Below are 115,089 nucleotides of genomic sequence, written 5' to 3' on the forward strand. Positions count from 1 at the left end.
GCGCACCTACGCCTGGTCCGTGACCAGCCTGCAGGAGCACGCCGCTGCGCTCATCGCATCGCAGGAGGCCGCCCTGCAGAAGGCCGCCGCGCAGACTCCGGCCGAGCAGAATGCCTGAGGCACCTGCAGGCGCAAACACTGCCGCCGGTGCCAGCCGGGAGTCCTTTGGCTCCCGGCTGGGCCGGGCCATGGCGGACCGCGGTCCGCTCTGCGTCGGGATTGATCCGCACCCCGCCCTCCTCGGCAGCTGGGGGCTGAACGACGACGCCTCCGGCCTGAGGCGCTTTTCACTCACCGCCCTGGAGGCAGTGGCTTCGCTCGCTGCCGCGGTCAAGCCGCAGGTGGCGCTGTACGAACGGCACGGCTCTGCCGGCATGGCGGTCCTCGAAGAGGTCCTCGCCACTGCCCGGGACGAGGGCGTGCTCACCATCGCCGACGCCAAGCGCGGTGATATCGGGTCCACCATGGCCGCGTACGCCGACGCCTGGCTCGGCGACGGCTCTGCCCTGGCCGCGGATTCGGTGACGCTGAGCCCCTACCTGGGCTTTGAGTCACTCCGGCCTGCCCTGGACCTTGCGGCCGAGCACGGCCGTGGCGTGTTCGTCCTGGCGCTGACCTCCAACCCGGAGGGCGCCTCCGTGCAGCACGTGGGCGGAAGCGATTCAGTGGCACGCCGGATCGTCCAGGCCGCCGCGGGGGAGAACGAACGCTACTCCGGGCCCCTGGGCTCGGTGGGCCTCGTGGTGGGAGCCACCGTGGGCACGGCACTGTCGGACCTGCAGCTTGACCTGGGGGCCGTCCGAGGTCCGATCCTCGCGCCTGGCCTGGGTGCGCAGGGGGCCACTCCGGGAGACCTGCGGAAGACCTTCGGCGCCGCCTACTCCCAGGTCCTGGGAACCTCCAGCCGCGACATCCTCAAGGCCGGTCCCGGCGTCCGGGAGCTCAGGGAAGCGGCCGAGCGGACGCTCGCCGGGCTCCGCGACGAATAGTCCATTGATTTCTCCGGCCGGCAGGGAGTAGGTTCAGGACAAATCCGCGGCTGCTCCAACGCCGCCGGCCGCGGATCCGTTGGCTGACCCCAGGGGAAATAACCGTGAGCTTGCGACCCTTGTCTCCGCAGGAACGATCCGACGCACTCAGGAAGGCCGCGGCGGCAAGGGCTGCCAGGGCCACGGCCAAGGAGCGGCTTAAATCCGGAGAGCTGACCGTGGCCCAGATCCTGGATTCCGGCGGCACAGAGGAAGCCATAGCGCGCATGCGCGTTTCGGAACTGCTTGAGGCACTGCCGGGGATCGGGAAGGTCCGTGCCGCGGCCATCATGGACAGCCTGGGGATCGCCGCGTCCCGCAGGGTCCGGGGGCTGGGCATCCACCAGCGCCGGGCGCTGGTAGATTTTATGAACGAGAAATAGCTACATCCGAACAGAGTCATCTGTAGACCGCCCAAAGGAATACGTGAGCAAGAAACCCGGACTGACAATCCTCGCTGGTCCTACGGCTGTTGGCAAAGGCACCGTGTCCACCTATATCCGCGACAACTACCCCGAGGTCTGGCTGTCGGTGTCGGCCACCACCCGGGCGCCGCGGCCGGGCGAGATCGACGGTGTGCACTACTACTTCAAGTCCAAGGAGGAGTTCGAGTCCCTTGTGGCCGCGGGCGAATTCCTGGAGTGGGCCGTGGTGCACGGGCAAAACACCTACGGAACCCTGAAGAGCACCGTCAACCAGGCCATCGCCGAGGGCCGCTCCGTGCTGCTGGAGATTGACCTGCAGGGTGCGCGCCAGGTGAAGCAGGCCCTTCCCGATGCCCAGTTCGTGTTCCTGGCACCGCCCAGCTGGGAAGAACTGGTCCGCCGGCTGGTGGGCCGCGGCACGGAATCGGCCGAGGAACAGCAGCGCCGGCTGGAAACCGGTAAAGTAGAACTTGCTGCTGAACCGGAGTTCGACTACACCGTCATCAATGACGACGTCCGCCGGGCAGCGGACGAGCTTGTTTCACTCATGGGGCTGACCCCGCACCCGCGCCAGCCGCAGACGCCATCAGCCCGCTAGAAATTTGGAGAATTCGTGTCCACGAACCTTGAAGGCATCATCAACCCGCCGATCGACTCGCTGCTCGAGGCAGCCGATTCCAAGTACGGCCTGGTGATCTTCGGTGCCAAGCGTGCACGTCAGATCAACGCGTACTACGCCCAGCTGCACGAGGGCCTGTTTGAGTACGTCGGCCCGCTGGTCGACACCAAGCTGAACGAAAAGTCGCTGTCCATCGCCCTGCGCGAGATCAACGAAGGCAAGCTGGTCTCCTCGCCGATCGAAGCTGCAGAGTAATCTCCGCAGAGTAAACAGACTGCCTGCTGACGGAGTTCACGTGCGCATAGTCCTCGGAGTCGGGGGAGGGATCGCCGCCTACAAGGTGGCATCGCTCCTCCGGCTTTTTACTGAAGCCGGCCATGACGTCACCGTCATCCCCACGGAGGCAGCCACCCGCTTTGTCGGCGTGGCCACGTGGGAGGCGCTGTCCGGCAACCCGGTGACCAACAGCGTCTTCGACGACGTCGAACTGGTCAACCATGTCCGGCTGGGCCACGAGGCAGACCTGATCGTGGTGGCCCCCGCCACGGCCGACCTCCTTGCCCGCGCCGCCGGCGGCCAGGCCAACGATCTGCTCACCAACACGCTCCTGATGGCCAGCGGCCCCGTCCTGTTCGCCCCGGCCATGCACACCGAGATGTGGCAGCATGCGGCCACCCAGGACAACGTCGAGACACTCCGCAGCCGGGGCGTGACCGTCCTGGAACCCGCGAGCGGCCGGCTGACCGGCAGCGACTCCGGCCCCGGCCGCCTGCCCGAGCCCGAAGCCATTTTCCAAGCTGCCATGGCACTGGTTCACGGACTCCAGGAAGATTCCCCGCTGCCCCCCTCCGCAGGCCGAACGGCTGAGGGAACCGGCGGCGCGCCGGAATTCCCGCTGGCCGGCCGCACCGTGACCATCAGCGCCGGCGGCACCCGTGAGCCACTGGACCCTGTCCGGTTCCTGGGCAACCGCTCCTCCGGGAAGCAGGGCGTGGCGCTGGCTGCCGCGGCCCGCGATGCCGGAGCAACCGTCCGGCTCGTTGCCGCACACATGGAGGTTCCTGCCCCCGACGGCGTCGAGCTCGTCGCCGTCGAGACGGCCTTGCAGCTCAGGGAAGCCATGCTGGCAGCGGCGGCCGATTCCGACGTCGTCGTCATGGCTGCCGCGGTGGCCGACTTCCGTCCTGCGGAGGTGTCCGGCACCAAAATCAAGAAGCGGGACGACACCGCCGACCCCGTCATCACGCTGGTCCGCAACCCGGACATCCTGCACGAGCTCGTCGCCGTCCGCGACGCCGGCAGCAGCAGCCAGCTCGTGGTGGGCTTCGCCGCCGAGACCGGGGATGAGCAGGGTGACGTGCTTTCGTACGCCGAGGCAAAGCTGAGGCGCAAGGGCTGTGACCTGCTGGTGGTTAACCACGTGGGCTCCGACAAGGTGTTCGGCCAGGACCACAACTCCGTGGTCATCCTCTCGCGGGCCGGTTCCGCGCCCCAGTCGGCATCCGGTTCCAAGCAGGACGTCGCCGCCATTGTCATTGACCGCATCGGTTCCGAACTGAGCCGGGTCTTTCCGCGAACCTGACGGGCGTAAGCAACGTCTCCTTAGCATGGGGACACACGCTGCCGCGCCGCCGTTTGCCAACCAGTAAGGTAGTTGAGTGACTTTACCGCTGCATCTTCCAGAATCCCACGGGTCCGCACCCTCCGCGCTTCGGCTCTTCACCTCGGAGTCGGTGACAGAAGGGCACCCGGACAAGATCTGTGACCAGATCAGTGATGCGATCCTGGACGCCCTGCTGGACAAGGACCCCGAGTCCCGCGTCGCCGTCGAGACCATGGCCACCACCGGCCTGGTCCACGTCGCCGGCGAGGTGACCACCGACGCCTACGTCGAGATTCCGCAGATCGTGCGCGAGACCATCCTGGGCATCGGCTATGACTCCTCCGCCAACGGCTTCGACGGTGCACGCTGCGGTGTTTCCGTCTCCATCGGCCAGCAGTCCAACGACATCGCCGGCGGCGTCTTCAATTCCCTGGAAGCCCGCGAAGACCGGCAGGAGGACGACTACGACCTGCAGGGCGCAGGCGACCAGGGCCTGATGTTCGGCTACGCCAGCGATGAGACCCCGTCCTACATGCCCACGCCGATCTGGATTGCGCACCGCCTCTCCGAGCGCCTCACCGAGGTCCGCAAGAACGGTGAACTGGCCTACCTCCGCCCCGACGGCAAGACCCAGGCCACCATCGGGTACGACGGCGACCGGCCGGTTTCCGTGGAAACCGTGGTCATTTCCAGCCAGCACGCCGAAGGGTTCAGCCTCGACCAGCTGCGCGCGGACCTCGCCACGCACGTCATCGACCCCGTCCTTGCCCTCGCGGACCTGGACATCTCGCGCACCAACAACATCCTGAACCCCGCCGGCGCGTTTGTCATCGGCGGTCCGGTGGGCGACGCCGGCCTCACCGGCCGCAAGATCATTGTGGACACCTACGGCGGCATGGCCCGCCACGGCGGCGGCGCCTTCTCCGGCAAGGACCCGTCCAAGGTGGACCGCTCCGCCGCATATGCCATGCGCTGGGTCGCCAAGAACGTGGTGGCTGCGGGACTCGCCAAGCGCGCCGAGATCCAGATCGCCTACGCCATCGGCCAGGCCCGCCCCGTGGGAACCTACGTCGAAACGTTCGGGACCGAGACCGTCGACCCGGCCAAGATCAGCGCCGCGATTGCCGAGATCTTCGACCTGCGCCCCCGCGCCATCATCGACGCCCTGGACCTGAAGCGACCCATCTACGCCAAAACGGCCGCGCACGGCCACTTCGGCCGCGATGATCCGGACTTCACCTGGGAGCGGCTGGACCGCGTGGACGACCTGAAGGCGTACTTCAACGCCTGAGCCGTCGCCTCCGCCGCCCGCCGGCACTCCGGGAATGTCAGACCCGTGTGATTGGCTAATGCGGAACCCAGGACGGAGGTAGGGCGCCATGTCTTTCAATTCCACGCCGTCGCACCCCACGCCATCTTCGCACCGGAGGCCAGAGCCGCTGCAGCTCTCACTGCTGCAGGGCTTTCCGCCGGCGGCCAAGCCGGCCGGCGGCCCGCCACTTGCCCCAGTCCGGCCGGTGGCGCGCGTGCTCATCGAGTCGCCGCTGCCGCACCTGGACCGGCCGTTCGACTACAGAGTGCCTGCCGAACTGGATGAGGATGCCCAGCCGGGCGTGCGCGTCCGGGTGAAGTTCAGCGGCCAGGAACTCGGCGGCTACATCCTGGACCGGCTTGATGAGTCCGACGCCGGGCAGCCCCTCGTCCCGCTGCACAAAGTCGTCTCGCCGGTTGCCGTCCTGACCCCTGCGCTGCAGGAACTCGCCGGGCGGGTGGCGGCACGCTATTCCGGCACCGTCAGTGACGTTCTCCGCGTCGCCATTCCGCCCAGGGTGGTCAAGGTGGAGAAGGAGCTTGCCGGCGCCGAACCGCCTCCGGAGCCTTCGTCTGCGGGACCTTCGCCTGCCGGCGCCGACTCCAGCTTCTCCGGCGAAAGCTGGACCAGGTACCGCAACGGCGCCGCGTTCCTCCGCCATCTCACGTCCGGCGGATCGCCCCGGGCAGCCCTTAGTGCCATGCAGGGGTTTGGCCCGGACGGCTGGCCGCATGTCATTGCGCAGGCGGTGGCGGCGGTACGGCAGTCCGGACGGGGCGCCGCCGTCGTTGTTCCCGATTACCGCGACCTGGACCGCGTGCAGGCCGCCCTGGAAGACATCCTGCCCGCGGAAGACGTCGCGCGGCTGACCGCCGACGACGGCCAGACACCCAGGTACCGCAACTACCTCCGGGTACTCAAGGGCTCCGCGGGTGTGGCGGTGGGCACCCGCTCGGCCGCCTATGCCCCCGTGCATAACCTCGGGCTCGTCGTGTGCTGGGACGACGGCGACGACCTCCATGTGGAGCAACGGGCGCCGTACGCCCACACCCGGGAAGTGCTCCTCCTCCGTGCGGAACAGGAAGGGGCCGCCTGCCTGCTGGCCGGGCATGCCCGCAGCACGGAAGTGCAGCGGCTGGTGGACGCCGGCTGGGCCATGCCCGTGGACGCCGAACGGACGGTGCTCCGCCGCACGGTTTCCCGGGTCCTCAACACCGCCGACAGTTTCGAGCAGGAGCGCGACCCCCTCGCGCGGCTGGCCCGGCTGCCCGGAGCAGCATGGCGCACAGCCAAGGACGCACTCGAACGCGGCCCCGTGCTGGTGCAGGTGGCCCGCGCGGGGTACGCGCCATCGCTGGCGTGCGAAACCTGCCGGGAACCGGCGCGCTGCCCGTCCTGCCAGGGGCCGCTCGCCATCGCCGGCAGCGCTGCAGTCCCGCAGTGCCGCTGGTGTTCGACGCCGGCGCCCGCCTGGCGCTGCGTGCACTGCCAGGGCACCCGCCTGCGCCGCGGGGCGGCCGGCGTTCTCCGCACGGCCGAGGAACTGGGCAGGGCGTTTCCGGGCAAGGCCGTGGTGACGTCCTCGGGCCAGAACGTCAAGGCAACGGTGCCGGATTCCTGCGCGCTGGTGGTGGCCACCGTCGGTGCCGAACCGGTGGCTCCGGGCGGATACGCGGCGGCGCTGCTGCTCGACGGCGATTCGCTGCTTCGGCGGGAGAACCTGCGGGCCGGTGAGGACGCGGTGCGGCGCTGGTTCAACGCCGCCGCTCTCGTCCGGCCGGCCACCGAGGGCGGCATCGTGGTCATCACCGCCGACGATACTGCCGCCGTCGGTGCATTGCTGCGATGGGACCCGGCGGGCTATGCGCAGCGGGAACTGGCGCTGCGCGCCGAGCTGCAGCTGCCGCCGGCGGTGAGGGTGGCCGCTGTCACTGGCGGCAGCACCGCCGTCGGGCATTTCACCGCCTCAGCCACAGCGCTTCTTGCCGCCGAGGGCGTAACGCTCCGCGTCGCGGGGCCGGCGCCGCTGCTCCAGACCGCGCACCTCCAGTCCGCAGTCCCGGAAAGCGTTGATGTCCGGACGCTGCTGTTCATTCCCTATGCGCAGGCCGCCACAGTGACCAGGGTGCTGCGGGCTGCGAAGGCTGCCGCCGCGGCGAAACGCACCGAGGACCCGGTACAGCTTCGGCTGGACGGCCTCGACGTGCTGTGAGCCGGCCTGCTCCAACAGGCTGGGCGACAGGCTATTTGTTGCGGAGCGCGAGCACTTCCGCTGCCACGGCCACCAGCTGGCGGGCGGACTCGTCCCAGCTGAACTGCCCGGCGCGGGCCACCGAGTTTCGTGAGACATCCCGCCACTGCGGCGCGTCGCCCAGTTCCTGGACAGCGGCCGCAAAAGCCGCGGGGGATTCCGGGTCCACGTACTTAGCGGCGTCTGCGCCCACCTCACGGAAGATCGGGGTGTCGCTGGCAATAACCGGGGTGCCCAGCGCCATGGCCTCCACCAGCGGGAGGCCATAGCCTTCGGCCTTCGACAGGCTGACCAGCGCGGTGGTACGCCTGAGCAGTTCGGCGTACTCGTCGTCGGTCACGCCGTTATGGAACACCACGCTGGCCCCGGCAGGGATCAGCGCCTCGAGCTCGGCACGGCGCTGCGGGGTGATCCGGCTGAGCAGGTGCAGCGTGTAATCCGGCAGTTCCGCCATCCCGGCGAGCATGGTTTCGACGTTCTTGTAAGGCATGAACGAACCCATGTAGAGCAGCGTCTTCTCCGGCAGGGTGTCGGGGTCGCGGGGCTGCTGGGCCGGCTGCGGCGCGTTGCTGACGATGCGCACCGGGCGGCTGGTCAGGCGGTACTTGGCCATCAGTGCTTCGGTGGTCCTGCTGATGGTGGCGACGACGTCTGCGCGGTTCAGCAGCAGCCGCTGCGGCCAGTACGCCTTGTGGTACAGGCGCCACAGGATCCGGACCGGGGCCGGGAGGAAGCCGGGGGGTGCCGGGTGTTCGTAGTAGATGAGATCGTGCAGGGTGAGCACCAGGCCGTACTTGCGGCCCCAGGTGCCCATGGTCTGCATGGGGCAGACGACGACGTCGGCATTCAGCCGGTTGACTTTCCGTGCCACGAAAAGTTCAGCGGGGGAGAGCGGGCTGCTGATCAGGGTGTGGGGGACGTCGGGAAGCAGGGCCAGTTGGCGGGGATCGCTGATGAGCATCGACACATCGGCGATCTTGGCGACGGCGGCGATGAGGCTGGCGCCATAGCGGCTGATCCCGTCGTGGTGGTCGGTCCGGGTAAAGCGGGCGTCGATCACAATTTTCACGCGGGATGGTCCTTCAGGAAGCGGCGGATGAATTCTGCGGCAGGCTCAGGGGTTTCGTAGTGGATCAGGTGGCCGACGCCCGGAATGATTTCCAGCGTGGCGTCCGGGAGCAGCCCGGCCAGCCGGTGCTGGTCGCGCAGCAGGGCGATTTCATCTTTTTCGCCGGCGATAAGGAGCACAGGCAGGGAGAGCCGCGGCGCGACTTCGGCCACATGGCTGCTGACGGACGCAGTGAAGGATTCCAGCAGACTCTCCCGGTTTGCGAAGGCGCTGAAGTAGGCATGGTGCTGCCCGTGGATGAACCGCAGCAGGTCCTTGTCCCTGGTTTTCGCCATGGCCATGCTCATCACCCGAACGATGAGCGGGCTGCGGAGCAGGGCCAGGCCAAGCGCGCGGGGGAGCCGCGCGGAAAGACGGTAGTACAGCACCGCCAGACGCGTCATAAGTCCCTTGGGCCCCTCCAGCGCCGGCGCAGCGATGGGATTGACCAGGATCAGCGGGCGGACGGCCTCCGGGTGGGTGGCGACAAAGTGGGCGGCCACGATGGAACCGAACGAGTGCCCCAGCAGCACTGTGTCAGGTCCGAGCCCGAGGGCCGCCATGAAGTCGCTGATGAACTGGCCGTAGCGCTCCACGCTGTGGCTGGCATCGGTGAATGCCGCTGAATCGCCGAAACCGGGAAGGTCCGGCATGACCAGGCGCATTTCCGGCAGCTGGTCCGCCACCCGCAGAAGCCCGTGGTGGTCGCCGCGGAAACCGTGGATGACCAGGATGGTGCGCGTTTCCGGCGTTGTCTTTTCGGGTTCGTAGACCCAGTAGGCGACGTCGCCGCCCGTCAGTTGCACGGTGGACGCGCGGGTGCGGACCGCCAGTCCGCCGCTGATAAAGGACGGCACGGTTGCGGGCACGGAGTCGGCTGTTCTCATCTGTTGACCGGGTCCTAGTTGACGATGTCGGGGTGGGAACCCGTGCGGTGGCCGCGCTCCAGGGCGGCGATGTCCGCCATGTCCAGGGCTGAGAGCTCGAAGCCGAAGACGTCAAGGTTTTCCCGGATTCGGGCGGCGGAGCTGGCCTTGGGGATGGCCACGTGGCCCAGCTGCACCTGCCAGCGCAGCACAATCTGGGCGGGGGTCACCTTGTGCTCGGCCGCGAGGGCGCCGATGACGGGATCCTCCAGCACCTGTCCGCGGCCCAGCGGGCTCCACGCCTCGGTGAGGATGCCCAGGCCCTTGTGCTTTTCGCGGAGCTCGGCCTGCTGCAGCCACGGATGGAGCTCGACCTGGTTGACGGCGGGAACCACCTCGGCGGTTTCCAGCAGCCGGTCCAGATGCTGCGGCTGGAAGTTGGAGACGCCGATGGCCCGGACCTTGCCCTCGCGGTACAGGGTCTCGAGTGCGCGGTAGGTCTCCTGGAACAGCCCTCGCCTGGCGCATGGCCAGTGGATGAGGTACATGTCCACGTATTCCAGCCCGAGGTTGATCATGGACGTGTCAAAGGCCCGCAGCGTTGCGTCATAGCCATGGTCGTCATTCCAGACCTTGGTGGTGATGAACAGATCCTCGCGGGATACGCTCGGCGCGGTCACCCCCGAGCCGCCCGTCACAGGCTCCATTGCGAAGGCCTCCACGAGGCCACGCGCTACGCCGGATTCGTTCCCGTACATGGCGGCCGTGTCGAAGTGGCGGTAGCCGGCTTCCAGCGCAGTCGCCACCAGATTGGCCGTTTCAGCAGGCGGCACCTTGTACAGCCCGAAACCCAACTGGTCGATCAGCACGCCGTTGTTCAGGCTGAGCCGGGGTGAGGTAGTCATGCCTATGACTCTACCGATTCCCCGCCCCGAGACGTGTGACTGACCACGTACCGGTACCGCGGGGCAGCATGGGGGGCTTTTCGGGCGGGCTGGCAACACTTCCGTGTTCCTTCCGGCGGCGGATTAAAGGTCTATAGCAAAGGTTTTAGAAGGGCGAAGGTACGAGGGATATGCACTTGCTGCCGATTCAGTCCGTAAAAAAGGCTGGACTAGAGGTTTAAAACCACGTAGCTTTGGAGGACAAGAAAATATGACGCACATCACAGGATGCCGCCGACGCAGGGGGAAGCCAACAGCCGCAACAGCACCAGGGAGCACGCAATGACCGCCACCATAAATGACCTCATCGACGATTCGTTTGCTGATCTTCCAAGACCGCAGACGTGTCCCGCCGAAGACTTCGCCGCCCCGGTCCTGACCGTCAGGGTCAATGATCAGGCCGTGCTTGCAATTGCCCGCTGGCTGCACGACGGTGCCTGCCTGCATGGGGATGGCTGCGGGCTGCGGGACTTCCATGCGATGGACGTCTACGAGACGGACGTCCGGGTCATGCTGGCCGCCATGGTGCAGGCGGGCGGCGACAGCGACGGCCCGGAAATCAGCCCTTGCCGCACGGCAACTGGGCGCAGGTGGTTCCAGGGCAAGTGGCAGTGCACCGCATGCAGCGGCGCCATCCGTTTCGGCGGTGGCATCGGATGGGTCCACAGCCGCTGATCCGGTGCGGAACGGCTATGCGTGCTGGTCTTCGTGGTCACCGGCGATTCCCATGCAGAGCCACCACGGGACTCCCGGAAGCGCCCGCCGCTCATTTTGGTCGGCTTTCGGGATGGTCCCGCCGACGTAGCGGCCGGTATTGGTTGCGATGACCGCACCATGCTGGTCCACAATGCAGGTGTTCGACGGTAATGCCCGCAACAGGGGTTCGAATGCGGTTTGGAGCTGGCCGATGCGGACATCGGCCCCCAATGCCCCAACATAACTTCCGGCAACGACCACCCGCTTGCTGAAAGTGATGATGTTCTCGTTCGTTCCGCTCGCATCCACATACGCATGGCTGGTGTGGATGGGGCTGTCATCGCCAGTGTCATCCGGCCGCCATGGTGCAGTGGCGAAGTCATAGAGGTCCATGTCGATGTATAGCCGCTGCGGCGACTCTGGTCCCGCTGGCGTGTAGCACCAGGAAATCCAGCTCTCACCGAAGTACGACTGGTCGGCGACGAAGCCCGTGCCGTAGAGAAATGGAACGCCGATGGCCACTGCCCTTCGCGCCGCGGCGTAGATGTCCGAATCGGCCCGTTCCCTGCTGGCTCCGGACCCGATGCTGGCGCGTACGGCCTGCTCGACCTCGCGCATTGACGCGGCAGCGGTTCCGGCGAACACGGCAGCAACCGATTCGATGGCGGCTACGGCCTCATCGACGGAGGCCGGATAATGCGGCGAATCGGCGGGTGTGCCCTCTAGCTCCATCCGCTCGTCAATGACCAGGTTCATGTCCCGCCGTACGTGTTCCTCAGCCAGCGCCCGCGCCCTGTCGGCGTCGCCGGCGCTGATTGCCTCAACGATCCTGGTGTGTTCTTCCGCAGCGGCGTCCCTGTGGCCTGACGGATCCACCCAGATCAGCGGGCCCACCTCGGCCTGCAGCGCAACCTCCTGGCGGGTGAGTCTGACCGATCCTGAACTGGCTGCGAGCTCGATGTGAAACTTGCTGTCCGCCCTGATTGCGTCCGCCGTGTGTTCGCAAGCGAGGATTTCGGTCGCTGTGTAGTCAAGGCGTCCCATCGAGAGCCGGTGGGATTGGATGGCCGCCGCGGCGGCGGCAGCGGCGCTGCCGGCGAGGAAGGCGCGGTACTCCCTCAAATCACGCAGGTCTTCGAGGGAGTATGCCTCAAGGGACTGGCGCTGCACCCGGGCGATGTCCCCGGTGTTGGCCTTCACGAAGCTCCCGCCACCTTTGCCGCGCCGCGTCTCGACCAAGCCCAGGCCGCGCAGTTCGGCCAGCGCTGCGCGCAGCGTGAGGGTGGATACGCCCATTCTGGATGCCAGGTAGCTTTCGCTGGGCAGCTGGGAGCCGTCTTCGAGCACTCCCAGTTCGATGGCATGCCTCAGCCGGCGTCCGACTTCTTCCCCTCGATCCGCGTTCTCCAAGGGTGCGAAGGCGAGTTGCTCTTTCCAAGCAGTCACGGGAAACCTCCCTGAGAAGTGACATTTAACCTTGAATGTCTATTGACCCTTAACCATGAAGGTCTATAGTTAAGAGTACCACTCGGGGAGATCAGGAAGATGTTCCCGGACCGTCCAGAACGATGGAGCGAAGGGAAAGACGATGACACGCGAAGAAGCTTTCGCCAGATGCACCCCGGACTCGTACGTCGAGTTCTACGGCGGCCGGTGGCTCGTCGTCCCGTTCGCGCAAGTCGAGCAGCCGCTCTTCTTCGTTTGCTCACCTGGAGCGCTCCGCAGCGGCCACTAGCTTTGGCCTTCTGAATCTGACCCTGCGGCAAACGACACTCCCGGTGCCGCAGCAGACCGGACAGTCAGGTTCCGTTCTGAAAGCTGACCAGCCGCCGGGCTGAGGCTTCGTCGAGGATCAGGTCGGTTGCCAGTCCGGCCTCAAGCGCACCGCGCAGCCCTTTGATCTTGGACGCGCCGGACACAACGCAGATCCGCCGGCGCACTTGGCGCAGTTGGTCCAGTGAAGGCCCGGTGGAACGTTCGTTCAGGGTAATGCCGTCCGAGGAGCCGTCGCTGCGGAAGAAGACGGTGGCGACGTCCCCAACAACGTCGGACTTCGCCAGCGTGGCCAGGTCCTCTTCGTCGAGGTAGCCGCCGGCGTAGACGTGGCTGGGGTAGTCGGCGTCGACTGATCCCACGCCGAAGATCGCAATGCCCATGCGGGACTGCAGGTCGAGGATGCGCTGCACGCTCCGCTCATTCCACATCGCGGTCTTGGTGGCCGCATGGTCGAAGAAGGCCGGCACGGGAAACTGTTCAACCCGTGCCCCGTAGGCGCTGCCGAAGCGCCGCATAATGTCGCTGGCGTAAGTGATGCCGGTTGTCTGCATGTTGCCCGCCCCGTTGAGTTGCACCACCACGCTGTCATGGGTGATCTTGCGCGTCAGGTGGCGGCTCACGGCGCTGAGGGTTGATCCCCATGCCACGCCGATGATCGCGTTCGAGTCCACGAGGGGCCCGATCGTGCGCGCTGCCTGCATGGCCACGCGGTCCAGCGTTTCAGCTTCGTTGAGGGTGTCCAGGACGGGCACCACGTGCACGTCCACCCTGTACTGCGCCCGGATTAGCCGCTCGAGCTCCGGCCCGGTGTCCAGCGGGCTGCGGATTTGGATCTGTACCAGGCCGGTCTCCCGGGCAGTGGAAAGCAGCCGGGAAACGGTGGAGCGGGAGGTCCGCAATTCCCGGGCGATGGCGTCCATCGTGAGGTCCTGCATGTAGTAGAGCTGGGCGGCGCGCAGCGCTTCGGAATGTCTGGGACGGGGCATGCCTGATTCCGTTCTGCACGTTCGTGCATAGTGCTTGACGACATTTTCCATTAATCCAAAGAATAGTGGTGAACGGCCCCGCACCATTCGGTGCGCTGCCTGCAACAAGCTCTTAGCAACCGAACCCGAAGGAGCAGATTTGGGACTCAAGGACTCACCCGGCCATACCAACAGCGCTGCGGCCCCCGGGCCGGAGCGCGAATCTGTCTCCCGGCTGCGCCGGCGGCCCAATGCCAAGGTTCTGATCATCGGTGGCGGGATCAACGGCGTCGGTACATTCCGGGACCTCGCCCTGCAGGGCATAGACGTGGCGCTGGTGGAGCGCGGGGACTACTGCCAGGGTGCCAGCGGAGCCTCGTCCCACATGATTCACGGCGGTATCCGTTATCTGGAAAACGGCGAATTCCGGCTGGTCCGGGAATCCGTGGTTGAGCGCAACAGGCTCCTGCGGATCGCGCCGCACTACGTGAAGCCGCTGCAGACCACGATTCCAATCTTCAGCACGTTCTCCGGTGTCCTTGCCGCGCCGCTGCGGTTCCTGACCCACAAACAGCAGGGCAAGCCGAAGGAGCGTGGCGCGTTCCTGATCAAGCTGGGGCTTAGCCTTTACGATTCCTTTTCCCGCGACGGCGGCAGCGTTCCGCGCCACCAGTTCCGCAGCCGCGAGAAGGCTTTGGCCGAGCTCCCCATGCTCCACCCCGGGGTCAAATACACGGCCACGTATTTCGATGCCTCCGTCCACAACCCGGAGCGCCTCACCCTTGACGTGCTGCAGGACGGTGAGAAGGCCGGTACGCAAAATGCCGCGGCCCGGGCCAGCAACTACCTTTCCCTGGTCTCTGTGAAGTCCAACGCCGACGGTTCCAGTACCGCGGTTCTCCGGGATGAACTCACCGGCGGCGAGTTCGGCTTCACGGCGGACGTCATCGTCAACACCACCGGCGCATGGGTTGACCTCACCAACGAGGCAATGGGCACGCCCACTTCCTTCATGGGCGGGACAAAGGGCTCCCACATCGTCCTGGACCACCCCGGACTGCTTGCCGCCTGCGATGGCCGCGAGATCTTCTTCGAACACACCGACGGCCGGATCGTACTGATCTATCCGATGGGCGACCGCGTCCTCGTCGGCACCACCGACGTCGACGCCGACATGTCGGAAGACGCCGTCTGCACCGACGAGGAAGTTGAATACTTTTTCGACCTCATCGGTCACGTCTTCCCGGACATCGCCGTAAAGCGCAGCCAGATCGTCTATTCATTCTCAGGGGTGCGCCCGCTGCCACGGCACGACGCCACCCAGCCGGGTTTCGTGTCGCGGGACTACCGCATCGAACGCCGCGCTCCGGAAACGGGCGCCGGCGAGGGCGGCGCCGTCGTCCTCAGCCTGGTGGGCGGCAAATGGACCACTTTCCGGGCCCTGGCCGAACACCTGGCCAACGACGTGCTCGCTGAACTGGGAACGGAACGGAAGATTTCGACGGCGAACCTCCCTATCGGCGGCGGCTCCGGGTTCCCGGACAGCGAAGCCGGCGTCCAGAAATGGATCAAAGCGCACATGGGCCCAAACCGGGACGCCGACCGGACCGGGGGCCTCCTCACCAGGTATGGCACCCGCGCCGAGGAAGTCATCAGCCATCTCGACGCCGGCCCCGACCGCCTGCTGCGCTCCACCCGGGAGCTAAGCGTCAGGGAGCTCGAGTTCATGGCCGCCAACGAGCAGGTCGGCCACCTCGTGGACGTCCTGATCCGGCGCACCTCGCTCGCCTTCCGCGGCCTGGTCACAGGGGAGCTGCTGAACGAAGTTGCCGAGACCCTCGCCGGGCCGCTCGGCTGGGATGCCGCAGGAGTTGCCGCAGAAATCAACCACGCGCAGGAGGTGCTGAAGCGATACCACGGTGTCGAGGTCCACAGCCTCGTCGCCTAGCGGGAAGCAGTCCTTCACACCCGCGAAGGACTGACAACAGAAAATAGAGGAGTCAAAGATGTCTCTTGGATTGGTGTTTCTTTCCGAAGTCTTCGGAACCGGCATGCTTACGCTGCTGGGTTGCGGTGTTGTGGCCAACGTTGCCCTGAAGGGAACGAAGGGCAACAGCGGAGGATTCCTGATGGTCACCTGGGGGTGGGGCATCGCCGTCTTCGCCGGTGTCTATGTCGCCGCCCGGTCGGGTGCCCATCTGAACCCTGCGGTGACCTTGGGCCTGCTGGTCAACGGCAAGGCGGAGTACGCCCCCGGTGTTCCGGTGGACTTCGCTTCGACCCTTACCTACTTCGGTGGTGAAATGACCGGTGCGTTCCTGGGCGCCGTGGTCATGTGGCTGGCGCACAAGCAGCACTTCGACGCCGAGCCCGAGCCCGCGAACAAGCTCGGCGTCTTCTCCACCGGGCCAGCCATCCGCTCCACCCCCTGGAACCTGATCACGGAAGTCATTGGCACCTTCGTCCTGGTCTTTGTCATCCTCACATTCGGCGGAACGCCGTCCGGGCTTGGCCCACTGGCCGTGGCGCTTCTCGTCGTCGGCATCGGTGTCTCCCTGGGCGGACCCACCGGCTACGCCATCAACCCCGCCCGTGACCTCGGACCACGCATCGCACATGCCGTCCTGCCCATCAAGGGCAAGGGATCCAGTGACTGGAGCTACTCCTGGATCCCGGTGGTCGGCCCGCTCGTCGGCGGCGCGCTGGCCGGCCTCGTCGGGCTGCTGCCCATCGTCTTCACGGCGGCCACCTGAGTTCCAACACCCTTTTCGAAACCACATCCATAGCCACATCCGTTCACTCCCAAGCACAACGACAAGGACGTCATCATGAGCCAATACGTAATCGCCGTCGACCAGGGCACCACGAGCACCCGCGCCATCATCTTTGACCACAGCGGCAGCATCGTCTCTTCAGGGCAGATGGAACACGAGCAGATTTTCCCGCACGCGGGCTGGGTGGAGCACGATCCCATGGAAATCTGGGACAACACCCGGGAGGTCATCGGTTCCGCCCTGTCCAAGGCAAACCTGACGCGGCACGACATTGCCGCCGTCGGCATCACCAATCAGCGCGAAACGGCGGTTGTCTGGGACAAGACCACCGGCAAACCGATCTACAACGCGATCGTGTGGCAGGACACCCGCACCCAGCCCATCGTGGATGAACTGGCGAAGGACGGGGGAGCGGACCGGTTCAAGCAGCAGGTCGGGCTTCCCCTGGCCACATACTTCTCCGGAACCAAGATCAAGTGGATCCTGGACAACGTGGACGGCGCCCGGGAGAAGGCCGAAGCCGGGGACCTCGTCTTTGGCAACACCGACTGCTGGGTGCTGTGGAACCTCACCGGCGGTGTTGACGGGGGCGTCCACGTCACGGACGTCACCAATGCCTCGAGGACCCTGTTCATGGATCTCGACACGCTGCAGTGGGACGAGGAGATCCTGGGGATCTTCGGTGTTCCCGCTTCCATGATGCCGGCGATCAAGTCCTCCTCCGAGGTCTACGGCACCGTCCACACCTCGCAGTTGCTGCGGGAGGTGCCGGTGGCCGGCATCCTCGGTGACCAGCAGGCAGCCACGTTCGGCCAGGCCGCGTTCGAGACAGGCGAAGCGAAGAACACCTACGGCACCGGCTGCTTCCTGATCTTCAACACCGGCGAGGAGATCGTCCACTCCAAGAACGGGCTGCTGACCACCGTCGGCTACAAGCTGGGGGACGCCGCCCCGCACTATGCCCTGGAAGGGTCCATTGCCGTCACCGGCTCGCTCATCCAGTGGCTGCGCGACAACCTCAACATGATCAGCAGCGCGCCCGAGGTGGAAAGCCTCGCCGCTTCGGTGAAGGACAACGGCGGCGTGTACATCGTGCCGGCGTTCTCCGGCCTCTTCGCGCCCTATTGGCGCTCTGACGCCCGGGGCGCGATCGTGGGCCTGACCAGGTTCGTCAACAAGAGCCACATCGCCAGGGCGGCGCTGGAGGCCACAGCCTTCCAGACCCGCGAAGTGCTGGACGCCGTCAACGCTGACTCCGGCGTTCCGCTGTCTGAATTGAAGGTCGACGGCGGCATGGTCGCCAATGACGCCCTCATGCAGTTCCAGGCGGACATTCTCGGCGTTCCGGTCATCCGCCCGAAGGTGGTGGAAACCACCGCGCTGGGGGCTGCCTACGCGGCGGGACTCGCCGTGGGCTTCTGGAAGGACCTCGGCGAGCTGTCCGCCAACTGGTCCGAGGACAAGCGCTGGGAGCCCAACCTCGACACCGACGAGCGGGAACGGCAGCTGCGTCTCTGGAAGAAGGCCGTCACCAAGTCCATGGACTGGGTCGACGAGGACGTGAGGTAACTTTCCGCGTCCCGCTCCAGGGAGGAGGCCGCACCCGCCCGCCCGTCCCTGGCCGCTCCCTGACACTCGCAAGCTCGTGTCGGGGCCCTCGCGGCCAGGGGCCCATCGCGGTGCCCACCACACCCTGGCGGGGTGCGGCCTCCTCTCTTCCGCTACGTGTGCTTCCCGGCCGCCGTCGTTGTTTCCATGTAATGGTGGACAAGCGGTAAGGTGACTGTATGCGTGCGATCCTTCTGCTTAGCTAGCCGCTTGGTATCCCGAACGAATACGGATTATCGAGCGGCCGCCCCTCCATGTCGAGGGGCTTTTGTGTGTCCGGGGAGACCTTCCCGGCAGGCGGCGGGGATCAGACCGTTGTGACAGGACAGAGGTCATGACAGAACAGAAGAGGGCAGCAGTGAGCGTTCAGCCGGAGACCGAAACCGGAACAGCAGCAGGTGGAGCGGAGACGCCCGAGGAGGGCGCGTACAGCTTCGCGGCGATGGAGGCCCGGTGGCCGCAGGTGTGGGAAGACCTGAAGGTCTTTACCCCCGCCGACGACGGATCCCGGGAGCGCCGCTACGTGCTCGACATGTTCCCCTACCCCTCCGGCGACCTCCACATGGGTCACGCCGAGGCGTTCGCCATGGGCGACGTGGTGGCGCGCTACCTGCGCCAGCAGGGGTACGACGTGCTGCACCCGATCGGCTGGGACTCGTTCGGGCTCCCCGCTGAAAATGCTGCGATCAAGCGCAACGCCCACCCGAGCGAGTGGACGTACGCCAACATCGACACGCAGGCGGCCTCCTTCAAGCGCTACGCCATTTCCGCGGACTGGTCACGCCGGCTGCACACGTCGGACCCGGAGTACTACCGCTGGACGCAGTGGCTGTTCAAGCGCTTCTACGAGCGGGGCCTGGCCTACCGCAAGGACTCGCCGGTCAACTGGTGCCCCAAGGACCTCACTGTGCTGGCCAACGAGCAGGTCGTCAACGGCGCCTGTGAGCGCTGCGGCACGGCAGTGACCAAGAAGTCGCTGAACCAGTGGTACTTCAAGATCACCGACTATGCGGACCGGCTGCTGGACGACATGTCCGAGCTGCAGGGGCACTGGCCCGAGCGTGTTCTGGCCATGCAGCGGAACTGGATCGGCCGCTCCGAAGGCGCGCACGTCCGGTTCGTGATCGAGGCGGCCGACGGACGTGCAGAGCGTGAAGTCACGGTCTTCACCACTCGCCCGGATACCCTGTACGGCGCCACGTTCTTCGTCGTGGCTGCTGATGCGCATCTGGCGCTGGACCTGGTCACCCCCGAGCACCATGACGCACTCATGGCCTACCGGGAAAAAGTGAAGGCCCTCTCGGACATCGAACGCCAGTCCACCGAGCGCGAAAAGACCGGTGTGTTCACCGGCCGCTACGCCATCAACCCGCTGAACGGTGAAAAGCTGCCGGTCTGGGCCGCGGACTACGTCCTGGCCGACTACGGCACGGGCGCCATCATGGCCGTTCCCGCGCACGACCAGCGCGACCTCGACTTCGCCAAGGAGTTCGGCCTGCCTGTGCGCGCGGTGCTGGACACCGGCGAGGAGGATCCCGCAGTCTCCTGGAAGGCGACCGCGGGGGAGGGCACGCTGATCAACTCCGGCGGCCTGGACGGGCTGCCCAAGAGCGAGGCCATCCCGGAAGCCATCAGGATCCTCGAGGAGCAGGGGACCGGCGAGAAGTTCGTCAACTTCCGGCTGCGTGACTGGCTGCTGAGCCGCCAGCGCTTCTGGGGCACCCCGATCCCCATCATCCACTGCGCCGAGTGCGGGGAAGTTCCGGTACCCGACGAGCAACTGCCGGTGACGCTGCCCGAGGACCTGCGCGGCGAGGCGCTGTCACCGCGGGGCACTTCGCCGCTGGCCGCGGCCGCCGAATGGGTCAACGTTGAATGCCCGAACTGCGGACGCGCAGCCCAGCGGGACACGGACACCATGGATACGTTCGTGGACTCGTCCTGGTACTTCCTGCGCTTCGTCTCCCCGCACTTCACCGACGGTCCGTTCGATCCTGAAAAGATCAACGACTGGATGCCGGTCGGGCAGTACGTCGGCGGCGTCGAGCACGCCATCCTGCACCTGCTCTATGCCCGCTTCTTCACCAAGGTCATCCACGACATGGGCCTGCTGGCGGCGGACGAGCCCTTCAGCGCGCTGCTGAACCAGGGACAGGTGCTCAACGGCGGCAAGGCCATGAGCAAGTCGCTGGGCAACGGTGTGGACCTCGGTGAGCAGCTGGACAAGTTCGGCGTCGACGCCGTCCGCCTCACCATGGTCTTCGCGTCCCCGCCCGAGGACGACGTCGACTGGGCGGACGTTTCGCCGTCGGGCTCCGCGAAGTTCCTGGCCCGCGCCTGGCGCCTGGGCCAGGACGTCACGAGCGAGCCCGGAGTGGACTTCAGCACTGGTGACCGTGCGCTGCGCTCGGTCACGCACCGGACCATCGCGGACGCCGTGGAACTGCTGGACAACAACAAGTTCAACGTCGTGGTGGCCAAGCTGATGGAGCTGGTCAACGCCACCCGGAAGACCATTGACTCCGGTGCCGGCGGAGCCGACCCGGCCGTGCGTGAAGCCGCCGAGGCCGTCGCCGTCATCCTCAGCCTCTTCGCGCCGTACACGGCGGAGGACCTGTGGAACGTCCTGGGGCACCCGGCGTCGGTGGCCAACGCCGGATGGCCTTCGCACGACGAGGCACTCCTGGTCCAGGAAACCATCACCGCGGTGGTCCAGGTCCAGGGCAAGGTCCGGGACCGGCTCGAGGTGTCGCCGGCCATTTCCGAGGACGAACTGCGTGAGCTGGCACTGGCCTCGGAGAATGTCCAGCGCGCCCTCGACGGCCGTGGCATCCGGACCGTGATTGTGCGGGCACCTAAACTGGTGAACATCGTCCCGGCCTAGCAGTACCCACAGGGTAATGGGGCGATTACCGGACGAAATTCCGGCCGCCGGCACTGCCGGCGGCCGGAAAACAACTGCAGGAGGTGCGCCGTGATTGACCGCGAGCCGGCAGCCTGGCTGTGGTTAAAGGAGCATCTGGTCCGCCTCCGCCAGGCTACCAGACCGGGACAGGGCCCGCCCACGGGGGAGCCCGCCGTCGTCGTCCGCACCGCTGTGGTGACCGACTCTGCCGCCGCCCTGCCCGCCGACTGGGTCCGTGCCTTCTCCATCAACGGCCGGCTGGCCGTCATCCCCATGCCTGTCATGGTCGGGGAGGAGATTTTCGGCGAAGGCGAAGACGACATCAGCGGGACCATCGCCCTTGCTCTGGCTGCCGCCACTCCCGTCAAGACGTCCCGGCCCTCGCCCGGCCAGTTCGAGCAGGCCTACCTGGCGGCTGAGCGGCAGGGTTTTGAATCCGTTGTGTCGATCCATATCTCCGGCGGCCTTTCCGGCACCGCTGATGCCGCCCGGCTCGCGGCAGGCCGGGTCACTATCCCCGTGGAGGTGCTGGACACCCGCACCGTGGGAATGGCGCAGGGACTTGCCGTCCAGAGCGCCGTGGTGGCGGCGGCGGACGGGCGCGATGCCGCCGAAGTGCGGCGGCTGGCCGAGGAGCGCGCCGCCCGCAGCAAGGTCTACTTCTACGTGCCCAGTCTCGAGCAGCTGCGGCGCGGCGGCCGCATCGGTGCCGCTGCCTCCCTAGTGGGAGCCATGCTGTCCATAAAACCGATTTTGGCGGTCGACGGCGGCAAGATCGTTCCGCTGGAAAAGGTGCGGTCCGCAGCAAAGGCCGTTGCCCGGCTCGAGGAGATCGTGGTGGCGGAGGCCGCCGGCCGGCCGTTGGGGGAGGCCCGGCTGGCCATCCACCACTTCGGCAACCGGCCAGAGGCCGAGTTGCTCGCGGCCCGTTTGGCCGCAAAGCTTCCGGCCTGCCCGCCTGCCCAGATCAGTTCACTGCCTGCCGTTCTGGCGGCCCATGCCGGACTCGGTGTCCTCGCGGTGATCGTGGGGGAAAGCAGCTCATCGGTCGCAGGCTGCCTCGCTCCGGGCGCCGGGGATGGTGGGGGCTCCAGCTGAGACGGGTGCGGGTTCCAGGTCGAGGCGGTGGGCTTTATTGTCGGTGCCTCCTCTCATACTGGGGTACGGTGCCTCAACTGCTCACCGCCCTAGCAGGGTCGGGCCGCTGGTAGTACAGTCTCCCCACCGAGCAAGGAGGCCACATGTCCACGCAAGTTCACCACGTCGCTCAGCTGGACCGGGACGTGGCTGAGGAAGTCACAAAATGGCTGAAGTATCTGAAGGGCCAGGTGACCAGCGTCCAGTTCCTCACAACCACAATTCCCGATCCCAAGGAGCCGGAGAAGTGGCGCGTACAGTACGAGGCGTATATCACCTATCAGCGGTAGCCACGCTATCCACATAGGGCAGGATGTCCCTTTCGGCGGGGCTGCGCGCTTCCTAGCGTGGTGGATATGTCACGCCGGACCACCGGAGCCTTAGCCAGCACTCAGCCGCGCACCGGCGACGTCCGCGCGTCCGGTGGGGCCAGTGCGGGGGAGACACGGGCGGCCAGAAGGCTGGCTGCCTCGCTCGGACCGCCTGTCACCCCCGGTTTCCCGGGCGGCGAAGAGCCCGGCCGGCAGCCAGGCGGGGGCAGCACGGGGCTCCTGAACTCGGACGCTGCAGGCGGTTTCGCCTACGGCAGGCAGGCCGGTTCCGCCGGGCCTGCGACGTCTGTCGAAGTGGTGGAACCACGTGTGCGCTGGCGCCTCGGTGTCCGGGCGGCAGCACTGGTGGGTGTCCTGTCACTGCTGGCAGGAGTCTTGCTCTGGTGGCAGGTTGCTGCCAACGGTCCTGTTGTCATTCCGCTTAGTTCAGTAACCCACGATGCAGCCGGAAAGGCCGCCAATGGCCCTTCCGGCCGGGAGAGTGGTGGCGCGGACAATGGCGGAACGGACAGCGGGCCCGGTGAGGAAGGGACGAACGTTGATGGGAAAGACACGGACGGGAGAGAAGCTGACGGACGGAACAGTGATGGGACGCCGGCCGGGAACGTTGTGGTGCACGTTGCCGGGGCGGTGAAGAAAGCGGGGGTGGTCCGCCTCCCGCGGGGGAGCCGGGTGCACGAGGCTATCGCTGCCGCCGGGGGCGGCGGCCCGGAAGCCGACCTTGACCGGCTCAATCTCGCCTCCCTGCTTGAGGACGGCCAGAAGATCTACGTGCCGCGACGAGGTGAGGCCGCGCAGGCTGACGCATCGGGAGGCCCGTCGGCGGTTGGATCGGCGCCGGCGGACAGCACAGGCGGGGGTGATTCAGCAGCCGGCGGAAGCCCCGGGGCTGCGGGCGAGGGCGCAAGAGCCAAAGTGAACCTCAACACGGCGAGCGTGGAACAACTTGCTGAACTTCCCAAGGTTGGCCCGGTGCTGGCCCAGCGGATCGTCGACTGGCGAACTCAGCAGGGCCCCTTCAAGTCGCCCGAGGAACTGGACGCCGTCGATGGTGTCGGCCCTAAAATGCTGGAGACGTTGCTTCCGCTGGTGACCATCTGACATGGACACCAGGAACGGACGTGTGCCCAGCCCGTGGAGCCGCTATGTCCAGGCTGCCGTGGACTCCAGCCGGGTCGACTCCACGCCTGCAGACTCCAGAGCGGCCGATTCTGCATTAGGGGATTCCGCACCTGCTGCCCCTGTGGCAGCACCGCCGTCGTCCCGTATTAGCCCGACGAGTGCCCTCGGCCGGAAGATCAGCGCTGACATCCGCCGTCGTTTGTTGCCCGGCGGGCAGGACGCAACCACTGCCCAACAGAACCGGCGGCGGACGGATCTCCGCCTTGCCCCGCCCGCCCTGCTGGTGTGGGCAGCCACCTTGGCCGGGCCCTGGCTGACACCGGCCACGCTCCTGCTGGTCTGGTGCGGGCTTGCGGGGTCGGCTGCCGTGCTGCTGGCTCTGGCTTGGCGGAGGAAGAAAGGCGGGAGACAACGGCGGCGCAGTTTCCTGACCACGCTGACTGCCGCGCTCATGCTGGCCGCGGCAGCGACCGCCCATTCGGCAATGGCGTCAGCGCAGCGCTCCGACGGGCACATGGCTGGACTCATCACTGGGCGGGCATCCATTGTGGCGGAAGCCGAGCTCACCGGGGCGCCGCGTGCCCTCAAGACGCCCGGACCCTCCGGGCGTGCCGAACGCTGGATGGTGGCGGCGGTGGCGCGGTCACTGACGTCGGGAGGCAAAGTAACGCAAGCACGCCTGCCGGTGGTCATCGTTGGCGGGCAGGAGTGGCAGCACGCGGGAACCGGCCAGTTGATCAGGGTGACCGGAAAGCTTCGGCCCCCCGACGCGGGCAGAGTTGAGGCAGCCATCCTGACCGCGTCATCGCCGCCCGTCCGGCTGGCCGCGGCACAGGATTGGCAGCAGGCACCCGCAGCCCTGGGCAGGCAGTTTGCCTCCGCCGCCGCCTGGCTTCCGCCCGACGCCCGCGGCCTGCTTCCTGGCATGGTCACAGGTGATACCGGCGGACTCAGCGAGGAACTGGAAACCGCCATGAAAACCGTGGGCCTGACGCACCTGACTGCCGTATCTGGCGCCAACTGCAGCCTCATCCTTGGTGCGCTGCTGCTGGCCGCCCGCAGCGTGCGGCTCGGACGGCTTCCCGCTGCCGCATTCGCCCTGGCAGGCCTGGGGCTCTTCGTGCTGATGGTTGGGCCGGATGCCAGCGTCTTGCGGGCCTCGCTGATGGGCGCAATCGCTCTGGCTTCCCTTGCCGGCGGACGAGGTGGCCGTGGACTGAGTTTCCTGTGCCTGGCGGTCATCGGGCTTCTGCTCATCGACCCCGGGCTCGGCACAAGCTTCGGATTCCTGTTATCGGTCGTGGCCACTCTTGGCATCATCGTGCTGGGCAGGCAGATCGTGTCATGGATCCCACGTGCCATACCGCGCTGGATGGCAGCCGGGGCAGCCGTGCCATTGTCAGCCCAGCTGTTGTGCGGTCCCGTGATCGTGATGCTGCAGCCACAGTTCGCCACGTATTCCCTGCTTGCCAACGTACTGGCAGCACCGCTCGTTGCGCCGGTCACGATCCTGGGGACTGCTGCCGTGCCACTGGTGCCGCTGCTTCCGTGGCTTGCAGCACCGTTGATCGGGGCGGCCGGGCTTTTCGCCACTGGAGTGGCCGGCGTTGCCAGGTTCGTGGCTGGGCTTCCGGGTGCGGCCCCGCCGTGGCCCGAGGGCCCTTTCGGACTGGTCACCATGGTTCTGCTTTCCACCATCAATGTGCTGGCAGTCTGGCTGGCAACCCATCCCGCCCAAACAATCGGGTTCATCCTCGCCGCCCATCGCGCCACGGCCGGTTGCCTGGAACGGCTGGCACAGCGACGGAACCCGTGGCCGTGCCCGCCCGGCGCGTTCACTCGGCCGGGCCCCGCCCGCTCAGCCCGGCGCGGCTTGGCGCAGCCGTTGGGCCATGGCACGCTTCGAGTCAGCAATCCGTACCCCGGGAGGAACCAACAGTGGCCGCTACCTAGCCCCAACGATCCAGGACGTCGGCGACCAATTCGACCACCTGGCGGGAGGTGACGCCAGCAGGGATAGTCCTGTGAGGCGGTCCGGAGGTATATCTCGTGATCCCCTCGGCTAACTCGAGATCAGACCTACTCTGACAGCATTCAGCACGACAAGCTGACGTCGGTATGCCCAAAAATGGACGGAACGCCGACACGGTCGTCAGTCAGGACTTCGGCAGTAAGACCATTCACCACCCCCAACCCGGCGAATGCCGCCGGGTCCGGGGTGTGTCCCCGCCCTTGGCGGTTCTAGCGGAAGATGTTGTAGGGACTCCAGCCTGAGCCGACGATGGTGCGTGCTGCCCAGCTGCCGTTGCTGAAGGGGTAGTGCGCGAGGCGGCCGTCGGTGAGCCGGGTGATGAGTCCGGTGCCTCCGGCGGTGAATCCGGCCACGTTGGTGATGCTGTTGATGCTGCTCCAGCCGGTGCCCACCGTGGGCCGGACTTCCGAGATGAGGCTGCCGGTTCCTGTGGAGCGGTACAGCACGAGCCTGCCGTCGCTGCGTTTAGCCAGGACATCCTGGGCCCCGTCCTGGTTGAAGTCGGTCATGGTGAGGTAGAGGCCTCCCCAGCCGGTCCCGGTCTTGATTCGGGGTGAGAGCGATGATCCGGTGCTGTTGCCGTAGTACCAGAGGGTCCCGGCGGCGTCGTAGGCCAGGATTCCCGGATGCCGGTCGGTCTTCCGCCAGTGACCGATGGTGATGTGGTAGCTGCCCCACCCGGCGCCGATGGCCCGGGCCGCTTGGAATCCACCCGTGGGTCGTCCGGCGTAGAAGCTGAGCCGGCCGTCCTTCCATTGTGCGACGACATCCAACGTGCCGTCGCTGTTCCAGTCGGTCACGAACCCTTTGGCCAGCCCGGACCAGCCGACGCCGATTTTCTGCCGGGCCTGGAACCCGCCGTGGCCGTTCGCCGGGTAGTTCCACAGCTCGCCGTCGGTTGTGGCAGCGACGACGTCGGCCCCGCTGCGGAGGGACGGACTGGTAGTGGTACCCGGTCCGGGGTCTCCACCTCCGCCCTCTGCTCCTATTTGACGCGGGTCAAAAGTGGTGTCCACAAGCAGCCGAGGACTGAAAGCGTCGGCGATTCGCTGCCAGGAGACGAGCTTGTGATTTTGGTTACCACTGTTACCGTTGCCCGCATTGGTGTTGTTGTGGTCCTGGCTGGTGAAAAGTCCAGCTGGATAGGAAGGTCCGAGCGGGAAATTGGTGACATCAATCCCGTCTTGACCATTCACACCGTCTACACCGCCTCCATCGACGATCTTGAAGGAGCCGACGAAGGCGTTGTCACCGCGGTTGTAGATGAGGAAGTTGGATCCGCCCTGGCTCGACACAATCAGATAACCGGTCCCCTGCCGACCATAATAAATGGCGGAGTTCTTGACGTTCTCCACTATTCGTCCACCGGTTGCCACGGTGCGATCCACGAGTGTCCGGGTTGAACCGTGCCCGGGCTCAGCCCCGTACCGCCACAAGCCGACTTTCTCCTCGGACACATAGACACGTTGCAGCTCATCATCTGCCGAAATGCCTTCGGAGCTGTCGCCATTGTCGAAAGAACGCACGGCAGTTCCTCGAACCGATCCATTCGAGCCGTCCAGCTCGAACTGGGTCACCACATTCGTATTGAAGTCATGCACAAAGGCGTAATACTTCCCAGAAACCGGGGAGTGATACATTGCGAAGCCGCGGGGCCTGCCTGGAGTGCTGATGCGCCCCACCTCTGTCAGCGATCGATCCGCGACGTTCACCTTGTAGAATCGAACGCCGGTCGACTCCACATTCCTCTCCGTCACGCCGACGAGGGCGATGCGCGCACTGCCCAATGGAAAGTTGTACCGGAGGTCGACGTTGTTCATACTGCCGTGCGGGTAGAAATGTAACTGGCGCCCAGACAGGTCGTAGACCCCCACGCCTCCGGTACTTAGTTTGTCCGTACCGATCACCATGCTCTGCGACGGATCCGTGGGGTGTATCCAGATCGCGGTGTCGTCTGCCGCGTCACTGGAACTCGGAACGGGTGTCGTCTCTGCCGATGGAGTCACGAGGACGTCCGCCGCATGCGCTTGCGGGGCGATGAGTACGTTGAGGCCTGCGAGGGCGGCAGCTAAAACCGCGACAAGCATGAGCCGGAGCAGCGTGGGAGCATGGCGCAAGGATCCTCTAGCCGCCTGCGTGCGTCGAAAACTAACAGCGTGAGCCATGGATTTCCTATCACTTGGCCGGTGCGCTGCACGAAGGCACCGTAGGAGGCTGACGAGCAGATGCGTGCACACCTGTTTCGACCCCAGTGCACCCCAGCCACATTCAGCGCCGTAGATGGATCCTACCCACGGCCGGACCAGCCCAAAATATCGCCAGGTACCCGAATGTCGGCTGGCACTACCTGAATTTCCGTGCCCCCGGTACTTGTGGAGCCGGAACTGGGTCTGAGTTTTGGGTTCCTGCTCTCTGTCCTGGCCACGTACGCCCGCACGGTTCGCCTCCTTGACCGGGCGCCGGTGGTCGGGCTGCACCGCGCCGGCCCCGGGCAGCGTGGGAGACTTAGAGTCTGCAATCTGAACTCCGGGAGGAATCACCAGTGGCCGCTGCTCAGCAACGATCCAAGACGCCCGCCGCCAACTCGGCGTCCTGGCGGGACGTCACGCCTGCGTCGGTCGTCCTGATCACGGGTCCCGAGGAGTACCTCGGCATCCGGGCGATGGACCGGATCCGGACCCAGGTGCGGGCAGCAGCACCCGATGTGGAGGTCACCAGGCTCAGTGCCGGCGCCTACGAGGCCGGGGCCCTGGCCATGAACGTCAGCCCCTCACTGTTCGGTGAGAGCAAGCTGATCGAGGTGGATGGCCTCGAAGCGATGAACGACGCCTTCCTGGCAGACGGACTGACCTATCTCAAACAGGTCGAGCAGGACGCCGTCCTCGTGCTCCGGCACGGCGGCGGGACCCGCGGCAAAAAGCTGCTCGACGCTGTGAAAGCCGGTGGCTGGCCGATTGTCGACTGCCAGCCCCTGAAGAAGGACGCGGAAAAGACCGCCTTTGTCACGGCGGAGTTCAAGGCCGCCGGCAGGCGGATCACGCCCGAAGCAGTTCAGTCCCTGGTCAACGCCGTCGGCGCCAACCTGTCCGAGTTGGCGGCCGCATGCAGCCAGCTCATTGCCGATGCCTCGACCGCCGTGGACGGGGACATGGTTGACCGGTACTACGGCGGTCGGATCGAGGCGACGGCCTTCAAGGTTGCCGATGCCGCCATGGCCGGGAACGGTCCCCTCGCCCTGTCAACGCTCCGCCACGCCCTGGCCACAGGTGCCGATCCGGTACCCCTCGTCGCGGCGTTGGCGGCTAAGTTGCGGACGGTCGCCAAAGTGGCCGGCGCCAAGGGGTCAGCTGCGCAGATCGCCAAGCAACTGGGCATGCAGCCCTGGTTGGTGGAGCAGGCGCAGCGCGACGTCCGCAGGTGGACGCCGGAAGGCCTGGCCCGGTCCATCCAGGTCACGGCCGAGGCCGACGCGCAGGTCAAGGGACTTTCCCGTGATCCCGTCTACGCCGTCGAGCACGCCGTCACAGTGATTGCGTCGGCCGCCCGCGGCCGATAAGTCCCGCCGTCGAAAGATGGAGAGACCCGCCGTCGAAAGTTAAAGAGAAGTGGCCGGCACCAATGGTGCCGGCCACAAGCATCAGTTCAGATGAACTGGAAAACCTTAGAGTGCGTTGACCTTCTTGGAGATCGCCGACTTGCGGTTTGCAGCGTTGTTCTTGTGCAGAACACCCTTGCTGACAGCCTTGTCCAGCTTACGGCTGGCAGAAACGAGCGCAGTAGTAGCAGCTTCCTTGTCAGCGGACTCAACGGCGGTGTTGACGGCGCGGATGGCCGTCTTCAGCTCGGACTTGACTGCGTTGTTGCGCAGGCGAGCCTTCTCGTTGGTCAGGATGCGCTTCTTCTGGGACTTGATATTTGCCACGTGTGAACTCTCTTTGTAATGCGGAAATGGTCTAGAGGGCTTTCAAGCTGGCCTTGACTGAGCGGCGTGGGGATACCTATGGCGGCCAGCCATCAGTGACCGTCGACCTGCACGGACACACAGCTAAAAATATTAGCAGGTCGGGGCCGTTTCTGCCCATTTACGCCCGGGGCGGCGCGCCGCCCTCATTTCCAGCCGCGCAGACGCCGCAACTCGTCCGCCACCAGCCTAAACTTCTTCCGGTCCAGCACGGCACCCTCCCGCCGGACGTCGGCCGGGTGGATCTGCAGGACGCGGTCCAGCTTCGCCTCGCTGGGCCGGCCCAGCCTGTCCCAGGTTCCGGTGCCGATATCCACGTGGTTGAGCCGGCCGCGAGAACGGCCGTCATGGTCCTTGCTGGTCAGCATCAGGCCCAGCAGATACCGCCCATGACTGCCGACCAGGAGGACCGGCCGGTCCTTGCCGCGGGAATGGTCCTCTTCGAAGGGAACCCACGTCCACACGATCTCACCCGGGTCCGGGCGGCCGTCGGGGGAGGGGGAGTACCGCAGGGTTGCCGTGCCGGTGAAGTCGCCCGGGTATGTCCCGGTGACGCCGGCGGGCAACCGGGATGGGCTTCCGGACCTGCCCCGGACCTCCGACGGGCGGGCTGCGGGCTTCCTCAGCACGCCCAGGAAGCGAAGGGAAGCACGGACGGCGCCGCCGATGGAGGAGAGGTTCAAAGCCATGCCAGCCACCATACCTGCGCACCGGACCTGCGGGCCGCGCAAAATGTACTGTCAGCGCCCCGGACGTGGGAGACTAGAAGTTCAGATATGCGGCAGGCAGCAGGATGGCCCGAGTTCAGCCTGAGCAGCGCCGCCAAAATGCCAACAGTAAGGACCCTGCGTGTCTCCCATGGCCCGCACCGCCCCGGTGCCCGCCGCGACAGATCCGGCCATTATTCGGAACTTCTGCATCATCGCGCACATTGACCACGGTAAGTCCACCCTGGCCGACCGCATGCTGCAGTTCACCGGCGTCGTGCAGCAGCGCGACATGAAGGCCCAGTACCTGGACCGCATGGACATCGAGCGCGAACGCGGCATCACCATCAAGTCCCAGGCTGTGCGCATGCCCTGGGAACTCGACGGCGTCAGCTACGCCCTCAACATGATCGACACCCCGGGCCACGTGGACTTCACCTATGAGGTGTCCCGTTCGCTTGCCGCCTGCGAGGGCGCCATCCTGCTGGTGGACGCAGCGCAGGGCATCGAGGCCCAGACGCTCGCCAACCTGTACCTGGCGATGGAAAACGACCTCACCATCATCCCGGTCCTCAACAAGATCGACCTGCCCGCAGCCCAGCCGGAGAAGTACGCAGCCGAACTCGCAGGCCTCATCGGCGGCGACCCCGAGGACGTTCTGCTGGTATCGGGCAAGACCGGCGTGGGCGTTGAGGCGCTGCTGGACAAGATCGTGCGCGACCTGCCCGCACCCGTTGGCGACCCGGAAGCCCCCGCCCGGGCCATGATCTTCGACTCCGTCTACGACACCTACCGTGGCGTGGTCACGTACGTCCGTGTGGTGGACGGCATGCTCCACCCGCGTGAGCGCATCCAGATGATGTCCACCAAGGCCAGCCACGAGCTCCTGGAGATCGGCGTCAGCGCCCCGGAACCCACGCCCTCCAAGGGCCTCGGCGTCGGCGAGGTGGGCTATCTCATCACCGGCGTAAAGGACGTCCGGCAGTCCAAGGTTGGCGACACCGTCACCAACCTGGCCAAGCCCGCCGCCGAATCGCTGGGCGGCTACGAGGACCCGAAGCCCATGGTGTTCTCCGGCCTCTACCCCCTCGACGGCACCGACTACCCGGTGCTCCGCGACGCCCTGGACAAGCTCAAGCTCAACGACGCGGCCCTGGTCTACGAGCCGGAAACCTCCGCCGCCCTCGGCTTCGGCTTCCGCGTGGGCTTCCTGGGCCTGCTGCACCTTGAAATCGTCCGTGAGCGGCTGGAGCGCGAGTTCAACCTGGACCTGATCTCCACTGCGCCAAACGTTGTTTACGAAGTCACGCTGGAGGACAAGAGCCACGTCACCGTGACCAACCCCAGCGAGTTCCCGGCCGGCAAGATCAAAGAGGTCCAGGAACCCATGGTGGCAGCCACCATCCTGGCGCCCAATGAATTCGTGGGCGCCATCATGGAGCTCTGCCAGGGCCGCCGCGGCCAGATGCGCGGCATGGACTACCTGTCCGAGGACCGCGTGGAGCTCCGCTACTGGATCCCGCTGGCCGAGATCGTCTTCGACTTCTTCGACCTGCTCAAGTCCAAGACGCGCGGCTACGCCTCGCTGGACTGGAAGGCCGACGGCGAACAGGTCGCCGACCTGGTCAAGGTGGACATCCTGCTTCAGGGCGAACAGGTGGACGCCTTCAGCGCCATCACGCACAAGGACAAGGCCTACGCCTACGGTGTGATGATGACCGGCAAGCTGCGCGAGCTCATCCCGCGGCAGCAGTTCGAGGTGCCCATCCAGGCCGCCATCGGGTCCCGGATCATCGCCCGCGAGTCCATCCGCGCCATCCGCAAGGACGTGCTGGCCAAGTGCTACGGCGGTGACATCTCCCGTAAGCGCAAACTGCTGGAGAAGCAGAAGGAAGGCAAGAAGCGCATGAAGATGGTGGGGCGCGTGGAAGTGCCGCAGGAAGCCTTCATCGCAGCCCTGACTACCGACGACTCCTCCAAGGACAAGGCCAAGAAGTAGTGATGACCGTGGCCGGAAGCTCCGGAGGCCGCACCCATGCCTAGCGTTCTTCCCCTGGGCGACCCCGCGCCGTCGGACGGCCTGCTGCCGCCGCAGGCGCTGGAGGGTGCAGCCAGCCGGGCCTTCGGGCTTTATGTGCACATCCCGTTTTGCGCGGTGCGCTGCGGGTACTGCGACTTCAACACCTACACCGCCACCGAGCTCGGAGGCGGGGCGTCCCAGGATGCCTACGCCTCCACCGCCATCTCGGAAGTGGACTTTGCCGCGCGGGTCCTTGAGCAGTCGGGCCTGCCGGCCCGGAAGCTGAGCACCGTGTTCTTCGGCGGCGGCACGCCTACGCTGCTCCCTGCCGGGGACCTGGCGCGAATCCTCCGCGCGGCCATCGACCGCTGGGGCATCGAACCCGGTGCCGAAGTGACCACGGAGGCCAACCCGGACTCGGTCACGCCCGAATCCCTGCAGCTGCTTGCCGATGCGGGATTCACTCGCGTGTCTTTCGGCATGCAGTCCGCTGTGCCCCACGTCCTGAAGGTCCTTGACCGGACCCACACCCCCAGCCGCGTCCCGCTCGTGGTGCAGTGGGCGCGCGACGCCGGCCTCTCGGTCAGCCTGGACCTGATCTACGGCACGCCGGGGGAGTCGATGGAGGACTGGCGCCTCTCGCTTGAGACGGCGCTGTCCTACCAGCCGGACCACATCAGCGCCTACGCGCTGATCATCGAGGACGGCACCAAGCTCGCCGCCCAGATCCGCCGTGGTGAAGTTCCGGGGATCGACGACGACGACCACGCCGACAAGTATGAGCTCGCCGACCGGATGATCACCGGCGCCGGCCTGCACTGGTACGAGGTCAGCAACTGGTCCGCGACGCCGGAGCAGGCGTGCCGCCACAACCTTGCCTACTGGCGCGGGGATGACTGGTGGGGGATCGGCCCTGGTGCGCACTCACACGTTGGCGGGGTGCGCTGGTGGAATGTCAAGCACCCCACCGCCTATGCCGGCCGGCTGGGTTCAGGCGTCTCCCCGGCGGCCGGCCGCGAGACGCTCGACGCGGAAACGCGCAGAATCGAAAAGGTGATGCTGGAGGCCCGGCTGTCCTCAGGGCTCGATACCGCTGCCCTCTCGCCGTCCGGAAGGAAGGCCGTGGCCGGGCTGATCGCCGACGGCCTGGTGGTACCGCAGCAGGTTTTCAGGGGCCGCCTGGTCCTGACGCTGAAGGGCCGCCTGTTGGCCGATGCCGTGGTCCGCAGGATCCTGCCCGACTGAACTTGCAAAACCAACGCGAGGTCAGATACCGCCCCGATCCTTCGAGGATATTGGGCAGTATCTGACCTCGCGTTGTTTTGGTGAGCTCGTTACTTAATCCAGCGGAGGTTGTACTGGTACCGGTGCGGCTGGCCCTTGTTGACGTGGACGCCGGCGGACACCGCGAAACACGTCAGCGCAATCCAAATGAGCGTGGCGAGGACCGCGAACAGGTTTCCGACGACGGGAAGCAGCACCAGCAGGTTCGCCACGAACGCCGCGATTGTCGGCGGCAGGGTGAAGTTGAGCGCTTCCTTGGACTCCTGCGCAGTGAAGGGACCGCGGTCGCGGAAGATGAGGTAGATCAGCAGGGCCGGAACACACCCGAGGATGCCGCCGAAGTGCGCCAGGGTGGCCCACTGCCGGTCCTCGCTGGCCGTCAGCGGAAGCGCGTTGGCCGGAACGCCATGGTACTGGGGCAGGTCCTGGCCGGACTGGGTGTCCCTGCGGTCGCGAGCGTCTTCTGCCACGGTGTCTTCCTTTAGCTTGCGTTGGTGCGATCGTGCTTTTTGTGCGGTGCGTGTGGCGCCGGGCCGCAGTGCGGTGACGCCGTACCAAGGATACCGGGCCGTAGGGGCAACCGTGGGCTCAACGCTGAAACACGGGGAATGGCCGTGGAACTAGGGCACCGTCAGGAAGTCGATGACCTCTTCCACCCGGCCCAGCAGGGCGGGCTCGAGGTCGGCGTATGTCCGCACCGCGCCGAGGAGCTTCTGCCAGCCGAGGCCAATGTCCTCCTTGGTCTCGTGCGGCCAGCCGAAGGCGGTGAGGATCCCCGTTTTCCAGTCTGTGCCGCGGGGCACTACGGGCCACTGCGGAATTCCCAGCACCGACGGCCGGATCGCCTGCCACACATCCACATACGGGTGGCCCACGATCAGCACATTCCCGTCGGCGCCGGGGGACGCCATCACGGCGTCGGCAATTCGGGACTCCTTGGAGTCGGGGACCAGGTGGTCCACCAGAACCCCCAGCCGGCGGCCGGGACCGGGCCGGAAATCGGCAACCGCTGCCGCCAGGTCATCGATGCCGTGCAGGGGCTCGACGACGATGCCCTCCACCCGGAGGTCGTCGCCCCAGACTTTTTCCACGAGCTCGGCATCATGCTTGCCTTCAACCCAGATGCGGCTGGCCTTGGCCACCTGGGCGCGCTGCCCCTCCACGCGCACCGAGCCCGACGCCGTCCGTGTGGCCGTGGCGGACCCGGCGGCTTTCGCCTTGGGAGCCGGCGGCATCAGTCGGATCGGCTGTCCCTCGAGGAGGAATCCGAAGCCAAGCTTGAAGGACCGGGACTTGCCGCGGCGGTCTTCGAGCGCCACCACGTGCATGCCGCCGGACTTCTCCACCCGGGTCACGGCGCCCACCCAGCCGGACTGGGCGTCCTCGAGCACCATCCCGCGCTCCACCGGTACCTCGGGCAGGCTGTTCTTGGCGGGAGCTGCAATCTCCTGCGGGCCCCAGTTCTGGTACTGCATTCATTCACCGCTTTGCAATAGGAGTCTGCATGGAAAAGAGCCGCTCCGGCAGCGTGCATGCCGCCGGGGGCAGGCGCCCGGATTTTCGCCCGGAGCGGTACCAATGCTAACAACGGGGCGACTCATATTAGACTTGTTAGCACTTAGGCATGTCGAGTGCTAACCATGGCGTTTACGGGCGGGATCAGGCCCGGCGCGGATAAGGCCAAAAGGAGGTGGACTGTGAGCGAACCACGGAAGCTTGAGGTGCTGCGCGCCATCGTGGAGGACTATGTCCATTCCCGCGAACCCGTCGGCTCCAAGGCGCTGGTGGAACGGCATCATCTGGGCGTTTCCAGCGCCACCATCCGCAATGACATGGCGGCACTGGAGGACGAGGGCCTCATCACGGCCCCGCACACCAGCGCAGGCAGGATTCCCACGGACAAGGGTTACCGCCTGTTCGTGGACCAGATCTCGGCGGTCAAACCTCTCTCTCCGGCGGAGAAGCGAGCCATCCAGACGCTGCTCGAGGGATCCGAGGACCTCGACGACGTCCTGGACCGGACGGCGAGGCTTCTGTCCCAGCTGACCAACCAGGTCGCCGTCGTGCAGTACCCGCACCTCAGCCGTGCCGTGGTCCGGCACATTGAATTCGTGCTCCTGGCGCCGCGCAAGGTGCTGATCGTACTGATTGCCGATTCCGGCAAGGTGGACCAGCGCGTTGTCGACGCCGGGCAGGACCTGTCAGACGACACAATCGCCGCCCTCCGAACCCGCTTCCTGACTGGCGTGGCCGGAACACCGGTGGCCATCCTGCCCCAGCACCTGGCCGCCGTCGTGGCCGGCTGCGCGCCGGCGGAACGCCCCGCGGCCATGGCCCTCGCGAAGGGACTGGAAGGCCTCGCCCACAACAGCCGCGAAGACCGCATGGTCATGGCAGGGACCGCCAACCTCGCGCGGTCCAACGTGGATTTCCCGCTCAGCATCGGACCAGTCCTGGAGGCCCTCGAGGAGCAGGTGGTGATGCTGCGGCTCCTGAGCGACATGGCGCAGGACCCGCGGGGAGTGGCCGTCAGCATCGGCCGCGAAAACCCCTACGACGGGCTGGCCGAGGCGTCGGTCGTGGCCACCGGCTACGGCCCTGACGCTACCGCCAAGGTGGGCATCCTCGGCCCCACCCGGATGGACTATCCCACCACCATGGCCGCCGTGCGCGCGGTGGCCCGCTACCTTTCGAGGATTCTGGGACCGTGACCGGACGCCCCGGACATCCTCTGACCACAGGCAGTACAACCAGGAAGAGATACGAACTTTGAGCAGCCACTACGACGTTCTTGGAGTCTCCCCGGAAGCCACCGGCGAAGAGATCAAAAAGGCCTACCGCAAGCTGGCCCGCTCCCTTCACCCGGACGTCAACCCGGGCGAAGAGGCCGCGGAACGGTTCAAGGCCGTAACCCACGCCTATGAGGTGCTGTCCGATCCGCAGAAGCGCAGGGTCTACGACACCACCGGCAACGAGAATGGCACCGACAACGGCTTCGGCGGCGGCGGCTACGCCGGGCAGGGCTTCGCGTTTCAGGACATCTTCGACACCTTCTTCGGCGCCGGCGGCACTACCGGACCTGCGTCCCGCGTCCGCCGCGGCCAGGACGCGCTCATCAGTGTCCGGATCGAGCTGCGCGACGCCGTCTTCGGCGTCAACAAGAAGCTGGAAGTGGACACGGCCGTCACCTGCCCCACGTGTGAAGGGTCCTGCTGCCAGCCGGGCACGCATCCGGAACGCTGCGACATCTGCGGCGGCAGCGGCCAGGTCCAGCGGGCAGTCCGCTCCATCCTGGGCCAGGTCATGACCGCCGCACCCTGCGGTTCCTGCGAGGGCTTCGGCACAGTCATCAAGGACCCCTGCAACGAGTGCAGCGGCCAGGGCCGCATCCGCAGCCGACGCTCCCTGACCATCAAGGTCCCCGCCGGCGTGGCCACCGGAACACGGATCCAGCTCTCGGGACAGGGCGAGGCCGGCCCCGCGGGCGGACCGTCCGGTGACCTCTACGTGGAAATCCGCGTCAACAATGACTCCACCTACGTCCGCGAGGGCGACGACCTGCACGCAACCCTGAACATCCCCATGACTGCTGCCGCCCTCGGCACGGAACTGAGCCTGGAGACCTTCGACGGGAAGCAGGAGATCGATGTCAAGGCGGGCACCCAGTCCGGCGAGATCATCACGCTCCGAGGCCTTGGCGTCACCCACCTGCGCGGCTACGGCCGCGGCGACCTCAAGGTCCACCTGCAGGTGGAAACGCCGTCCAAGCTCGACCCCGCGCAGGAAGACCTGCTCCGGCAGCTGGCCAAGCTCCGCGGTGAACAGTTCTCCGAGGGCAAGCTCGCGGCGAGCGGCGGCGTCTTCGCCAAGCTGCGGGACCGCCTCGGTAACCTGTAGCGGTGAGCAACCCCGTATTCTTCACCCCGGCCGGCACGCTGGACAGCACCGCTCCCGGTTCCCTGTTCATCCTCGACGGCGCCGAGGCCCGGCACGCCGTTACGGTCAAACGGCTGGCGGTGGGGGAGCAGGTGGACATTGCCGACGGTGCCGGCAGGCGCATCACCGGGACGGTCACCGAAGCCGCCCCCGCCGAACTGACTGTCGAATGCACGTCCGTCAGCATGGAGCAGCGGCCGGACGTCCGGCTGGTCCTCGTGCAGGCACTCGCCAAGGGCGACCGCGATGAGTTGGCGATCGAAACCGCCACCGAACTCGGCATCGACGCGGTGATCCCCTGGCAGTCGGAACGCTCCATCGTCAGGTGGAAGGGTGACCGGGCAGCCAAGGCCCATGGCAAATGGCAGTCCGCCGTAACGGCCGCCGCCAAGCAGGCGCGCCGCGCCTGGATCCCCGAGGTGCGTCCCGCCGTCGACACCCCGGCCCTGGCCAAAGAGGTGGCAGGCGCGGGTCTTGCCGTCATTCTGCACGAGGACGCGGTCACGCCGCTGCGGCAGGTCCTCGCCAATTGGTACGGCAAGTGGTCGGAGGAACACCAGGGGGCGGGAGCGGACGCCACCGAGATCCTCCTCGTCGTCGGCCCCGAAGGGGGCATCGGCCCCCGCGAGGTCACCCGGCTGTGCAGCGCGGGTGCGGTCACGGCGCTGCTGGGACCGCATGTGCTGCGGTCATCGACCGCCGGACCGGCCGGCGTCGTGGTTGCCAGCGACGTCCTCGGACGCTGGTAGCCCGCAGCTCCACCTGCGCCCTGGGGCAGCCGAGGCGGTGTCAGGTGAAGAGGCGCCCTCAGATGAAGGGGTAGACCGGGAACACGTCCCGTTCACCTGTCCCTGCAGTCGCAGGAACCTTCGGCTGCCCGGTCGCCGGATGGCCGCTGTCAAGATCGGGCAGGTCGAAGCCGGGAAGCGGTGCCTGCCTGTCGTCCACGAGTTTGATGTTCGTCACTGCGCCTTGCACCTCCTGTAGGTTTTCGCCCATTCTCACCGCGGCCGATCAAGGACAGATCGGGCTTGCCGCAAGGTTGGATCAAAAAATCACACGGGTCAGGCGGAGAGCTGCTAGCGGACAGTAAACCCGCGGGAGTCCACGTTCGGTTCATCCTCGGCCCGGCCGGGGTTGATCTGGGAGACGCGCACCTCGTAATTGCCGGGCGCGAGGTTAACCGTGATGCCGAAGACTCCGGCAGCGGCCGGATCGGCTGCCGCCGAGACTTCGCCGGTGAGGTAGTTTTCCTTGTCGCCGTTGTCCTGGACCTTCAGGATGCGCCAGTGCAGTTTGCCGTTGGGCACGGTGCTTCGCCCGGAGATCTTGACGCGCCCGTCGCCGACCCCGGTGCCCTCTTGCGGATCAATGATCCACACCGGCGCCACCATTCCGGCGCTGCGGGGTGTGGGCGCACCGAGCTTGACGTGTTTGAAGGCCAGGTAATCGGTGTGCCCGTCCACCAGGATCACCACTTCGATCTGCTGGCCGGCGTCGATCAGCCCCGAACTGGCGCCGGCGGCCGTGGCCGTGTAGACGAGTTGCTGGATGGCCCGCTGGGCCATGTCCGCGTCAAGGTTGCTGTTGAAGGCGTCCGCGGAAACGTCCACGGTAATGACGTTGGTGCCCGAGATCGATGTGGCGAGGTTCTTGGGGTTCTGCCATGGCGTGAAGAAGTCCGGATCCAGCGGCGTCTCCGACATCATGGCGCGAAGGGCCCGCGTGATGGGGTTTTCATCGTCCGGCACGTCGCGGAACTCGCGGTACAGGAACACGTTGCTGTTGCTCCGCCCGATCCAATAGACGGGCGCCTTATTGGACGACTGCGTTGTTTCCAGCGGCGCGCTGGTGGTGGGAACGCCGTCGGTGCCGGCGGCCCGCCGGGACGAGGACGTCGGAGAATTTGCGGCGGTCCCCGCGGGACCGGGGTCGGCGATGCACCCGGACAGCAGCAGGGCAGCAGGAAGCACGGCGGACAGCATGACGGAGCGCATCCGCGTTACTTTCCGGGCCGGAGTTCCTGGCTGACTGATGCTGGCGATCCCTTCGAAACAGCAGTTGCTTGCGGGCACGCCGGACCGTTCCCGGCGGGCTCCTTGTCCAGCATTACACGAGAGTCTGGAGCAGAGTGCGCCTTTCGCGGCAGGCGGCGGAACTGCAACGGGAACGATATGAGGCCGATACAAAGTTGATATCTAATCGCGGGAATGCGTTACGGAATTGCGGTCCGCCGTGACCTTCCGGGGCAGCAGGCCAGGGGCGTCCGCTGGCGTAAGATGTAAGGACGCAAACGAGTTATATTCCGAACTGGAGGAACCGAAGGCCCGAGGGCCGTCACCATGACTGAATCAGCAAACGGAAAGCGCCGCCTCAACACGGGGGACCGCACCACGGGTGAATTCCCCCATACTCTCCCCGGTGTCCGGACGGAGGTGGTCATCTTCGATAACTCTGATCAGATGGTGCAGTCGCTGGGTAGCCACGACGAAGCCCTCCGCTTTATCGAGGACCAGTTCCCGGCCGTCAGTTTCCACGTCCGCGGCAACGAACTCTCCATCAACGGACCCGCGGCCGACGTTCCGCGGATCATGCGGCTGCTCAACGAGGTCCGGGGACTCGTGGCCCGCGGGACCGTGATCACGCCTGCAGTCCTCCAGCAGCTGGTTTCGATGCTCCGGAGCCAGTCGCTGCAGAATCCGGTGGAGGTGCTGACCCACGACATCCTGTCCAGCCGCGGCAAAACCATCCGGCCCAAGACCCTGAACCAGAAGAACTATGTGGATGCGATCGACTCCAACACAGTGATCTTCGGGATCGGCCCCGCAGGCACCGGCAAGACCTACCTCGCGGTGGCCAAGGCGGTGCAGGCGCTGCAGCAGAAGGAAGTCAGCCGGATCATCCTCACCCGCCCCGCCGTGGAAGCGGGCGAACGGCTCGGGTTCCTGCCCGGCACGCTCAGCGACAAGATCGATCCGTACCTGCGGCCGCTGTACGACGCGCTGCACGACATGATGGATCCGGAGTCGATTCCGCGCCTGATGGCGGCCGGGACCATCGAAGTCGCGCCGCTCGCCTACATGCGTGGCCGGACGCTCAACGACGCCTTCATCATCCTTGACGAGGCGCAGAACACCACGCCGGAACAGATGAAGATGTTCCTGACCCGCCTCGGCTTCGGCTCCAAGATGGTGGTCACCGGCGACGTCACGCAGGTGGACCTTCCGTTCGGGACCCGCTCCGGCCTGCGCATCGTCGAGGAGATATTGACCGGAATCGACGACGTCAGCTTTTCCGTTCTGGACGCCGCCGACGTCGTCCGCCACCGCCTGGTGGGGGACATCGTCAACGCCTACAGCATCTGGGATGAAGCACAACGCAACCGGGTCAAGCATTCCGTGCCCCGGGAACGACGGGAGAGCACGCATGAGCATCGAAGTTAACAACGAATCCGGTGTCCAGGTGGACGAGGCCCGGCTGGTGGCGCTGGCACGGTTCATCTTCGAGCAGCTGTACATCCATCCGCAGGCGGAACTGTCCATCCTGCTGGTGGACGAGCCTGCGATGGAAAAGCTGCACATTGAGCTCATGGATGAGCCCGGAGCCACCGACGTGCTCTCCGTGCCCATGGACGAGCTGACCCCGGGAACCCCGGACAAGCCCACCCCGCAGGGCATGCTCGGCGACATCGCGATCTGTCCCCAGGTGGCCGAGGTCCAGGCGCGCAACGCCGGCCACTCCACCCAGGACGAGATGCTGCTGCTCACCACGCACGGAATCCTCCACCTGCTCGGCTATGACCACGCCGAACCCGAGGAGAAGGCAGAAATGTTCGGCCTGCAGCGCGAACTGCTGACGGCATTCACCGGCAAAGAAGCACCGGCCGAGACCACCCAGTGACCTCACTGCTCCTTGTCTGCATGGCGCTGGCCTTTCTCGGTGCCGCAGCGCTGCTGACTGCTGCCGAGGCTGCCTTCAGCTTTCTGCCGCGCCACGACGCCGAGCAGGCGGTCCAGGGTAGCCAGGGCCCGGCGCTGCGGAGGATCCTCGAACAGCCAATGACGCACATGCGGGCCCTTCGCTTTTGGCGGATCTGGTTCGAGACGGCCTCCGCCGTGGCTGTTGCCGTGCTGCTCTACAGCCTGCTGGACAACGTCTGGCTGGCCGGGCTGGCAGCCACCGGCATCATGGCGGTCCTCGGCTTCGTGCTGGTGGGTGTTTCCCCGCGCCAGTTGGGCCGCTCGCATCCGGCCGCTGTGGCCCAGTACTCAGCGTCCCTGGTCCGGTTCCTCGCCTGGGTCCTCGGGCCGATCCCCGCGTGGCTGGTCCGGCTGGGCAGCGCCGCGGCCCCGGGTTCGCCCAACGGGGACGACTCCTACTTCAGCGAGGAGGAGTTCCGCGAGCTGGTTGACCGGGCCACGGAGTCGGACATGATCGAGGACAACGAGGCCGAACTCATCCAGTCTGTCTTCGAGTTCGGTGACACCCTCGTCCGCGCCGTCATGGTGCCGCGCACGGACATCCTGACCATCGACGCCGGCTCGAGCCTGCACAGCGCCATGTCGCTGTTCCTGCGGTCGGGCTATTCCAGGATCCCGGTCATCGGCGAGAACACCGACCAGATCCTGGGCATCATCTACCTCAAGGACGTGGCCGCCGCGATTCACGGCCTGGACCCTGAAGCCGAACCTCCGGTCGTGGACGCGCTGGCCCGCGAGGTCCGCTACGTCCCCGATTCGAAGCCGGTCAGCGACCTCCTACGGGAACTGCAGAAGGAATCCACCCACGTGGCCATCGTCATCGACGAATACGGCGGAACGGCCGGGCTGGTGACGCTGGAGGACCTGATCGAGGAGCTCGTGGGGGAGATCGTGGATGAATACGACTCCGAGAGCGCCGCCGTAGTCGATCTGGGCGACGGCACGTACCGCGTGAGCGCCCGGATGGGCATCGACGACCTCGGCGAGCTGTTCGGCATCGAACTGGACGACGACGAGGTGGACACCGTGGGCGGGCTGCTGGCCAAGGCCCTGGGGAGGGTCCCGATCGTGGGCAGCGCGGTGGATCTCGACGGCGTTTCGCTGCGCGCGGAGCGGCTGGAGGGCCGCCGGAACCGCGTCAGCCACATCATCGCAGCCGTTGCCCCCAAAGACGCCGTTCCAAACAACACTGACCTTGAAGAACTTCTCGACGAGGCCGAACCAATGCAACAGGGAGTTCCACGTGAGCAAGCAGAATAAGGCCGACGGCGGCGAACCGTTCGGCGGGTACCATGCCGGATTCTCGGTGCTGGTGGGCCGGCCCAACGCCGGCAAGTCCACCCTCACCAACGCGCTGGTGGGCAAGAAGGTGGCCATCACCTCCGCCAAGCCGCAGACCACGCGGCACACCATCCGCGGCATCGTCCACCGCGAGGACGCCCAGCTGATCCTCGTGGACACCCCCGGCCTGCACCGGCCACGCACGCTGCTAGGCAAGCGCCTGAACGAACTCGTCGCCGACACGCTGGCGGAAGTTGACGCGATCGGGTTCTGCATCCCCGCCAACGAGAAGATCGGCCCCGGCGACAAGTTCATTGCCGCCCAGCTCGCCGCCGTCGGCCGCAAACCGGTGATCGCCCTGGTCACCAAGGCCGACCTGGTGGACAAGCAGGCCCTCACGGAGCAGCTGCTGGCCGTCGCCGAGCTCGGCCGGGAAGTGCTGGGCGAGGACGGCTGGAAGGACATCGTTCCGGTCTCGGCCGCCGACGGGTTCCAGGTGGGAACCGTGGCGGACGTCCTGATCAGCCACATGCCGCCGTCGCCCCCGCTCTACCCGGACGGCGAGCTGACCGATGAGCCGGAGGCTGTCATGGTCGCCGAACTCATCCGGGAGGCGGCGCTGGAGGGCGTGCGCGACGAGCTGCCGCACTCACTGGCTGTGGTGGTCGAAGAGATCGTGCCGCGCGAAGGCCGGACGGAGGACAACCCGCTGCTCGATGTCCGCGTCAACCTCTACGTGGAGCGCCCCTCGCAGAAGGCCATCATCATCGGCAAGGGCGGAAGCCGCCTGCGGGAGGTCGGCACCAACGCGCGGAAGGGCATCGAGGCACTCCTGGGCACCCGGATCTACCTCGACCTCCACGTCAAGGTGGCCAAGGACTGGCAGCGCGATCCCAAGCAGCTGGTGAAGCTCGGGTTCTGACCCGCCCCGCCTGCCTTTCGGGGCGCAGGCCTGCGCGCCGGGCCGGGAACGCCGGATTTCCGGCGTTTTCCCAGAAACGGCCACTAAAATGAGCCGGATCCCATTTTTTCGAGGAAGGTACACCCTGTGGTGCGACGCCGCGACAACCGCGCCCAAGGACCGGGCACACCCGCCCGTTCCGAGCCAGCTGCCCGGCATGCCGAGGACGCCCGCCTGGGCGCAGCCCGGCACCTGAATCTCCACCACAAGCCCACATGGCTCAAGGTGACCACCGCCGTCGTGGCCGTGGTCCTGGCCGGCGGCCTCGCCTTCGCGGGCTACTGGTACTTCAGGCTGCAGTCCAACATCTCCACGTCCGCGCTCGGCGCCGGAAGCAGCCGCACCGACAGCACTGACGACGCCACCGGCAGGCTGCAGATCCTGATCCTGGGTTCTGACACCCGTGACGGCAAGAACTCGAATTACGGCAGCTCCGAGGACTCCACGGGGTACGGCAACTCTGACGTCATGATGCTCATGGACATCTCGGAGGACAACAAGCGGGTCAACGTCATCAGCTTCCCCCGGGACCTGCTCGTGGACATTCCCAAGTGCACCGACCAGAAGACCGGGAAGCAGTACCCGGCCCGCAGCGGCATCATGATCAATGAGGCGATGAAAGAGGCCGGCATCGGCTGCGCCGTGGACACCGTCAACAAGCTGACCGGCATGGAGGTGGACCACTTCATGATGGCCGACTTCAACGCCGTCAAGGAGCTCTCGAACGCCGTGGGCGGCGTTGAGGTCTGCATCAGCGATGCCGTCTACGACCCCGACTCGCGGCTGCGGCTGCCGAAGGGCACCTCCCAGGTGCAGGGTGAACAGGCGCTTGCGTTCCTCCGCACCCGCCACGCGTTCGGCGACGGCGGCGACCTCGGCCGCATCAAGGCCCAGCAGGGATTCCTGTCCTCGCTGACCCGCAAAATCAAGGATGACGGCACCCTCAGCAACCCGGCGAAGCTGCTGAACATCGCCGACGTCATCACGAAGAACCTCACCGTCGATGACGGGCTCTCTTCGGTGCCGGCCATGATCACCATCGCCAACCGGCTCAAGACGATCGACGTCGGCAAGGTCGCGTTTGTTGCATTGCCCACCGTCCCCGCCACGAGCGACCCCAACCGGCTCCAAGCCGCACAGCCTGCGTCCTCGCAGCTGTTCGCTGCCCTGCGGAAGGACGTCGACCTGACGGACCCGGACGGGGGGGCAGCCCCGTCACCGTCAGCGACACCCAAACCCTCGGCCACCTCCTCGCCGTCGGCCTCACCGAAGCCGACCAAGCCCGCGGCCCCGTATGACAAGGCGCTGCAGCCGATCACGGTGGCAAACGGGACGGCAGACGCGGCCAGGATGCAGGAAATCGTCGAGGCCGTTGTTGCCGGCGGCTTCACCCAAGTGGGGCAGCTGGAGGCCGACACCACCGAAAAGACCATGGTGTACTACGGGCCGGAGTTCGCGGACGTCGCCGCCGACATAGCAGCCCTGTTCGGTATCCCGGCCGCCCAGGTGGCGCCGTCTGCGGGCGTCTCGGGAGTGCAGCTGTACCTGGGGACCGACTTCGCGTCCGGAACCAAGTACGGCAAGACCACGGTGCCCAAGGACATCGTGAACCAGACCGCCAGCGACACCGTCTGCCAGCAGGCAAACCCCGAGCTGATTACCCAGTAAGCAGCAGTCCGGACACAAAAAAGCCGGGCCGCCCCGAACGAGGGGCGGCCCGGCATTTTTGCGTTTACCAAATGCTGACGCGCTCCGCCGGTGGCATCCACATGCCGTCCTCCTCCGTCACACCGAACGCGGCGTGGAAGGAGTCAAGGTTCTTGGCGATGGCGTTGGTACGGAACTCGTTGGGGGAGTGCGGGTCCGTGGCCAACCGCCGGATCGCCTCCTCGGTGCGGATCACCTGGCGCCAGCCGGCCGCCCAGGAGGCGAAGAAACGCTGCTCGCCGGTCAGCCCGTCGATCACCGGCGGTTCCTGGCCGTCAAGGCTGAGGCGGTAGGCCTTGTGCGCAATGGTGAGGCCGCCCAGGTCGCCGATGTTTTCGCCGAGCGTGAGCCTGCCGTTGACGTTGTGGCCCGGCGCAGCGTAGGGGGAGAGCGCGTTGAACTGGTCCACGAGGCGGCTGGTCAGGGCCTCGAAGGCCTTCCGGTCGTCCTCTGTCCACCAGTTGCGCAGCTCGCCCTTGCCGTCGAACTGGGAGCCCTGGTCATCGAAGCCGTGGCCGATTTCGTGCCCGATGACGGCCCCGATGCCGCCATAGTTCACGGCGTCATCGGCTTCGGCGGTGAAGAACGGCGGCTGGAGGATGGCCGCCGGAAACACGACCTCATTCAGCATCGGGTGGTAGTAGGCGTTGACGGTCTGCGGCGTCATGAGCCACTTGTTGTGGTCTACGGGCTTGCCCACTTCGTCCAGGTGCCGGTCGACGTCGGCGTTGTGGGCCCGTTCGACGTTCCCCAGGAGGTCGGCGGGGTCGATCACCACAGCCGAATAGTCGATCCATTCGTCCGGGAAACCGATCTTCGCGCGGAAGGCCCCCAGCTTGCGAAGGGCTTCCGCTTTGGTGTCCTCGCCCATCCAGTCCAGGGCGCTGATGCTCTGCCGGTACGCCTCGATCAGGTTCCCCACGAGCGTCTGCATGCGGGCCTTGTGGCCCTCCGGAAAGTGCCGGGCGACGTAGATCTGGCCAACTGCCTCGCCCAGAGCGGCCTCGACGACGGCGACGCCCCGCTTCCAGCGGTCCTTGTTCCGCGGGGTGCCGCTGATGGTGGTGCCGTAGAAGGCGAAGTTCGTCTCGACGAAAGCGGACGAGAGGTAGGGGGCTGCCGAGTTGATGACCCGCAGGGCAAGCCATTCCTGCCACACGGGCAGCGACTCGGAGTCCAGCAGCGCGGCGGCACCGGAGAAGAAGTCAGGGGTGCTGACCACGATCTCCTGCCGCTTGTCTTCTGCGATGTCCGCGGCCTCAAACCAGGTGTCCAGCAGGGGGAACAGCTCCCGGGCCTCATCCGCCGATTTCAGGTTGTAGGTCTTCTGCGGGTTCCGCAGCGTGACGTTGTCCCAGTGGTGCGAAGCAAGGGCGGTTTCCAAAGCCACCACCCGGGCTGCGGCGGCTTCGGGATCGGCCACGCCGGCCAGGCCGAACATGGTGCCCACGTACTCCCGGTAGGACTGCACTACAGAGGCAAATTTCTCCTCGCGGTAGTAGGACTCGTCCGGCAGGCCCAGGCCGCCCTGGCCCGTGTACAGGAGAACCCGCTCGGGATTGCCGGCATCGGGTGCCGGGTAGATGTAGAAAAGTCCTGACACATCAGCGCGGAAGAGCCGGCCCGCCAGTGCCAGCAGTTCGGCAACACTGCTCGTGCCGAAGATCTCGGCCAGGCGTCCGCGGATGGGGTCCAGGCCCTTGGCCTCGACGGCTGCCTCATCCATGAAGCTGCTGTAGAGGTCGCCGATTTTCCGCTCAATGCCGCTGGCCTCGGAGCCCTTTGCCGCGGCCTCCTCGATGATCTCCCGGACTGCCAACTCGGAGCCGTCGCGCAGGGCGGTGAACGTCCCTTCCAGCGCACGGTCGTCAGGGATGGTGGTCTCCTTCAGCCAGGCGCCGTTCACGTGCTGGTAGAGGTCGTCCTGTGGCCTCACGCTGCGGTCGATGTTTGACAGGGCGATCCCCGAAATTGGCACAGGAGCTCCTTCGATGACGGGCTGCTGCCGGCACTGTCACCGGCGCAGCGTCTGCATGGTGGACGTTGCTGGAGGTGTTGCCCCTTCATCTTACGCACGCGTGTTACTGTGAAATGGTGCGTGCAGAGCTCCTTCTTCTTAGCTGCCGCGGCGAGGCCTCAGACGCGATCTAGCGCAAGGCCCACCCTCGTCGCGGAGTTTGTGTTGCCCGGCCACCCTTTCACTCAGGAATCACAGAAAAGGCCAGATTAATGCGAAACGCACAGAAGCCCTCGGGCATGCCGATCCACCGCTACATCCCCTTCCAGGACCAGATCAAGGTTGATCTGCCGGACCGTACCTGGCCGGACAAAATCATCACCACCGCGCCGCGCTGGTGCGCCGTGGACCTGCGGGACGGCAACCAGGCACTGATCGACCCCATGAGCCCGGCCCGCAAGATGAAGATGTTCGATCTGCTGGTCCGGATGGGCTACAAGGAGATTGAGGTCGGCTTCCCGTCCGCGTCCCAGACCGACTTCGACTTCGTCCGCCAGCTGATCGAGGGCAACCACATCCCGGACGACGTCACCATTCAGGTCCTGACCCAGGCCCGCGAACACCTCATCGAGCGGACCTACGAGTCCTTGGTGGGCGCCAAGCAGGCCATCGTGCACCTGTACAACTCCACGTCGGTCCTGCAGCGCCGCGTGGTGTTCAACCAGGACGAGGACGGAATCCTCGACATCGCCCTGCAGGGTGCCCGCCTCTGCAAAAAGTACGAAGAGACGCTGGGTGACACCCACATCACCTACGAGTACTCTCCCGAATCCTTCACGGGCACGGAGCTGGAGTACGCGGTGCGGGTGTGCAACGCCGTCGCCGACGTCTTTGAGGCCTCCGCCGACCGCCAGGTGATCATCAACCTGCCGGCCACCGTGGAGATGGCCACCCCGAACGTCTACGCGGACTCCATTGAGTGGATGAGCCGCCACCTGCACCCGCGCGAAGGCATCATCCTCTCCCTGCACCCGCACAACGACCGCGGCACCGGCGTGGCCGCGGCCGAGCTGGGCTACCAGGCCGGCGCCGACCGCATTGAGGGTTGCCTGTTCGGCAACGGTGAGCGGACCGGCAACGTGGACCTGGTGACCCTGGGCCTGAACATGTTCGTGCAGGGCATCGACCCGATGATCGACTTCTCCGACATCGACGAGGTCCGGCGCACCGTGGAGTACTGCAACCAGCTGCCGGTGGCCGAGCGGGCACCCTACGGCGGCGACCTCGTCTTCACCGCATTCTCCGGCTCCCACCAGGACGCCATCAAGAAGGGCCTCGAAGCCCTGGAGAAGGATGCGGCGGCTGCCGGCAAGGACGTCAGCGACTTCACCTGGCAGGTGCCCTACCTGCCCGTGGACCCCAAGGACCTCGGCCGCAGCTACGAAGCGGTGATCCGCGTCAACTCCCAGTCCGGCAAGGGCGGCGTGGCCTACCTGCTCAAGAGCGAGCACAGCCTGGACCTGCCGCGGCGCGCACAGATCGAGTTTTCCGGAGTCATCCAGCGCCGGACCGACACCGTGGGTGGCGAGGTCAGCGGTGCCCAGCTGTGGCAGCTGTTCCAGGACGAATACCTGCCGTCCTCGCAGGCGGAAAGCCAGTGGGGACGGTACTCGCTCGGTTCTGTGAAGACCGAAACCGACGAGGACGGTTCCATGACCCTGCACGCCTCCCTGGGCGTGGACGGCACGCACGTCAGCCGCACCGGCACCGGCAACGGACCCATCGCCGCGCTGCTGGACATCCTCGGCCAGGACGGCGTGGACGTGCGTGTTCTGGACTACAGCGAGCACGCCCTGTCCGAAGGCGGCAGCGCCCTCGCCGCCGCCTACGTCGAATGTGCCGTTGGAGAGCGCGTCCTGTGGGGTGTCGGCATCGACTCGAACACCAGCACCTCTGCGCTGAAGGCAGTCATCTCCGCCGTGAACCGGGCCATCCGGGACGCCCAGGCCTGAGCTTCCTGACAGCTGCGCCGCCGGTCCGCACCGGCGGCGCAGCCGTTTTGATGAGTCAATGGGAAGATAAAGCGTGGTCCAATCTTTCGCAGCGCGCAGCTACCGCGACGACGCCGTGGTGTTGCGCACCCACAAGCTGGGCGAGGCGGACCGGATCATCACCCTGCTCACCAAGCACCACGGCCAGGTCAGGGCGGTGGCCAAGGGAGTCCGGCGGACCACCAGCCGCTTCGGTGCCCGCCTGGAGCCTTTCATGGTGGCAGACCTGCAGCTCGTGTCCGGCAAAACCCTCGACATCGTGACCCAGGCCGTCGCCAAGGGCGCCTACGGGGGCAACATCGCCGCCGACTACGCCCGCTATACAGTGGCTGCGGCCATGACCGAAACCGCCGAAAAGCTCACCGACGTCGACGGTGAAGCCGGGACCGCGCAGTACAACCTGCTGGTCGGCGCCCTGGCCTCGCTGAGCCGTGGGGACCACGCACCGGAGCTGATCCTGGATTCGTATCTGCTGCGGGCCCTGTCCACCGGCGGCTGGGCGCCCAGCTTCACCGACTGCGCGCGCTGCGGCGCGCGGGGGCCGCACACCGCCTTCTCCGCCCCGCTCGGCGGCATGGTCTGCGGCGGCTGCCGCCCGCCCGGGTCGCCGGCGCCGGCGCCGGAGACGGTCACCCTGCTGGGCGCGCTGCTCACCGGGGACTGGCCGACGGCGGACGCTTCCCTTCCGGTCCACCGCCGGGAATCCGCCGGCCTCGTGGCAAGCTATCTGCAGTGGCACCTGGAGCGTGTCCTGAAATCCCTCAAGCATGTGGAGCGTACCTAACAGTGTCCTTGGGAAAGAAGACGAGTCCTGCCCGGCGCCGTACCGCACCTGTGGTTGCCCCGTACCCGCATACCTCGGGGGCCGTTCCGCCGTCGATTCCGGCCGAGTTCGTGCCCAGACACGTGGCGATCGTGATGGACGGCAACGGCAGGTGGGCCAACCAGCGCGGCCTGCCGCGCATCGAGGGCCACAAGGCGGGGGAGCCTGCACTGCTGGACGTCGTGGCCGGGGCCATTGAACTCGGCATCGAATACGTCACCGTGTACGCGTTCTCCACCGAGAACTGGCGCCGGTCACCTGAGGAGGTGCGCTTCCTGATGGGTTTCAACAAGGAGGTGCTGCGCCGCCAGCGGAACCAGCTTGATGAGTGGGGCGTGCGGATCCGCTGGTCCGGGCGGCGTCCCCGGCTCTGGGGTTCGGTCATCCGCGAGCTTGAGGAGGCGGAGGCATACACCGCCGGAAACAGCACCTGCACCCTGACCATGTGCGTGAACTACGGCGGCCGGGCGGAAATTGCGGACGCCGTGTCCGCCATTGCCCAGGATGTGGCCGACGGCAGGCTCAAGCCCGGCGCCACCACCGAGAAGACGATCCAGAAGTACCTCGACGAGCCGGACCTTCCCGACGTCGACCTCTTCCTCCGCAGCTCCGGCGAACAGCGCCTGTCCAACTTCATGCTGTGGCAGTCGGCCTACGCCGAGTTCGTCTTCCTGGACACCCTGTGGCCCGACGTCGACCGGCGCACCCTCTGGGATGCCGTGGAGATTTATGCCAAGCGGGACCGCCGGTACGGCGGCGCCGTGGACGCCGCCCAGGCACTTTAAGCTTCAGCCCGCCTGCCCCTTGAGCCACCGGGCCAGCCGCGCGTAGGCATCGGCGCGTACAGCGGCGCCGGAGAGGAACACATCGTGAAGGGCGCCGTCGATGCGCTCCACGGTGACGCTCCTGCCCAGCGACATGGCACGGGCGGCAATGGTCTTGACGTCCAGCACAGCGTCAGTCCGGCGCATTTCCTCTTTCCACACCATGCCGTTCTCGCTGGCGGCCGACAACAGCACCAGAATGGGGACCTCGATGTCCAGGCCGCGCGCCACCTTGGCCTGCCCGGCCAGGATGGCGCTGAGCCAGGCGGCGCGCACGGGAAAGGCCAGGGGCGGACGGTAGGCATTGTCCAGGGTCCACTCGCCTCCAGCGGAACTGCTGATGCTCCGCCAATAGAAACCGCGCTCGGGCAACCTGAGCACAGCGTCCGGCCGAAGTCGGGCGATCGGCTCCACCATGGTCCACGCCGCACGCCGCAGCATTGCGCTGCGGTGCATTTCCAGCCACGGGCTGTTCAGCACGAGTTGGGTGACTGCGCCCTGATTGCGGCTGGCCCAAAGGGCTGCCACAAGGCCACCCGTGGAATGGCCCATGAGCGTGAGCTGCACGGGTGCTGCACCGCCGGACCCGCCGATCATGCCGACGGCGGTGCCGATTTCGGCGTCATAGTTGCCCAGATCGGCGACGTAGCCGCCGTGCGTGCCCGGCTGCAGGCTGCGGCCATGGTTGTGCATGTCCAGGGCAAAAAAATCGAATCCCTGCGCCTCCCAGAACTGTGCCAGCTCAATATTGAAGAAGTAATCGCTCCAGCCATGCAGGAAGAGGACCGCCCGGCGCGGGCCGGCAGGACTGACGTCCGGTGCTTTCAGGGTGTCCGTGGCGGCCGGTGAAGTGTACCTGACCAGGGTTGCCCGGCGCCGGACGCCGTCCCCGCCCACAGCGTCAAAAGGACAGGACTCAAAGCCCGGCCCCAGAATGTCGCTCTGCCACTCCATGGCACCAGCGTAGGACTTTTCAGTCCCGGCCATGTGGTGTTGTGTCAGCCCGGTTTGGTCTGCACCGCCGGAGACGGAAAACTAGAGGCATGCGCGTATACCCCACTTTTTTCAGGCTGGCCTTTTCATGGATGGACGCCGAACGCGCCCACAAAATCGGTTTCAAGGGGATCCGGCTGGTCCATGCCGTGGGTGCGGGACGGGGGCTGGAACGGTTTACGGCACCGCCGGCGTCGCTGCAGACGAACGCGCTCGGCCTGACCTTCCCGTCACCGTTCGGGCTGGCCGCCGGCTTCGACAAGGAGGGCCACGGCATCGAGGCCCTGACGGAACTGGGATTCGGCCATATCGAAGTGGGCACCATCACCGGCCAGGCCCAGCCCGGCAACGAAGAGCCCCGGCTGTTCCGGCTTATTGAGGACCGGGCCGTCATCAACCGGATGGGGTTCAACAACGACGGCGCCGCCGCCGTGGCTCCGCGGCTCAAGGCCGCCCGGGCTGCGCTGCAGCGCCGGCACACCCGGGTGCGGCCCGTAATCGGCGTGAACATCGGCAAGACCAAGATCGTCGAGCTTGAGGACGCCGTCGAGGACTACCTCATCAGTGCCCGCAGCCTGGCCCCCGCGGCTGACTACCTCGTGGTTAACGTCAGCTCGCCGAACACACCCGGGCTCCGGCTCCTGCAGAACGTGGAGACGCTCCGGCCGCTGCTGAAGGCAGTGGGGGAGGAAGCGGACAAGTCCGCCGGCCGACACGTTCCGCTGCTGGTCAAGATTGCTCCCGACCTCACCGACGAGGACATCGACGACGTCGCCCGGCTGGCTATGGACCTGGGGCTCGACGGCATCATCGCCACCAACACCACCATCGGCCGCGAAGGGCTCACCGCCGCAGCGGACAAGGTGGAGGACTGCGGTGCCGGCGGCCTGTCGGGTGCCCCGCTGAAGAACCGCTCGCTGGAGGTGCTGCGGCGGCTGAAGGCGGTCACCCAGGACCGGCTGACACTGATCTCGGTGGGCGGCGTGGCAACGGCCGGCGACGTTCAGGATCGGCTGGACGCCGGCGCCACCCTGGTCCAGGGCTACACGGCCTTCCTGTACGAGGGGCCGTTCTGGGCCGCCCGGATCAACAGGGAACTTGCCAAGAGCCGCCGCGGGGCCCGCTAGCACAGGCGTCGAGCACGCGCGTTAAACACAACAGCCCGGCGGTTATACCGCCGGGCTGTTGTGTTAGGTCCGGGACCGTCCCCTGCCACACCGCGCGGCAGGAGGAAGTTGCGGAATCAGGACGGGTACTGCCCGCGGCGGACCTGGGGCTTGGGCAGGCGAAGCTTGCGGAACTGCAGTGAGCGCATGGAACCGTACCAGACGGTGCCGCGCTCAACTTCGCCGAACTTTGCGGCAAGGCGCTTGCGGAGCTTGCGGGACAGGATGAACACGTCGACGAAAACGGCCAGGAACATAACCCAGAAACCGCCCAGCACGTAAATCATCATGTCGCTGCTGGCTGGCACGACGAACGAGACGATGACGAACACCAAAGCGCCGAACATAAGGTACTCACCCAGGCTGAAGCGCGCATCCACGTAGTCCCGGGCAAACCGCTTCTGGGGGCCCTTGTCGCGGATCGGCAGGAAGCGTTCGTCACCGGTGTCCAGTGCCTGGCGCACTTTCACGCGCTGCTCCTGGGCGGCGGCACGCTCTGCTTCCTTGGAGGCCTTGCGGTCCACCGGCACGAGGGGGCGCTTGCGGGCCGCTTCCTGTGCTTTGCGCTTTGGTGTGGGTGCGCCTTTGCCCGCTAGTGCGGCTGCTTCGGCAGCCTGCTGGTCAACTACATCCTGCGCCGCTGGCGCTTCCTTTTTACGTCCGAACACCACAACAGAATACCTTGGCGGAGTGTGCCCCCGGTCATGCCCGGGCGCGCCCGGCCGGGCATGGCGGTGCCGCCCGGCGGCCGGGGCTGCGATATTTGTTGTGGCGTGTGACACAGGTAGTGTTTGGCCATGACTACATTCCCCGCGGCGACCCCGCAGCAGTACGGCGCCCAGCAATATGGAGGGACAGTGCAATATGACGGGACAGTGGCCGGCATCGACACAGAAGCCCTGCGCGCTGCCGTTGACGCGGATTTTGGCACCACAGTTGCGCACCTGAAGGACCTGGTGGCCATACCCGGCATTGCATGGCCCAGCTTTGACCCCGCCCCGCTGGCCGCCAGCGCTGAGGCGGTCGCCGGGTTGGTGCGCGCTGCCGGCATCGCCGACGTGCGGATCCTGCGGTGCGACAAGGAGGACGGCACCCCCGGCGGGCCCGCCGTTGTGGCCCGCCGGGAAGCTGCGCCCGGCAAGCCAACCATCCTTCTCTACGCCCACCACGACGTCCAGCCACCCGGCGATCCGGCGCTGTGGGAATCCGAGCCGTTCACCGCCGTCGAACGCAACGGGCGCCTCTACGGGCGCGGCGCCGCGGACGACAAGGCGGGGATCATGGCGCATGTGGCCGCCTACGGCGCCGTCACCCGCGTGCTCGGTGACGAATTCGGGCTTGGCGTCACCCTCTTTATCGAAGGTGAGGAAGAGGCAGGCTCGCCCACCTTCAGGACGTTTCTGGAAACGCACCGCGAACTGCTCCGGGCCGACGTCATTGTGGTGGCCGATTCCAGCAACTGGAAGGTGGGCGTGCCTGCCCTCACCACGAGCCTGCGAGGACTCGTTGACGGAACCTTCGAGGTGCAGGTCCTGGACCACGCCGTGCACTCGGGCATGTTCGGCGGGCCGGTGCTCGATGCCCCCACGCTGCTTTCCCGACTGATCGCCACACTCCACGACGACGACGGCAGCGTTGCAATCGCGGGTCTGGTGAGCCGGGATGAAACCGCCGTGGACCTGACGGAGGAGGAGTACCGGGCGGATTCGTCAGTACTCGACGGCGTGAGGCTGGCTGGCACGGGAAGCATCGCGTCCCGGCTGTGGACCAAGCCGGCCCTGTCGATCATCGGCTTCGATGCGCCGGCGGTCAATGTCGCCTCCAACACTCTGCTGCCCAGTGCCCGCGCCAAATTCAGCCTCCGGCTCGCCCCCGGCCAGGATCCGGCGGAGGCCATGGAGGCTGTGCGCCGGCACGTGGAAAGCCACGCGCCGTTCGGCGCCAAAGTCACGTTCACGCCGGGGGAGAGCGGCAACGCCTTCCAGACCGACACCGGGTCCGCAGCTGCCGGCTTCGCCATGTGGGCCCTCGGCGAGGCATGGGGAGTCCCGGCGGTGGAAATGGGGATCGGCGGTTCCATTCCGTTCATCAGCGACCTGACAGAGTTGTACCCCGGGGCCCAGATCCTGGTGACGGGCGTGGAGGACCCGGATTCCCGCGCCCACTCCGCCAACGAGTCCCTGCACCTGGCGGATTTCCGCAACGCTGTGGTGGCCGAGGCGCTGCTGCTGGCCCGGCTGAATATCGAAGGCCTGGGCTGACCGGCTGGCGGGAACAACGATGGCCGGCTGAGGGTTACGCCTAAGTTAGAGCTCCGCGCAGGATCGACGTAGCATTAGCTATAGCCCGTACCGTTTCCGTAAGGGCAAGCACCGTGCAAGCGGGGCAGCCACAACCGTCGTTAGTAAGGTAGGCCAATGAGCACTACGACCAATGAAAACAGCATCGAGCCCGCCGGCACGGCCAGTGAGGAACTGGCGAGCCACGAGGTTCAGCTGACGGACGTTGCCGCAGGCAAGGTCCGCAGCCTCCTGGAGCAGGAAGGCCGCACCGATCTTCGCCTCCGCGTGGCTGTGCAGCCGGGCGGCTGCTCCGGCCTCATTTACCAGCTGTACTTCGACGAGCGCCTCCTTGACGGTGACGCGGTACGCGACTTCGACGGTGTCGAGGTTGTCGTCGACAAGATGAGTGTGCCGTACCTCAGCGGTGCCAGCATCGACTTTGAAGACACCATCTCCAAGCAGGGCTTCACCATCGACAACCCGAATGCGGGCGGCTCGTGCGCCTGCGGTGACTCGTTCCACTAACGGGCCAAACAGCCCTCTCTGTACCTCTTGGCGGCGCCGGTGAAAACCGGCGCCGCCACACGGTGGGGACATGTGGGCGAAAACCTGCGGGGAGCGGTAAGCTCTACACCGAGTAGTAAAACTTTTAGTGTGCCCGGGAAGCTTTTTGCCCTGGCAACAGCAACAAGTAGGAAGGGCCGTCTGTGAGTTCGCAGAACCGAACCGGCAGCCGACGCAAAACGATCACGATGATCACTGGCTTGGCAACTGCCGGCGCGTTGGTTTTGACTGGATGTTCGCCAGAGGTAGAGAAGGGGTGGCTGCCCACCGAGCGTGGCACCACCAATCACACTGACCGCATCATGGACCTCTGGGTCAACTCATGGATTGCCGCCCTCGTGGTGGGCATCATCACTTGGGGCCTGATCGTCTGGTGCCTCGTTGCCTACCGCCGCCGCAAGGGCACCGTGGGCTTCCCGCGGCAGACCAGCTTCAACCTGCCCCTTGAGGTCTTCTACCTGACGATCCCGCTCTTCATGGTCCTGGTGTTCTTCTACTTCACCGACCGTGACCAGCAGGCGATCGATGACCGCTCGCAGCCGGCCGACGTCGTAGTGGACGTCCGCGGCAAGCAGTGGGCATGGGACTTCAACTACAAAAAGGGCGAGGTCATCACTGAGGACGTCTACGAAGCCGGCGTCCAGGCACACCTGACTGGCAAGGAAGTGGACAAGGAGAAGCTCCCCACCCTCTACCTGCCCGTCAACAAGTCGGTTGACCTGGAACTGAACGCGCGCGACGTCATCCACTCCTTCTGGGTTCCTGCATTCCTGCAGAAGAGGGACATGATCCCGGGCAAGACCAACTACATCCGGTTCACCCCCACCAAAGAGGGCACCTACGACGGCAAGTGCGCCGAGCTCTGCGGTGAGTACCACTCCGAAATGCTGTTCCGCGTCAAGGTTGTTTCCGAGTCCGAATTCCAGGCTCACATGAACGAGCTCCGCCAGGCCGGCAACACGGGCCTGCTCGGCGTTGAGTATGACCGCAACCCGAACCTGAACCCAACGAAGTAAGGGAAGCGAAGTGGCTACTTACACCCAGACCCCCGGGATCCTCGAGGCTCCCGTAGTCCCCAAATCCAAGGGACGCATCGTCGTCAACTGGATCACCTCCACCGACCACAAGACCATCGGGTACATGTACCTGATCGCGTCCTTTGTGTTCTTCTGCTTCGGCGGCGTGATGGCCCTGCTCATTCGTGCCGAACTCTTCGAACCCGGTATGCAGATCCTGCAGACCAAGGAACAGTACAACCAGCTGTTCACCATGCACGGCACTGTCATGCTGCTCATGTTCGCCACCCCGCTCTTTGCCGGCTTCGCGAACGTGATCATGCCCCTGCAGATCGGCGCGCCCGACGTGGCGTTCCCCCGACTGAACGCGCTGGCCTTCTGGTTCTTCCTGTTTGGCTCCACCATCGCTGTATCCGGTTTCATCACCCCGCAGGGTGCTGCATCGTTCGGCTGGTTCGCCTACGCACCGCTCTCCAACACCACCTTCAGCCCCGGCGTCGGCGGTGACCTCTGGGTCTTCGGCCTGGCACTGTCCGGCTTCGGCACCATCCTGGGCGCGGTCAACTTCATCACCACGATCATCTGCATGCGTGCCCCGGGCATGACCATGTGGCGCATGCCGATCTTCACCTGGAACACGCTTGTCACGGCCATCCTGGTCCTGATGGCGTTCCCGCCGCTGGCAGCAGCCCTCTTCGCCCTCGGCGCGGACCGCCGCTTCGGCGCCCACATCTTCGACCCGGAGAACGGCGGCGCCGTCCTGTGGCAGCACCTGTTCTGGTTCTTCGGCCACCCCGAGGTGTACATCATCGCGCTTCCGTTCTTCGGCATCGTGTCCGAGATCTTCCCGGTCTTCAGCCGGAAGCCGATCTTCGGCTACAAGGGCCTGGTCTACGCGACCATCGCGATTGCCGCACTGTCCGTGACCGTGTGGGCGCACCACATGTACGTCACCGGTTCCGTGCTGCTGCCGTTCTTCGCTTTCATGACCATGCTGATCGCTGTCCCGACGGGCGTGAAGTTCTTCAACTGGATCGGCACCATGTGGCGCGGTTCGCTGACGTTCGAGACCCCGATGCTGTGGAGCATCGGCTTCCTTATCACGTTCCTCTTCGGCGGCCTGACGGGCATCATCCTGGCCTCCCCGCCGCTGGACTTCCACGTCTCCGACTCCTACTTCGTGGTGGCCCACTTCCACTACGTGGTGTTCGGCACCGTGGTGTTCGCGATGTTCGCAGGCTTCTACTTCTGGTGGCCGAAGTGGACGGGCAAGATGCTCAACGAGCGCCTCGGCAAGATCCACTTCTGGCTCCTGTTCCTGGGCTTCCACGGCACCTTCCTGATCCAGCACTGGCTCGGCGTCGAGGGCATGCCCCGCCGCTACGCGGACTACCTGGTGGAGGACAACTTCACCTGGATGAACCAGTTCTCCACCGTCGCCTCGTTCGTCCTCGGCGCGTCCCTGATCCCGTTCTTCTGGAACGTCTACATCACGGCACGCAACGCGGAGAAGGTTCAGGTGGACGACCCCTGGGGCTTCGGCGCCTCCCTGGAGTGGGCAACGTCCTGCCCGCCGCCGCGGCACAACTTCACGTCCCTGCCGCGCATCCGCTCCGAGCGTCCGGCGCTGGACCTGCACCACCCCGAGCTCTCCCAGTCACACACCGTTGAGTCGCCGGCACCTGCAGCAAGCGTGCTCGGCAACGCTGATCAGAAGGACACCGCGCAATGAGAATCGAGTCATGGATTTTTGGGGCAGGAGTTTTCTTCTTCGTTCCGGTTTCGATCATCTACGGCTTCCTCACCAACTGGTCTGAGTGGGTCGGCATCCTGGGCATCCTCCTTGTAGGCGGCCTGGCAGGCATGATCGGTGCCTACCTCGGGTTCACCGGCAAGCGCGTGGGCATGCGCCCCGAGGACCGTGCGGACGCTGAAATCCACGAAGGTGCCGGCGAGCAGGGCCACTTCAGCCCCTGGAGCTGGTGGCCGCTGGTTCTCGGCCTCGCCTGCGCGGCAGGATTCCTCGGCCTGGCCGTGGGTTTCTGGATCGTCTTCATCGCCGGCGGCATGGCGCTGGTGGCCCTCGTAGGCTGGGTCTACGAGTACAGCCGCGGAGACCACGCACACTAGTGGCCTAGTTCCACACAGCCTGGTTTTACAGAACGACGGCGGGCCCCACCGAAAAGGTGGGGCCCGCCGTCGTACTTTTGTTCTGCCGTCTTTTACATCACGGGTAACAGATGCAGCCTGCCCGGGTTCAGCTGGCCTTCTGCGATGCCAGCAGATCCACGAGGCCTGCAAGGGCGGCCTCGGCTTCACCGAGGCTCCTGCCGGCAGGGAGGGCCGCTTCTTTGACCGCGAGCTCGACCTCACAGCCGTAGTTGAAGTCGGCAGTCATGACCTCGAGCAGGGACCGGGCATCGACGGCGTCAATGCCGTCCTTGCGGATGGTCACCGGCAACCCTGTCTCCGTGACCGCGCGGACGAACACCGCTGCGGGCCGGGCATGCAGGCCGATGGCCGCAGAAACTATTGCCTTACGAACGGGCAACTGGACTCCTTCATCTGGGACGGGATGGCACATTGGGGGGAAGCCACCGTCGTCTTCCTTCTTTTTGTTCGTCCTTAAGAATATCGGCCCCGTTGCCGGCAATTGGCCAGGGGAGCAGCCTGGTCTAGACCTGTGGCCGCGTTGGCTTACCCTTGAAGTGTGAGCATGCATTACAGGAGCGGCCGCCGTGGCTGCTAACGTAGCCGCCATTGCCGGTGAAATCGACCGGACCAGCGGGACCCCCATTTACGTTCAGCTCCGCGAGATCCTCAGGAGCTACATTGCAACGTCGTGCCCGCCGGGCTCGGCGCTGCCTTCCGAGCGGGACCTGGCCGAGCGCTTCGGCCTGGCCCGGATGACCGTTCGCCAGGCCATCGACGCCCTGGTGGGGGAGGAGGTCATCGATCGTGTGGTCGGCCTGGGCACTTTCGTCCGGAAACCCAAGCTGGACCTGCAGGTCAAGCTGACCTCCTACAGCGAAGAGATGCAGCGCCGCGGCATGGTGCCGGCGGCGAAGGTCCTGAGCTTCGAGCAGATCGCCGCCAGCGCCTTCCTGGCCCGCGAACTGCAGCTGGAGGAGGGAACGCCCCTGGTGCGGTTCCGGCGCCTTCTGCTGGCCGATAACGAGCCGATGAGCGTGGATGAAAACTTCATCCCTGCCCACCGGGTGCCGGGGCTGCTCGACGGCGAACCGCCGACGTCGCTGTACAACGTCCTGAGTGAGCAGTTCGGGCTGGTCATGGAATGGGGCGAGGACATGATCGAGGCCACGGCTGCATCACCTTCCACCGCCCGTCTGCTCAATGTGGAGATCGGGGCGCCGCTGCTGAAGATCCAGCGGCATGCCTTCGTTGCCCGGGCCATGGTGGACTACTCCGTGTCCTACTACCGGGCGGACCGGTACAAGCTGTGGGTGCCGCTGCAGCGCCCCGGCGTACGGCCTACCCGCAACTACGCGTCGGGTTACCGGCAGCAGTAGCCTGTCCGCCGCCTGCGGCTGAAGGCGACGAACCCGTACCTTCCGTAACACACTCCGCACACAGAAAAGGCCCGGTCCTGGTGGACCGGGCCTTTTTCTTGGTGGAGCTGGGTGCAGCTGCGGCCGTGTGGCGTGGCTTGCTAGTGGCTCAGGGTCTTCTGTCCCCCGCCGGCTTCAACTGCTTCATGGTGGCCGTGGCCGGCTTCCAGCTCGGCAGGTGTTGCGGGAGCAACGCGGTCCTCGAAGAACCAGCGGGACAGCTTCGCGCGGCGGTTTTCCTTGCGGGTGACCACGCCGTGCTCGTTCGGCTGGGCCGGAATCGGTGCGGGCGACTCGAAGCCAACAAGCTTGTAGCGCTTGTACTCGTCGAGCGGTGCGTGCACCTCGATGAATTCACCGTGCGGGAGGCGGACGATACGTCCGGTCTCGCGGCCGTGCAGCGCGATTTCACGGTCCTTGCGCTGCAGCGCCAGGGCCACCCGCTTGGTCACGACGAAAGCGATAATCGGGCCGAGGAAGAACAGCGCGCGCAGCCAGTAGGTGACGTCGTTCAGCGACACGTGGAAGTGCGTGGCGATGAGGTCGGAGCTTGCAGCTGCCCACATGACGCAGTAGAACGTGAAACCGGCCATGCCGATCGCCGTACGGGTGGGAGCGTTGCGCGGGCGGTCCAGGACGTGGTGCTCGCGGTTGTCCTTGGTGATCCAGCGTTCGATCCACGGGTAGGTGAACAGCACGGTGAACACGATGCCTGCGGGCACGAGGGCCGGAAGCAGCACGTTCAGAGTGAGCACCTGGCCGAAGATCACGTATTCGAAGTGGAAGTCGTTGATCACACCCGGCATCAGGCGCAGGGCGCCGTCAACCCAGCCGATGTACCAGTCAGGCTGGGTGCCTGCGGACACGGGGGAGGGGTCGTACGGACCGTAGTTCCAGATCGGGTTGATGGTGAAGAACGCCGCCATGAGGGCGATGACACCGAACACGATGAAGAAGAACCCGCCGGCCTTCGCAGCGTAAACCGGGCCCAGGGGGTAGCCGACGACGTTGTGGTCGTTGCGGCCCGGGCCGGGGTACTGGGTGTGCTTGTGCACGACAACCATGAAGAGGTGGATGACGATCATCAGCAGGATCAGGGCCGGCACCAGCAGGATGTGCAGCGTGTACAGACGGCCGATGATGACCGTGCCCGGGAACTCGCCGCCAAAGAGGAAGAACGAGATGTAGGTGCCGATCACGGGGATCGACTTGATCACGCCGTCGATGATGCGCAGGCCGTTGCCGGACAGCAGGTCATCGGGGAGGGAGTAGCCGGTGAAGCCGGCCGCCATGGCCAGGATCAGCAGGACGCCGCCCACCACCCAGTTCATCTCACGGGGCTTGCGGAATGCGCCGGTGAAGAACACGCGGAGCATGTGGACCGCGACAGAGGCCACGAACAGCAGGGCTGCCCAGTGGTGGACCTGGCGCATGAACAGGCCGCCACGGACGTCGAAGGAGATGTCCAGCGACGAGCTGTAGGCCACGGACATTTCAACGTTCTTCAGCGGCGTGTACGAGCCGTTGTAGTGCGTCTCCGCCATGGACGGGTCGAAGAAGAATGTCAGGAACGTACCGGACATCAGCAGGACGACGAAGGAGTACAGCGCCACCTCGCCGAACATGAAGGACCAGTGGTCCGGAAAGACCTTGCGGCCGAATTCGCGGAGGATTCCCGATCCGCCGACGCGCTCGTCGACGAAATCAGTGAAGCGTCCGACTTTGGTGTTGGCTACGTACGCGGGGGCTTCAGCTGTTGATGCTGCGCTCATGCTCATCACGCTCCCAGTAACTTGGTCCTACAGGTTCTTTGAAGTCGCTGGTCGCGACCAGGTAGCCCTCGTCGTCAACTGCGATGGGCAGCTGCGGGAGCGGGCGGCTGGCCGGGCCGAAGATAACCTTGCATTCCTGGGTGAGGTCGAAGGTTGACTGGTGGCACGGGCACAGCAGGTGGTGCGTCTGCTGCTCGTAGAGAGCAACAGGGCAACCGACGTGGGTGCAGATCTTGGAGTAAGCAACGATGCCGTTGTAGCCCCAGCTCTCGCGGCCCTCGGAGGGGTTGAGCGAAGCCGGATCGAGGCGCATCAGCAGAACGACGGCCTTGGCCTTCTCGTTCAGCTTGCCTTCGTGCAGTTCGTTGAGGCCTTCCGGGATGACGTGGAAGGCGGAACCGATGGTGACATCCGAGGCCTTGATGGGGGTTCCATCGGGGTCGCGGGTGAGGCGCTTGAGCTTGCCGTCCTGCGGGGCCCACATGGTGTGCGCCAGCTTGTCGTCCGGGCGCGGTCCCAGGTCACCGAAAACGGCGAGGGCCGGCAGCGGTGCAAGGGCAACTGCGCCAAGGAGGGTGTTGCGGATGAGGGGACGGCGCTTGATGCCCGTTTCCTCCACGATGTCATCCACGATCCGGACGGCCGCCTGGCGGTCGTCCTCGGTGCGGATTGCGTGGCGCTCCTCGGAGACCTCGTGGTCCGGCATGAGGGCCTTGGCCCAGTGCACGATGCCGGTGCCAATGCCGAGCATGGCAAATGCCGTTCCGATTCCCAGCAGTGCGTTCTGCAGCCGGATGGTGGCAATGCTGGAGTCATCTCCCAGGTCGATGGCGAAGTACGCCACCAGGAAGATCGCAGTGCCAATGACTGAGGTTGCGAACAGAGCGGCAACCTGCCGTTCTGCGCGCTTGGCGGCTTTCGGGTCCGTGTCAGCCAGGCGCAACCGGTGCGGGGGAATTCCAGGATCCTGGAATTTCTCCACCTCATGCTGACCAGCCGTAGCTACGGTGCCCGAGTGGTTCGGACTGCCGTCACTATGGTTGCCCATGATTCGCCTCATCCTTCTCTCGTCTCGGCCTTTGCCGAGTTAATGTTCAGTTCCAAACCTGCTGAGCAATCAGCAGGACATATATTTCGTGCCGGGTTTGGCTAGGACGTGCGGGACGTCAGCCAGATGGTGAAGGCGATGATGACGCCGAGGCCGGCAATCCACACGAACAGACCTTCGGAAACCGGGCCCAGTGCACCCAGGTCTGCGCCGCCCGGGGAGCCGTTGGTCTCGATCTGCTTCAGGAAGGTGATGATGTCGCGCTTGCCTTCAGGCGTGATGTTCGAGTCGCTGAACACCGGCATGTTTTGCGGACCGGTGGCCATGGCCTCGTAGATGTGCTTGCCACTGACATCGGCCAGTGCCGGAGCGAACTTGCCGCGGGTCAGCGCACCGCCGGCTGCGGCTGCGTTGTGGCACATGGCGCAGTTCACGCGGAACAGCTCGCCGCCTTCGGCGGCATTGCCCTTCTCGTCCAGGTACTCCTCGGCGGGAATGGCCGGTCCGGCGCCCAGCGACGCCACGTAGGCGGACAGCTGGTGGGTCTGGGTCTCGTTGAACTGGGCAGGCTTCTTGTAGGCCTGGGGACCGTTCATCTGCATGGGCATGCGGCCGGTGCCGACCTGGAAGTCAACAGCGGCGGCGCCGACACCAACCAGGGAGGGACCGTCCTGCGTGCCGCCGGCACCCATGCCGTGGCAGGTGGCGCAGTTGGCTTCGAAGAGCTTCTCGCCTTCCTGGGTATCGCTGGCGGTGAACTCTGCAGTGCTGGCTTTGGCCTCGTTGACGTTGGTGGCAACGGCGTACAGCCCACCAGTGAGGAGGAGGCCCATCAACAGCAGGGCTATTGCTGCCAGTGGGTGACGTCGCTTCTGCGAGAGTGCCTTCACGTGGTGGTTCCTTTATTCGATCGTGCGTCGGCTCCGGGAGCCGCTTCTAAAATTCGGTCTCTTGGGTAAGAGGGGGAGGTGCTGGGCTACTGGAGGACGTAGATGACCAGGAAGAGGCCAATCCACACGACGTCCACGAAGTGCCAGTAGTAAGAGGTGACGATTGCCGACGTCGCCTCAAAGTGGCCGAACTTCTTTGCAGCGAAGGAGCGGCCCATGATGAGCAGGAAGGCAACCAGGCCGCCGATGACGTGCAGGCCGTGGAAGCCGGTGGTCATGTAGAAGGCGGAGCCGTAGGCGTTGGAGGAGAGCGACACGTGCTCGGACACCAGCATGGCGTATTCCATGGTCTGGCCGGCAACAAAGAATGCACCCATGAGGAACGTGAGGGTGAACCACTCGTTCATGCCCCACCGGGTGAACTGCAGTGCACCGCCGCTGCGGCGCGGCTGGAGCCTCTCGGCGGCGAAGACGCCCATCTGGCAGGTGAAGGAACTTGCCACGAGGACGATCGTGTTAACAAGCGCAAAGGGGAAGTTGAGCTTGGCCGTCTCTTCCGCCCACATCTGGCCGGAAGTGGACCGGAGTGTGAAGTACATGGCGAAGAGGCCGGCGAAGAACATCAACTCGCTGGAGAGCCAGACGACGGTCCCGACGGAGACCATATTCGGGCGGTTCAGCGTGGGGTGCGCAGGGGTACTGGGGGCATGGGTCGCAGATGTCACATAGACATTATGTCTGCAAAACTCCGCCATGCCCAACGCAAACCGCCTTTTGCGGAGACTTTTTCTACAAAGACGCGAAATCGTGCTGAAAAGTTCCTGCCGGGGTTCACATTGGTCTTTGCAAGCGGCACCTCGATAGCATCAGGAGGTGACTTCACAGGTATCGGCACCGGCGGCAGGCAACACCTGGCCGCGCCTCATCTCGGCACTGTTGAACGGCGAACACCTGAGCGCGGACAGTACGGCGTGGGCCATGGACAACATCATGTCGGGGGCCGCAACGCCTGTGCAGATTGCCGGTTTCCTGGTGGCGCTGCGGGCCAAGGGCGAGACCGTGGAGGAGATCGCCGGCCTGGTCGATGCCATGGTGTCCCATGCCAATCCCATCTCCATCTCCGGTGAAAAACTCGACATCGTGGGCACCGGTGGTGACCAACTTAACACCGTCAACATCTCCACCATGGCTGCCCTTGTCTGTGCCGGAGCGGGCGCCAAGGTGGTTAAGCACGGCAACCGCGCGGCGTCGTCGTCGTCCGGTTCCGCAGACGTTTTGGAGGCGTTGGGGGTGCGCCTTGACCTGCCCATAGCCGCCGTCGCCCGCAACGCCGAGGAGGCGGGCATCACGTTCTGCTTCGCGCAGGTCTTCCACCCGTCGTTCCGCCACACCGCCGTGCCCCGGCGGGAGCTCGCCATCCCCACTGCCTTCAATTTCTTGGGCCCCCTCACGAACCCCGCCCGCGTGCAGGCCTCTGCCGTCGGCGTGGCGAACGCCCGCATGGCGCCGCTGGTGGCCGGCGTCCTGGCCCGGCGCGGCAGCCGCGGCCTGGTGTTCCGGGGGAGCGACGGCCTGGATGAACTCACCACAACCGGCCCGTCCACAGTGTGGGAGATCCGGGGCGGAGAGGTGACCGAACAGACGTTCTCGCCCCAGGACCTGGGAATCCCCCAGGCGACCGTTGAGCAGCTGCGGGGCGGTGACGCGCAGGCGAATGCGGCCGTCGTCCGCAGTGTCCTGGCCGGTGAAGCAGGTCCGGTCAGGGACGCGGTCCTGCTGAACGCGGCGGCGGGCCTGGTGGCATATGACCTTCAGGCCGACGGTCCGCTCACCGACCGCATGAAGCTTGCCCTGGGCCGGGCTGCGGAATCCATTGGGTCAGGCGCGGCCACCGCCGTCCTCGAGAAGTGGGTCAGCCTTTCGCAGGCCTGAGACGGAACTGCTTTCAGGGCAGTACGGCGGAGGGGCCATGCACCTGCAGGTGCATGGCCCCTCCGCTGTAAGTCCGGCAGCTTTGCTATTCTTCGAACCCCAGCGCGAAGGCGGCATCGAGGTCGTGCTGTGAGTATGCCCGGAACGCGATGTGCGTGGTGGTGTGCACCACCGCGGGCACCTTGGAGAGCTTGTCCGCGATGACGTCGGCAAGATCCTCGTGCTGGGCCACCCGCGCCACGGCGATCAGGTCCCATTCGCCTGTCACGGAGTAAACCTCGCTGATGCCCTCAATGGCGGAAATCTCCTCGGCCGTTTCGGGGATGCGTGAGGCGTCTGTCTTGATCAGGACGAATGCGGTGATCACTGTGAACCCTTCCGGATCTGTTGAGCTGTGCTGCCAGCCTAGTACAGGGCGGGTGGCCGCCGGGAACTCCTGTGCCCTGTGACGCGCCGCACCGGGAGCCGGTCCTCAGGCGCGGCGGCGTGCCCGGAGCCGGAGGGCCATGGCGACAACGAGGCGGTAGCCGAGGAGGAGTACGGCCAGGCTCAGCAGGGCAACGATCACAAAGGGCAGGACCACTGTCTGCCCCGTGAGCGCCCGCAGCGCCATTCCGATGGCCACGGCGCCGAGCCATACCGCCACCCCGGCCGGCCACAGCGCCAGGGGCCGCCGCCAGAGCCGCAGGAGCAGCCAGGCGACGGCCGCTCCGGCCAGGAACGGCCAGGCGGTACTGAGGATTCCGGCCACGGACTCACCCCGTGCGTGGGCATCGCGGCCGATGGCGGCAAAGATCAGAATGAGGATGACGTCGGCAGCTGCGGCCGCTGCCGTGAGGGCCGGAACTGCCCGTGTTCCGGGACGGTCTGATGGAGAAGGCATGGTTCCGAGCCTAGCCGTTATGGGCAGGTATTGCCCTGCCGCGCATATGCCGTGACCATGGCAGGCAGGAACCGAACAAGACCGCTTTAAGGAGCCCGCATGAAGGTCATCCAGATTGCGCAGCATGCCGAGGACCTTGACCGCGCGGCCAGGTTCTACACTGCCCTTCTGGGCACCGCGCCGGCGGCGGTCTTCGATCCTCCGGGACTGCTGTTCTTTGATCTCGACGGCGTCCGGCTCCTCTTGGAGCGCGGCGCACCGTCATCGGTGATTTACCTGAACGTCCCGGATGTGCGATCGCAGGTGGCGGAGCTGGAGGTCAGGGGAGTGGAGGTGGTGGGCGCCCCGCATGTGATCTTCCACCACGATGATGCACGGCTGGGCCCGGCGGGCACGGACGAATGGATGGCGTTCATCAGGGACAGCGAAGGCAACACGGTGGGGCTCGTGAGCCATGCAGCGCCTGCGGCGTCCGATGCTTAGGCCCGGCTGGTAGCCATTGTCCTCGGCAACCCGCGCGGCTAGTCTCAGGGCGGAAGATGCAGGAGACGTCCCTCGCCGGGGGCGTCCGGGCTCATGGAGGAGGAAAGCGGCATGCAGAAGATCACACCGTGCCTGTGGTTCGACAAGGAGGCGGAGGAAGCGGCCGAGTACTACGTGTCCGTCTTCGACAATGCCTCGATCGTGAGCGTGTCCCGCTTCGGCGAGGGCGGTCCCGGGCCGGCCGGCCAGGCCGTCGCCGTCGAATTTGAGATCGAGGGCCAGGCTTTCCAGGCTCTGAACGGAGGCCCGGCCTTCTCCTTCAACGAGGCCGTGTCCTTCGTGGTCGATTGCGCCTCGCAGGAAGAGGTCGACCGGTACTGGAACTCCCTGACGGACGGGGGGAGTGAGAGCCAGTGCGGCTGGCTCAAGGACCGGTACGGAGTTTCGTGGCAGATAGTGCCCAAGGTCCTTGGCCAGCTCATCAACGGGCCGGACGCCGCCGGCGCCCAGCGCGCCGTCCAGGCGATGCTCGGGATGCAGAAGCTGGACATTGCTGGACTCCAGCGGGCTTACGACGGCGGTTAGTACCCCGGGCGGCCGGCCCACCCGTTGACCGCAACGGCCTGTCGTACTGTCTGCCCGCGCCCGGCGTGGGGCAGACTGGTGCCATGAGTGATGCTTCCGAGGCGGTTACGACCCAGAGTTCAACGGTTGAGGACTGGACGCAGGCTTTGGCGCAGTCCGTTGGTTCCCCGGGAGGCGGCGCCGGGGCGGGTGTGATGCTTGCCATCGCTGCATCACTGGCCTCCATGGTGGCCGGTTACACGGAGGCTGACGGGCGCCAGCAGCAAGAACTGGCCGATGTCCACGCCCGGGTGCGTTCACTGCGGGAGACTGCCCTGCGGCTGGCCGATGAGGACGCTTCAGCTTCCCGGGAATTCGGCGCGGCGTTCCGGCTGGATCGGGGCCCCGCGCGTGAGGAAGCCATACGCCGGGCATCCGTGAACGCCGCCAAGGCATCTGCCGTCCTCGGCGAGCGAGCCATCGACGCCATTGCGGACCTGGAGTGGCTGGCTGCCAACGGCAACCGGGCGCTTGTCGCCGACGTCGTGGTTGCGCTTGGCGCCCTCAGGGCAGCGGTGACCGGGGCACGGACCAACGTCAGTTTCGATCTCGCCGCCCTCACGTCCGCAGGACGCACCCTTGAACAGATCCGGGAAGAGCAGCCGGCCCTCTGGTCGACGGTTGAGAGTCTTGACGACGCCGTCGACCGGATCGACCGCCTGACTGACGAAGTGCATCAGCGTTCGGCCCCAACCGGTGCCGGCTGACTACTGGGCAAGCTCGTCGGATTCCGGCAAAAGGAATACGCTCTGGCCCAGTGCGGAGCCGTACAGCCTCCGCGGTTCGCAGCCCGACGCCGCGATCCAGACCAGCGTCCCGGAGGGCGTGGCTGTTTCCACGTAACCAACGCGGATCACAGTTCCGGCTTCCTCCACACGGACCTTCTTTCCCAGCAGGTCGGGCGAATCGTGAGTAGTGCTTGCAGTAAAAGTCCCCGGCGTCACTGTCGGTGGCTCCCTTGGTCTGAACGGCATTGCCCCGGCATCTTGCGCGGCCGGGGTGAAATAAATGAATGCCATTCATTTTAGCCCTCCGCTATCAACTCCGCAATGCTGCCAGGGCATCGGCCAGCGGCATCCGCAGGGCGGGGCCATGGCCCGGCAGCACCGCCGAGGCATCTATTCCGTCCAGTCGGTGGGTTTCCTCGAGCGCCTGCCCGGGATTGGAGTGGAACATTGGATCCAGCATCTGGGGTCCGTTTTTCCGGCTGAGCGGGTGTCCGCTGACGAATGAGTCACCGACTGCAATCACCCCTGCTTCCCGAAGGAGGACTGCGGCATTGCCCGGCGTATGCCCCGGCAATGGGACGGCTTCGGGCTTGCCCGGCAGGTTCTGCAGCGTGTCCGGGTCCCAGGCCTGCGCGTCCGTCGCCGGCCTCGCTTTGAGGGCCCCTGCCTGGATGACGTGCGTCATCCAGCGGAAGACGCGGGGCCGCCAGGCGCGGACGATGACCTGGCCAAATGTGACCTGGTGCTTTTCCTTCCCTTGCACGTGGGCCAATTCATCCGGGGCGCACAGGATGGGCGTGCCGTAGGTCTCGGAGAAATAGGCAGCTGAGCCGGTGTGGTCGACGTGGCCGTGCGTGATGAGCATGGCTTTGGCATCGGCGGGCCGCAGGCCAAGACGGCGGATGGATCCCAGGACAAGGGGGCGGTCAGCCGGATAACCGCTGTCGATGAGCATGAATCCGGCCGCGTCGCGGACCACGATCCAGTTCGACGCCGGCCCTTCGACGAAAAAGATACCGGGCGCCGGTTCCGAAGTGCGTGCGGCAGGGTCCCAAACGGGGGAAAGGTGTTTCACGATGCACATCCTAGCCATGGGGCCGGTGCCTGTGCTTGTCTGTAGCGATGTAGCCCGGATCGCTTCCGGAGTCCGTGGCCGTCCTTCGATGAGGTGACACGACATGCAGTTGACGACAACGACCAACGTCTCGGTGGTCGGCGTGATGCAGGGGTTGGGCGGGCCCGACGAGGACCGCAGCGGAGGCTTTGACCGCGGCGGGTGGGCCATCCCGTTACTCGACGCCGAAACAGGGGACTACCTCAACCAGGTTTACGGCAGCGCGGAGGCATTCCTCTTCGGCCGCCGGACGTACGAAATATTCGCCGGGTACTGGGGAGTGCTGCCGGATCCGGGCGCCAATCCGATTGCTGCCGCCCTGAACAGCCGGCCCAAGTATGTGGTGTCCACCACCCTGACGGGCCCGCGGTGGGAGGGCACGTCTGTTCTGCACGGCGACGTCGCCACCGCCGTCGGAGAGTTGAAGGATAAGCACGACGGCGTGCTGCTGGTTCCCGGCAGCGGCGCCCTGGTCCGGTGGCTGTTGGCCAACGAGCTGGTGGACCAGCTCGAACTGGTGACCTATCCCGTCGTCGTCGGCCAGGGTACGCGGCTGTTCCCGGATTCCGGACCCGACCTCGCGCTCGAGCTGGTCAGCTCGCGGACTACCTCGCGGGGCATCACCATCCAGGCCTATCGGCCCCATGGGCGTCCGGAGTACGCAACCTCCACTGCCGATCCAGAGAACGTCTTCTAGCCGCGTCTTCTCACTGCAGACTGCAGGGCTTCAGGATTGGGTGAGCAGGCTGGGCGGGGTGCTGGTCCGGATTAGCTTGGTGAAGTAGCCACGGGAGAAGTCGGCGAAAGCGGCAGCGTGCGGGTGGGGGTCGGCCATGGGCCACAACATGGAAACGTCGACGGGCGGTGAGTCTTCCACCGGTAAGTAGGCGACGCCCGGATGCTGGTAGCTGTAGGCCGTCGCCACCGAGGTCACGCCCACAGCGTCGCCGAGTGCAATGCGCGAAAGCCATTCGTCGGAGTTGCTGACAGTAATGGTCCGTGGAGTGTGGCTCAGGTGCTCCCACAGCCTGGCCGTTGCTGTCGGTGCTGTTGAGCAGACCGCGAGCGGGCCGGCGGCGAGATCTGAGAGTGACAGGGCAGTCTCGGTGGCGGGCGGATCGTTGGTCGCCACGCCGGCGACGAGGCTTTCGGTGAACAGCGTTGTTGAGCGCAGTCCTGCGGCGGTTTCGGCCAGGGGCATGGCGCGGCGGATAATCGCGACGTCGATCTCCCGGTTCAGCAGTGCTGATTCGGGGTCGTTGGGCCGGCTGGGTTCAACGGGTACTTCGCTGATGCTGCGCCACTGCTGCAGGAGCGGAACAGTGTGGGACCCGAGGCCTGCCCAGGCCCATCCGAGCCGCAGCGGGCGGTTCCCGTCGTCGTGCAGGCTGGCTAAAGCGTTATCCAGCTGTACCAGCAGGACCCGGGCCTCGGCCGCGAGCCGCTGACCGGCCGGCGTGAACCTGACCCAGCGAGTGGAGCGGTCAACCAGCGGGACGCCGGCAATCTGCTCCAGCTGTGCAATGGTCCGGGACAGTGTGGGCTGGGTTGTGCCCAAAACAGCAGCCGCGGTGGTGAAGGTGTCCGACTCGTGGAGAGTGACCAGCGCCCGGAGGTGACGCAGCTCCACATTCATGCGTCCAGCGTATAGCAGGTGCCGGTGAATGTATTTCCCTCCGCCGAGGGGGAGTCCTTACCGTAGCGGCATGCGAATCATGATTATCGGAGCAGCAGGCAAAGCCGGCCAGGCGGTCCACCAGCATTTGGCAGAATTGGGCCACGAGATCGTCACCGTCGGGCGAAGCTCGGGCGATATCCGGTGTGACATCACGGACCCCGCCCAGGTCGATCGGCTGTGGGAGCAGTCCGGCCCTGTGGATGCGGTGGTCTGTGCCGCCGGAGAGGTTCCTTACGCCACGATTGATGAACTCGGCCCTGCGGATTATCAGGCGGCCTTTACCCAGAAGGCTCTCGCGCAGATCAACGTCGTCCGGACCGGGCTCGCCCATGTCGCAGAACGGGGATCGTTCACACTGATCAGCGGCATTCCTTCCCGGGACCCTGTGGTGTCTTCTGCTGCCGCGGCCATGGCCAACGGGGCCATCGAAGCCTTTGTCCGCGCTGCCGCCCTGGAGATCGCGCCCAGGCGGATCAATGTGGTGAGCCCCTCGGTGTTCACCGAGAGCCTGGGGGATTATGGCGACTTCTTCCCCGGCTTCGCCCCGGTTCCGGTGGCCGATGTTGCGCGGGGATACCGGAAAGCGGTGGAAGGCGCCGGAACCGGGCAGGTCATCGCCCTGCCATGACACCGGCACGCACAACCGCCGTCGCAGCCTATGCCACCCTGGGCACCGTGTGGGGCTTCAACTTCGTCTTCATGCACATGGCGTCGCCGTACATCAGCGCAGAACAGACCACCCTGCTGCGGATCGCCTTCGGCCTCGTGCCTGTGGTGGTATTCGCACTCGTTAAGCGCGCCTTCGCCTGGCGGCACCTGCGGCATACGCATCATTTCGTGGTGATGTCGGTCCTGGCCACGGGCCTGTACTACTACGCCTATGCAGCCGGAACCTACCGGCTCGACAGCGGCATCGCTGGGGCCCTGAGCGGTTCGATTCCGTTGTTCGCGTTCCTGGCAGCGGTCGTGGCGCTGCGGACCGAGCCGTTCACGGTCCGGAAAGCCGCGGGGCTGGCGATCGGCGCGCTCGGGGTGGTCGTGCTGGCCCGGCCCTGGGCCGCCGGTGCCGTCGACACCACCGGCGTGCTGTACATGCTGCTCGGCTCGGCCAGCCTTGGCGCCTCGTTCGCTTACGCCCGGCGCTTCATCAGCCCGCTCGGTATCCCTGCCGCAGCCTCGGCGACCTACCAAATGGTCCTGGCAGGGGCCAGCCTGACAGTGGTCACCGACCTGGACGGCATCACCGCGATCATGGACGACCCGCTCGCCCTTGCGGGGGTAGCACTGGGGCTCGGAGCGATTGGCACCGGGCTGGCATTTATCCTCTACTACATCACCATTGCCAGGCTGGGTGCGCTGACTGCCTCCACCGCCACCTACATCCCGCCCGTGGTCGCCGTCATCATCGGTGCCACCTTCCTCCGCGAGCCTGTCCTTCCCACAACGATCCTCGCGATCGTCCTCATACTCGCCGCCGCCGGCGTTATTCAGATGCCGTTTAGCGGCGGACGGCTGCGGCCCGGTGGCTATGTGCGGAAACGGGAACCGCGAACGTGCAGTACCAATACTGAAGCGTAAAGCGGCACCATTTCGGCTGCGAAACTCCTGGCCGCGATGAGCGCTGCGCGGCCAGGCAAGGATGCCATGGAACTGCTAGAGATTGCTGGGCGGGGGAGTAGGGGGTCTATCCATGCCTCTGGCCTTATCGGGCAATCGCGGCAATGGCTGCGTGCGGTCGTTTGCCGTGATCCTGACGCGTTTCGATGTCGAGGACGTCAAACCCGGCATCATCCAATAGGCGGCTCATCTGGTCTATGGACCAGTAGTACGCCTTGGCAATTGCATGATCGAGCGGCTTGGCTGACACGCCTTCGAAAAAGCCGGCGAGCAGGTGCCCTTGTGGCCCCAGAACCCTTGCGAGTTCGGAGAGAACCTGGGGTAGCTCCGCCGGGGCCAGATGAATGAGGGAGTACCAGGCCAGCACGCCATTGAGGCTGCCGTCGGCCAGGTCGAGGGCACGGAGTGAGGAAACCTGATAGGGAACGTCGGGAAAGCGGATGCGGGCGTTTTCTATGAACTCAGGAACGAGGTCGATGCCTGTGATTTCGACACCCCGTTTGTGAAGAAAGTCCGTCCAATGTCCCGGGCCGCATCCTGCGTCGATGACAGGACCGCTTAGCTGCTCGGACCATCGTTCAATGCGGCGACGGTCAAGCTCATGCATGTCTTCGACGGTGCCGAGGACACTCGTGTATTCCGCCGCACGTGAGGCGTAGGCACGTCGAACTAGAGCATCAGTCACGCAACAAGTGTAGGTAGGACAAGAGGAGGGGCCACCGTGCATCGGACGCAGCAGTAACTGTTCTACTTTACATAATGCTGATTATCGGCGTTCTAGGCCGAAGCGTGAGAGTGGGCGCCTAAGCTTTCGTGGCCACCGGCCGGCATGGCCGCACGCTGCAGCTGAGATCCGCGGTTTTCTGCGCCTGTCACGGCATTTGCCGTCAGGAATCCAGCCGTGAATTGCCTCGCGGCCGGCAAGCGCCGGCTTCGCGGCCGTGTGCGACGTCGTATGCCGTATCGGCCAGGTATCCGGCGCACAGACGGCGTGCGTTGCAACGCCGTCAAACCCCTCGACGGTCCCCAAGCGGCGGCACGCTGAGTTCCGTTTACTTGACATAACGTCGCACTCTCAACGCAGCCGGACGCCGGCTCAGCCCTCAGGCAGGCGTCCGGCCAGGCCCTGGAGCGACGGTGCCCGGCCCAGTTCGACGTGGGCGAAAGCCAGCGCCGCTGCCAGTTCGGCCTTGCCGTCATAGATCGCCTGGCACAGGCTGAGGTGTTCCGCGCACTGTACCTGCGGATCACGGTGCCCGGTCAGGGTGAAGAGCCACTGCATCCGCCCCAGCAGGGGCTTCATGGAGTACTCCAGCAAAGAATTGCCACCCATCGACACGATCTCCGCATGCAGCGCCGTATTGAGCAGCGGTATCTGCGCATCGTCATGCCTCAGCGTTGCCTCTTCCGCCTGGTCCATCATTTGCCGCAGCCGGGACGATGAGCCGCCGCGGGCTGCAGCCTGGGCCGCGAGACGAGCTGCGAGAACTTCGAGGCTCAGCCTGACGTCAAAGAGTTCGTTGACGTCTTTCAGCGTGATCTGCTTTACCGTGGCCCCGCGCCGTGGCGAGGTATCAATGAAACCTTCAGCTTCCAGCTGCTGCAGGGCCTCCCGCACGGGGACCCGGGAAACGTCGAGGGCCTGGGACAGCTCGCGTTCCCTGAGCCGGGATCCCGGCGCAAACTCACCGGAGATGATCAGCTCGCGGATCCGTGCCCGGGTGGTGTCCGCCGAGGACGAGGGAGATTCCGCCTGGACTGTCATTGGTGCCTCCCGCTCTTCCCGGCGTCTTCATTCCGCCCGCCTCAGTTATTCAGCTCCACGTGGGTGCCGATCCCCTGGTTGAGCGCAGCGTCGTACAGGAGCCGGCCGATGGCCAGATCCTGCAGACCGATACCCACCGAATTGAACAAGGTTACGTCCTCGTCCGCCAGGCGCCCTGCTTTTGTCCCGGCCGCCACGTCACCGAGTTCGGCTTTCACGTCGTCGAAAGTCATCACGCCTTCCGCCACCGGGATGACCAGTCCCCCGGATTTCGCCTTTGCCGTGGCAAGGCTGTCCACGAATACCCGCGCCCGCACCATGCCGGCTGAATCGATCTCCCGGTGGTCCGGCCGGGGGCGGGACCCGACGGCGTTGACGTGCAGTCCTGGCCGGAACCACTCCCCCTTCACCAGCGGTTCAACTGCCGGCGTGAGGGTGCACAGGACGTCGGCGCCTTCCACGACTTCCCGGACACTGGAGGCACGCGCGATGTTGAGCCCGTACCGGGAAACCTCGTGGCAGAAGGCTTCGACGGTGGCCGCCGAACGGGACCACACCACAACGTTCTCAATAGGCAGCACGGCAAGCATGGCTTCCACATGGGCCACAGCCAGGGCCCCGGCACCCACGAGCCCCAACGTGGTGCTGCCGGGCCTCGCGAGGAGCTTCGTGGCGACGGCACTGGCGGCTGCAGTGCGGACCCGGGTGGGTACTTTGCCGTCGAGGATGGCCAGGGTTTCGCCGGTCAGCTGGGACACGAGCATGATCGTGGACCGCTGCGTGGGCAGGTTGGCCGCCCCGTTGGCCGGGATGTCTGCCAGCAGCTTCACGGAGGCGAGTTCCTCGGTGCCGGACAGCGCCGCCATCGGCAAAAACCTCGCATCGGAGGACGGCAGCACGAGCGAAGCAGGCGCCGGCTGGACTGCCGTCCCCCGGCTGAGGCCGGCAAAGACGCGTTCGACGGCGGCGATGGTCCCCGGCATGTCGGCCAGGGCCTGGAGCTCGGAAGCAGTGAGGATCAGGGTCATGGATCGCTTTCTGGATAAGGGGGCGGTCAGGGCGGGAGGTTAGAAGTCGTTCCGCACCAGGACACCCTGCGCCACGACGGCACTGATTTGTTCCAGCGCCGTGGCACTGCTGAGCGGATCTGCGTTCACGATGACGGCGTCGGCATAGGAACCGCGGACCAGACGCCCGGCATCGGCGCTCCAGCCCAGCAGGGCGGCGGCATTGACCGTCGCCGCCCGCAGGGCATCCAGCGGTGAAAGCCCGGCCTCAACAAGCAGGCGCACCTCGGTGCCGATCGGCGTCACCTCGGACCCGAAGGAATCGGTCCCCGCCACGACCGTCACACCGGCTTCGTGGGCTGCCCGCACCGCTTCCTTGATGATGGGCGTGTATTCCCGGCCCCGCGCCGCCAGAACGGGGTCGGAGGATCCTGCCATGCTGGTGATGGCGTCCAGGGTGGGCGTGAAGTACGTCCCGCGGCTGGCCATCCGGGAGATGGTCTGCTCGGTTACGAAGACGCCATGCTCGATGCTGCGCACACCCGCGCGCACTGCACCGTCGATCCCCTCCGCGCTGTACGCGTGGCAGAGGACACCCGCTTTGCCTGCGGCTGCGACCACCGCGGACAGCTGGTCGTAGTCGTAGACGAGTTCCCGTGGATCCTGCTCCGGAAGACCCGCCCGTGGATTGGCCCGGGTCTTGAGGACCTTGGCGCCCCGTTTGAGGTTGACGCGGGCGAGGTAAGCGAGGTCCGCAGGTTCGGTGACTCTCCCGTGCAGGGCTGCAAGCGGCCCAAGGTCCGGGTCCGCCAGGAGCGACTCCCCCAGCTCGGGCGAAATGAACAGTCCTGCCGGGCTCATCCGGGGCGACGCGCCGGCCGCCCACTCGGGAAGGGCGGCCAGGGCCACGTCCTGGTAGAAGCTGCTGGATCCGCTCCTGACGCTGGTCGCCCCGCCCTGCAGGATGGTGGCAGCATCGGACAGTGCATTGGCATGCACGTGCACGTCGATGAGGCCCGGAACCACCCAGCGGCCGGAGGCGTCCACTGTCGTGGCCCTGCCTGCCAGGGCGGCGACGGCACGCCGCGTTTCGTCACGGCTGCCGACGGCTCTGACCCGGCCTTCTTCGAGAACGAGGACGCCGTCTTCCACTGCATTGCCCGTCTTGGGGTCCACGATGGTCCCGCCCTCGATGATCATGGGCGTAGGTGAAGCCGGGCGCCTGCGACTGGAGTTTGAGGCGTTGCCTGCTGCCTCGGCCGCGGGTGCGCTGCCGAGCTGCGCGGCAAGGCTCGCCATTGAGATTCCGGCCAGCGCGGCCGCCCCGGCCAGAATGCCGCGTCGCGGGACGGCAGCTGCGGGAGGGGCGGCCGGGGTGTGGTCGTGCAGGCACATTGTTCTCTCCAAAGGGGGTGGGCCCGCTACAGGAGCGGGGTCTCGTCAGTAAGTCAGGGACGGGGTGTACTGCCAAGCGCCAGGGAGCTGCCGCTCCGGGTTGCAGCCGAGATCGAATGACCTCAGGATACTGGTTTTGGTATACCAAAACAATAGCGGTGGACTAGCTGCTTGGCGTCGTCATCGCAATCCGCGCGGGCCGGTACACGGGCGGAAAGAGCTGGTCCGGCTCTCTGCGCTGTACGTCCCGCTCGGAGTAGGCAGCCCGCATCCGGTCGAAGAGCAGCTGCCCGTCGGCGCGCAGCGCCTCGAGGTCTACGCCGGGCAGGGCGCCCCCAATGACGACGGGACGTCCCGCCACGAACGTGTCTGTCACTTGGCGCGCCGTGCCGTTCAGGACCAGGGTCCGCAGGGGATCCTCGACGACGCCGTCGCCAAAATGTCCCAGCGAGACCACGGCGATGTCGGCCTGCATCCCGGGGGCAAGCCGGCCCAGGTCAGCCCGGCCGAGGGCGCGTGCTCCGCCCAGGGTGGCTGCGTCGAAGTAATCCGCCAGGCTTCCGGCGTCGGGCCGTTCCTCCACGAGCCGGGCCAGGTGCATGCCGACGTCGATGCCCCGCACAAGGTCCGGCGGGAAGGAGTCGGTGCCCAGGCACAAGTTGACGCCTGCCGCGCGGAATCGGTCGAACGAGACCAGCTGCTTCTGGTACCGGAAGGAGGTCAGCGGGCAGTGGACGATGCTGACGCTATGTCTGGCGAGCAGGTCCAGCGGCCCTCCTGGGGCAACTGCGTCGGGGTCCTTGCCGTCGATCACCACGCCGTGCGGAATGAGCAGGCGGGTGCCGAAAAGTCCCGTCGATTCAAGGAGTTCGAGGACTCCCCTGCCTGCGGACTGTACCAGGAGCCCGTCCTCCATCGGGGACTGGAGGCAGTGGAGGCGGACGATTGCGTCCCTTTCGCGGGCGATGCGTGCTGTTTCCCGCATGATGTTTTCGGAGAGGGTCTCGATGCGGCATGGCAGTAATACCCCGGTGACGAGCGGGTCCGCGAGGCCGGCAGCGTAGTCCAGGAATCTTTCGGCGTCGCGGAGTCCCGCGATCCCCTCGGGTTCATCGAAAAGGACGGCGCGGGTTCCTTCGGCGGTGGTGGTGTGGACGCCGGACCGGTAAGCCGGCCCGAGGAAGCCGCGGAGCCCCATGCGCCGGCTGGTCTCCGCCATGTCCACCAGCTCCTCGAAGCTTTCGGCCCAGGAACTGTGGATCTCGGAGGCAATCGGCATGTAGGTCGTGACCCCGTGCAGGGCGAGCTGTGCCAGGGCGAACTCGCGGACCTTCGCCCGCTCAGCCCTCGTGAACACATCCCGGCGGCGGTTGGCAAAGTAGTCCTCGGACCACAGGTGGCCGGGCGCCACGCCGGGCGAAGCCCAGGAGTCGAGAATGAGGTGGTCGATGTCCGCCAGCGCATCAAGGTCAATCAGGCCGGGCATGATCAGGCTCTGCCCATAGTTGTGTTCCTCGTCCACTGGTCCGCCGTAGTTTTGGCCCACGAAGACGATCGCGTCACCGCGGAACACGACTTCCCCGTCCTCAATGAGCGTGTGCTGGTTTCCGTCAGAGCCCAGGACGTATCGGGCTGAGATTTTCGTGAACATGTGTGCCTCCTTGCACAGGTGGGACTTGCACAGGTGTGAGGATTTTTCCCGCCATCGGAAGAATGTGACTTGCCTCTCACTGAAAGCGAGTATACAGTCATTTGGTATACCAGCGGGATGAAGAGCTCCCGGTCCCCAGAACTCACTCCACCAGTTCCTCCCCAAAAACTCTTTGAAAGGCACGCGTCATGCGCAATGAAGCGAAGACCACAGCCAACTCCCCGACCGCCCTGCTCGACCCAGCACAACCACGTCCTTTCCGCGCCCACCCCGCCATATGGCTGGCAATGATCGGAATCTCGACGGCCGTTTGTGCCCTTGCCATCATGGTCGGGACCCACAAGTTCCACCTTGGTCCGGCCGCGATCGTCCTGATGCCCATCCTCTGGACTGTTCTCATCGGAGGATTCCTTGGTATCCAGAAATGGAGGCCAATCGGCGGGCGGGCACGGGCCGTGTCCACCCACCTGATGGACGTGTCCATCGTCTTCTTCCTCGCAGGCCTAGGCAGCCAAATAGGCCCGTCGCTGACCAAGTTCACTAATATCGGACCCGCAATCCTCCTTCAGGAAGTCGGCCACGTGGTGGGCACGGTAATCCTCGCTCTGCCGGTGGCAGTTGCGCTCGGGTTGGGCCGCACGGCCATCGGAGCCACCTGGTCCATCGACCGTGAGTCCTATCTTGCCTTCGCCATTCAACGCTTCGGGGTACGCTCCCCGGAGTACCGCGGCGTCTTCGGCGTGTGGGTGCTCGGCAGCGTCTTCGGCGCCGTCTTCATCTCCCTCCTGGCCGGCCTCCTAGGCGGACTGGACTTCTTTGACCCGCGGGCCCTCGCGCTGGGCCTCGGCCTCGGGTCCGCCTCGATGATGCTTGGCGGCGTCGGCGCCCTGTCCATCCTGTATCCGGAGATGGCAGGGGAAATCATGGCGCTCGCGGCCCTGTCCAACCTCGTCACCAACATCGTCGGCTTCTACGCAGGCGTGTTCATCGCACTGCCGATGTGCCAGAAGCTCTACCGGATGTGGTCCCGTATCTTTGGCCGTGACGACCTCGGCCGGCGCATCAGGGGGCCGGTCATGGCCAGTGCTCTCGGCGGAATGAATGCTGTTGGAGCAAGGAGCGGGGCCAGCGCAAAGCCGGCCGGCGCGGCAGCTGATCCGGATGAGGAACCGGACGCAGAAACCGTGGATGTCAACGGCGTCGAGGAGGACCCCACCGTTGTCCGGACACCGTGGACGTGGCTCACCGCCTTTGCCGCGGCGGGCGTGGCGGGTGTGCTGCTCAACGCCCTCGGCACCGGCTCCCTGCGGCCCCTGGATGTGGTCGGCGTGCTCATCCTCCTCGCCCTGACCGCCGTCGCTCTTGTCCTTGCCAAGCTCGTCCCGGCGGTCCCGTCCAGCATCTGGGTGCTGGCCCTGGCCACCCTTGCCTCCGCGACCTTCATGCCCATCGGCCCGTTCATTGCTTCCGCCACGCACAACATCAACGTCCTGTTTGCCGGCCTGCCCATGATTGCCCTCATCGGCATGTCGCTCGGCCGGGACGTCAAGGCTCTGCGGTCACTGAGCTGGAAGATCATCGTCGTCGCACTGATGACGTTCACGGCGAGCTTCGTAGCCGCGGCAGCCATCGCGCAGGTTGCACTGAACTTCTAGTACGAAAGGAATGAACCCATGCTGATCACCAATGTCCGCCCGTGGGGCGGGGGCTCGGTGGACGTCGAGGTCCGGGAGGGGCGGATAGCCGCCCTTCACCCGGGAGGCACCGCCGTCGTAAATGCCGGGACGGCCGGTGATGCAGTGGACGGGCGCAACCGGATCGCGCTTCCGGCGTTCACCGACGTCCACGTCCACCTCGATTCCACGAGGATAGGGCTGCCGTTCCGCGAGCACACGGGGGCGCCCGGGGTGTGGAACATGATGTGCAACGACCGGGAGAACTGGCGGAACACCCCGATCCCGTACCCGGAGGTGGTGGCGGGAACGCTGGAACGGATGATTGCGCGGGGCACCACACGCGTCCGTTCCTACGCCCAGATCGACGTCGACTGCAAGCTGGATCGCTTCGAGGCGGTCATGGCTGCCAGGGAGCGCTTCGCCGGCGCCGCAACAGTGGAGATCATGGCCTTCCCCCAGGCCGGCCTGCTGCTGGAGGACGGCACCGTCCCCCTCCTTGAGGAGGCCCTCCGGACCGGTGCCACGACGATCGGCGGTATTGATCCCTGCCAGCTGGACCGGGACCCGGTGCGCCACCTGGACATCGTTTTCGGCCTCGCCGAGAAGTACGGGGTCGACGTCGACATCCACCTGCACGAGCCCGGTCACCTCGGGGTTTTCAGCGCGGAACTTATTTTCGAACGCACCCGGGCACTGGGCATGGAGGGACGCGTCTCACTCTCCCACGCCTACGACCTGGCCAACGTCCACCCCGACGTGACCGCCCGGCTCGTGGAGCAGATGGCCGAACTTGACGTTGCCTGGGCGACGGTCGCTCCCGCAAGCGGCGGTACCCAGTTCGACCTGGCCCAGATGACCGACGCCGGGATCCGGGTGGGGCTGGGCGAGGACGGCCAGCGGGACTACTGGAGCCCGTACGGCAACTGCGACATGCTGGACCGGACATGGCAGCTGGCGTTCACCCACCGGCTGCGCAAGGACCGCCTGATCGAGCACTGCGCCGCTATCGCCACAGTTGGGGGCGCCTCCATCATGGACCGCTCGGTCCAGCGCCTGACAAGCCCCGACGACCGGCCCGGCCTCGCCGTCGGGGACCCGGCAGACATCGTCCTGGTGGACGGCGAAACCGTCACGAGCACGGTCATGGACCGGGGCGCCGACCGCACCGTCATCCACGGGGGCAGGGTTGTTGCCGACGGGTTGTCCGTCCTGCCGGGCGCGGCAGCGTAGCGTACCGGTTCAGCGCGAACGTACACTTGTGGCCCCAAATCCGGCTGATTTTGGGGCCACAAGTGTACGTTCGCGCTGGTCTGTCAGGTCACGCAGGGTCTGTCAGCTGGCGCCGACGTAGGCCGCGAGGTGCTCGCCGGTCAGCGTTGACCTGCCGGCCACCAGATCAGCGGGCGATCCTTCGAAGACGATCCTGCCGCCGTCGTGCCCCGCGCCGGGACCGAGGTCGATGATCCAGTCCGCGTGGGCCATGACCGCCTGGTGGTGTTCGATGACGATCACCGACTTGCCCGAATCGACGAGCCGGTCGAGCAGGCCGAGGAGGTTTTCGACGTCGGCGAGATGCAGGCCGGTGGTGGGCTCGTCGAGGATGTAAACGTCGCCCTTGTCCGCCATCTGCGCAGCCAGCTTGAGCCGCTGCCGCTCGCCGCCGGACAGTGTGGTGAGCGGCTGGCCGAGGGTGAGGTAGCCAAGCCCGACGTCGGCCAGCCGGTCGAGGATCGTGTGGGCTGCCGGAGTGCGCGCATCACCGTCTTCGAAGAACTCCTCGGCCTCCGCCACCGACATCGCCAGCACCTCGGCGATGTTCCGGCCGCCCAGGGTGAACTCCAGCACCGCCGCCTGGAACCGCTTGCCGTCGCATTCCTCGCAGGTGGTCTCGACGGTGGCCATGACGCCCAGGTCCGTGTAGATGACCCCGGCGCCGTTGCAGGTGGGGCAGGCGCCCTCCGAGTTGGAGCTGAACAAGGCCGGCTTCACGCCGTTGGCCTTGGCGAAGGCCTTGCGGATCGGTTCGAGCAGCCCGGTGTAGGTGGCGGGGTTGCTGCGGCGGGAACCCCGGATGCCGGTCTGGTCGATCACCACCACGCCGTCGCGCTTGGCAACCGAGCCGTGGATCAGCGAGCTTTTGCCGGAACCGGCCACGCCGGTCAGCACGCACAGCACACCGAGCGGGATGTCGACGTCGACGTTCTTCAGGTTGTTCGATGACGCCCCGCGGATTTCCAGCGCGCCGGACGCGGGCCGCACCGAATCCTTCAGCTGCGCCCGGTCATCGAGGTGCCGGCCGGTGATGGTGTCACTCCCCCGCAGCCCCTCAACGGTGCCTTCGAAGCAGACGGTGCCGCCCCCGGTACCGGCACCGGGCCCGAGGTCGACGATGTGGTCGGCAATGGCAATGCTTTCCGGCTTGTGCTCGACGACGAGTACGGTGTTGCCCTTGTCGCGCAACTGGAGCAGAAGGGAATTCATCCGCTCGATGTCGTGGGGATGCAGGCCGATCGTGGGCTCATCGAAGACGTAGGTGACGTCCGTGAGCGACGAGCCCAAATGACGGATCATCTTGGTCCGCTGGGATTCTCCCCCGGACAGCGTGCCCGACGGCCGGTCCAGTGAGAGGTAGCCCAGCCCGATTTCGGCGAACGAGTCCAGCAGGTGCTGCAGGCCCGCGAGCAGCGGCGCCACGGACGGCTCGTCCAGGTCACGCACCCAGTCGGCGAGGTCGGTGATCTGCATGGCGCAGACATCGGCAATGTTCTTGCCCCTGATCTTCGACGACAACGCCTCCTGGCTGAGCCGGGTGCCGCCGCAGTCGGGACAGGTGGTGAACGTGATGGCCCGTTCCACAAAGGCGCGCACGTGCGGCTGCAGCGCGTCCACGTCCTTGGACAGCATCGACTTCTGGATCTTGGGGATGATGCCCTCGTAGGTCAGGTTGATGCCCTCAACCTTGATCTTCGTCGGCTCCTTGTAGAGCAGGTCGTGGAGTTCCTTCTTGGTGAACTTGCTGATCGGCTTGTCCATGTTGAAGCCGGCACCGCTGAAGATCCGGCCGTACCAGCCGTCCATGCTGTAGCCCGGGATGGTCAGGGCACCTTGGCTGAGCGACTTACTGTCGTCGTACAGCGCCGTCAGGTCGAAGTCGCTGACGTTGCCCATCCCCTCGCAGCGCGGACACATGCCGCCGAGCCGGTTAAAGGTCGCCTTCTCCGCCTTGGTCTTGTTGCCGCGCTCCACGGTGATCGCGCCGCTGGCCTTCACGGTCGGGATGTTGAAGGAGTACGCGTTGGGTGAGCCGATATGGGGGTCGCCGAGCCTGCTGAAAAGGATCCGCAGCATCGCGTTGGCATCTGTGGCGGTGCCAACAGTGGAACGGGGATTTGCGCCCATCCGCTCCTGGTCGACGATGATCGCGGTGGTCAGGCCCTCCAGCACATCAACCTCGGGCCGGGAAAGCGTCGGCATGAAGCCCTGCACGAACGCGCTGTAGGTTTCATTGATCATCCGCTGCGACTCCGCGGCGATCGTGCCGAACACCAGCGAGCTTTTGCCGGAGCCGGAGACGCCGGTGAACACGGTCAGGCGGCGCTTCGGGATTTCGACGCTGACGTCCTTGAGGTTGTTCACGCGCGCACCCTGCACGCGGATCAGGTCGTGGCCGTCGGCAGCGTGCACTCCGGAGGACTGCGTGTCCGTCCTGGTCGTTATGGTCATCGTGTTCCCATCTGTTAGGCGGATAGCAGCTGTCAGGCGGATGGCAGGCCGCGGAAATCGGGCGAAGGCCGCCGGGCCGCACCATGTCTGATTCTTGTTCCTTCGCCCGGCGGCGGCAACAGCAACTCCTAGCGGACCTCGTTGATGCGGATCAGGTTGCCTGCCGGATCGCGGAAGGCGCAGTCGCGGACGCCGTAGGGCTGGTCAGTGGGCTCCTGGACCACCTCGGCGCCGCTGGCCTGCACCTTGTCGAAGGTGCCGTCCAGGTCCGGGGTGCCGAGGACCAGGCGCGCGTAGGTGCCCTTGGCCATCATCTCGGTGATGGTGCGCCGCTCGTCCTCGGTGATACCGGGATCGGCAGCCGGCGGTTCCAGGACCACGGAGGTGCCGGGCTGGTCGGGCGGACCCATGGTGAGCCAGCGCATCCCGCCGTACCCCACGTCATTTCGGAGCTCAAAACCGAGGGTGTCGCGGTAGAACGCCAGGGAGGCGTCGGCGTCGTTATGGGGAAGGAAAGTGTAGTGAATGGTGAGGTTCATGCCGATCAGTCTAGGGACGGCCGGGCAGGACCGCTTCTCGATTCCTGACCGGTCTGCTGACCTGTTTCACCACGCACGGGGGCATTCCCGCCGTCTCCCCCGCCGCCTGCGTCCGGTATGCACTGGGTGGCATGCCGACCAGCTCGGTGAAGCGCGTGCTGAACGTGCCCAGCGAGGAACAGCCGACGGCGAAGCACACCTCCGTGACGCTGAGGTCGCCGCGCCGCAGCAGCGCCATTGCCCGTTCAATGCGCCGCGTCATCAGGTAGGAATACGGCGACTCGCCGTACGCTTCCCGGAACTGGCGGCTAAGGTGCCCGGCCGAAATGTTCACGCCGCGGGCAAGCGCCTCCACGTCCAGTGGCCGGGCGTACTCCCGGTCGATGCGGTCACGGACACGGCGAAGGCGCGCCAGATCCTCCAGGCGCTGTGTTTCGGCGGGCTTGCTGGTCACAGTCGAGATGGTGCTACCTCCCGCCGGAGTTGTCCAGTCCAATCCATTGTCTTAACCGTCCGCCCTCGTTAAGAATGAACGAATGACGGTCTATGTGAGAGCTCTTGAAACTGCAGTTCCTCCGACTCTGCTCATCCAGCACGAGGCCCGTGACGTGTTCGCCGCCCAGCCCGGGCTGACCCGCCTTGGCTCCCGGCTCGTGACCACCTGCTTCGATTCCGCGGCCATCGATACCCGGTACACCGCGGTGCGCGAGCTGACCCTGGACTCCGACGCCGAAGATCCGCAGTTCTTCGATCCGCAGACCGGCCTGCTGCGGAGCCCCAGCACCAAGGCCCGCAACAACCTCTTCGTAGAGGAGGCAACGAAGCTCTTTATCGAGGCGGCGGACGCGGCGGTTTCCAAGTGCGACGGCATTGATCGGCTGGACATCACCCACCTCGTCACGGTCTCCTGCACCGGTTTCTTCAACCCCGGGCCGGATTACAAGATCGTCCGCGCCCTGGGCCTTAACCCCGCGGTGCAGCGCTACCATCTCGGTTTCATGGGCTGTTACGCCGCCTTTCCCGCGCTGCGCGCGGCGAAATCCTTCTGTGAGGCAGATCCGACGGCGGTCGTTCTGGTTGTGTGCGCCGAGCTCTGTTCCCTGCACGTGCGCACCTCCAACGACCCGGACACGATCATGGGATCTGCCTTGTTTGCGGACGGCGCCGCGGCGGCCGTGGTGACGGCCCGCAATGACCTGCCGAATCCGCCGCTGCTCCAGCTGGACCACTTCGAGACCGTCCTGACGCCCGTGGGCGAGGATTCAATGGCCTGGAACATCGGCGATGAGGGCTTTGAAATGGTGCTCGGCAACTACGTGCCGCACATCATCGATGAACACATCGTGGGCGCCCTCGAGCCGCTGCTGGCACGCGACCCCTCGCTGCGGGAACTCCCCTACCGCGACATCACGCACTGGGCCATCCACCCTGGCGGCCGCAGCATCCTGGACAAGGTGCAGTCCCGGCTGGACCTCACGGACGAGCAGCTGCTGCCGGCGCGCGAAACGCTGCGGAACTACGGCAACATGAGCAGCGCCACGGTGCTCTTCGTCCTCAAGCACATCCTGATTCTTCCGCTGCGGGAGGGGGACGAACGCATCTGCTCCATGGCCTTCGGACCCGGGCTGACCGTGGAAACCGGCCTGTTCACGAAGGTGGCGCAGCCGGCGGATGAACCCGATGCCGTCGCCGGCGAGGCCGAGCCGTCCCTGGCCTGACGCCGGTGAGGATCCCGGGCGGCGGACCCGAGGCCGGCATCCTTGGCCCCGGTTTTCTTGGCGGGCGGGACACGGCAGCCGTGGAGGACATGGACCGGCCGGACTGCGACCCGGACCGGCTGCGGCGCACCTATGAGCAGTTTGGCCTGGTCAACCGCGTGGTGGCCGGCTGGCACCGGCTGTACCGGACCAGGGTGCGGCCGCAGCTCACTAGCTCCGGCGAGGCCGCGCTGCTGGACGTCGGCTGCGGCGGCGGCGACCTCGCCGTGATGATCGCCCGCTGGGCGGCCAGGGACAGGATCCCGCTTCACGTGACCGGGATTGACCCGGACGCCAGGGCCTACCGCTTCGCCGCCCGCCGCAAACCGGTTCCGGGCGTAAAGTTCAGGCAGGCCAGCAGCGGCGACCTGCTCGCCGAAGGCCGGCAGTACGACGTCGTCATTTCGAACCACGTGCTGCACCACCTGACCGCGCCGGAGCTGCAGTCCTTCCTGGACGATTCTGCCGGGCTCGCACGCCGGCTGGCCCTTCACAACGACCTGCGGCGCAGTGCGGCCGCCTATGCGCTGTTCAGTGCCGGCGCGCTGCCGCTCACCGGCTCCTACATCCGCGGGGACGGGCTGACCTCGATCAGGCGCAGTTATACCGTTACTGAACTGGCCGCCGTCGTCCCCGCCGGCTGGACCGTGGAGCCGCACGCCCCCTTCCACTGCCTGCTCAGCTACCGGCGGCACGATACCTACGGGCAGGGCCGGGCATGACCGACGTGCTGATTGTGGGCGGGGGCCCGGTTGGCCTCTTCCTCGGCTCGCTGCTCCTGCAGCAGGGGGTCGCGGTGCGGGTCCTGGAAAAGCGGGCCGGACGGAACGCGCACACCAGGGCCATCGGCATCCATCCGCCGGCCCTCGCCGCCCTGGAGCGCATCGGCGTTGCCCAGGAGCTGATCGGCCGGGGCATCCCGATCCGCCAGGGATTCGCGGTGAACAACGGCCGGAGGATCGCCCGCATGCCGTTCGCTGCCGTTTCCGATACGTATCCCTACGTCCTCGCCGTGCCCCAGCCCGTGACGGAGGAGGTGCTGGAGCGGCGGCTCCGGGAGCTGGACAGCGAGGCGCTGCTCCGGAACGCCCGCGTGACAGGAATGCACGACGACGGCGGCCGGGTCACCCTCAGCGTCACCACTGCCGCGGGTGCTGCCAGCTGCACCGCCGCTTTCGTCGTGGGCGCCGACGGCGCCTACTCGACAGTGCGGACCCTGCTGCGCGTCGCAGCGCCGGAGAAACTGTACCCGGACCACTACCTGATGGGCGACTTCCCCGAATCAAGTCCCTTCGGCCACGACGCCGCACTCTTCCTGGAAAGCGAAGGCATCGTGGAGTCCTTTCCGCTTCCCGGCAGTGTCCGCCGCTGGGTGGTCCGGCTGGGGAAGCCTCCGGCCAGCCCCGACGCAGAACAGCTGGCCGGACTCGTCGCCCGCCGGACCCGGACGGCGCTGGACGCCGGTGCCAACACCATGCTCAGCGGCTTCAGCGTCCGCTCCCGGCTGGCCGCGCGCATGGTCTCCGGCCGGACCGCGCTTATCGGTGATGCCGCGCATGAGATCAGCCCCATCGGCGGACAGGGAATGAACCTCGGCTGGCTGGACGCCGAAGCGCTGCTGCCGGTTCTCCTCGACATTGTGCGCGGTCAGCCCGCCATTGCAGCCCTCCGGCAATTCGACGCCGCACGGCGCCGCGCGGCAGCCACCGCCAGGCGCCAGGCCGAGGTGAACATGGCGCTGGGCCGGCCGCTGCCCAATGTTCTGCTGCGCCCCCGGAACGCGGCGATCGCCCGGGCCGCAGCCATCCCGGCCTTCAATGCCCTGGTGGCGCGCCGCTTCACCATGCAGTAGCCCGCTGTCCGGGACACGCTGCTGCACAGCACCGTGGGATACGGCATTAGGCTGTCCCCATGGTCCACGCATCCCCGCCTACGTCCTACAGCCCCGCCCGCATCCGGGAAACCGTGCAGGAACTGCTGGCCTCGGACTCCCTGCCGCCTATTGTGCAGGCCGGCCACCCCGTCCTCAGGCAGCACGCCGCTCCCTTTGAGGGCCAGCTGGAGTCCGCGGAGCTCAGCCAGCTGATTGTCCTGATGAGGAAGGTCATGCATGCCGCTCCCGGCGTCGGCCTGGCGGCTCCGCAGCTGGGCGTTCCGCTGCAGCTGGCCGTCCTCGAGGACCAGTTTGAGATCGACGACGCCGTTGCAGCGGCAAGGGGCCGGGCACCGCTGGAGTTCTTCGCCATGCTGAATCCGTCCTACTCCCCCGTGGGCGCCGGCACGGCCGCCTTCTTCGAAGGCTGCCTGTCACTGTCCGGCTTGCAGGCCGTGGTCGAGCGTGCCGAAAGCGTGCGGCTGGAGTATGTAACGCCCGACGGCGGACAGGTCACCAGGGACTTCAGCGGCTGGCAGGCGCGGATCGTCCAGCACGAGACCGACCACCTCCACGGCCGGCTCTACATCGACCGCGCCGAGCTCCGCTCACTCAGCACCAACAGCGAATACGCTGCGCGCTGGGCCGAACCGGGCATCGGCACCGCCAGCCGGGAGCTTGGCTTCCCGTCCGGCGCAGGGGCATACGTGGAGACCGGCCGGGAAGCTGCACCGGATTCTGCGGGCTAGCTGGATTCACCTCTGTTGCTGTCCGTCGGCAGGTACTTTGCCCACCAGGCCAGGATGTGTTCGAACCGCTGCCGCCGGTGATGCGGCGTCCCGGTGCGCGACAGCTCGTGGTCCTCACCGGGGAACACGAGGAACGAAGAGTCGACGCCCTGCTGCTTGAGCGCCGTGAAGTAGCGCTGGCCCTGTTCCACCGGGCAACGGAGGTCATCCTCGCTGTGGATGACCAGCGTGGGCGTCCGGACCGCGGCGACCGTGGCCATCGGGCTTTGCGCGGCCACTTGGTCCGCTGCTGAGCCGACATACTCACCGCCGAAGAACCAGCCGATGTCCGACGAGCCCGTGAAGCTCACGGGATCCAGGAAACCCCGCTCCACGATGGCTGCCCGGAACCGGTGGTCCTGGCTGATGGTCCACGCCGTGAGGTACCCGCCGTAGGAGCCGCCCATGATGCCGAGGGCGCCGGCGTCGAGGGAGGAGAATTTCTCCAGGCTGCCGTCCAGGAAGGCCAGCACGTCCTGCATGTCCACCGTGCCCATCCGCTCCTTGATGCTCCGTCCATGGGCCTGGCCATAGCCGGCCGAGCCGCGCGGATTGCACATCAGCACGGCATAGCCGGCCGAGGCGTAGACCTGCGCCTCATCGAAGAACGCGGTGGTGTACTGCGCGAACGGTCCGCCATGGATGTTCAGCAACACGGGGTGCGGACCCTTCCCCGGCGGCAGCACCAGCCAGCCGTGGACCGGGTAGCCGTCAGGGGCCGGGAACGTTAATTCCTGCGGTTCGATGATGCCCGCTTCAGTCCGCAGCGCGGCGGAGAAGTCGCTGAGCAGGCGCAGCTGGCCATCCTCGAGGACGGCCACGTCCCCTGCCGTGGCGGCGTCGCTGTAGCTGAGGAACACCGTGCCGGCACCATCCTCGGCTCCGCCGACCACCCTGTCACCGTGAACGAGGAGGGAATGGTTCCCGGTGGCGCTGAACTCGAGCAGCTCCACCGTCCCCTGGGCGGTGTTGAGTACCAGCGCACTGTCCTGGCCGCGGAGGCCGATGGTGTTGCCGGGCGCTGCAACGTCCATGTTCTCGGCATCGCTCAGGGCCGTGGCGTCGCCGCCGCTGGCGGGCATGGCGTACAGGACCGTGTTTTTGGCAACGAAGTCCTGGCGGGTGCTGCCCAGGTCCTGCCCGGTGAAGAACAGCCAGCGCCCGTCGGCCGACTCACGGACGTCGGAGACCGTCTGGGCACCCAGGTTGGGGACCGGCACCAGAGCCGGCGTGCCGCCGTCGGCCTTCACCCGGTAGATCCCGGTGGCCAGATCCTGGTCGGCATCCTCGTGGAGGGCAGCCACGAAGTAGACGGCAGTGCCGTCGCGGCTGAAGGTGGCGCCGGTGTGGTCGGTTGCCGCCGTCGTGAGCTGGCGTGCCTCCGGGAACCCGCCGGATTCCCCGCCTGACGCTGCAGAGCGGCCGGCCTCGCCGTTGTCGCTGCCCGCGTCGTCCCGGCGCGTATCGTCATCGCCCGTGCTGTTGTTGCCCGCCGCACTGTCGTTCCGCCTGGCGCCGCGCCCCACTGGCTTGACCCAGGGTTCCCGGCCCAGTTCGGGCACGTCGAGCAGGAAAAGCTGCAGGGGCTTGTCCCGGGTGTAGCCCACACCGTTCATCCGGTACTTGTAGTCCGTGATCAGCCGCGCGTCCTCGGCGCCGGAGCCCACACCGTCGACCGTTCCGTAGCGGCCGTCTTCCGGCTCCCGGGACGCGAAGACGATCCGGGTGGAATCCGGCGACCATGCGAACGAACTGACGCCCATCTTTCTGTCGGTCAGGGCCTGCGGCTCCCCGCCGGCAGCCTCCACCACGTGGAGCTGGGGCTTGCCGCCCGGGCTGGCGCGGAGGAAAGCCAGCACCCGCCCGTCCGGCGAAAACGCGGGCGCCGTGTCACGGAAGCCCCGGGTGATCCGCCGGGGCAGCTTTTCGGGGTCCCGCGGCACACTCCACAGCTGGCCAACATACGAGTCGGCGGCAAAGTCAGGCCGGACAACGGACACAACGGCCCTGGTGCCGTCAGGGAGGACTGCGGGGGCGGAGACGGAATTGAGCAGCGGCAGATGTTCAGGCTTCACCCACGTGAGCCTAGCGGGTCGGGCCATGGCGCGGAACGAAGGCACGGAAAACGCCTGCCCTAGGATTGTCCTCATGCTTTCGCGCCTACCCGTCCTCCTTTGCCCCGTCTGCCGCCAGGACCTCCAGCCCGTCCACGACGGCGGAACAGGCCGGGTCCGGGCGCTAGCATGCCAGGAGCGGCACAGCTTCGACGCCGCCCGGCAGGGGTATTTCAACCTGCTGGTGGGCAAGGGAACCGCCTTCGAATCGGATACGGCGGAGATGGTTGCGGCAAGGACAGCCTTCCTCGACGCCGGCCACTACCGGCCGTTGGCCGACGCCCTGGCGCAGGCCGCGGCGCCGGCCCTGCAGGGCCCCGCCCCCGCGGTGCTCGACTCCGGAACGGGGACGGGACACTACCTGCGGGCGATCCTGGACTATTTGGACGGCAGCGGTGCTCGGGACAGTCGCGAAGGGCTTGCCGCCGTCGGGCTGGACATCTCCAAGTTCGCCCTGCGCCGCGCCGCCAGGCTGAACCCGGAAGCCATCAACCTGGTGGGTGACGTCTGGCAGCCGCTGCCCCTGCCCGACGCCGCCGTCGACGTCGTCACCGTGGTGTTCGCGCCGCGCAACGCTGCCGAGTTCGCCCGAGTCCTCAAGCCCGCCGGCAGGCTGATCGTGGTGACGCCGCGTGCCGGCCACCTCGGCGAGGTCGCCAGCCAGGCCGGACTGCTGGGCATCGATCCGGCCAAGGACGAACGCCTGGCCGAGGCGCTTGCCGGCCGCTTTGCACCGCTGTCGACCCGGGACATCGACGTGGACCTGTCGCTTTCCCCGGAGGACGTGGCCAACCTGGCGCTCATGGGCCCGGCCGGCCACCACACGGACCGTGCCGCGCTGACCGAAAAGCTGGCCGGACTTCCGCCCGTCACCCGGGTCTCCGCACGGTTCCGGATCAGCGTCTTCGTGCCCTCGGAAATCCCCGCTCTATAACGGCTTGGCCACGTTCCCCCGCCGCCCGCCATTCCCCTGCCGGGCGCCCCTGCTTCGGTCTACGATGGAAGAAAGTTACTGAGGGTCTGCCCCGCAGCCCTCGGGATCAAGGGGGAACGCGATGTTCGAATGGCTTGGCCAAAATTGGTGGGCGCTGTGGCTCACCCTCTTCCTGGTGTTCGCCGCCGTGGAGATGCTGACCCTTGACCTGTTTTTCATCATGCTGGGCGGAGGGGCCCTGGCAGGCGTGGTCGCCGACTTTGCCGGCGCGGACCTGTGGCTTCAGATCGTGGTGTTTTGCGTCGTCTCGCTGCTCATGATCGTCTTCGTCCGCCCGGTGACCCTCAAGCACCTGCACAAAGGGCCGCCCGAACAGCGCACCAACATCGACCGCCTGATCGGCGAATCAGCTCTCGTCCTCGAGGCCGTAACGGCCACGGGCGGACGCGTGAAGATCGGCGGCGACATCTGGAGCGCGCGCTCGCAGTCCGGGCTCCTGCCCGAAGGCCAGCGCGTCATCGTCTCGGCCATCGAAGGTGCGACGGCGGTTGTCTCGCCCCAGGCTGAGACCGCGGTCCAGTAGGCGGTTCCCTCACGGGTTTCTACGCCCGCCGCGGCGGAGCGGCAGATTGCGGCGAACTTTCGCCAGGTTAGAGCTTCACTGAAAGTTGGGGACAAGGAGAAGTATGGATAGCCCAGGAGGAGTCGCCCTCACGTTTGTGATGGTGGTTCTGATCATTTTCGTCATCATCGTGCTGGTCCGCTCGGTACGGATCGTGCCGCAGGCCCGGGCCGGCGTCGTGGAACGGCTGGGGAAATACCAGCGGACGCTCAACCCCGGACTGACCCTCCTCATCCCCTTTGTTGACCGGCTCCTGCCGCTGCTGGACCTCCGCGAGCAGGTGGTGTCCTTCCCGCCGCAGCCCGTGATCACCGAGGACAACCTCGTGGTGTCGATCGACACGGTCGTGTACTTCCAGGTCACAGACCCGCGCGCTGCCACCTACGAGATCGCCAACTACATCCAGGCCGTGGAACAGCTGACCACCACCACCCTGCGCAACGTGGTGGGCGGCCTCAACCTGGAAGAGGCGCTCACGTCCCGCGACCAGATCAACGGCCAGCTGCGCGGTGTGCTGGATGAGGCCACCGGCCGCTGGGGTATCCGTGTTTCCCGGGTGGAGCTGAAGGCCATCGACCCGCCGCACTCCATCCAGGATTCGATGGAGAAGCAGATGAGGGCGGAACGCGACCGCCGTGCAGCGATCCTGACCGCAGAGGGAACCAAGCAGTCTGCGATCCTGACGGCGGAAGGGCAGCGCCAGGCCGCCATCCTCAAAGCCGAGGGTGAAGCGAAGGCTGCCATCCTGCGTGCCGACGGTGAGTCGCAGGCCATCCAGAAGGTGTTCGACGCCATCCACAAGGGCAACCCCGACCAGAAGCTGCTGGCGTACCAGTACCTGCAGACTCTGCCGAAGCTCGCGGACGGGTCCTCCAACAAGCTGTGGATCATCCCGAGTGAAGTCGGCGAGGCACTGAAGGGCATTGGCAGCGCCCTGGGCGGAACCAACCCTGATCCCCGCTCCGGTGACCTGTTCAAGGGTCAGGAATCCGGGCCGGACGGCGGCCAGGGCAGCGAGGCTGCGGCCCGCACCCAGCCGTAGCGTTTCGTGCCTGCACCTCAAATTGCTGTGCCCTGCCCGTATCCGTATAATGGGATATTTGTCCGGCCGGATCAGTCCGTGCGGAACAACAATGCTTGGCGAAGCGTTTCACCTAGTGATGCTACGTGAACCACACCGTAGTCCGGAGACACCTCTTTAGGGGTTTCCGACTAGCGCGGAGTCCGCTCCGCGAACCGATTAGAGGGAGAAATCATGAGCGATCGCAGCCTGCGGGGCATGCGTCTTGGCGCCCAAAGCATGGAGACCGAATCCGGCGTGGAGCCGGCTCCGCGTCAGCGGGTTGAGTACCGGTGCGAGGACGGCGAACAGGTTTTCGTAACCTTTTCCTCCGAAGCCGAAATTCCCCCTGTCTGGGTTTCCAAGACCGGCAAGGAAGCGCTGCTCGTTGATGGCGAACGCCCGGACACCAGCAGCGAGAAGGCAGTCCGCACCCACTGGGACATGCTGCTGGAGCGCCGCTCGCTTCCCGAACTGGAGCAGATCCTCGAAGACCGCCTCACAATCCTGCGCGAGCGTCGCGGCGAACGGCGTTCAGCCTGACCACCGCTGCTGACTAGCGCTTTAAGCAAAGGGCCGGATCCGTTGCACCACGTGGTTGCAACGGATCCGGCCTTTTGCGTATCCGTCCTGTGCCGGCTAAATAGGCCGGCTTAGGGAGCCCGCTAGTCGCGGGGGCTCTTGCCGGTCAGCTTCTGCCAGCGGGCGGTCAGCCCCCACTTTGTCACGTTGACCATTGCTTCAATCACGATGTTGCCGCTCATCTTGGAAGCACCGAGCTCACGCTCCACGAAGGTGATGGGCCGCTCCACGATGTTCAGCCCCATCTTGGCAACGCGCCATGCGAGGTCCACCTGGAAGCCGTAGCCCACGGAGTCGACCTGGTCCAGGTTGAGCTTCTCCAGCGTGGTGCGGCGGAACGCCCGGTAGCCGCCGGTCACGTCCTTGATCTTGAGGCCGAGCATGATGCGGGCATAGGTGCTGCCGGTCCGGGAAATCGCCTGGCGGTACAGCGGCCAGTTCACCACGCTGCCGCCCTTGACCCAGCGGGAACCCATGGCCAGGTCTGCGCCCTGGTCCACAGCCTCCAGCAGCGAAGGCAGCTGTTCCGGCTGGTGCGACCCGTCGGCGTCCATCTCCACGAGGACGTCGTACCCGGCATCAAGTCCCCACTTGAAACCCGCAATGTAGGCGGCGCCCAGGCCTTCCTTGCCCTTGCGGTGCAGGACGTGGACCTGGCTGTCCCCGGCAGCGATGCTGTCCGCCAGCGCTCCGGTGCCGTCCGGGCTGTTGTCGTCCACGACGAGGACGTCAGAAGCCGGCACCGCGGCGCGCAGGCGTCCCAGAGTCTTCGGGAGCGACTCCAGCTCGTTGTAGGTGGGGATGATGGTGAGGACACGCACAGGGAGGCCTTTCCTGGATGGGAGCGGTCAGCACGCGCGGAGCCCGGCGGGAACGCCGACTCGCAAAGCGCAACTCTCCATTATACGGGGACCGGGAAGCGCTTCTGTCCGCGATGGAACTGCTCCGCCACGGGCGGGTCCATGCGCCACGGGCCAGTTCCTGATGCCGCGCTGCGCGGATGGTGGAACTGTTTTCTGCTGCGCTGTGGACCCGCCCCCGGAAGCTCAATGCTACGGACTGGCCCGGGCGTGTCAACAGCACCCTGACCTGCCGGTTCATGCATTACCGCAGGTCAGAGGCATGTTATCCGCAGTTGCCGGAGTGTCATTGTGGCGGGTCCGCGGCTCCATGTGTCGCCGGATTAAGCCCGTCTGCAAGTTACCCGCGGAGCGCTTCGGCGGCGAACAGCTCCAGCCCATTCCGTACCGTCTGCAGGCACCGTGGATCCCGGCCTATGTCCAGTGCAGGCAGCAGCGGCGTGCGGGCGCGCGGGTCGGTGCTCCACGACTGGACCCGGTTGTCGGCCACCTGGACCATAAGCTCATCCACTTCCCACACAGCGAAGGTTGCGGGTGCGCCGGGTACCAGCTGGCCGGCCATGGGATTCTCGTAGCGGGCCGCGCGCCAGCCGGCCCGCGTGTGCCCGAGGAATGCAGCGCGGGCGGAGATCCGCTGGCCGGCGTCGTGGTGCTCGAGGCAGGCCCGCACACTGGACCAGGGACGGAGCGGCGTCACCGGGGTGTCGCTGCCAAAGCAGATGGGGACGCCGGCCGAATAGAAGGAGGCAAACGGGTTCATGCCCCGGCTGCGGGATCCGAGGCGCTGTTCGTAGAGCCGGCCCTGGCCGCCCCAGGCGGCGTCAAAGGCGGGTTGGGCGCTGACCGTCACCGAATACTTCGCCAGCCGGGCGATGGCGTCGGCGTCGGCCATTTCGACGTGCTCGAACCGGTGGCCCGCGGCCCGGACGCGCTGCTCCCCCACCAACGCGGCTGCCTCATCGAGGGCCTGCAGCGCCGCATCGAGGCCGGCGTCGCCAATGACGTGGAATCCACCCTGGATCCCCAGTTCTGAGCATGCCGCCAGGTGCGCCGCAGCCTCAGACACGGAAAGGTACGTGGTGCCGGTCTCGCCGGGGGCGTCGGCGTAGGGTTCGCGCAGGGACGCGGTGCGGGAGCCGATCGATCCGTCGATGTTCAGATCGCCGGCAAAGCCCCGGACCCGGACTCCGAGCTCGGCCAGCAGCGCGGCGGCCTCGTCCGCCGTCGGTGTCAGCTGTCCCCAGTACGGCAGCACTTCCGGAACCGGGCCCGAGCCAGCCGCGTCGTTCCACCCGGCGGCCAGCCGCAGGTCGTCCATGCTGCTGATCTTCGGCGCACCCATTTCGGCCAGCGCCACATACCCGTTGGCTGCAGCCTCATCCAGTGCGCGCCGCTGGTACTCCTGCAGTGCACCCGCCGGGAGCCGGCGCGTGGCCTGCCGCGCGGCACTGTGCGCCTGGCGCCGGACATGGCCCGGCGCATAGCCGTCCAGGTCCGCCAGCCCGGCACTTGCCACAAGCGAAGGCGAAACGAGGGCGGAATGCACATCGACCCGGGAAAGATACACCGGACGTCCCCCGGCGGCCCGGTCCAGCTCTCCAGCGTCCGGGAGCGTGGGATCGTCCCAGCGGGACTCATCCCAGCCATGGCCCAGCACTGCGCCGTTCCCGCCCGATGCCGCGACGGCGTCCAGCAGTTCCCGTGCCGACCGCACACCGCCCAGCTGCAGCGAGTCGAGCGCAATGCCGGTTTCCGTGAGATGGACATGGGAATCGACGAATCCCGGGGCAACAAGGGCGCCGCGCAGGTCGATGATGTCCATGGAGCTGTCGGCGATCGAGGTGGCCGCCTGCTCGGAGCCGACCCACGCGATGGTGTCGCCGTCCACGAGCACGGCAGAGGCGAAGGGATCGGCCGCTGTATAGACGGAACCGTTGCGGTACAGCGTGACCTTTGACGGTCCGTTTTTTGCCTGCGGACCGTTCCCTTTCTTCGGGCTGGCGGGGGCATCGGCCATGAAGGCGCTCCTTGCAGTGTTCATCGGAAAGTGAATAAGGCGGTTCAACAGTTGCGGGTGCGGGGTTTCAGCCCACGGTGGAGTAGGCGACGACGCCCCGCCTGATCAGCCTGATGGCCTCGGCGCAGAGCCGGGCCAGCCGGGGGTCCAGGCCGGGAATTTTGGCCAGCTGGTCGAGGAGGTCGATAACCTGCTTTGTCCAGCGCACGAAGTCACCGGCGGCCAGGTCCGTGCCGTTGAGGACCTCCTGGAGGTGACGGCCGCGCGCCCACTTGTACATGGGCCAGATCAGCCCCAGCTCTGGTTCTCCGGTGAGCGGGAGCTTGTTCTGCTCCTCCACGTCCTCCAGCGCAGACCACTCGCGCACCACGATGTCCACGGCCGTCTCAAGCGAGACGCTGGGCATGCGGGGCCGCAGGCCGCGGTCCTCGCGTTTTGCCTGGTACACCAGCACGCTGGCGAACGCAGCCACCTCCACGGCGTCGAGGTCGTCGAAGGCGCCCTGCCGCAGGGCCTGTGAAATCAGCAGGTCCTTTTCGCCGTAGATCCGGCGCAGCCGCTGGCCGTCGGTGCTGATCCGGTGCTGGCCTTCCTCGGCGGCTTCGAGGTAACCGTAGGCGGAGAGGACATCGCAGACCCGGTCGAATGTTTTGGCGATGGTGTTGGTGCGGCCTTGGATCTGGCGGACCAGACCGTCGGTTTCCTTGCGCAGCTTCCACCAGCGTTCGGACCACCGGGCGTGGTCTTCGCGTTCGCTGCAGCCGTGGCACGGGTGGGCGCGCAGGGCGCGGCGCAGATCGGCGATCTTCTTTTCCTGGTTTTGGAGGGCAGAGCCCAGCCCGAAGTCGGTGTTGCGGCTGTTCCCCCTCGCCGGCGGCCGGTTCTCCCGCAGTGCATTCCGGACGGACGAGGCCAGGTCACGCCGCGACTTGGGAACCTTGGCGTTGAAGGATTTGGGGATCCTGATCCGGGTCAGTGGCGTGATGGGCCCCTCAAGGTCGTCGACGCCGATCCGGCGCAGCTGGCTCTCCAGCGTCAGCACCGCGGGCCGCGGCTCGCGGGAACTGTGGTCCGAACTGAGGACCACGGCGAATCCGGGGGCCCTGCCTGCCGGGACATCCACAACATCGCCCGGCAGGAGCCGGCTCAGGGAGTCCTCGTTGAGTGATTTGCGCGCACGGGACTTGCTGCGCGAACTGAAATTCTCGGCGTCGGACAGTTCACGCCGCAGCCGCGCGTATTCGGTGAAGTCACCGAGATGGCAGGTCATGGACTTGGCGTAGCCGGCCAGGGATTCCTCGCGGCTGCGGACCTGACGGGCCAGCCCCACCACCGAGCGGTCAGCCTGGAACTGGGCGAAGGAGGATTCCAGGATTTCCCTGGCCCGCGGCCGGCCGAACTGGGCGAGCAGGTTGATGCTCATGTTGTACGTGGGCTGGAAGCTGGAATTGAGCGGATACGTCCGGCGGGAGGCAAGGCCGGCCACCGCCGCCGGATCCGTGCCCGGCTGCCACAGGACCACGGCATGGCCTTCGACGTCGATGCCGCGCCGGCCCGCCCTGCCGGTGAGCTGCGTGTACTCCCCCGCCGTGATGTCCACGTGGGATTCGCCGTTGAACTTGTCCAGCTTCTCCAGCACCACGGAACGGGCCGGCATGTTGACCCCCAGGGCCAGCGTCTCGGTGGCGAAGACCGCCTTCACCAGGCCATCGGCAAAAAGCTTCTCGACCACTTCCTTAAACGTTGGAAGCATCCCGGCGTGGTGGGCCGCGAAGCCGCGCAGGAGTCCCTCGCGCCAGTTCCAGAAGCCGAGCACCTCAAGGTCGTCGGTCGGGATGTCCTGCCCGGCTTCGTCCACGCGCTGGGCTATGATGCGCTGCTCGCGCTCCGTGGTGAGCCACAGCCCGGAGGCCACACACTGGCCCACGGCGGCGTCACAGCCGGCCCGGGAAAAGATGAAGGTGATCGCGGGCAGCAGGTCCTGCCGGTCCAGGCTGGCAATGACCTGCGGCCGGGTGGCCCGCCGCACCGCGGTCCGGGTCTCCTGCTGGGGCCGGTCGCCATAGCGCTGGCGCTGCTGCCGCCGCTGGCTGCGGCCGCCGTGGCCGAAGCGGCCCTGGAAGTTGAGCTGGCTTTCGGCCCTGGAGAGGCTCAGCAGTTCCGGGTTGACCTCGAAACCCCTCTTGTCCGCCTCATCGGCAGACGGTGCCGAAGGCAGGGATGCGGCGGAGTCGGGGCTGCCCGCAGGGGCGATTTCGTCGAAGGTGGTCTCGCTCGCGAACAGATCCACGATCTCGCGGCCCACCATGACGTGCTGCCAGAGGGGAACAGGCCGGTGTTCGGAGACGATGACGTCGGTGTCTCCGCGCACGGTGTCCAGCCAGGCGCCGAACTCCTCGGCGTTGGAGACTGTGGCGCTCAGGGATGCGACCTGCACCTCGCTGGGCAGGTGGATGATGACTTCCTCCCAGACTGCGCCGCGGAAGCGGTCGGCCAGGTAGTGCACCTCATCCATGACCACAAAGCCCAGATCGAACAGGGTGTCGGAGTCGGCGTACAGCATGTTGCGCAGGACCTCGGTGGTCATCACCACCACGGGCGCGTCGCCATTGATGCTGGTGTCGCCGGTCAGCAGCCCGACGTTCGCCTCACCGTATTTCTCCGTCAGCTCGGTGAATTTCTGGTTGCTGAGCGCCTTGATGGGCGTGGTGTAGAAGGCTTTCAGTCCGCGCTGGAGCGCCAGGTAAACGGCGAACTCACCCACGATGGTCTTGCCGGCGCCGGTGGGCGCGGCGACCAGTACGCCGCGGCCCTCCTGGAGCGACTTGCACGCCTGCCGCTGGAAGTCATCGAGTTCAAAGCTGAACGTGCGGGCAAACGCACCCAGATGGGTCTTGGCTTCCGCGGCCCGTTCGGCGCTGGCACGGTACCGTTCGGAGGGCGACGGAGTGGTGGTGGACATTCTCCAAGCCTAGCGGTGGGGCGACTAGAGATTCTTCAGCTCACTGCTCGGGGTTGCGATATCGGCTGTGGCCTCGGTCTCAGCGGCCCGCTTCACCGCCCGGCGCTCACGCCGCCGGTCGTTCAGGACACACAGGCCGATGGCCGCGAAGAAGAGCAGAAGCATGGGGCCGGCGAGGTAGAACATGCTCATCGCGTCGCCGCCGGGAGCGGCCATGGCCGCGAACAGGCAGACGAGGAACACGGTGATGCGCCAGCTCCTGATGAGCTGTTCCCCGCGGAGCAGACCGGCGAGGTTCAGCCCGACCAGGACAACCGGGAGAAGGAAGGCGATGCCGAAGGCCAGCAGCAGCCGCAGCACGAAGGACAGGTAAACCTGAGCGCTGATGAAGTTGGACCCGCCGGAGGGGGTGAAGTCGGTGAGGACCCGGACAGCATTGGGCAGGACCAGCCACGCCAGCGTGACGCCGCCGACAAAGAGCGGCACGGCGGCCGCGACAAAGGACAGCGCCAGCCGGCGCTCCTTCTTGTGCAGGCCGGGGACGATGAACGCCCACAGCTGGTACAGCCAGACCGGGCTGGCCAGGATGACGCCCAGGAACACGGACACCTGGATCATGAGGTCGAAGGAGCTCGCCACGCCGTCGAAGTTGAGGGACGCCTGACGCCCTTGGCTTTCGTTGAGGTCCCGGATCGGTTTGATCAGGGCCGCGAGCATGGGCTGGTAGACCATGAAACCCGCAACGGTGGCGAGCACTACGGCAATGGCGGACTTGAACAGCCTGTTCCTGAGTTCGCGCAGATGGTCAAGCAGAGCCATCCGTCCCTCAGGATTGGAGCGACGACTCATGGTTAGTGCCACGTACTCTTAGGCGCGGTTGGGGGGCGGAACGTCGTTTCCGTCTGCAGGACGGTTATCCGTAGCGGAGGAACGCGGGTGGTTGACGACGGTGCCCTCAACGGGATCCGAGCTGTCCTTGGCTTCCGGGGTGCCGTCCTTCTTCATTTCGCGGACTTCCGACTTGAAAATACGCATCGACTGGCCGAGGCTCCGGGCCATGCCGGGAAGCTTCGGTGCAGCGAAGAGCACCAAAGCCAGGACGATGATGATGATGAGATGCCAGCCTTCAAGCCTCATGGTGGGTGTTCCTTTCGTTTAGATACATCCTACGTTTATCTGAATTCGATGTCGCGCAGCGACTGGGGCTGGCCCCGTTCGGCCTTCCGGCGGACCCTGCGCTGGCGGCGGGCTTCCCTGCGGGCCTCTTTGGATGCGTGGTAATCATGGCGCACCTGGTGCGGCGAGGCGAAAGCAGCCAGACCCGGCGCAAGCCACGCGGAGTCCGGATCAGGAGCCGGATCGGTCGTGCCTCCGGGCACCGCTGCGGGAACCGGAAGACGGGTCAGCTTGTCCCCCGCTTCACCGAGCTCCTTGACCGTCGCCATGAACTGCCGGAACAGGCGTATCCCCATGAGGACGAAGAACAGCAGCGACAGCGACACAAGTGCCACCCAAATTAGGATCCAAGACCACCAAGGCATGCTGAGTAGTCTAGCTGGCGTAAATGGCCAGGGCCGCGTCAATCCAGTCCCGGGAGGCCCGCGCGAGTTCCCCGGGTTCCAGGATCCGTGCCGTTCCGCCGTGCTGGGCCACGAACATGGGCAGCCAGGAGGTGTTGCCGAACCGGATCTCGGCCACCAGGCCGCCGTCCGGAAGCGGCGCTGTCCGCTCGGCATAGTAGTCGTCCGCGAGCCCGGTGGCGCGGGCGGTGAGCTGGACGGTGACCAGGGTGTCGTCGTCGTTGGGGGTGAACAGCTTTGCCGGGAACCCGCCGTCGGGCTTTATCCCGGACGAGACGGACTTCCCGTTCGGGGCGAGATCCTCGATCCGGTCCAGCCGGAAATTCCGCAGCCCGGTCGCCGAGTGGCAGTAGGCCTCGAAGTACCAGGTGTTGTCCAGGGAATAGAGCCGGAGCGGATCCACGTCCCGTTCCGACAGGGTGTCCTTCTGCGCGGAAAGGTAAACGAGGTGCAGCTGCGAGCCTGACTCAATCGCGTCCCTGATGACCTCCAGGTTGGCTGAGTTGCCGGGCCCCACTTCCGGCCCGGACAGGGCAGCGGCGCGGAGCCCCTCCTCCCCTGCGGCCGCCATCAGCTTGAGCGTCACCGATTCAAGGGCACTTCCCTCGGCCAGTTCCGGCAGACCGTTCAGGGTCTCCAGGCCCGTGAGCAGCGCGCAGGCCTCGTCCACAGTGAAGCGGACGGGCCGGTTCAGCTCCATGGACTGGCTGATGAAAACGTGGCCTTCCTCCCACTGGATGTCCAGCAGCTCGTCCGGGTATCCCTGCGGCAGGCCGGAACAGATCAGGATCAGCAGGTCGCCCTCCAGTTCCTGGCGGGTCACCCCGAACCGTTCGGCGACCTCCTCGATGGGCAGCCCCTGGTTGCGGACCAGGAACGGGACCAGCTGCAGCATCCGCTTGAGCTGGTCCTCCGAGGTGCGTTTGCGGGTCCGCTTTCCGGCCCCGGCATGGGCGAAGGAGTACTGCGGCGCCGGCGCGGCAAGGAACGCGGCGGCATTCTCCAGACGGCGCTGCACCGCAGCTGACAGCTCCGCGGGGGCCACAACCTTCACGTTAGGGCCGTAGGAGGCCAGTTCCTCCCCGAGCACCTCAGCGTCACGGTAGGGAACCGTCAGCCGGTCCCGGCCGGCGTCGGACTCCCTGTCCGTGTTCCCGGACGGAGATCCAGCGGCGGCACGCTTGCGCAGCCCCAGCAGCTTGCCGCGCCGGATGTCAACCACGGCAGTGCTGAGCGGAAGCTCCGGAAGGCTGTTCAGTTCCGCACGGACGTTGAAGCCGGCGGGCGGCGTGAAGGCCTCCCGGTCAAGAATCGTTACCGCTGACGTGAAGCGGGACAACCGGAAAAAGCGCTTGGCGCCGCGGCCCCGGTCAAAGCCCACGAGGTACCACTGGCCGAAGCGGCTGCCCAGGCCCCAGGGTTCAACGATGCGTTCCTCTTCCTTGCCCGTGCTGCCGGCGAGGTAGAGGAAGCGGACGGCGTGCTGGGCGTGCATGGCGGCCACGAGGTCCTCGAACGCTTGGCCGGCGGGCTTGATGCGGGGCTGCACGCCAGCCGGAAGTTCGACGTCGGCCAGCCCGCCTGCCGCCTGCAGCTTGCGGAGCGCGTTGCTCGCCGCTGTTCCCAGTGCCGCCTGTTCCCAGAGCTGGGAGGCCAGCAGCAGGACCGTCCACTCGTCCGGGGTGAGTTCCACATCCGGAAGGCGGTTGGATTCCTTGCCGATCCGGTACCGGGTGGTGCCGGGATCGTCTGAACTCCAGCCCAGGTCGGTGACGGTCTCGACGTCGAAGCCGAAGTCGCGGAGATCGTTCTTGTCGCGTTCAAACATGCGGCCAAAGGCGGCGTCGCTGGCCGCGCCGCCGGCGTAGATCTTCTCCCGCAGCTCGCTGCGCCGCAGCCCGTACCGCGAGTTGAGCAGGGCGATCAGGAGGTTCAGCAGGCGTTCAGTACGTTGCGCGGACACCCTCGTTACGTTACTAAAACCGTTCCGGCAAAAACGCGAAAGCGCGGCAACAATCCGGAAAATCCTTCCGATTGTTACCGCGCTTGCGCTATACGGCGGTTGGGAGCCGGCGGGTGAGCCCGCGACCGTGGGGGTTAGCGGACGGCCACCAGGTCCACGACGAAGATCAGTGCCTCGTTCGGGCCGATGGCTCCGCCGGCACCGCGTGAGCCGTAGGCCAGCTCCGAGGGAATCTCAAGGCGGCGGCGTCCGCCGACCTTCATGCCGAGCAGGCCCTGGTCCCAGCCCTGGATGACCTGGCCGACGCCGACGCGGAAGTCCAGCGGAGCGCCGCGGCCCCAGGACGCGTCGAACTCTTCGCCCGTGGACCAGGCCACGCCGACGTAGTGCGTGGAGACGGTGTCGCCGGCCTTGGCCTCCGGTCCGTCGCCCTCAATGAGGTCGGTGATGACGAGTTCCGTGGGCACCGGGCCCTCGGGGAACTCGATTTCCGGCTTTTCACGGTCGAGCTTGCGCTGTCCGAATGACATGGTTGCTCCTTCTGTTTGGGCTGCTTGTACGGACTTGGGTCTTTGCTTGCTTACTTAACACCAAGGATGTCGACGACGAAGACGAGGTCGCCCTTGGCGTCACCCTGGCCGGCGTCGCCGTAGGCGAGGTCCTTGGGGATGACCAGCAGGACTCGGGAGCCGACGGTCTTGCCGGCCAGGCCCTGGGTCCAGCCCTTGATGACCTGGTTCAGGCCGAACGACGTCGGCTCGCCGCGGTCAAAGCTCGAGTCGAACTTCTTGCCACTGGCCAGGGCCACGCCGACGTAGTTGACGGTCAGGGTGTCAGTGGCCTTGACGACGGCGCCCTTGCCCTTGATCAGGTCCTGGGCGATGAGCTTCTTCGGGGCGGCGACGCCCTTGACGGAGATTTCGGGCTTGCCGTCCTTCTCGGTCACGGTCGGCAGGCCGGCGGGCGGAGTAACCGCATCGCCTTCCGGCTTCTCCAGGACCTTCGGTGCGTCCTTGGCCGAGATCACCTTGATGATCAGGAGCTGGGTCGGCTGCGCAGCCTGGCCCTCCGCCGCTGCCTTGCCCGGGATGGCGAGGGCGAGCTGGGAGCCCACCTTGGCGCCAACGAACGCGTTGTAGACGATGGCGCTGCCGGTCTTGAGTTCCTCGTTCAGTTCAATGGGCTCGGGGTCGCGGGGGAAGCTGTCGTCCAGGGTGGAGCCGTCCTTGGCGTTGAGGGCAAGGACGGAGATTTCAGCCACCTGGTTGGCCTTCACGCGGTCCCCGCTGCCTTCGGTGACAACCTTGACGGTGGCCTCGCTGACCTCGAGCGGCTTGGTGAATTCCACGCCCGGGGCTTTCTTGTCCCCTTTGTCCGTCAGCTTGAGCGAGTCGAACTTGGAGGTCTCGCCCGCGGACTGGCTGGTCGGCTCCGGGGCTGCGGGCTCCTGGCCACCGCAGGCGGTCAGCAGAAGCAGCGCGGGAAGAAGGATTGCTAGTAGTCGGCGCACGTAAAAACTTTCGTCGGGGCAAGATGGATGCCCTGCCTGTGGGGGTGCTGCAGGCGGCAGGGCAGTCAGGGCCGCAGAACGGCCTCTTCCAGAGTAACGCGGAAAGCTGGGTATCAGCCCATAGAGTCCAGAAGGGCATCAACCCGCTCGTCCACGTTGCGGAACGGATCCTTGCACAGGATGGTCTGGTGCGCGCGGTCGTTGAGCTTCAGATGGACCCAGTCCACGGTGTAGTCCCGGCCCAGTTCCTGTGCCTTGCGGACAAAGTCGCCGCGCAGCTTGGCCCGCGTGGTCTGCGGCGGGGCGTCCACGGCGTCCTTGATGGCCGTCTCCTCGGTCACCCGGCGGACGGCGCCGCGGGACTGGAGCAGGTAGTACAGGCCGCGCGCCCGCGAGATGTCGTGGTACGTGAGGTCCAGCTGCGCGATCCGCGGTGCGTCCAGCCCCAGCCCATGGCGCCTGCGGTAGCTGTCCATCAGCTTTTTCTTGATCGCCCAGTCGATTTCGGTGTCGATGGTGCTGGAGTCGCCGCTTTCGATGGCGCGCAGCGTCCGCCCCCAGAGGTCCAGGATCAGCGGGACGTGCTGGTTGTGGGCGCCGTTTTCCTCGACGAATGCGGTGACCTTGCTCAGGTACTCCTGCTGGATCTCCAGAGCGGTGAGCTGGCGGCCGTTCGCGAGCCGGACGAGGGCGCGGCCGCTCAGGTCGTGGGAAATTTCCCGGATGCTGCGGATGGGGTTTTCCATCCGCATGTCCCGCATGATCACCCCGGCTTCGATCATCCTCAGAATGAGGTCCACGGTGCCTACCTTGAGCAGCGCGGTGGTCTCTGACATGTTCGAGTCCCCGACGATCACGTGCAGGCGGCGGTAGAACTCGGCGTCGGCATGCGGCTCGTCACGGGTGTTGATGATCGGCCGGGAACGGGTGGTGGCCGAGGACACGCCCTCCCAGATGTGGTCGGCGCGCTGCGAGAATGCGTACGTGGCCCCGTGCGGTGTCTTCAGGATCTTGCCCGCACCGGCGATGAGCTGCCGGGTGACGAGGAACGGGATCAGGATTTCGGCCAGCCGGGTGAACTCTCCGCGGCGCGGAATGAGGTAGTTCTCGTGGCTGCCGTACGAGTTGCCGGCGGAGTCGGTGTTGTTCTTGAACAGGTAGACGGTTCCGTTGAAGCCCTCGGCCGCGAGCCTGGACTGGGCCTCATCCACGAGGTCGTCCAGGATGAGCTCCCCCGCCCGGTCGTGCGCGATCAGCTGGGCGAGGTCGTCGCATTCGGCGGTGGCGTACTCCGGGTGCGAGCCCACGTCGAGGTACAGGCGGGATCCGTTGGTGAGGAACACGTTGGAGGACCGGCCCCAGCTGACCACCTTGCGGAACAGGTAGCGGGCCACCTCCTCCGGTGCGAGGGGCCGGGAGTCCGGGCTCGAATAGGAAATCCCGAACTCGGTTTCAATGCCGAAGATCCTCTTGTCCATGTCAGCTCTCCTCAGCCAGCAGTTCCACAACGTCCTGGTTGGACAACCTGCGGAAAGCCCTCCGCGTCCCCCTGTTGCTTTCCGAACTGCGGTCCAGCAGCGCCACTTCCAAGGCCCTGGCCGGAGGATCCGGCGACTCGTTGTCCGTCGCCAGGCCCCGGACAGCGAGCCGGATCGCCGCCGCGAACGAGAGGTCGCGCTGCCAGCCGTTCTCGATCGTCCCGGACACTTTGTCCGCCTGCCCGCCCATCACAATGAAATTGTGCTCGTCCGCGATCGAGCCGTCGAAGGTGAGGCGGTACAGGTGGTCGAGGTCCTGGCTGGCACCCACCTCCGCCACGACGAGCTCCACCTCAAACGGTTTCTGCTCGGCGGTGAAGACGGCACCCAGGCTCTGCGCGTAGACACTGGCCAGACCCCGGGCCGTGACGTCCTCGCGGTCGTAGGAATAGCCGCGGACGTCGGCGTAGCGAACCCCGGCCTGGCGGAGGCTCTCAAACTCGTTGTACTTCCCGACGGCGGCGAAGGCGATTTTGTCGTAGATTTCGCCGATCTTGTGAAGCGAGGGTGACGGGTTCTCGGCGACCAGCGCAATCCCGTCCTCGCAGCTGATCACGATCACGGACCGCCCGCGTGCGATGCCTTTCCGTGCGAAATCCGCACGGTCCTTCATTAGCTGTTCGGGGGAGACATAAAACTGCTGAGTCATATCAGGCCTCCCGCCGGGCGGCAGCCCTGGACTCGATGATGTTTCCGGCGGTGGCGGCGAGTTCGCGCTCGGAGACCCGTCGGGCCCCGGCCCGGTTTACGGTGTACACCACTGGCCATAGTTGCCGCACGGGGTCGGGTCCGCCGGTGGCGGAGTCGTCGTCGGCTGCGTCGTAAAGCGACTCCACGGCTACGGTGATCGCGTCGTCCTCGGGCAGGTTGGGCCGCCAAAGCTTCTTCAGCGCGCCGCGGGCGAACATCGATCCGGAGCCCACGGCGTGGTGTTCCTGTTCCTCGTAGCGGCCACCGGTCACATCGTAGGAGAAGAGGCGCCCTACCCCGGCCGCAGTGTCAAAGCCGGCGAACAGCGGGACGACGGCGAGGCCCTGCAGCGCCATGGGCAGGTTGCCGCGGATCATCGCTCCCAGCCGGTTCGCCTTGCCCTCCAGGCTCAGGGATGTTCCCTCGATCTTTTCGTAGTGCTCCAGTTCCACCTGGAACAGGCGCGTCAGGTCGATCGCGATGCCTGCCGTGCCGGCTATGCCGACTACAGAGTGCTGGTCCGCGGGAAAAACTTTTTCGATATGCCGGCTGGCGATGATGTTGCCCATGGTGGCCCGGCGGTCGCCCGCCATGACGATGCCGCCGGCGTAGGTCATGGCAACAATGGTGGTGGCGTGGGGCACGGCAGGCGGCTGGCCGGTGGCCGTGCCCGTAGCGAGTGGTGCGTATTGGGGAAGCAGGTCCGGACGGTCGCGTTGGAGATGTTCAGTGAACGACGATGTCGCGTGGGCGGCTACCTTGTTGGCTGTTGTCTCCTGCACTGGTGCACTCCTTCAACGTGATGATTCGGCGGCTGTCCGGTACCTCTGGATCCCGTGCCCGGTGCGGGTGGTGTCCCTGCCGGTCTACTGGCCGCCCTTTTGCACGAATGCCCGGACGAATTCCTCCGCGTTGGACTCCAGGACGCCGTCGATCTCGTCGAGGAGGTCGTCAACACCCTGAGTGGACGCGGATGCCTGTCCTTCCGCGGGCGCCGGCGGTACGGGGACCTCTTCCTCGACCTCGGTGTCGCGTGGCTGCGGCTGCTGCTGCTCCTGGCCTGCCATGTCCTTCTCCTTCTTCCAGTCCCCCGTTCCGAAGGGACATCCTGTATGCCCATATTGCCACGCAAAAGGGCTTTGCGGTGTGCTTTATGCCGGTGGCGGAGCGGGCGCCGATCCGAGGAGTTCCGCAAGGAACGGACCTGCCTCGCGGTGCCTGGCAAACAGCCCTCCGGTGAGCGCCTGGGTGCCGCGCAGCGGCTCCCGGGTGGGGACGCGCTGCAGCCGTCCGTAGCCGGGCACGTCGAAAATCACCGAGTCCCAGCTGGCCCCCACCACGTCCTTGCTGAAGCTGCTGACGCAGCGTCCGCGGAAGTAGGCCCGCGTGTCCGACGGCGGTTCCGTCACCGCCGCGGCGATGTCGGCGTCGTCCACGATCCGCTGCATCCGGTTCCGGGAGAGCAGACGGTAGTAGAGGCCCTTTTCGGGCCGGACGTCGGCCCACTGCAGATCCACCAGGCCCAGCCGGGCGTCATCCCACTGGAGCCCGTCGCGCTGGCGGTAGCCCTCCAGGATGGACAGCTTGGCCAGCCACTCCACGGACGTTGCGGCGGCGGCCCGGTCACTGTCGAGCTGGGTCAGGGTGGAGGCCCACCGCTCCAGCACGTCGTGCGTGTGGCCGTCGCCGTCGACCGCGTCCCCCACCCCGGTGTCCTGGGCGAGCTTGGCTGCGGCCTCGTGGTACATCCACTGCAGGTCCAGGGCCGTCACCCGGCGGCCGTCCAGGAGCCTGACCTTGGTGGTGAGCGTGGTGTCGTGGCTGATGGCCTGCAGTGCGGAAACAGGCTCGTGGACCTCGATCCGCGGCGCCAGACCCGCCTCGATCAGGCTCAGCACCATGGCGGTGGTCCCGAATTTCAGGTAGTTGGACACCTGGCTCAGGTTGGCATCGCCGATGATGACGTGCAGCCGCCGGTACTTGTCCGCTGTTGCATGCGGCTCGTCACGGGTGTTGATGATGGGGCGCCGGATGGTGGTTTCCAGCCCCACCTCCGCCTCGAAGAAGTCTGCCCGCTGGCTGATCTGGTAGCCGGGCCGGGAACTGTCCTGCCCAAGGCCCACGCGCCCGGAGCCGCAGATGATCTGCCGCGACACGAAGAACGGCGTCAGCCCGCGGACAATGTCGCCGAACGGCACGGACCGCGGCATGAGGTAGTTTTCATGCGACCCGTAGGACACTGACTTGTTGTCGGTGTTGTTCTTGTAGAGGTTGACGGCGGGCAGTTCAGTGTCGCCGGCCAGCCTGCGTACGGCGGCCAGGCCCACGAGGTCCCCGGCCGCGTCCCAGGCCACGGCCGCCGACGGGTTGGTGACCTCCGGGCTGGAGTACTCCGGGTGGGCGTGGTCCACGTAGAGCCGCGCCCCGTTGCCGAGGACCATGTTCATCAGCAGCGAGCCGGATTCGTCCTCGCCGTCCAGCTCGAGCTCGTCGCGGCCGTAGGCAAGGGCCACGGCCTCGGCGTCCAGCACCGGCGGCTGGTCCGTCAGCTGGCTCGGGTGGGCCTGGCCGCGTTCCAGTGTCCAGCCGCGGGCGTCATGCAGCGGCTCCTCGTCCGTGTAGTCCCAGCGGGTTTCGGCGCCGCCGGCAGCCCGGAGCCGGGTGACCTGGGCGTAGGCCTGGACCACCCGGGCGGACATCATCGTGGCATTGGCGCCCGGGGCGGCCGGCGCGTGAATCCCGTATTCGGTTTCCGACCCCATGACCCGCATGGCGCCGCCGGCCGGCAGGCCCCCTCCCAGCGCTGACTCGGAGGCGGCCGTCACAGGTACTGGCCCGTGCTGGGCATGGTCTCGATGGATTTGCCGGGCTCCTGGCCGGCCTTGCCCTGGACGATCGTGCGGATGTACGTGATGCGCTCACCCTTCTTGCCGGAGATCCGTGCCCAGTCATCCGGGTTGGTGGTGTTGGGCATGTCCTCATGCTCGCGGAACTCATCGACGACGGCGCGCAGCAGGTGGTCGATGCGCAGGCCCTTCTGCTGTGTGGTCAGGAGGTCCTTGATGGCGTACTTCTTGGCCCGGTCCACGACGTTCTGGACGACGGCCCCGGAGTTGAAGTCCTTGAAGTACAGCATCTCGGTGTCGCCGTTGGCGTAGGTGACTTCGAGGTACTCGTTGGACTTCTCGGTGGAGTACATGGCTTCCACCGTCCGCTGGATCATGGCGTCCATCGTCTCCTGCACATCGCCGTCGTGCTCCACCAGGTCGTCCTCGTGGAACGGCAGGTCCGGGGTGATGTACTTCTTGAAGATGTCCGCCGCGGCCTCGGCGTCGGGACGGTGGATCTTGACCTTCACGTCCAGGCGGCCCGGACGCAGGATGGCGGGGTCGATCATGTCCTCGCGGTTGGAGGCGCCGATGACAATCACGTTGTCCAGCCGCTCCACGCCGTCGATCTCACTCAGCAGCTGCGGCACAATCGTGGTTTCGACGTCGGAGGAGATGCCCGTGCCGCGGGTGCGGAAGAGCGAATCCATCTCGTCGAAGAAGACCACTACGGGGCTGCCGTCCGAGGCCTTTTCGCGTGCCCGGGAAAAGATCAGCCGGATATGCCGTTCGGTTTCGCCGACGTACTTGTCGAGGAGCTCGGGGCCCTTGATGTTGAGGAAGTAGCTCTTCAGGTCGATGTTGCCCGAGCGCTCCGCGGCGCGTGCGGCCAGGGAGTTGGCCACTGCCTTGGCGATGAGGGTCTTGCCGCAGCCCGGAGGGCCGTACAGCAGGATGCCCTTGGGGGCCTTGAGCCCGTGCTCGCGGTACAGGTCCGGATGCAGGAACGGCAGCTCGATGGCGTCCCGGATCTGTTCGATCTGCGGGCCGAGGCCGCCGATGTCCTCATACGTGATGTCCGGGACTTCCTCCAGGACGAGGTTCTCCACCTCGGACCGCGGGACCTTTTCGAGGGCATACCCGGTGCGGGAATCGATGGACAGGGCGTCGCCCACCCGGAGCTTCTCAGTCAGCAGCGGCCCGGCGAGCCGGATCACGCGTTCCTCGTCGGCGCGGCCGAGCACCAGTGCGCGGTCCGGGCCGAGCAGTTCCTTGAGCGTGACGAGCTCGCCCGCGCGCTCGTACCCGAGACCCGCCACCACCAGGAGCGCCTCATTGAGGAGGACCTCCTGGCCGACGGCCAGCTGGTTGATGTTGACAAGGGGGCTGATGCCGACCCGCATCTTGCGCCCGGCGTTGAAGATGTCCACCGATTCCTCGGTGGCCGCCTGGCCGCTGCCCGAAGGCTGCCGCCGGGGGTTCAGCTGGAGGATGGTGCCGAAGCTGTACGGCGGCTGCCCTTCCTGGTCCAGGGCGTTCTTCAGCCGGAGGATCTCGGCCTTGGCAGTTTCCAGCATCGCCACGAGCTTCGTGTTGTTCTGCGTGGCGGCTGCCAGTTGGCGGTCGATGTGCCTCAGCTTGTCCCGAAGGATATTGACCTGCCGGTCAGCGACAGACAGTTCGTTGGCGCCCGCCTGTTCAGCCGGCGTAGGTACGGAGTCATTGTTCTCCATGATGGATCAGCCCCTTCCTGCGCTTCTATTAAGACGATAGCTCCTAGTCGGCGCGGAAAGCTGACGACATCCGAAATACGGACTAGTTTGTGATCTCCGGGTCGTCTTTCACATTGGTGCCGGCAATGGCGTCCCGTGCGGCCCGGCGGAGCTTCTTGTCCGAGACCTGGCGTTCGCCCACCGCGCCCGGTGTCCAGGCGTTGACGTCCTCTTCGTTGAAATCGGTCTTGGACGGGCGCCGCTTAACCGAGATGCCGGTGACGCCGTCGGCGAGCCGCCGGGTGACCAGCAGGAAGCCGGTGTGTGCAACCATGCGGTGGTCCGGGCGCACTGCGAGGCCTTCGAGATGCCAGCCGCGGACCAGGGATTCCCAGGCGTCCGGTTCCGTGAAGCGGCCGTCGGCGCGGATGGCCTCCGCTGTGCGTGAGAGTTGGGTGACGGTGGCGACGTAGTTGATCCACACGCCGCCGGGGGCCAGGACCGTGGCCACGGCGTCGAGGCATTCCCACGGTGCGAGCATGTCGAGGACCACGCGGTCGATGGATCCGGGCTCTTCGGTGCGGACCACTTCGTCCTGGAAGTCGCCGAGCGAGATCTGCCAGGCCGGGTGCGGTCCCCCGAAGATGGTTTCCACGTTGCCGCGGGCAATGGCTGCGAATTCCTCGCGGCGCTCGAACGAGTGCAGGTAGCCCTGGTCCCCCACCGCGCGCAGCAGCGAAATGGAGAGCGCACCTGATCCGACGCCGGCCTCGACCACCCTGGCGCCGGGGAAGATGTCGGCCATCGTGACGATCTGGGCGGCATCCTTCGGGTAGACGACGGCCGCGCCGCGGGGCATGGACAGAACGAAGTCGGACAGCAGCGGGCGGAGGGTCTGGTACTGCTGCCCCACGTTGTTGACCACAACGGACCCGTCCACCTTGCCGATGATGTCGTCATGGTTGAGGAATCCGCGGTGGGTGTGGAAGGCCCCGCCCGCCTCGAGGCTGATGGTGTTCATGCGCCCGCGCTCGTCCGTCAGCTGAACCCGCTCGCCTTCGCGGAAGGGACCGCGCCGCCGGGCAGCGCCGACCGGCTGGTCCGCAGTTCCGGCGGCAGTGCCGGAGGAAAGGCCCGTGCTGGTTGCGTTGGCGGCAGATTCGCTGCTCATGACTGTGTCCTCGCTCCTGTGAAAGCTGTTTTCGGGTGCACCCTGGCGGTCCGGCAGGGCGCGGAGCACCGGCTGCCGATTTCATGACCGGCACGTAACTCTACCGGTTCCGGCCCGGCCGGCGCGTGTTTAGCGGGGCGCCTTGCCTGTTATGGCCGTCACCACGGTGGACTGCCGGAGCAGGCCGGTGACCCTGCCGTTGTGGTCAATCACCGCGTAGTCGTGTCCTTCGAGCTGCGCCAGGTACTGCAGCAGCTCCTGGCCCTTGGACCATTCCGGCACGTAGGCGCCGGCACCGAGCGGATACGCCACGGCCCGGGCTGGGGTGGATCCGGCGACGCCGGCAGGCACGGTGGCCAGGGCGGCCGGGTCCACCACGCTGCTGGGCCTGCCGTCCGGAGCGCAGAGCACGACGGCGGTCCGCCCTCCGGCTGCCTGAAGGATGTCGCTGACGCTGCCCATTTCGGAAAGGCCCACGGCGGGTTCAGCCAGCGCTGCGGCACTCACCAGATGCAGGCGGCCGCGCAGGCGGCCCTGCTGGATCGACGCCGAGGCGCCCATCCACAGGAACCCGCCGACCAGGATGGTGATGAGCAGCATGCTGGTGTCCGGGACGTTTCCGCTGAGCAACGGGCGGGCGACGAACCACAGGCCAAGGGCGATGACGATGATGCGCCCGCCCCAGCCCGCAGCGATGGTGCCTTTGGCATGGCTGCCGGTGGCCTTCCAGACTGCGGATTCCACCAGGCGGCCGCCGTCCAGCGGCAGGCCCGGCAGTACGTTGAAGATGCCGATCACGAGGTTCGCCCAGAAGAAGATGTTCAGGAGGGTGTCGGCCACGCCGGACAGTCCGCCCGCGGAGATCACCAGCCAGGCTGCCCCGGCGAGCACAAAGTTGGCGGCGGGGCCGGCCATGGCCACCAGCACCGACCGTCCGGGGGTGGCGGTGAAACTTTCAAACTGGGTGTGGCCGCCCCACAGGTTCAGCACGATTTTCTCGCTGGGCCAGCCGTAGATTTTGGCCGTCAGGGCGTGCGCGAGCTCATGGACAAGCACCGACAGCAGGAGCAGCAGTGCGTAGGCGAAGGCCACGTAGTACGCGCCGATGCCCAGGGACGGGGTGCCGTGCTGCAGGACCGGCCCGTAAACAATCACCGTGAAGGCGGCGATGATGAACCAGGAGTAGGCCAGGACAATGGGAATGCCTGCGATCCGGCCGAGCGGGATACCCTCCCGGCGGTTGTTCTGTGACTGCCGGTTCGGCGGCTGCCTGTCTGAGGTCTGCTGACCGGATCCCGCGGGATCAGACACGTTCCGGGCTCCTTAGTTGATGTTCTCGAAAGTTGCCGCCGGTTCGCCCGCCCCGAGGCGGAGCCTGACCAGGTCCTCCAGTTCGGCGACCGTGCGCTCCGCGAGGG

At 66.3% G+C, this 115,089-nt stretch carries 108 protein-coding genes (2 of these 108 cut by a window edge); 56 read left to right on the forward strand and 52 right to left on the reverse strand.

Features of this window, described 5'->3' with window-relative positions; translation table 11 throughout:
• The 8 genes from carB to BWQ92_RS20590 form a co-directional block, all read left to right on the forward strand.
• Positions 1–118, forward strand: the end of a protein-coding gene (gene carB / locus BWQ92_RS20555; protein ID WP_076802768.1) for a carbamoyl-phosphate synthase large subunit. It extends 3,227 nt beyond the left edge of the window; the window shows 118 of its 3,345 coding nt (coding positions 3,228–3,345); its start codon lies off the left edge, out of view; its stop codon occupies positions 116–118.
• Complete coding sequence (gene pyrF / locus BWQ92_RS20560) at positions 111–989, forward strand: orotidine-5'-phosphate decarboxylase (protein WP_076802770.1); 879 nt, start codon at positions 111–113, stop codon at positions 987–989. Before carB ends, pyrF begins: the two co-directional genes overlap by 8 nt.
• A gap of 104 nt (positions 990–1,093) precedes the next feature.
• The gene (gene mihF / locus BWQ92_RS20565; protein WP_076802772.1) at positions 1,094–1,411 is read left to right on the forward strand and encodes an integration host factor, actinobacterial type; all 318 of its coding nucleotides are present in this window, start codon (positions 1,094–1,096) and stop codon (positions 1,409–1,411) included.
• A gap of 43 nt (positions 1,412–1,454) precedes the next feature.
• Entirely contained in the window at positions 1,455–2,051 is a 597-nt protein-coding gene (gmk, locus tag BWQ92_RS20570; RefSeq protein WP_076802774.1) for a guanylate kinase, read from the forward strand.
• A 15-nt stretch (positions 2,052–2,066) separates the two neighbouring features.
• Positions 2,067–2,327, forward strand: coding sequence for a DNA-directed RNA polymerase subunit omega (rpoZ, locus tag BWQ92_RS20575; RefSeq protein WP_076802776.1), 261 nt, complete (start codon positions 2,067–2,069; stop codon positions 2,325–2,327).
• A gap of 40 nt (positions 2,328–2,367) precedes the next feature.
• Positions 2,368–3,654 (forward strand): bifunctional phosphopantothenoylcysteine decarboxylase/phosphopantothenate synthase, encoded by a 1,287-nt coding sequence (locus tag BWQ92_RS20580; protein ID WP_076802777.1) that lies wholly within the window; start codon positions 2,368–2,370, stop codon positions 3,652–3,654.
• A 76-nt stretch (positions 3,655–3,730) separates the two neighbouring features.
• Complete coding sequence (metK, locus tag BWQ92_RS20585) at positions 3,731–4,966, forward strand: methionine adenosyltransferase (RefSeq protein WP_076802778.1); 1,236 nt, start codon at positions 3,731–3,733, stop codon at positions 4,964–4,966.
• Positions 4,967–5,054: 88 nt separating this feature from the next.
• Positions 5,055–7,199 carry a primosomal protein N' gene (locus BWQ92_RS20590; RefSeq protein ID WP_076802779.1) on the forward strand — a complete coding sequence of 715 codons (2,145 nt, stop codon included), beginning with the start codon at positions 5,055–5,057 and terminating at the stop codon, positions 7,197–7,199.
• 31 nt (positions 7,200–7,230) lie between these two features.
• On the opposite strand, the gene BWQ92_RS20595 is transcribed toward BWQ92_RS20590, so the two are convergent.
• From BWQ92_RS20595 to BWQ92_RS20605, 3 genes are read right to left on the reverse strand one after another with little or no spacing between them, the layout of a single operon-like run.
• The gene (locus tag BWQ92_RS20595; protein ID WP_076802780.1) at positions 7,231–8,307 is read right to left on the reverse strand and encodes a glycosyltransferase family 4 protein; all 1,077 of its coding nucleotides are present in this window, start codon (positions 8,305–8,307) and stop codon (positions 7,231–7,233) included.
• Entirely contained in the window at positions 8,304–9,233 is a 930-nt protein-coding gene (locus BWQ92_RS20600; protein ID WP_076802781.1) for an alpha/beta fold hydrolase, read from the reverse strand. The genes BWQ92_RS20595 and BWQ92_RS20600 overlap by 4 nt, the downstream gene beginning before the upstream one ends.
• A gap of 14 nt (positions 9,234–9,247) precedes the next feature.
• A complete protein-coding gene (locus tag BWQ92_RS20605) occupies positions 9,248–10,117 on the reverse strand; it encodes an aldo/keto reductase (RefSeq protein WP_076802782.1) in 870 nt (289 codons plus the stop codon).
• 321 nt (positions 10,118–10,438) lie between these two features.
• Between BWQ92_RS20605 and BWQ92_RS20610 the strand changes: the two genes are divergently transcribed.
• Entirely contained in the window at positions 10,439–10,831 is a 393-nt protein-coding gene (locus BWQ92_RS20610) for a hypothetical protein (protein ID WP_076803868.1), read from the forward strand.
• 15 nt (positions 10,832–10,846) lie between these two features.
• Here BWQ92_RS20610 and BWQ92_RS20615 read toward each other — a convergent pair whose 3' ends face one another.
• Positions 10,847–12,298: a GntR family transcriptional regulator gene (locus BWQ92_RS20615; protein ID WP_083706381.1), complete on the reverse strand. Its 1,452-nt coding sequence runs from the start codon at positions 12,296–12,298 to the stop codon at positions 10,847–10,849.
• 142 nt (positions 12,299–12,440) lie between these two features.
• On the opposite strand from BWQ92_RS20615, the gene BWQ92_RS23670 reads away from it, so the two are divergent.
• Complete coding sequence (locus BWQ92_RS23670) at positions 12,441–12,587, forward strand: hypothetical protein (RefSeq protein WP_157365218.1); 147 nt, start codon at positions 12,441–12,443, stop codon at positions 12,585–12,587.
• Positions 12,588–12,651: 64 nt separating this feature from the next.
• Here the strand turns inward: BWQ92_RS23670 and BWQ92_RS20620 are convergent, their stop codons facing one another.
• The gene (locus BWQ92_RS20620; protein ID WP_076802784.1) at positions 12,652–13,614 is read right to left on the reverse strand and encodes a sugar-binding transcriptional regulator; all 963 of its coding nucleotides are present in this window, start codon (positions 13,612–13,614) and stop codon (positions 12,652–12,654) included.
• Between the two features lie 139 nt (positions 13,615–13,753).
• Between BWQ92_RS20620 and BWQ92_RS20625 the strand changes: the two genes are divergently transcribed.
• The 8 genes from BWQ92_RS20625 to BWQ92_RS20660 all read left to right on the forward strand — a co-directional run bounded on the left by BWQ92_RS20625 (position 13,754) and on the right by BWQ92_RS20660 (position 25,476).
• On the forward strand, positions 13,754–15,541 hold the full coding sequence (locus BWQ92_RS20625) for a glycerol-3-phosphate dehydrogenase/oxidase (protein WP_076802785.1): 1,788 nt from the start codon (positions 13,754–13,756) through the stop codon (positions 15,539–15,541).
• Positions 15,542–15,599: 58 nt separating this feature from the next.
• Entirely contained in the window at positions 15,600–16,346 is a 747-nt protein-coding gene (locus BWQ92_RS20630) for an MIP/aquaporin family protein (RefSeq protein WP_076802786.1), read from the forward strand.
• 75 nt (positions 16,347–16,421) lie between these two features.
• On the forward strand, positions 16,422–17,936 hold the full coding sequence (gene glpK / locus BWQ92_RS20635) for a glycerol kinase GlpK (protein ID WP_076802787.1): 1,515 nt from the start codon (positions 16,422–16,424) through the stop codon (positions 17,934–17,936).
• Positions 17,937–18,333: 397 nt separating this feature from the next.
• Positions 18,334–20,859 (forward strand): leucine--tRNA ligase, encoded by a 2,526-nt coding sequence (leuS, locus tag BWQ92_RS20640; protein ID WP_076803869.1) that lies wholly within the window; start codon positions 18,334–18,336, stop codon positions 20,857–20,859.
• 90 nt (positions 20,860–20,949) lie between these two features.
• The gene (locus BWQ92_RS20645) at positions 20,950–21,978 is read left to right on the forward strand and encodes a DegV family protein (RefSeq protein ID WP_076802788.1); all 1,029 of its coding nucleotides are present in this window, start codon (positions 20,950–20,952) and stop codon (positions 21,976–21,978) included.
• 143 nt (positions 21,979–22,121) lie between these two features.
• The gene (locus BWQ92_RS20650; protein ID WP_076802789.1) at positions 22,122–22,307 is read left to right on the forward strand and encodes a hypothetical protein; all 186 of its coding nucleotides are present in this window, start codon (positions 22,122–22,124) and stop codon (positions 22,305–22,307) included.
• 66 nt (positions 22,308–22,373) lie between these two features.
• Positions 22,374–23,450 carry a helix-hairpin-helix domain-containing protein gene (locus BWQ92_RS20655; protein WP_083706484.1) on the forward strand — a complete coding sequence of 359 codons (1,077 nt, stop codon included), beginning with the start codon at positions 22,374–22,376 and terminating at the stop codon, positions 23,448–23,450.
• 1 nt (position 23,451) lies between these two features.
• Entirely contained in the window at positions 23,452–25,476 is a 2,025-nt protein-coding gene (locus BWQ92_RS20660; RefSeq protein ID WP_076802791.1) for a ComEC/Rec2 family competence protein, read from the forward strand.
• A gap of 236 nt (positions 25,477–25,712) precedes the next feature.
• On the opposite strand, the gene BWQ92_RS20665 is transcribed toward BWQ92_RS20660, so the two are convergent.
• Positions 25,713–27,668, reverse strand: coding sequence for a phytase (locus tag BWQ92_RS20665; protein ID WP_083706382.1), 1,956 nt, complete (start codon positions 27,666–27,668; stop codon positions 25,713–25,715).
• Positions 27,669–28,045: 377 nt separating this feature from the next.
• Between BWQ92_RS20665 and holA the strand changes: the two genes are divergently transcribed.
• On the forward strand, positions 28,046–29,059 hold the full coding sequence (holA, locus tag BWQ92_RS20670) for a DNA polymerase III subunit delta (RefSeq protein ID WP_076802795.1): 1,014 nt from the start codon (positions 28,046–28,048) through the stop codon (positions 29,057–29,059).
• Between the two features lie 105 nt (positions 29,060–29,164).
• On the opposite strand, the gene rpsT is transcribed toward holA, so the two are convergent.
• Together rpsT and BWQ92_RS20680 are read right to left on the reverse strand one after the other, a co-directional pair.
• Positions 29,165–29,425: a 30S ribosomal protein S20 gene (gene rpsT, locus BWQ92_RS20675; RefSeq protein WP_018761400.1), complete on the reverse strand. Its 261-nt coding sequence runs from the start codon at positions 29,423–29,425 to the stop codon at positions 29,165–29,167.
• A 185-nt stretch (positions 29,426–29,610) separates the two neighbouring features.
• Positions 29,611–30,153 carry a type II toxin-antitoxin system PemK/MazF family toxin gene (locus tag BWQ92_RS20680; RefSeq protein WP_076802806.1) on the reverse strand — a complete coding sequence of 181 codons (543 nt, stop codon included), beginning with the start codon at positions 30,151–30,153 and terminating at the stop codon, positions 29,611–29,613.
• A gap of 160 nt (positions 30,154–30,313) precedes the next feature.
• On the opposite strand from BWQ92_RS20680, the gene lepA reads away from it, so the two are divergent.
• Both lepA and hemW read left to right on the forward strand, forming a co-directional pair.
• The gene (gene lepA, locus BWQ92_RS20685; RefSeq protein WP_172804318.1) at positions 30,314–32,170 is read left to right on the forward strand and encodes a translation elongation factor 4; all 1,857 of its coding nucleotides are present in this window, start codon (positions 30,314–30,316) and stop codon (positions 32,168–32,170) included.
• Between the two features lie 36 nt (positions 32,171–32,206).
• The gene (hemW, locus tag BWQ92_RS20690; protein ID WP_076802813.1) at positions 32,207–33,436 is read left to right on the forward strand and encodes a radical SAM family heme chaperone HemW; all 1,230 of its coding nucleotides are present in this window, start codon (positions 32,207–32,209) and stop codon (positions 33,434–33,436) included.
• An 89-nt stretch (positions 33,437–33,525) separates the two neighbouring features.
• On the opposite strand, the gene BWQ92_RS20695 is transcribed toward hemW, so the two are convergent.
• Both BWQ92_RS20695 and BWQ92_RS20700 read right to left on the reverse strand, forming a co-directional pair.
• Positions 33,526–33,945 carry a DUF4870 domain-containing protein gene (locus BWQ92_RS20695; RefSeq protein WP_076802815.1) on the reverse strand — a complete coding sequence of 140 codons (420 nt, stop codon included), beginning with the start codon at positions 33,943–33,945 and terminating at the stop codon, positions 33,526–33,528.
• 150 nt (positions 33,946–34,095) lie between these two features.
• Complete coding sequence (locus BWQ92_RS20700; RefSeq protein WP_076802817.1) at positions 34,096–34,950, reverse strand: DUF3097 domain-containing protein; 855 nt, start codon at positions 34,948–34,950, stop codon at positions 34,096–34,098.
• Between the two features lie 222 nt (positions 34,951–35,172).
• Here BWQ92_RS20700 and hrcA point away from each other — a divergent pair, with 222 nt between their 5' ends.
• Genes hrcA through BWQ92_RS20715 form a run of 3 tightly spaced genes read left to right on the forward strand, consistent with a single transcriptional unit; the run spans position 35,173 to position 38,160 of the window.
• On the forward strand, positions 35,173–36,186 hold the full coding sequence (gene hrcA, locus BWQ92_RS20705; RefSeq protein ID WP_076802819.1) for a heat-inducible transcriptional repressor HrcA: 1,014 nt from the start codon (positions 35,173–35,175) through the stop codon (positions 36,184–36,186).
• A gap of 58 nt (positions 36,187–36,244) precedes the next feature.
• On the forward strand, positions 36,245–37,372 hold the full coding sequence (gene dnaJ, locus BWQ92_RS20710; RefSeq protein WP_076802821.1) for a molecular chaperone DnaJ: 1,128 nt from the start codon (positions 36,245–36,247) through the stop codon (positions 37,370–37,372).
• 2 nt (positions 37,373–37,374) lie between these two features.
• Positions 37,375–38,160: a 16S rRNA (uracil(1498)-N(3))-methyltransferase gene (locus BWQ92_RS20715; protein ID WP_076802823.1), complete on the forward strand. Its 786-nt coding sequence runs from the start codon at positions 37,375–37,377 to the stop codon at positions 38,158–38,160.
• Between the two features lie 58 nt (positions 38,161–38,218).
• On the opposite strand, the gene BWQ92_RS23675 is transcribed toward BWQ92_RS20715, so the two are convergent.
• Both BWQ92_RS23675 and BWQ92_RS20720 read right to left on the reverse strand, forming a co-directional pair.
• The gene (locus tag BWQ92_RS23675; RefSeq protein ID WP_157365219.1) at positions 38,219–38,377 is read right to left on the reverse strand and encodes a hypothetical protein; all 159 of its coding nucleotides are present in this window, start codon (positions 38,375–38,377) and stop codon (positions 38,219–38,221) included.
• A gap of 113 nt (positions 38,378–38,490) precedes the next feature.
• Positions 38,491–39,408 (reverse strand): GerMN domain-containing protein, encoded by a 918-nt coding sequence (locus BWQ92_RS20720; RefSeq protein WP_076802832.1) that lies wholly within the window; start codon positions 39,406–39,408, stop codon positions 38,491–38,493.
• 345 nt (positions 39,409–39,753) lie between these two features.
• Between BWQ92_RS20720 and BWQ92_RS20725 the strand changes: the two genes are divergently transcribed.
• From BWQ92_RS20725 to BWQ92_RS20745, 5 genes are all read left to right on the forward strand, one after another.
• Positions 39,754–40,854: a PhoH family protein gene (locus BWQ92_RS20725; protein WP_076802834.1), complete on the forward strand. Its 1,101-nt coding sequence runs from the start codon at positions 39,754–39,756 to the stop codon at positions 40,852–40,854.
• Positions 40,838–41,311 carry an rRNA maturation RNase YbeY gene (ybeY, locus tag BWQ92_RS20730; RefSeq protein WP_076802837.1) on the forward strand — a complete coding sequence of 158 codons (474 nt, stop codon included), beginning with the start codon at positions 40,838–40,840 and terminating at the stop codon, positions 41,309–41,311. The genes BWQ92_RS20725 and ybeY overlap by 17 nt, the downstream gene beginning before the upstream one ends.
• The gene (locus BWQ92_RS20735) at positions 41,308–42,651 is read left to right on the forward strand and encodes a hemolysin family protein (protein ID WP_076802839.1); all 1,344 of its coding nucleotides are present in this window, start codon (positions 41,308–41,310) and stop codon (positions 42,649–42,651) included. The genes ybeY and BWQ92_RS20735 overlap by 4 nt, the downstream gene beginning before the upstream one ends.
• Positions 42,635–43,594: a GTPase Era gene (era, locus tag BWQ92_RS20740; RefSeq protein WP_076802841.1), complete on the forward strand. Its 960-nt coding sequence runs from the start codon at positions 42,635–42,637 to the stop codon at positions 43,592–43,594. Before BWQ92_RS20735 ends, era begins: the two co-directional genes overlap by 17 nt.
• Positions 43,595–43,720: 126 nt before the next feature.
• Positions 43,721–45,301, forward strand: coding sequence for an LCP family protein (locus BWQ92_RS20745; RefSeq protein ID WP_172804319.1), 1,581 nt, complete (start codon positions 43,721–43,723; stop codon positions 45,299–45,301).
• A gap of 64 nt (positions 45,302–45,365) precedes the next feature.
• On the opposite strand, the gene BWQ92_RS20750 is transcribed toward BWQ92_RS20745, so the two are convergent.
• On the reverse strand, positions 45,366–47,318 hold the full coding sequence (locus BWQ92_RS20750) for a M13 family metallopeptidase (protein ID WP_076802842.1): 1,953 nt from the start codon (positions 47,316–47,318) through the stop codon (positions 45,366–45,368).
• A gap of 251 nt (positions 47,319–47,569) precedes the next feature.
• On the opposite strand from BWQ92_RS20750, the gene leuA reads away from it, so the two are divergent.
• The 3 genes from leuA (at position 47,570) to BWQ92_RS20765 (ending at position 50,956) form a co-directional block, all read left to right on the forward strand.
• Entirely contained in the window at positions 47,570–49,309 is a 1,740-nt protein-coding gene (gene leuA, locus BWQ92_RS20755; protein ID WP_076802845.1) for a 2-isopropylmalate synthase, read from the forward strand.
• A 73-nt stretch (positions 49,310–49,382) separates the two neighbouring features.
• The gene (recO, locus tag BWQ92_RS20760; RefSeq protein ID WP_076802846.1) at positions 49,383–50,132 is read left to right on the forward strand and encodes a DNA repair protein RecO; all 750 of its coding nucleotides are present in this window, start codon (positions 49,383–49,385) and stop codon (positions 50,130–50,132) included.
• A 2-nt stretch (positions 50,133–50,134) separates the two neighbouring features.
• Positions 50,135–50,956, forward strand: coding sequence for an isoprenyl transferase (locus BWQ92_RS20765; RefSeq protein ID WP_076802847.1), 822 nt, complete (start codon positions 50,135–50,137; stop codon positions 50,954–50,956).
• A 3-nt stretch (positions 50,957–50,959) separates the two neighbouring features.
• Here the strand turns inward: BWQ92_RS20765 and BWQ92_RS20770 are convergent, their stop codons facing one another.
• The gene (locus BWQ92_RS20770) at positions 50,960–51,949 is read right to left on the reverse strand and encodes an alpha/beta hydrolase (protein WP_076803872.1); all 990 of its coding nucleotides are present in this window, start codon (positions 51,947–51,949) and stop codon (positions 50,960–50,962) included.
• An 89-nt stretch (positions 51,950–52,038) separates the two neighbouring features.
• Between BWQ92_RS20770 and BWQ92_RS20775 the strand changes: the two genes are divergently transcribed.
• On the forward strand, positions 52,039–53,115 hold the full coding sequence (locus tag BWQ92_RS20775; protein WP_076802848.1) for a quinone-dependent dihydroorotate dehydrogenase: 1,077 nt from the start codon (positions 52,039–52,041) through the stop codon (positions 53,113–53,115).
• A gap of 116 nt (positions 53,116–53,231) precedes the next feature.
• Here BWQ92_RS20775 and BWQ92_RS20780 read toward each other — a convergent pair whose 3' ends face one another.
• Positions 53,232–53,822, reverse strand: a complete 591-nt coding sequence (locus BWQ92_RS20780; protein WP_076803873.1) for a DUF3043 domain-containing protein — start codon at positions 53,820–53,822, stop codon at positions 53,232–53,234.
• Between the two features lie 129 nt (positions 53,823–53,951).
• Between BWQ92_RS20780 and BWQ92_RS20785 the strand changes: the two genes are divergently transcribed.
• The 5 genes from BWQ92_RS20785 (at position 53,952) to BWQ92_RS20805 (ending at position 59,146) form a co-directional block, all read left to right on the forward strand.
• Positions 53,952–55,415: a dipeptidase gene (locus tag BWQ92_RS20785; protein WP_083706383.1), complete on the forward strand. Its 1,464-nt coding sequence runs from the start codon at positions 53,952–53,954 to the stop codon at positions 55,413–55,415.
• Positions 55,416–55,571: 156 nt separating this feature from the next.
• The gene (locus tag BWQ92_RS20790; RefSeq protein WP_076802850.1) at positions 55,572–55,961 is read left to right on the forward strand and encodes a HesB/IscA family protein; all 390 of its coding nucleotides are present in this window, start codon (positions 55,572–55,574) and stop codon (positions 55,959–55,961) included.
• A 182-nt stretch (positions 55,962–56,143) separates the two neighbouring features.
• Positions 56,144–57,016: an aa3-type cytochrome oxidase subunit II gene (gene ctaC, locus BWQ92_RS20795; protein ID WP_076802851.1), complete on the forward strand. Its 873-nt coding sequence runs from the start codon at positions 56,144–56,146 to the stop codon at positions 57,014–57,016.
• 10 nt (positions 57,017–57,026) lie between these two features.
• Positions 57,027–58,748: an aa3-type cytochrome oxidase subunit I gene (ctaD, locus tag BWQ92_RS20800; RefSeq protein WP_076802852.1), complete on the forward strand. Its 1,722-nt coding sequence runs from the start codon at positions 57,027–57,029 to the stop codon at positions 58,746–58,748.
• The gene (locus tag BWQ92_RS20805; protein WP_076802853.1) at positions 58,745–59,146 is read left to right on the forward strand and encodes a cytochrome c oxidase subunit 4; all 402 of its coding nucleotides are present in this window, start codon (positions 58,745–58,747) and stop codon (positions 59,144–59,146) included. The genes ctaD and BWQ92_RS20805 overlap by 4 nt, the downstream gene beginning before the upstream one ends.
• Positions 59,147–59,273: 127 nt before the next feature.
• Here BWQ92_RS20805 and BWQ92_RS20810 read toward each other — a convergent pair whose 3' ends face one another.
• Complete coding sequence (locus BWQ92_RS20810) at positions 59,274–59,567, reverse strand: HPr family phosphocarrier protein (RefSeq protein WP_076802854.1); 294 nt, start codon at positions 59,565–59,567, stop codon at positions 59,274–59,276.
• A gap of 187 nt (positions 59,568–59,754) precedes the next feature.
• Here BWQ92_RS20810 and BWQ92_RS20815 point away from each other — a divergent pair, with 187 nt between their 5' ends.
• The gene (locus tag BWQ92_RS20815) at positions 59,755–60,546 is read left to right on the forward strand and encodes a GntR family transcriptional regulator (RefSeq protein ID WP_076802855.1); all 792 of its coding nucleotides are present in this window, start codon (positions 59,755–59,757) and stop codon (positions 60,544–60,546) included.
• Positions 60,547–60,686: 140 nt separating this feature from the next.
• Here BWQ92_RS20815 and qcrB read toward each other — a convergent pair whose 3' ends face one another.
• The 4 genes from qcrB to ctaE all read right to left on the reverse strand — a co-directional run bounded on the left by qcrB (position 60,687) and on the right by ctaE (position 65,050).
• Positions 60,687–62,357, reverse strand: a complete 1,671-nt coding sequence (qcrB, locus tag BWQ92_RS20820) for a cytochrome bc1 complex cytochrome b subunit (RefSeq protein WP_076802857.1) — start codon at positions 62,355–62,357, stop codon at positions 60,687–60,689.
• Complete coding sequence (gene qcrA / locus BWQ92_RS20825) at positions 62,335–63,405, reverse strand: cytochrome bc1 complex Rieske iron-sulfur subunit (RefSeq protein ID WP_076802859.1); 1,071 nt, start codon at positions 63,403–63,405, stop codon at positions 62,335–62,337. Before qcrA ends, qcrB begins: the two co-directional genes overlap by 23 nt.
• 101 nt (positions 63,406–63,506) lie before the next feature.
• Positions 63,507–64,295, reverse strand: coding sequence for a cytochrome bc1 complex diheme cytochrome c subunit (gene qcrC / locus BWQ92_RS20830; RefSeq protein ID WP_076802861.1), 789 nt, complete (start codon positions 64,293–64,295; stop codon positions 63,507–63,509).
• Positions 64,296–64,381: 86 nt separating this feature from the next.
• Positions 64,382–65,050: an aa3-type cytochrome oxidase subunit III gene (gene ctaE, locus BWQ92_RS20835; RefSeq protein ID WP_377956925.1), complete on the reverse strand. Its 669-nt coding sequence runs from the start codon at positions 65,048–65,050 to the stop codon at positions 64,382–64,384.
• 118 nt (positions 65,051–65,168) lie between these two features.
• On the opposite strand from ctaE, the gene trpD reads away from it, so the two are divergent.
• Complete coding sequence (trpD, locus tag BWQ92_RS20840; RefSeq protein WP_076802865.1) at positions 65,169–66,227, forward strand: anthranilate phosphoribosyltransferase; 1,059 nt, start codon at positions 65,169–65,171, stop codon at positions 66,225–66,227.
• An 85-nt stretch (positions 66,228–66,312) separates the two neighbouring features.
• Here the strand turns inward: trpD and BWQ92_RS20845 are convergent, their stop codons facing one another.
• Together BWQ92_RS20845 and BWQ92_RS20850 are read right to left on the reverse strand one after the other, a co-directional pair.
• Entirely contained in the window at positions 66,313–66,594 is a 282-nt protein-coding gene (locus tag BWQ92_RS20845; RefSeq protein WP_003800871.1) for an Lrp/AsnC family transcriptional regulator, read from the reverse strand.
• Positions 66,595–66,699: 105 nt separating this feature from the next.
• The gene (locus BWQ92_RS20850) at positions 66,700–67,110 is read right to left on the reverse strand and encodes a DUF3054 domain-containing protein (protein ID WP_076802867.1); all 411 of its coding nucleotides are present in this window, start codon (positions 67,108–67,110) and stop codon (positions 66,700–66,702) included.
• Between the two features lie 99 nt (positions 67,111–67,209).
• Between BWQ92_RS20850 and BWQ92_RS20855 the strand changes: the two genes are divergently transcribed.
• From BWQ92_RS20855 to BWQ92_RS20865, 3 genes are all read left to right on the forward strand, one after another.
• Positions 67,210–67,593, forward strand: a complete 384-nt coding sequence (locus BWQ92_RS20855) for a VOC family protein (protein WP_076802869.1) — start codon at positions 67,210–67,212, stop codon at positions 67,591–67,593.
• Positions 67,594–67,704: 111 nt separating this feature from the next.
• Positions 67,705–68,178, forward strand: coding sequence for a VOC family protein (locus BWQ92_RS20860; RefSeq protein ID WP_076803874.1), 474 nt, complete (start codon positions 67,705–67,707; stop codon positions 68,176–68,178).
• Between the two features lie 83 nt (positions 68,179–68,261).
• Complete coding sequence (locus tag BWQ92_RS20865) at positions 68,262–68,924, forward strand: cyclodeaminase/cyclohydrolase family protein (protein ID WP_076802871.1); 663 nt, start codon at positions 68,262–68,264, stop codon at positions 68,922–68,924.
• On the opposite strand, the gene BWQ92_RS23680 is transcribed toward BWQ92_RS20865, so the two are convergent.
• Positions 68,925–69,161: a hypothetical protein gene (locus BWQ92_RS23680; protein ID WP_157365220.1), complete on the reverse strand. Its 237-nt coding sequence runs from the start codon at positions 69,159–69,161 to the stop codon at positions 68,925–68,927.
• A gap of 94 nt (positions 69,162–69,255) precedes the next feature.
• The gene (locus BWQ92_RS20870) at positions 69,256–70,020 is read right to left on the reverse strand and encodes an MBL fold metallo-hydrolase (protein WP_236783016.1); all 765 of its coding nucleotides are present in this window, start codon (positions 70,018–70,020) and stop codon (positions 69,256–69,258) included.
• A 103-nt stretch (positions 70,021–70,123) separates the two neighbouring features.
• On the opposite strand from BWQ92_RS20870, the gene BWQ92_RS20875 reads away from it, so the two are divergent.
• Positions 70,124–70,756, forward strand: coding sequence for a dihydrofolate reductase family protein (locus tag BWQ92_RS20875; RefSeq protein ID WP_076802875.1), 633 nt, complete (start codon positions 70,124–70,126; stop codon positions 70,754–70,756).
• A gap of 30 nt (positions 70,757–70,786) precedes the next feature.
• Here BWQ92_RS20875 and BWQ92_RS20880 read toward each other — a convergent pair whose 3' ends face one another.
• Positions 70,787–71,695 (reverse strand): LysR family transcriptional regulator, encoded by a 909-nt coding sequence (locus tag BWQ92_RS20880; RefSeq protein ID WP_076802877.1) that lies wholly within the window; start codon positions 71,693–71,695, stop codon positions 70,787–70,789.
• Positions 71,696–71,765: 70 nt separating this feature from the next.
• Here BWQ92_RS20880 and BWQ92_RS20885 point away from each other — a divergent pair, with 70 nt between their 5' ends.
• Positions 71,766–72,365, forward strand: coding sequence for a short chain dehydrogenase (locus BWQ92_RS20885; RefSeq protein ID WP_076802879.1), 600 nt, complete (start codon positions 71,766–71,768; stop codon positions 72,363–72,365).
• Positions 72,362–73,315, forward strand: a complete 954-nt coding sequence (locus tag BWQ92_RS20890; RefSeq protein ID WP_076802880.1) for a DMT family transporter — start codon at positions 72,362–72,364, stop codon at positions 73,313–73,315. The genes BWQ92_RS20885 and BWQ92_RS20890 overlap by 4 nt, the downstream gene beginning before the upstream one ends.
• Positions 73,316–73,439: 124 nt before the next feature.
• Here the strand turns inward: BWQ92_RS20890 and BWQ92_RS20895 are convergent, their stop codons facing one another.
• From BWQ92_RS20895 to BWQ92_RS20915, 5 genes are all read right to left on the reverse strand, one after another.
• On the reverse strand, positions 73,440–74,039 hold the full coding sequence (locus tag BWQ92_RS20895; protein ID WP_236783017.1) for a class I SAM-dependent methyltransferase: 600 nt from the start codon (positions 74,037–74,039) through the stop codon (positions 73,440–73,442).
• 411 nt (positions 74,040–74,450) lie between these two features.
• Positions 74,451–75,119 carry a GntR family transcriptional regulator gene (locus BWQ92_RS20900; RefSeq protein WP_076802884.1) on the reverse strand — a complete coding sequence of 223 codons (669 nt, stop codon included), beginning with the start codon at positions 75,117–75,119 and terminating at the stop codon, positions 74,451–74,453.
• Positions 75,120–75,160: 41 nt separating this feature from the next.
• Positions 75,161–76,147, reverse strand: a complete 987-nt coding sequence (locus BWQ92_RS20905) for an ornithine cyclodeaminase family protein (protein ID WP_076802886.1) — start codon at positions 76,145–76,147, stop codon at positions 75,161–75,163.
• Positions 76,148–76,186: 39 nt separating this feature from the next.
• On the reverse strand, positions 76,187–77,521 hold the full coding sequence (locus tag BWQ92_RS20910) for an amidohydrolase family protein (RefSeq protein WP_076802888.1): 1,335 nt from the start codon (positions 77,519–77,521) through the stop codon (positions 76,187–76,189).
• 163 nt (positions 77,522–77,684) lie between these two features.
• Positions 77,685–79,172 carry an amidohydrolase family protein gene (locus BWQ92_RS20915; protein ID WP_076802890.1) on the reverse strand — a complete coding sequence of 496 codons (1,488 nt, stop codon included), beginning with the start codon at positions 79,170–79,172 and terminating at the stop codon, positions 77,685–77,687.
• A 188-nt stretch (positions 79,173–79,360) separates the two neighbouring features.
• On the opposite strand from BWQ92_RS20915, the gene BWQ92_RS20920 reads away from it, so the two are divergent.
• Entirely contained in the window at positions 79,361–80,827 is a 1,467-nt protein-coding gene (locus BWQ92_RS20920) for a DUF3100 domain-containing protein (RefSeq protein ID WP_236783018.1), read from the forward strand.
• Between the two features lie 18 nt (positions 80,828–80,845).
• Complete coding sequence (locus BWQ92_RS20925; protein WP_076802892.1) at positions 80,846–82,078, forward strand: amidohydrolase family protein; 1,233 nt, start codon at positions 80,846–80,848, stop codon at positions 82,076–82,078.
• A gap of 102 nt (positions 82,079–82,180) precedes the next feature.
• Here BWQ92_RS20925 and BWQ92_RS20930 read toward each other — a convergent pair whose 3' ends face one another.
• The 3 genes from BWQ92_RS20930 to BWQ92_RS20940 all read right to left on the reverse strand — a co-directional run bounded on the left by BWQ92_RS20930 (position 82,181) and on the right by BWQ92_RS20940 (position 85,564).
• Entirely contained in the window at positions 82,181–84,571 is a 2,391-nt protein-coding gene (locus BWQ92_RS20930; protein WP_076802894.1) for an ATP-binding cassette domain-containing protein, read from the reverse strand.
• 128 nt (positions 84,572–84,699) lie between these two features.
• Positions 84,700–85,110, reverse strand: coding sequence for a VOC family protein (locus tag BWQ92_RS20935; RefSeq protein ID WP_076802896.1), 411 nt, complete (start codon positions 85,108–85,110; stop codon positions 84,700–84,702).
• A gap of 10 nt (positions 85,111–85,120) precedes the next feature.
• On the reverse strand, positions 85,121–85,564 hold the full coding sequence (locus BWQ92_RS20940) for a helix-turn-helix transcriptional regulator (protein WP_076802897.1): 444 nt from the start codon (positions 85,562–85,564) through the stop codon (positions 85,121–85,123).
• A gap of 82 nt (positions 85,565–85,646) precedes the next feature.
• On the opposite strand from BWQ92_RS20940, the gene BWQ92_RS20945 reads away from it, so the two are divergent.
• The 4 genes from BWQ92_RS20945 to BWQ92_RS20960 are packed head-to-tail and all read left to right on the forward strand — an operon-like array spanning position 85,647 to position 89,489.
• Entirely contained in the window at positions 85,647–86,828 is a 1,182-nt protein-coding gene (locus BWQ92_RS20945) for a type III polyketide synthase (RefSeq protein ID WP_076802899.1), read from the forward strand.
• Positions 86,829–86,833: 5 nt separating this feature from the next.
• Positions 86,834–87,589 (forward strand): class I SAM-dependent methyltransferase, encoded by a 756-nt coding sequence (locus tag BWQ92_RS20950; protein ID WP_257787655.1) that lies wholly within the window; start codon positions 86,834–86,836, stop codon positions 87,587–87,589.
• Positions 87,586–88,719 (forward strand): FAD-dependent oxidoreductase, encoded by a 1,134-nt coding sequence (locus tag BWQ92_RS20955; protein WP_076802901.1) that lies wholly within the window; start codon positions 87,586–87,588, stop codon positions 88,717–88,719. The genes BWQ92_RS20950 and BWQ92_RS20955 overlap by 4 nt, the downstream gene beginning before the upstream one ends.
• Positions 88,720–88,778: 59 nt before the next feature.
• Positions 88,779–89,489: a peptide deformylase gene (locus BWQ92_RS20960; protein WP_076802903.1), complete on the forward strand. Its 711-nt coding sequence runs from the start codon at positions 88,779–88,781 to the stop codon at positions 89,487–89,489.
• Here the strand turns inward: BWQ92_RS20960 and BWQ92_RS20965 are convergent.
• A complete protein-coding gene (locus BWQ92_RS20965; RefSeq protein ID WP_076802905.1) occupies positions 89,486–91,603 on the reverse strand; it encodes a S9 family peptidase in 2,118 nt (705 codons plus the stop codon). The two genes, BWQ92_RS20960 and BWQ92_RS20965, sit on opposite strands and share 4 nt — an antisense overlap.
• 73 nt (positions 91,604–91,676) lie before the next feature.
• Between BWQ92_RS20965 and BWQ92_RS20970 the strand changes: the two genes are divergently transcribed.
• The 4 genes from BWQ92_RS20970 (at position 91,677) to BWQ92_RS20985 (ending at position 94,801) form a co-directional block, all read left to right on the forward strand.
• Entirely contained in the window at positions 91,677–92,576 is a 900-nt protein-coding gene (locus tag BWQ92_RS20970; protein WP_076802907.1) for a putative RNA methyltransferase, read from the forward strand.
• Positions 92,577–92,697: 121 nt separating this feature from the next.
• On the forward strand, positions 92,698–93,159 hold the full coding sequence (locus BWQ92_RS20975) for an NfeD family protein (RefSeq protein ID WP_076802909.1): 462 nt from the start codon (positions 92,698–92,700) through the stop codon (positions 93,157–93,159).
• Positions 93,160–93,262: 103 nt separating this feature from the next.
• On the forward strand, positions 93,263–94,240 hold the full coding sequence (locus BWQ92_RS20980) for an SPFH domain-containing protein (RefSeq protein WP_076802911.1): 978 nt from the start codon (positions 93,263–93,265) through the stop codon (positions 94,238–94,240).
• A 213-nt stretch (positions 94,241–94,453) separates the two neighbouring features.
• Positions 94,454–94,801: an RNA polymerase-binding protein RbpA gene (locus tag BWQ92_RS20985; protein ID WP_076802913.1), complete on the forward strand. Its 348-nt coding sequence runs from the start codon at positions 94,454–94,456 to the stop codon at positions 94,799–94,801.
• Positions 94,802–94,923: 122 nt separating this feature from the next.
• Here the strand turns inward: BWQ92_RS20985 and BWQ92_RS20990 are convergent, their stop codons facing one another.
• The 18 genes from BWQ92_RS20990 to BWQ92_RS21075 all read right to left on the reverse strand — a co-directional run.
• Positions 94,924–95,661, reverse strand: a complete 738-nt coding sequence (locus BWQ92_RS20990) for a polyprenol monophosphomannose synthase (RefSeq protein WP_076802915.1) — start codon at positions 95,659–95,661, stop codon at positions 94,924–94,926.
• Positions 95,662–96,040: 379 nt separating this feature from the next.
• On the reverse strand, positions 96,041–97,717 hold the full coding sequence (locus tag BWQ92_RS20995) for an amidohydrolase (RefSeq protein WP_236783019.1): 1,677 nt from the start codon (positions 97,715–97,717) through the stop codon (positions 96,041–96,043).
• A 67-nt stretch (positions 97,718–97,784) separates the two neighbouring features.
• Positions 97,785–100,679, reverse strand: coding sequence for a DEAD/DEAH box helicase (locus BWQ92_RS21000; RefSeq protein WP_076802917.1), 2,895 nt, complete (start codon positions 100,677–100,679; stop codon positions 97,785–97,787).
• 24 nt (positions 100,680–100,703) lie between these two features.
• Complete coding sequence (gene tatC, locus BWQ92_RS21005) at positions 100,704–101,498, reverse strand: twin-arginine translocase subunit TatC (protein ID WP_172411865.1); 795 nt, start codon at positions 101,496–101,498, stop codon at positions 100,704–100,706.
• Positions 101,499–101,546: 48 nt separating this feature from the next.
• Positions 101,547–101,816, reverse strand: a complete 270-nt coding sequence (gene tatA / locus BWQ92_RS21010; RefSeq protein WP_076802921.1) for a Sec-independent protein translocase subunit TatA — start codon at positions 101,814–101,816, stop codon at positions 101,547–101,549.
• 35 nt (positions 101,817–101,851) lie between these two features.
• Complete coding sequence (locus tag BWQ92_RS21015) at positions 101,852–102,220, reverse strand: hypothetical protein (RefSeq protein ID WP_076802923.1); 369 nt, start codon at positions 102,218–102,220, stop codon at positions 101,852–101,854.
• Between the two features lie 10 nt (positions 102,221–102,230).
• Entirely contained in the window at positions 102,231–104,222 is a 1,992-nt protein-coding gene (locus BWQ92_RS21020; RefSeq protein WP_076802925.1) for a helix-turn-helix transcriptional regulator, read from the reverse strand.
• Positions 104,223–104,356: 134 nt separating this feature from the next.
• Entirely contained in the window at positions 104,357–104,752 is a 396-nt protein-coding gene (locus tag BWQ92_RS21025; RefSeq protein WP_076802927.1) for an FKBP-type peptidyl-prolyl cis-trans isomerase, read from the reverse strand.
• Between the two features lie 50 nt (positions 104,753–104,802).
• Positions 104,803–105,732, reverse strand: coding sequence for an FKBP-type peptidyl-prolyl cis-trans isomerase (locus BWQ92_RS21030; RefSeq protein ID WP_076802928.1), 930 nt, complete (start codon positions 105,730–105,732; stop codon positions 104,803–104,805).
• Positions 105,733–105,845: 113 nt separating this feature from the next.
• Positions 105,846–107,210: a Pup--protein ligase gene (gene pafA / locus BWQ92_RS21035; protein WP_076802930.1), complete on the reverse strand. Its 1,365-nt coding sequence runs from the start codon at positions 107,208–107,210 to the stop codon at positions 105,846–105,848.
• A gap of 1 nt (position 107,211) precedes the next feature.
• Entirely contained in the window at positions 107,212–107,919 is a 708-nt protein-coding gene (gene prcA / locus BWQ92_RS21040; protein ID WP_076802932.1) for a proteasome subunit alpha, read from the reverse strand.
• A gap of 1 nt (position 107,920) precedes the next feature.
• Positions 107,921–108,742 (reverse strand): proteasome subunit beta, encoded by an 822-nt coding sequence (gene prcB, locus BWQ92_RS21045; RefSeq protein ID WP_076802934.1) that lies wholly within the window; start codon positions 108,740–108,742, stop codon positions 107,921–107,923.
• Positions 108,743–108,826: 84 nt separating this feature from the next.
• A complete protein-coding gene (locus tag BWQ92_RS21050) occupies positions 108,827–109,027 on the reverse strand; it encodes a ubiquitin-like protein Pup (RefSeq protein ID WP_076802936.1) in 201 nt (66 codons plus the stop codon).
• An 84-nt stretch (positions 109,028–109,111) separates the two neighbouring features.
• Positions 109,112–110,731 carry a depupylase/deamidase Dop gene (gene dop / locus BWQ92_RS21055; protein ID WP_157365326.1) on the reverse strand — a complete coding sequence of 540 codons (1,620 nt, stop codon included), beginning with the start codon at positions 110,729–110,731 and terminating at the stop codon, positions 109,112–109,114.
• A 50-nt stretch (positions 110,732–110,781) separates the two neighbouring features.
• Positions 110,782–112,521 carry a proteasome ATPase gene (gene arc, locus BWQ92_RS21060; protein WP_076802939.1) on the reverse strand — a complete coding sequence of 580 codons (1,740 nt, stop codon included), beginning with the start codon at positions 112,519–112,521 and terminating at the stop codon, positions 110,782–110,784.
• Positions 112,522–112,603: 82 nt separating this feature from the next.
• A complete protein-coding gene (locus BWQ92_RS21065; RefSeq protein ID WP_076803878.1) occupies positions 112,604–113,671 on the reverse strand; it encodes a tRNA (adenine-N1)-methyltransferase in 1,068 nt (355 codons plus the stop codon).
• A gap of 129 nt (positions 113,672–113,800) precedes the next feature.
• Positions 113,801–114,982 (reverse strand): site-2 protease family protein, encoded by a 1,182-nt coding sequence (locus tag BWQ92_RS21070; RefSeq protein ID WP_076802941.1) that lies wholly within the window; start codon positions 114,980–114,982, stop codon positions 113,801–113,803.
• Between the two features lie 12 nt (positions 114,983–114,994).
• Positions 114,995–115,089, reverse strand: partial view of an HAD family hydrolase gene (locus tag BWQ92_RS21075; protein ID WP_172804320.1) — the 3' end only. The gene runs 634 nt beyond the window's last position; 95 of the gene's 729 nt are visible here — the last part of the coding sequence; its start codon lies beyond the right edge, outside the window; its stop codon occupies positions 114,995–114,997.

The sequence above is a fragment of the Arthrobacter sp. QXT-31 genome (genome assembly GCF_001969265.1).
In the GTDB taxonomy this organism is placed as follows: Bacteria; Actinomycetota; Actinomycetes; order Actinomycetales; family Micrococcaceae; genus Arthrobacter.

Bases quoted from the DNA above. Each gene is read 5' to 3' on its own strand.
- pyrF (WP_076802770.1), top strand. From the start codon at position 111: ATGCCTGAGGCACCTGCAGGCGCAAACACTGCCGCCGGTGCCAGCCGG.
- BWQ92_RS20590 (WP_076802779.1), top strand. From the start codon at position 5,055: ATGTCTTTCAATTCCACGCCGTCGCACCCCACGCCATCTTCGCACCGG.
- BWQ92_RS20600 (WP_076802781.1), bottom strand. From the start codon at position 9,233: ATGAGAACAGCCGACTCCGTGCCCGCAACCGTGCCGTCCTTTATCAGC.
- BWQ92_RS20605 (WP_076802782.1), bottom strand. From the start codon at position 10,117: ATGACTACCTCACCCCGGCTCAGCCTGAACAACGGCGTGCTGATCGAC.
- BWQ92_RS20610 (WP_076803868.1), top strand. From the start codon at position 10,439: ATGACCGCCACCATAAATGACCTCATCGACGATTCGTTTGCTGATCTT.
- BWQ92_RS23670 (WP_157365218.1), top strand. From the start codon at position 12,441: ATGACACGCGAAGAAGCTTTCGCCAGATGCACCCCGGACTCGTACGTC.
- BWQ92_RS20620 (WP_076802784.1), bottom strand. From the start codon at position 13,614: ATGCCCCGTCCCAGACATTCCGAAGCGCTGCGCGCCGCCCAGCTCTAC.
- BWQ92_RS20630 (WP_076802786.1), top strand. From the start codon at position 15,600: ATGTCTCTTGGATTGGTGTTTCTTTCCGAAGTCTTCGGAACCGGCATG.
- glpK (WP_076802787.1), top strand. From the start codon at position 16,422: ATGAGCCAATACGTAATCGCCGTCGACCAGGGCACCACGAGCACCCGC.
- BWQ92_RS20650 (WP_076802789.1), top strand. From the start codon at position 22,122: ATGTCCACGCAAGTTCACCACGTCGCTCAGCTGGACCGGGACGTGGCT.
- BWQ92_RS20655 (WP_083706484.1), top strand. From the start codon at position 22,374: ATGTCACGCCGGACCACCGGAGCCTTAGCCAGCACTCAGCCGCGCACC.
- BWQ92_RS20660 (WP_076802791.1), top strand. From the start codon at position 23,452: ATGGACACCAGGAACGGACGTGTGCCCAGCCCGTGGAGCCGCTATGTC.
- BWQ92_RS20665 (WP_083706382.1), bottom strand. From the start codon at position 27,668: ATGGCTCACGCTGTTAGTTTTCGACGCACGCAGGCGGCTAGAGGATCC.
- BWQ92_RS20680 (WP_076802806.1), bottom strand. From the start codon at position 30,153: ATGGCTTTGAACCTCTCCTCCATCGGCGGCGCCGTCCGTGCTTCCCTT.
- hemW (WP_076802813.1), top strand. From the start codon at position 32,207: ATGCCTAGCGTTCTTCCCCTGGGCGACCCCGCGCCGTCGGACGGCCTG.
- BWQ92_RS20700 (WP_076802817.1), bottom strand. From the start codon at position 34,950: ATGCAGTACCAGAACTGGGGCCCGCAGGAGATTGCAGCTCCCGCCAAG.
- BWQ92_RS20720 (WP_076802832.1), bottom strand. From the start codon at position 39,408: ATGCGCTCCGTCATGCTGTCCGCCGTGCTTCCTGCTGCCCTGCTGCTG.
- BWQ92_RS20725 (WP_076802834.1), top strand. From the start codon at position 39,754: ATGACTGAATCAGCAAACGGAAAGCGCCGCCTCAACACGGGGGACCGC.
- ybeY (WP_076802837.1), top strand. From the start codon at position 40,838: ATGAGCATCGAAGTTAACAACGAATCCGGTGTCCAGGTGGACGAGGCC.
- leuA (WP_076802845.1), top strand. From the start codon at position 47,570: ATGCGAAACGCACAGAAGCCCTCGGGCATGCCGATCCACCGCTACATC.
- BWQ92_RS20770 (WP_076803872.1), bottom strand. From the start codon at position 51,949: ATGGAGTGGCAGAGCGACATTCTGGGGCCGGGCTTTGAGTCCTGTCCT.
- BWQ92_RS20775 (WP_076802848.1), top strand. From the start codon at position 52,039: ATGCGCGTATACCCCACTTTTTTCAGGCTGGCCTTTTCATGGATGGAC.
- BWQ92_RS20785 (WP_083706383.1), top strand. From the start codon at position 53,952: ATGACTACATTCCCCGCGGCGACCCCGCAGCAGTACGGCGCCCAGCAA.
- BWQ92_RS20790 (WP_076802850.1), top strand. From the start codon at position 55,572: ATGAGCACTACGACCAATGAAAACAGCATCGAGCCCGCCGGCACGGCC.
- BWQ92_RS20805 (WP_076802853.1), top strand. From the start codon at position 58,745: ATGAGAATCGAGTCATGGATTTTTGGGGCAGGAGTTTTCTTCTTCGTT.
- qcrB (WP_076802857.1), bottom strand. From the start codon at position 62,357: ATGAGCGCAGCATCAACAGCTGAAGCCCCCGCGTACGTAGCCAACACC.
- qcrA (WP_076802859.1), bottom strand. From the start codon at position 63,405: ATGGGCAACCATAGTGACGGCAGTCCGAACCACTCGGGCACCGTAGCT.
- ctaE (WP_377956925.1), bottom strand. From the start codon at position 65,050: ATGGCGGAGTTTTGCAGACATAATGTCTATGTGACATCTGCGACCCAT.
- BWQ92_RS20850 (WP_076802867.1), bottom strand. From the start codon at position 67,110: ATGCCTTCTCCATCAGACCGTCCCGGAACACGGGCAGTTCCGGCCCTC.
- BWQ92_RS20855 (WP_076802869.1), top strand. From the start codon at position 67,210: ATGAAGGTCATCCAGATTGCGCAGCATGCCGAGGACCTTGACCGCGCG.
- BWQ92_RS20860 (WP_076803874.1), top strand. From the start codon at position 67,705: ATGCAGAAGATCACACCGTGCCTGTGGTTCGACAAGGAGGCGGAGGAA.
- BWQ92_RS20865 (WP_076802871.1), top strand. From the start codon at position 68,262: ATGAGTGATGCTTCCGAGGCGGTTACGACCCAGAGTTCAACGGTTGAG.
- BWQ92_RS20875 (WP_076802875.1), top strand. From the start codon at position 70,124: ATGCAGTTGACGACAACGACCAACGTCTCGGTGGTCGGCGTGATGCAG.
- BWQ92_RS20880 (WP_076802877.1), bottom strand. From the start codon at position 71,695: ATGAATGTGGAGCTGCGTCACCTCCGGGCGCTGGTCACTCTCCACGAG.
- BWQ92_RS20885 (WP_076802879.1), top strand. From the start codon at position 71,766: ATGCGAATCATGATTATCGGAGCAGCAGGCAAAGCCGGCCAGGCGGTC.
- BWQ92_RS20890 (WP_076802880.1), top strand. From the start codon at position 72,362: ATGACACCGGCACGCACAACCGCCGTCGCAGCCTATGCCACCCTGGGC.
- BWQ92_RS20900 (WP_076802884.1), bottom strand. From the start codon at position 75,119: ATGACAGTCCAGGCGGAATCTCCCTCGTCCTCGGCGGACACCACCCGG.
- BWQ92_RS20905 (WP_076802886.1), bottom strand. From the start codon at position 76,147: ATGACCCTGATCCTCACTGCTTCCGAGCTCCAGGCCCTGGCCGACATG.
- BWQ92_RS20910 (WP_076802888.1), bottom strand. From the start codon at position 77,521: ATGTGCCTGCACGACCACACCCCGGCCGCCCCTCCCGCAGCTGCCGTC.
- BWQ92_RS20915 (WP_076802890.1), bottom strand. From the start codon at position 79,172: ATGTTCACGAAAATCTCAGCCCGATACGTCCTGGGCTCTGACGGAAAC.
- BWQ92_RS20920 (WP_236783018.1), top strand. From the start codon at position 79,361: ATGCGCAATGAAGCGAAGACCACAGCCAACTCCCCGACCGCCCTGCTC.
- BWQ92_RS20925 (WP_076802892.1), top strand. From the start codon at position 80,846: ATGCTGATCACCAATGTCCGCCCGTGGGGCGGGGGCTCGGTGGACGTC.
- BWQ92_RS20930 (WP_076802894.1), bottom strand. From the start codon at position 84,571: ATGACCATAACGACCAGGACGGACACGCAGTCCTCCGGAGTGCACGCT.
- BWQ92_RS20935 (WP_076802896.1), bottom strand. From the start codon at position 85,110: ATGAACCTCACCATTCACTACACTTTCCTTCCCCATAACGACGCCGAC.
- BWQ92_RS20945 (WP_076802899.1), top strand. From the start codon at position 85,647: ATGACGGTCTATGTGAGAGCTCTTGAAACTGCAGTTCCTCCGACTCTG.
- BWQ92_RS20955 (WP_076802901.1), top strand. From the start codon at position 87,586: ATGACCGACGTGCTGATTGTGGGCGGGGGCCCGGTTGGCCTCTTCCTC.
- BWQ92_RS20960 (WP_076802903.1), top strand. From the start codon at position 88,779: ATGGTCCACGCATCCCCGCCTACGTCCTACAGCCCCGCCCGCATCCGG.
- BWQ92_RS20970 (WP_076802907.1), top strand. From the start codon at position 91,677: ATGCTTTCGCGCCTACCCGTCCTCCTTTGCCCCGTCTGCCGCCAGGAC.
- BWQ92_RS20975 (WP_076802909.1), top strand. From the start codon at position 92,698: ATGTTCGAATGGCTTGGCCAAAATTGGTGGGCGCTGTGGCTCACCCTC.
- BWQ92_RS20980 (WP_076802911.1), top strand. From the start codon at position 93,263: ATGGATAGCCCAGGAGGAGTCGCCCTCACGTTTGTGATGGTGGTTCTG.
- BWQ92_RS20985 (WP_076802913.1), top strand. From the start codon at position 94,454: ATGAGCGATCGCAGCCTGCGGGGCATGCGTCTTGGCGCCCAAAGCATG.
- BWQ92_RS20995 (WP_236783019.1), bottom strand. From the start codon at position 97,717: ATGGCCGATGCCCCCGCCAGCCCGAAGAAAGGGAACGGTCCGCAGGCA.
- BWQ92_RS21000 (WP_076802917.1), bottom strand. From the start codon at position 100,679: ATGTCCACCACCACTCCGTCGCCCTCCGAACGGTACCGTGCCAGCGCC.
- tatC (WP_172411865.1), bottom strand. From the start codon at position 101,498: ATGGCTCTGCTTGACCATCTGCGCGAACTCAGGAACAGGCTGTTCAAG.
- tatA (WP_076802921.1), bottom strand. From the start codon at position 101,816: ATGAGGCTTGAAGGCTGGCATCTCATCATCATCATCGTCCTGGCTTTG.
- BWQ92_RS21015 (WP_076802923.1), bottom strand. From the start codon at position 102,220: ATGCCTTGGTGGTCTTGGATCCTAATTTGGGTGGCACTTGTGTCGCTG.
- BWQ92_RS21025 (WP_076802927.1), bottom strand. From the start codon at position 104,752: ATGTCATTCGGACAGCGCAAGCTCGACCGTGAAAAGCCGGAAATCGAG.
- pafA (WP_076802930.1), bottom strand. From the start codon at position 107,210: ATGGACAAGAGGATCTTCGGCATTGAAACCGAGTTCGGGATTTCCTAT.
- prcA (WP_076802932.1), bottom strand. From the start codon at position 107,919: ATGACTCAGCAGTTTTATGTCTCCCCCGAACAGCTAATGAAGGACCGT.
- BWQ92_RS21050 (WP_076802936.1), bottom strand. From the start codon at position 109,027: ATGGCAGGCCAGGAGCAGCAGCAGCCGCAGCCACGCGACACCGAGGTC.
- dop (WP_157365326.1), bottom strand. From the start codon at position 110,731: ATGCGGGTCATGGGGTCGGAAACCGAATACGGGATTCACGCGCCGGCC.
- arc (WP_076802939.1), bottom strand. From the start codon at position 112,521: ATGGAGAACAATGACTCCGTACCTACGCCGGCTGAACAGGCGGGCGCC.
- BWQ92_RS21065 (WP_076803878.1), bottom strand. From the start codon at position 113,671: ATGAGCAGCGAATCTGCCGCCAACGCAACCAGCACGGGCCTTTCCTCC.